The sequence below is a fragment of the Nocardia crassostreae genome, from assembly GCF_001613405.1.
Taxonomy (GTDB): Bacteria; Actinomycetota; Actinomycetes; order Mycobacteriales; family Mycobacteriaceae; genus Nocardia; species Nocardia crassostreae.
In genome coordinates this window covers 396,758-509,591 of the sequence record NZ_BDCH01000014.1, presented here as the reverse complement: position 1 = coordinate 509,591, position 112,834 = coordinate 396,758, and the positions used below count along the sequence as shown (strand labels likewise).

Genomic DNA, 112,834 nt, shown 5'->3' with positions numbered 1-112,834 from the left:
TGGTCCTGATTCTGTTCGTCGCCGTGTCCGTTCTCTTCGTGGTGTTCTCTTCGTACAACACCTTTGTCCGGCAGCGTCATACGATCGAGGAATCGTGGCGTCAGATCGGTGTCGAGTTGCAGCGGCGGCATGATCTGATTCCCAGTCTCGTCGAAACCGTCCGCATCGCAGCGGGATTCGAGCAGCAAGCGCTGCTGGCCGTGGTGGAGGCGCCGGCGGCGGCGATGCAGGGACGGCACGCGCCCCATGTCGGTCACGGTCGCCAGGGGCAGTTGGAATCCGCGCTCAGCGGTGCGTTGCACGACTTCTTCGGATTGGCGGAAAGCTACCCTCAGCTACGGTCGAACCAAAATTTCCTGCACCTGCAGCGGCAGCTCGCCGAGGCCGAGGACCGGATCGCCGCGGGGCGTCGGTTCTTCAACGGCAATGTGCGGCAATACAATACGCGATTGCAGACGGTGCCCTCCCGGCTCACCGCCGAGATGTTTTCGTTCACTCCGGCCGAATACTTCGAACTTGCCGACGGGCAGGCCCGCCAGGCACCGCAGATCGGGGGCATCTGGAACCAGGCCCAGCCGCAGGTAGCACGGAAACCCCAAACACCGTATCCGCCAAAGTCTTTCCCGCCAGTGCACTGACGGCCCGGATCGGTCATGGAATGGTTGATGTTGCCGGTGCTCTGCCCGTTGCTGATGGGCATCCTGGCGATCGTCGCCGCTGCTACCAGTACCTCGCAGCAGGAGAAGGCCCGTCGGCTGGAGATGGCTCACCGCCACCAGTGGGCACAGCACAACGGCCTGCACTGCACGCCGAACGACCACAGTATCGCCATGCTTTCGGTACGTGCGCCGTTCGGCATCGGCAGCGACCGGATCGGGCACGACGTCTTCCGGGGCAGTCACCGGGGGGCGCGCGATGGTCTTCGGGGAATACCGCTACACCACCAAGAATGACAAATCGACTGTTGTCCATCACTGGCAGTTCGTCGCGCTGGCGATGCCGGCACCCCGCCCGTGGCTGAGCGTCAGCCGGGACACCGGCAGCGGATTGTTCTCTCGCCGTGGCCGGAAGGGGCTGCTGCTGGAGAGTCAGGAGTTCAATGAGCGTTTCCGAATCGACACCGGCAGTGAACGTTTCGCCTACGACGTGCTCAACCCGCGGACCATGGAGTGGTTGCTGGCCGACATCCGGGCCAACACGGTCGGGTTCAGGTTCGAAGGCCAGTGGGCGATCACGGTGCGCGCGGGCCGGCTGCGACCGGAAGAAGTGCTGTTCTACGCCGACTTCCTGAACGATGTGATCGGGCTCGTACCGGATTTCGTGTGGCGGTACTGAACAAGAGACACCATCGGCTTGGTGCTGCCCAAGTATTCACACCCGAACAAGGGCCACCAGGATCATCATCCGATGTGCTGTGCCGTGCACGAACAGCACCCCGCTCGATTCCGTGGAATGTGGTTGCCCGGGTCCGTCGGCATGACAATGATCCCGGTGTGAGCAATGGCGCCTGTATCCGTTCGTTGGCTCCCACCGATCCTGAGCCGATCGCCGCGGCGTTCGCTGCGCTGGGGTGGGCAACCAAGCCTGTCGAGCAGTACCTCGGCTACCTCGCTGAGCAGGAGGCCGGCACTCGTGTATGCCTTGTCGCAGAGCTGGATGCGACATTCGTCGGATACTGCACGCTGCGTCGGACGTCGCCTTATGAACCGGTCCGCGCCAACGGGATACCCGAGATCGAGGATCTGAACGTACTTCCACAGCATCGCAACCAGGGGATCGGCACAGGGCTGCTCGACGCGATCGAGGAGGTAGCGCGGGAACAGTGCCACGTGGTTGGGCTTGGGGTCGGTTTGTCCGTCGACTATGGTCCAGCGCAGCGGCTCTACTTCCGGCGCGGCTACCTGCCCGACGGACGCGGAATTGTCTACAACAATCAACCTGTCGAATATGGCAGGACGATCACACTGGACGACGATGCCACCCTCATGCTCACACGCAACCTCTCGAAATGATGTCGTACCTCAACCGGCCGTCGCCAAGCTTCTCCCCACCGTGGTCGGTCATGTGCCCCACGCGCCTGGCGGCCGGATTGCGCTGCCGCACTGGACTTTCGAGGTGTCCGGAACCGATCGCGGCACCCTCACCGAAGTCCGGCTCCGGCGCCGCGCCGACGGACCCCGGTCCTGACGCCGACGGGAGCTTCGAGGCCGGTACCTCGGCAGGAGAGTGACCGTCGAGCATCCTCTCGATGTCCTCGGCGACTTGTTTGCGATGCAACAGAACCGCCTTTCAAGGAGTCAGCCAGTTTGGCCAGCACCGTTGCAGGGCTGGACGTGAATGTCGGGTGGGTAGTGCATGATTCGCTCCGGGCGGATGCGTTCGTCTGCGAGGGTTGCCGAGAATGTGAGGAGTGGGGTGCGGGTGGCCAGGATCAGGGGGCGGGACCGGCTGCGGTTCTGGTTCGACCGGACGATGGATCGCGGGACTCCGGCATTGATCGGCTGGCTGGGTATGGCGTCGGCGGTGCTGATCGCGGTGATCACGGTGCTGGCCACGCTGCTAGCCCCGGCCGATGTCGCGGGGGTCAAGGGCGGCTGGGTGGGTGTGGCGTGGATGAGTCTGCTGCGCACGCTCGATCCCGGGACGATGGGCGGCGACGACGCGACCGTGTTCAGCGTGCCGTTCCTGGTGTTGATGCTGGCGGTGACGCTCGGCGGGGTCTTCATCGTCAGTTCGTTGATCGGTGTGCTGGTGACCGGTGTGGAGCAGCGGATCGCGCAGCTGCGCAAGGGCCGTGCGCCGTTGATCGAGGCCGGGCATACAGTGGTGCTGGGTTGGTCGGATCAGGTGTTCACCGTGGTGGCCGAGCTGGTCGGCGCGAACAAGGGCTCGCGTCGTTCGAGTGTGGTGATTCTGGCCGATCGGGACAAGGTCGATATGGAGGATCAGATCCGGGCCCGGGTCGGCGACACCGGCCGCACGCGGGTGACCTGCCGGTCGGGCAGCCCGCTCAAGCGGATCGATCTGGACCTGGTCAGCCTCGACACCGCCAAGGCGATCATCGTGCTGCCGCCGCCGGGCGACGACGCCGATATCGACGTGATCAAAGCCTTGCTGCTGCTGAACAATCGGTCGTGGCCGACGCGGCGCCCGCATGTGGTCGCCGCGGTGCAGCAGTCGGAGAACCTGGCCGCGGCCCGGCTGGCCGCCGACGCGGACACCCTCGTCATCGACGCCGAGGACATCACCGTACGGATCGTGGTGCAGTCGCATCGCCAGTCCGGTCTGTCCACGGTGTGCACCGACCTGCTCGACTTCGCCGGCAACGGAATCTATCTGCGGACCGAGCCCGCCCTGGCCGGGCGCACGTTCGGTGACGCGCTCAGCGCCTATCACCTCGGCTGTCCGCTGGGACTTCGGCGCGGTGACGGGACAGTGGCGGTGAACCCGCCGATGGACACCGTGATCGCCACCGACGATCAGATCATCCTGCTCGCCGAGGGCGATCAGTTGGTGCGGATGGCGACCGAGCCGGTACCGGTAGTCACCGCGGCTCTGTCGAACCTCCCCGACGACACCCCCACGCCCGTTCCCGACCGGACCCTGCTGGTCGGCTGGAACGCGCGTGGCCCTTGGATTCTCGGCCTGCTCGACGAGTACGTCCCGCCTGGATCGGTGCTCGATATCGCCGCCCCGCATCCCCCGCCCGACGAGGTCACCGACAGCCTACGGGACAACCTGACCGTCGGCTACCAGGTTTGCGAACCGACCAGCCGGCGCTCACTGGAAGCGTTGAACCCGGGCAGCTACCAGCACGTCATCGTGCTCACCGACGACACGCTCGAGGAGGACCACGCCGACGACCGCACCCTGGTCACCCTGCTGCATCTGCGTGACATCGAAGTCCGCATCGGCGACCCGTACTCGATCGTCACCGAGATGAACGACGACACCAACCGGGAAATCGCACAGGTCACCAAGGCCGACGACTTCATCGTCAGCAGCAAACTGATCAGCCTGCTGCTGACCCAGCTCGCCGAAAACCGCCATCTGCAAGCAGTGTTCACCGACTTGTTCGATCCCAGCGGCTCGGAGATCTATCTCAAACCCGCCCCGGACTACGTCACCACCGACACGCAGATCAACTTCGCCACCCTCGTCCACGCCGCGCGGTCGCGCGGTGAGGCGGCGATCGGCTACCGCCTGCACCACCACGCGGACCAGCCACCGGCCTACGGCGTCACCCTCAACCCGCCCAAGGACACCGCGATTACCTTGACCGCACTCGACAGCGTGATCGTGGTCGCCGAAAACTGAACCCCGCCACGATCGGCCAGTCACGTCAGCGCCGATGTGGCGGCATCGGTTGTCCAGCAACAAGCCCTTCGACAACGCACATGTGCACGTGAACCTGAGCGCAGGTTGGTGCCGAAACGGGTTTGGGGCTGACTATCGTTTCGGTGGTGAAGCGTGTGCTGATTACCGGCATGTCAGGGGCGGGCAAGTCATCCTTGCTGGACGAACTCGCCGGACGTGGCTATCGGACCGTCGATACCGACTATGGCGGCTATCGCCAGATGATCGACGGCGAGAGGTTGTGGCGCGAGGACACGATCGACGCACTGTTGTCCCAGGCTGATCCGGAATCGAGCGGGGTGTTGTTCGTGCAGGGCACGACACGCAACCAGACCGTGTTCTACCCTCGTTTCGACCACATCGTCCTGCTCAGCGCTCCGGCCGAGGTCCTCGTCGAACGATTGAAGACGCGCACGAGCAATCCTTATGGGAAGGACCCGGCCGAGTTGGCCGAGACGCTCGAGTTTGTGGAAACTGTCGAGCCCTTGCTCCGAGAAGCCGCCACCCTCGAAGTCGTGACAACGGTGCCGGTCACACAGGTCGCCGACATCGTGCTGGCCCACGTGCTCTGACCGGTGTCCTCCCCTGTTTGGTGGTCGGCTGGCGTTGACGGATGCTGTAGAAGCCTCATAGCGGGATTTGGACGGTCGCCAGTGCGACCTCATGGTCCGATCGCTGTGCGGTGGTGTCCCCTGACCGGTCAATCGTGGTCGAGACCAGCGAGATAGCGCTGGACTTCTTGCTTGAGCGTGGTCGGGGCAGTCTGCCATATTCGGAGGGTCATGAACTCGCGCAACCGGAATTGTTGAATGTCGGCAGGGTCGCCCGAGCGTAGATCGAGGTGGAAGCGCAACTCGTCCAGTGTTTCGTAGGGTAGGTTCCAGGTATCTCCCGGCCAGTCCCGGGCATCGCCGTCTGGGATGTGAAGGGGCGAAAGGTCTTCGACTGTTCCGGGTGGGTCTACGCGCAGAATCTCCAGTCCGGCTGCGTGTACCGCAGCACGGACCAGACGGCGGCAGTGGGCGATCTCCGCGTCGGAAGGTTTCTCGCCCGCGTAGTGCAGCGCGATACCGACGAGGTCATCGGATCGACGAATCTTCCACGCCAGGCTGGTTTCTGGGGTGTCGGTCAACGGTGCGGCCTCCAGCAGGTGTCGTTCCTGCCGCTCGGTCAGCGCTCCGTAGGCGTCGATACGGAGTACTGGCGCGTAGCTGAACTGTTTGTCGGACATCGCATCTCCGAGGGTCCTGCTCGACTGGATGCGGGCGCCAGGACGAATCGTCGTTACCGCATCCGAAGCACACCGCATCGCCGGTCGCCTGAATCCGGACACCATCGGTGCTGCGTTCCGGTACAATCCGCTAACCGGTCAGCGGCAGTACGGGCGCACCAAATTGCTGAACATCTTGTTCACCCAGGAACTGGCGCGGCGGCTTGCTCGCACTGGTATCACCGTAAATTGCTTTTGTCCCGGTCTGCCGGATACCGGTGTGGCCGCTGACAGCCGAACGGGCCGTCTGATCACGAGCGCGGGTGCTCGAATCCGCATTGTTCGACCTGCTCGTCACGGAGCAAGACTCGGGACGAGGCTTGTGTGCGACCCCGAACTCGTCAACGTGTCCGGCGAATTCTTCACTGCCACACCCGGCATGCGGTTTCTGCCGCGACCGCGCGCATTGCGGGACACAAGCCTTCGGACGCGCGCATGGGAGCGCTCCTGCGAACTCGTTGGTGTAGGCACTGTCGCACGCTGAACGTCACGGCCCCGGAGTCGTCATTCGGAGGAAGGGCTGGGCCTCGTCATCGCGTATCCCTTCCGCGGCGGACGGCAGACAGTGAGAACGCGCGCAGGAGTTGCTGCCAGCGAATGACCAGTCGAATCGGTATGCGGAGTGCCGGACAATGTTTCGGTCCATGAATCTCGGATATGGTTCAGCCGCACAGTGATTCGTTATGGCGTGACGTCGGCTCCTTCTCACCGCGTGGGGTCAGGCTTGCTCGTGTGTCGACACAATTGATCCGCTGTGCCAAGATCCCGGAGAATTCTTCGTCGTCGAGCTGCTGATCAAACTGATCGCGCATGGGCCTCGGTTCTTCCGCTCCGGGTGGAACGTCTTCGACTTCGTCATCATCGCAATCTCGCTGGTGCCCGCCGTCGGACCGTTGTCGATGCTGCGCACACTGCGGGTCTTGCGGGTGATGCGGTTGCTGTCGACCGTGCGGCGTCTGCGCATGCTGGTGGATTCGCTGGTCATCGCGCTATCGGGCATCGGGTGGTCGGCGGCGCTGCTGGCGCTCATCTTCTACGTGTTCGCCGTCATCGGCACCGAGATGTTCGGCCAGCGCTTCCCGAACTGGTTCGGCACGCTGGGACGCAGCGTCTACAGCCTGTTCCAGATCATGACGCTGGGGGGCTGGTCGGAGGGAATGGCCCGCCCCGTCATGGCGGAATACTCGTACGCCTGGCTGTATTTCGTGCCGTTCATCCTGCTGTCCAGCTTCATCGTCCTGAATCTGTTCATCGCGGTCATCGTCAGCGCGACCCAGGAGGTGCACGATCAGGATCAGCGGGCCGACCACGAAGCCCTGGAACAGCAGATCCGTGGCGAGCGTCGCGAATTGCTGGAACTGTTGCGCGGCATCAGCAATCGCCTCGACGATGTGGAACGCAGCCTGACCCGAGAACGGCCGTCGGAGTCTCCGGGCGCTCCTCGGCCCGGGGCCACGATCGGAGCGGACGACACGGAGGACGTACTGACCGTCGGTACCCGTGAAGGCGGCGCTCTGCGGTAGCGCCGATCATCGTCGTGCGGCGTGGTCGGACGAGCCTTACGTCCGGCGACCGGCAATGGACGCGAGAGGCGGCGGACCGACGGGTCCGCCGCCTCTCCCCTCATTTCGGTTGGATCACTTCGCCGTTGCCGGCGATGGCCATGCCCTCGACCTTTTCCAGCACCCATCCATTGGTGGCCCGCAGGCCGTGGGCGCTGGGGGAGCGGCACCCCTCAGTTCGGGTTCGGAGCGGGGTCGGCGAGCATGCCGCCGAGGGTGAGCACGTCGACCTGTTCGAGGCTTGATCTGACCAGACGGCCGGGCGCCTCCGGGATCGGCAGAACGGACGGGACTGCCAGGACGTGGCAGTCGGCGGCTTCGGCGGAGGCTACGCCGGTGAGTGAATCCTCGATGGCGACACAGGATTCGGGGCGCAGGCCCAGTCGGGTCAGTGCGGTCAGGTAGGGGTCGGGGTGTGGTTTGTTCCGCGGTGAGTCTTCGGCGGCGACTGTCACGTCGAAGCGGTCGGCGCCGACGGTGCGCAGGACGTGGGTGACCACGCGGCGGGGGGAGGCAGTGACGAGTCCGATCGGGATCTCGGCGGATGCCAGGAGGTCGAGCAGGCGTAGTGCGCCGGGGCGTATCGCGACTCCGGATGAGACCGCCTCGCAGAAGGCGTCGTCGAGGCGGTGGGTCAGCGCCGCCGTGGACGCGGTGGTCCGGGCGGACAGGAAAACGGCGACGTCCGCTACGGACGCACCCGTGACATGGACGGAATCCTCCGGTATGAGGCGGTATCCACCCTCGGCCGCGACGAGCAGCACCACCTCCCACCAGAGGGATTCGGTGTCCACGAGCGTGCCGTCCATATCGAAGAGAACGGCTCGGGGGATCACGCGCACGCGGCCACCAGGACCGGGTGCTCGCGCAGGCGCACCGACGCCGCAGCGCCGGGCGTCAGTTCGGCGGCGTCGCGGGTGGCGACATCGGCTTTGACCAGCGTCCCGTCCGGCAGTACCAGGTCGACCCGCGTCAGCGCGCCCCGGAACGAGGTCGAGACGATCGTCGCATCGCCCGCGGCGGTCACCAGCACTTCTTCCGGTCGCGCCAGCACGTCGACCGTCGACTCCGCGGGTGCGTTGCCGCGCACCGGCAGCCGCTGTCCGAGCACTTCGACCTTCTCACCTGTGAGGCGCCCGGGTATCCGGCTCATCGTGCCGACGAATTCGGCCACGAAGGCCGTGGTAGGCGAGTCGTACAGTTCGGCCGGTTTAGCGCACTGTTCGACCCGCCCGTCCTTCATCACGGCCACACGGTCGGACATGGACAACGCCTCCTCTTGATCGTGGGTCACGAAGATGGCGGTGATGCCGAGGGAGAGTTGCAGTCGACGGATCTCGTCCCGCAGCGCCGTGCGCACCTTGGCGTCGAGCGCGGACAGCGGTTCGTCCAGCAGCAGCACCCGCGGTCGCAGCGCCGGGGCCCGCGCCAAGGCGATGCGCTGCTGTTGACCACCGGACATCTGATGCGGGTAGCGGTCGGTCAGGTGCGGCAGTCCGATGAGTTCGAGCAGCTCGTCGGCCCGTGCGCGCCGCTCTCGAGACTTGACCTTCCGCATACGCAGTCCGAAGGCCACGTTCTCGCGCGCGGTCAGATTGGGGAACAGGCTGTAGGACTGGAACACCATGCCTGCGTCCCGCCGGTTGGCGGGAATACCGGTGATGTCCTTGCCGTCGATGAGCACCGCGCCCGAATCCGGATGCTCGAAACCCGCGACACAGCGCAGCGCGGTGGTCTTCCCGCAGCCGGACGGGCCGAGCAGCGCCATCAGCTCACCGGGCTCGATCGCCAGATCCAGTCCGTCCAGGGCGACGGTGCCGCCGAAATCCCGCCGCAGGCCCGCGAATTCGACACGGGCGGGTGTGATCGATGTGGTCATGCCGATTCCTTCCGGCGTGCCCCGGCCGTCGACAAGGCCAGTAGCAGCATCCAGGTGAGCGCCAAACTGAAGATCGAGACGGCGACGGACAGCTGCGGGTCGACTCCGGAGCTCCACACGATCCACACCGGGTATGTCTGATAGTTGAGCAGGGCCGCGACCGTGTACTCGCCGAGCACCAGCGCGAGGGTGAGGAAGCAGGCACCGGCCAGCGCCGAGCGCAGATTCGGCAGCAGCACCCCGAAGACGACCTGCGGCCAGCTCGCGCCCAGATTGCGGGCCGCCTCGACCAGGGTGCGCAGATCGAGAGTGCGCAGTCCGGCGTCGAGGGAGCGGTACACGAACGGCAGTGCCAGCACCGCGTACGCGATCACCAGGACGAACGGGAACGCCGGATCCTGAACCACGTTGAAGGTGGTGTACAGCGGCGTCGCCGACAGCGGCTCCTGCCAAGTCAGCGTCCGCTTGATGCCCGCGACGAAGGTGATCGGCGGCACCACCAGCGGCAGCGTGCACAGCACCTCGAACACCGGCCGCAGCCGGGGCGCCGACAGCCGGATCGCGATCATGGCGGGCAGGGTCAGGCCCAGCACGATCACGATGGTCGCCGCGGCCAGGCCCAACGAGTGCGCAAGGCTCGCGCCGATTCCGTCGGCGCTGAGAATCCGCCCGTAGGCGCTGGGATTCCAGCCGCTGTCCGGTCCGTCCCCGGGCACGAGCACGGTGAACAGGAACGACGCCAGCATGGGCACGCCGAAATACAGTGCGCCGGCCAGCAGCACGAAGGGACGTGAGGTCAGGCGGTGTCGCTTGCGCTCGAGGGCGGGCGGGGTGACGCTCGGCTGCCGCTGCCGGCCCGCCGCGGTCAGGCTATCCATCGGCTGCTCCGGCGTTGCAGTGGAAGGTAGATCGCCATCACCACGGCGACCACGAGGATCATGTCGAGGTTCATGGCGAAGGCCACGTTCTCGTGCCCGACCAGCACGTCACCGCCGAGCGCCGCCGCGATCTTCAAGGTGATGAGCGGGACGGTGCTGCCGGTGCCGAGCATGGCCGCCGCAGCCGCGTGCGCGGCGAACGCGGCGCCGAACAGCAGCACACCGCAGCCGAGCAGTGCGGGCGCCAGCACCGGAATCCCGACATGCCGCCAGAACTGCCAGGTGGACGCACCGTTGTTCTGCGCCGCCTCCCGCCACTGCGGACGCAGCCCGTCCAGCGCGGGGGTGATCGTCAAGACCATCAGCGGAATCGAGAAATACAGATAGGCGGCCGTCAATCCGGTGAAGCTGTACAGGCTCCAGCCACGCTCGGTGAGGTCGAACAGGTCGGTGATCATCCTGGCATTGCCGAGCGTCGCGACCCAGGCGAAGGCGAGCGGCACGCCACCGAAATTGGCGAGCACCCCCGACGCGGTCAGCACCGACTCGCGCAGCCGGCGCGCCCCGGAGGAGACCACGGCCTGCGCGAGCAGGGTTCCGAAGATCACGCCGAGGATCGCGACCGTCGCGGAGATTTCGATACTGGATCGCAGCGCGTTGAGGTAGGCGTCCTGCAGCGACGCCGAGATATTGGCGGTGCCGAACGAGGTCTGCTTCGTCTCCGGATCTTTCACCCGGAACGCGGCGTGGACGATTGCCGCGAGCGGAAGGCCGAAGGCGAAGCCGACGAACGCGAAGAGGGGAACGGTGGCAAGCCAGCCCCGCTCGCGCCGCGGACGGGGCGGGCGCGGGACCGGCTTGCTGTCGGGAACCGCTGTCATCAGGAGACGGCTTTGTCCCAGCCCTTGGCCAGAGCGTCCTTGGCCGCGGTCACCTGATCCGGAGTCGGGAAGGCCGGATTGCCTTCCACGACGGGCAGTTTGGCGGCCAGCGCCTTGTCGACGGTGCCGTCGGTAGTCATATCCGGCAGCAGCACCGGTCGCGCATAACCCTTGAGCCACAGATTCTGGCCCTCGGGGCTGTAGAGGAACTCCTGCCACAGGCGCGCCGCCGCCGGGTGCGGGGCGTGCTTGTTGATGGCCTGGGCGTAGTAGTTGGCGAACTTGGCGTCGGCGGGGATCACGACCTTGAAATCGACGCCCTTGTCCTTGAACTGCTCGGCGTAGCCGGCGTTCAGGTAGTCCCAGTCGATGCTGATCGGGGTTTCCCCCTTCTGCACCGTGGCCGGGGTGGCTTCGACCGGATTGAAATTGCCGGACTGCTTCAGCTTGGCGAAGAAATCGATACCGGGCTGGATGTCGCCGAAAGAGCCGCCGTTGGCGAGGGATGCCGCGAAGACGCCGGAGTAGGCCGAGCCGGATTTGGTCGGATTGCCGTTGAGCGCGACCTTGCCTTTGTACTCGGGCTTCAACAGGTCGGCGAAGGAGGCCGGGCACACCGCGATGCGGGCGGCGTCGCAGCCGATCGACACGTAGCCGCCGTAGTCGTTGGACCAGTTGCCGTCCGGATCCTTCATGCCCGCCGGGATCGCATCCCAGTTCGCGACCTTGTACGGCGCGAACAGGCCTTCTTCGGTGCCCGACAGCGCGTAGGCGACACCGATGTCGAGGACGTCCGGCGCGCGGTCCTGACCCTTGCGGGTTTTGACGGCGTCGATCTCCTCGGAGGAGGAGGCGTCCGGATTCTCACTCTCGATCTTGATGCCGTACTTGGCCTCGAAGGTCGAAATGACCTCCGCGTAGTTGGCCCAGTCGGGCGGCAACGCGATGACGTGCAGTGTGCCCTCCTGCTTCGCGGCCTCGATCAGCCCGTCCATGCCGCCGAAGTCGGCGGCGGATGTAGCGGTCGCGGCATCGACGCCGCCGGTGGTGCGGGCATCGTCGTTCTTCGCGCCGCAGCCGGCGAGGGCCGCCGTCGCGACAATGAGGCCGGCGGTGAGGCCGGCAATTCGCGTTGCTTTCACGCTGTCTCCCGGGTGGGGGTGGTGGTCTGGCATAACTTGTATGAACAAGTACGGCGGAGCCTGCCAGGAAATCAGTGCTCTCGGGTGAACGTGGAATGACGGACTTTTAAACTCTGCGCGGCTTGATCTTGGGTTCTCTCCGCACCATAGGATGGCCACTGGAGTCGGCACTGTGATTGAACTGCGCACAATTCGGATCAGAGGAGATCTCATGCCCGGGCGCTACGAGGAGATTGCGGAGTCTCTCCGCGAGGGCATTGTCGGCGGCGCGTATCCCGTCGGTTCTCAACTCGCCTCGGAAGCGGAGTTGATGGCGACGTTCAATGCCGCGCGCGGCACCGTGCGCCGGGCGGTGGCACTGCTGGAAGCCGAAGGACTGATCGGGTCGCGGCAGGGGGCCCGGCGCATCGTGCTGCGCAGCGAACGCCGCCAGTCCTTCGAGGAGCTGCACAGTTTCGCGCAGTGGGCACAATTCCACGGCTACGAAATCGCCAGCCGGGTGCAGTCCCAGTGGCGCAGCCCCGCCACCGATATCGACCGCCGGCACCTGAAGCTCGCCGCGGATGCCGAGGTCCTGCACGTCGTCCGCCTGCGTTTCCTCGACGGCGCCCCGGTGCTGTTGGAGCGAACGGTCTATGCCCCCTTTCTCGCCGCCGACATCGAGCGTTTGCCCGCGGACTGCGTTTCGGTGACCGAGAGCCTGCGCCGGGACATCGGCACGATCTTCGCCTATGGCGAGCACCTGATCGACGCGATCGCCGCCGGCTCCCAGGACGCCCGCCTCCTGCACGTTCGCCGCGGCAGCCCGCTGCTGCGGCAGCGCCGTGTCACCACCACCCCGGACGGCACCCCCGCCGAATACTCCGACGACCGTTACCGTCCCGACCGGATTACCTTCAGCATCCACAACTCGGTCGGCGCCAACCCGCTGCTGCGGCTGCCCCAAGGCTGACGGGGAGCGGTAACCGGGCCACGGAGGCATTGCGAGCCCTACCTGGAGACGGTGAAAGCGGTTCAGGCGCCGAACAGTTGGGTCCAGTAGGTTCCGTTGCGGCCGCCGCCGGCGAGGCCGACTCCGACGTGGGTGAAGTCAGGTTTGAGGATGTTGGCGCGATGTCCGGGACTGTTCATCCACCCGGTCACGACCTCGGCGGGCGCGGGATAGCCGTTGGCGATGTTCTCGCCGATCATGCGGCGGGCGCAGCCCGCCGCGACGGCTCTGTCCCATGGCCGACTGCCGTCGGGGCAGGTATGTGAGTAGAAGTCACGGGCCACCATGTCCGCGCTGTGCGCCTGCGCGACCCGCGTGAGCAGGGGATCGGGGGCCAGCGGCGGCAGCCCCGCCCCGGTGCGCTCACGGTTGGTGAGTTCGATGACGTACGCCGCTGTCCGCGCCAGGCGATCTGGTGTGAGGGGCGTGGCCAGCAGTGCGGCCCAGTAGATGTCGCCCGAGCCGCTGCCGCGGTTGTGTGCCAGCCCGGCGTGTGTGAAGGCCGGGTCGTGCACGGTGCGCCGGAAGTCCTTGTCGGCCAGGCAGAATTCGAGGAACTCAGTGGGTGTGCGCGGTCCGGAGACCACCAGCTTGCCCAGGATCAGGCAGGGGTATCCGGTCGCGGCGACCCGCTGATACACCGTTGTGCCGTTTGGGCTGTCGACATCGAAACTGTCGGCCGCGGCCATCGCCGTGGCATGGCCGTGGGCTACGGCGGTCAGGCGTGCGTCGATGGTGATGGGTGGGGATCCCACACCGGCGCGGGCCGAGTTGATCAGGCCCGCGAAGCCATCCATCGTGGGTGTGGAGCGGTGCGCCGGTGTGCCCGCCGGTGGCGGGTCGTCGACGATGTCCACGCCGAAGTCCCGGGCGATCCCCGCCAGCCCGTCGGCATAGCCTTGCCCGATCGCCCGCATCTTCCACGCGGCGCCGCGCCGGTAGAACTCCGCGAGCAGCAGCACGGTCTCCGGTCCGATGCGGTGGGGTGTGAACCAGGCCAGCACGCGGCCTCGTGGATCGGTGACGTGCAGTGTGGGCGTGGGTAACCGGTTCAGCGGAGTGCCTGGTTCGGCCGCGCTGATGACCACCGTGACCCGGCCCGCTCCTGGACGCAGCGCCGCCGGGTCGATGATCAGAGTGTCGGTCCGCAACCGGACACCGGGCGCGCGCGGCTGGTTGTAGAACACGAAGTCGCCGTCGTCGCGGACCGTGATGTCATCGGTGACGAGCGCGGACACGTCGAACGGGCCGGGGACTCGCACGGTCAGAACACAGTCGGGCAGAAGGAGATTGCCTCCGGGGATCAACTCGGTCATTGCACAGCCTCGGTGTAGCACTCACGGCCCTGGTGGGCGCTGCACGGACAACGCTCGCCGGGGCGTCGGGGTTCCCGACCTCGACCTGCTGCAGAGTTCGGTTCGGAAACCGCTGGGCTGCAACGGGACCGGGGTGCCGTGAGCGCCGACGGCGTTGCGCAGTCGCGGCTTACGGGGCGCTGCGATCTGTGAGATGCTCGGTCTGCCGCTGCGCCGGGGCGTGATGGAGACCTGGTCGGATCGGCGTGTGGTCGATATCGAGGAGGAATGATGACCGCGGGTGGGTATGGGCAAATTCCGGGGCAGGCACCGATCGGTGTGACTCCGGCGGGGATCGGCGGCCGTGCCTTGGCCCGGTTCATCGACTGGATCATCGCCGGTATCGTCGGCGGAATTCTGTTCTGGGTGTTGGACAAGGCATCGGATCTGCCGAACTGGGTGTCGATCCTGCCCGGCGCCGGATTCGGGTTCGTGTATTTCGTGCTGTTCGAGGTGGCGACCGGGTCGACGCCGGGCAAGAAGGTCCTCGGCCTGCACGTCAACGGGTCCGGCGGAACGGACAAACCCAGCGTCGCGGCGTCGGCCAAGCGCAATGCGTACATGCTGCTCAACGTGATTCCGTGGATCGGCGGACTGCTCTGGTTCATCGCGGCCATCGCGATCGCCGTCACGGTGAGTTCGAGCTCGACCAAACAGGGCTGGCACGACAACTTCGCGGGCGGTACCCAGGTGGTCAAGGCTGACCGAACTCCCGCCCGGCGGCCGACATCGGTCCACGTGACAACGCTCCCGCACGCGGAGAATCGGGCGTTGCTGCGACACCCACGGTAGGAGCGCCCGTTTTCAGGGTCGGGTTTCGGGGATCTCCCGGATGCGGTGTCGATTTCGCAGCGGGCATGATGGGTGAAAGCTGTTCGAGCACTGGGAGTTCCCGTGTCCACTCCAGTTACCGGTGTGGTCGTCGGAGGTATGACCGGCTGGGCGCACCGGTGGACCGGCGCGTTGCTGGTGACCACCGGTGTCGCGTCCGCGGTGTTCACCGTCGGGACAGCGGTGCAGTGTTTCGTGATCGTGGACCTGCGCACCCTGGATCGCATGATGGAGTTGGCCGATCCCGGTGCGGCCGACGCCATGCCGTGGTTCCTTATCGTTTTCCGACTGGTCGGCTCGCTCTACATCCTGGGCAATGCCGTGGGAATTCTGGCGCTGCTGCGTCATCCGTGGCCCTGGCTGTTCTGGATCGTCGTGGTGGTGAACGCGACACAGGCGGCGGGCCTGGTGCTGGTGCCGCCGGAGATGTTCACCGCCGCGCGTGAGGAATTCGGTATCGCCGGGATACTGCCGACGGTGGTGACAGACGGCGGCGCGGCCGTGCTGACCCTGGTGTTGGTGGTCGCCTTCCTCGGCACCCGCACCCCGTGGGGCAGCCGCAGTGCGGATCGGCGGCCTGACTGGCCAACTCAGGCGTGAGCCGCCGTTGTTCGCGCGCAACAAGTTTGCTGCCGTGCACCCTGTTCTATGGCTGTCTGTCATGCGCAGGTTTCATCAGCGGCGTTGGTGATGATGAGATCGGACGGCAGCGTCGTTGCGATCGTGTCGGTGCCGAGTGGTGAGGATACCGGTGAAGTCGGTGCCGAGGATCAAGTCGATACAATCGGTGGCTTCGCTGGTCTCTTCCAACGCGGCGTCCGGCAACGGGGTGGCGATCGCTCCTGTGCTACGCCCGGGGCAGGCCGTGCCGTTGCGCAAGCAGGGCGCGGATCTGTCGTTCGTGAAGATGGCGTTGGGTTGGGATCCGATCACCGTGCGCGGCCGGTGGGGGATGCGGCCGGTCGAGATCGACCTGGACGCGGCGGCATTGGTGTTCGCCGGTCATGCTCTTGTCGATGCCGCCTATTTCGGGCAGTTGGTCACCAGCGATGGGGCGGTTCGGCATTCCGGTGACAATCTCACCGGTGAGGGCAAGGGCGATGACGAGGTGATCGCCGTTGATCTGACCCGGCTCGCGACGCAGGTGACCGCCATCGTCTTCACCATCACCTCCTACGCTGGGCACACATTCGACAGCGTCCGCAATGCGTTCTGGCGGCTGATCGACGGCACCACCGGCGCCGAGCTGACGCGCGCCGACCTGTCCGCGGGTGGTCCGCACACCGGCATGGTCGTCGCAAAGCTGCATCGCGAGGACGGAATGTGGCAGATTCAGGCGCTGGGTCACCCCATTAACGCGGGGCATCCGGTGGAGGCGGCGCAGCAGGTCACGCGATACCTGTGACGGCCTCCCACCCTGCTGGGCCGGCACGACCGATCGGGCGACGCCGGGCCGGGCAGCCGAACCCGCGGACCGGCAATCGCTTCCACCCACTGCACGGCTTGTGGTACGACGTCCCGGGCGATTACATCCACACGGTCGTGCAGGCGATCGCGCAAGCCAGGCAAGGTCACCCGCAGATTGTCAGTCTGGCCCGGCCGGACGGGTATGTGCACCTGCTGATGACCGCGCAGTCGTCGATCATTCTCGAAACCGACACGATGATCGAGTTCCCGAACGGTTTCACCGAGGACTGAGCGCCCAATTGCTGTCGCGGTAGCCGCCATCTGGAAGCGACTGCGATGCCGGCCTAGGTTGGCGCGCGGTCAGAGGATGGGGAGATCGGGCGGGATCTGCAGGGCGAGAGTGATCAGTGAGTGCACGCGAGCGGCAATGATATTGAGCAACCCGTGAACCTCGGTGGGCGCGGCCGCGGCGGCGGTCTGCAGGGTCTTGAGGTCGTCGTCGATCCGTGCCAGGAGTTCGCCGATGTTGGCGGGCTGGGATTTGAGCGCCGTGGCGATCTCTTCCAAGGGGATGCCTTGTGCCTCGAGGCGGCGGATGAGGTGGATGCGGTCGACGTCGGCGGGATCGTACAGACGGTAGTTGCCCGCGGTGCGTTGCGCGGGAGCGAGCAGACCCAAACCGGTGTAGTAGTCGATGGTGCGGGCGCTGACCTCGGCGCGGGCGGCGAGTTCGCCGATCTTGACCAGAGCCTCCGTCATCAGCACCCTCCTTCCGCAATAGGGTCTCAACCATACAGTGGCCCGTGCTACCGTGAGGAATTCCGAGCCGCGCTCAGCGCGCACTACTTTCGCACCGGAGTTGACTGCTGGGGGATCGGGGTCGGCCGGAAGTCACCGTGATGGTACGTGATTGCTGCGTCGCGAGTTGGCGGTAGCGCCTCGAGCCGCTGATCGGAACCCGTATGCGTAGCAAGTTTTTTCGTGTCGGCACGCACGTCTCGGCAGGTGACGACACCCCCTCGGACAAGGCTGAACCATACAGTGCCGCGTGCTACTGTGAGTCATGCCTGATGATGGTGGCGATAGACAGCGTTGGCCGGACCGCAGTGCGGCCGGAACGGCATCTGTCATCAACCTAGCGAGCGATTCGATGCGCGATGCCGTGAGCATCGACGCCGCGCGCCGTGATCGCGCCGTGTGTTGCTGATCGCTGGAATGGCTGAGATAACGGGGGATTCGCCACTGCCTGTAATCCGCAGGCGCACCTTCGTTTTCCTCCGGGATCGATGCCCCGGAGGATCTGGCGGACCGTGCGCGGTCGGCCGTCAACCCCGATATATAGAGGAGTGAATGGGTAATGGGCGTGAGTTTGGCCAAGGGCGGCAATGTGTCGTTGTCGAAGCAGGCTCCGAATCTGACCGCGGTGTCGGTGGGCCTGGGCTGGGATGTCCGATCGACCACCGGGACCGAGTTCGACCTCGATGCCAGCGCGATCGCGACCGGGCAGAACCACAAGGTGGTCTCGGATCAGCACTTCGTGTTCTACAACAACCTGCGCTCCCCGGAGGGCACGATCGAGCACACCGGCGACAACCTGACCGGTGAGGGGGAGGGTGACGACGAGGTGATCAACGTCGATCTGGCGAATACGCCGCCGACGATCACCAGCATCTTCTTCCCGGTGTCGATTCATGACGCGTCGGCGCGGCAGCAGTCGTTCGGGCAGGTGCGCAACGCGTTCATCCGCGTGGTGGACCGCGCCAACGGCGCGGAGCTGGCCCGCTACGACCTGACCGAGGACGCCTCGACCGAGACCGCGATGGTGTTCGGCGAGCTGTACCGCAATGGCGCGGAGTGGAAGTTCCGGGCCATCGGGCAGGGCTACGCCTCGGGCTTGGCGGGGATCGCCCGCGACTACGGCGTCAATATCTGAGCCGGCGAATCGACCGAAGGGGCCACGTGGCAATCGATTACACCAAGAAGCCCGACACCGCGGCCGGGGCGCCGGGGGTGAGCCTGAGCAAGGTCACGCTCACTAAGACTGAACGCAGCGTCGATCTCACCAAAGCCGGTGAGCGCCAGGGCGTGATGCGGGTGAATCTGAACTGGACAAGCGGGGCGCCGCGCAAGACCGGGTTCCTGGCGAAGCTCGCCGGACTCGGTGGCGGTGTCGATCTGGATCTGGGTTGTCTCTACGAACTCGCCGACGGCTCCAAGGGGGTTATTCAGGCGCTGGGCAACAGCTTCGGCGCGTTGCACGCCCGACCGTTTGTGGCGCTGGACGCCGACGATCGCACCGGCGCTGTCGCCGGTGGCGAGAACCTGAACATCAATCTCGAACGGCCGGAGGCGTTCCGGCGGATTCTGATCTTCGCGATGATTTACGAGGGCGCGCCGAACTGGGCCGCGGTCGACGGGGTGGTCACCATGTTCCCGACCGCGGGCCCGCAGGTCGAGGTCCGCTTGGATTCTGCGGTTGCGGGCGCGCGGATCTGCGCGATCGCGTTGCTGACCAATACCGGCCAAGGAGTGACCGTGCAGCGCGAGGTCAACTACATCCGCGGCAATCAGGCCGATCTCGACCGCGCTTACGGCTGGGGGTTGAAGTGGGCGGCGGGCAGCAAATGATCTCGGCCGTCGAACCCCTGGCCGCCAGCGAATAGCGCTGCGCCGCAGACGGACCTGCACAGCGAGCCCGGGTCCTCGAACGAGGGCCTGGGCGTCGCGGTCTCGAGTCCGTCGCGGCGTCGGCGCTGTAGCTTGATCTATTCTCGGTCCCACATCCGTTTTCTCGAATGAGAGAGGCCATGAAACGCGCGAAGCGCAAACCTCGAATACCCTGCTCGCCTCCTGCGGACCCTCCGCAATGTAGTGCCGAGGTGGGGTCGTGCTGACTGTGTTGAGCATCCTCCTCGGCATTCTCGTTGTCCTGCTGATCACTGCGTTGACCGGGTATTTCGTGGCCCAGGAATTCGCGTTCATGGCCGTGGACCGGTCCCGGCTCAAGGCCCGCGCCGAAGCCGGCGACAGTGCCGCCGGTCACGCTTTGGCCGTCACGCGCCGCACCTCGTTCATGCTCTCGGGCGCTCAGCTCGGTATCACCGTCACCGGATTGCTGGTGGGTTTTGTCGCCGAACCCCTGATCGGGCGAGGACTTGGCGAACTGTTGGGCGGTGTGGGCGTGCCGACCGCGGTCGGCGTCGCGGTCGGTACCGTGGTCGCGATCGCGTTCTCCACCATCGTGCAGATGGTCTTCGGTGAGTTGTTCCCGAAGAACCTCGCCATCGCCCGCCCCGAGCCGGTGGCGCACTGGCTGGCGATGTCGACCACGGTGTATCTGAAGGTGTTCGGCTGGCTGATCTGGTTGTTCGACCAGTCGTCCAATGTGTTGCTGCGCGCGTTGCGTATCGAACCGGTGCACGATGTCGAGCACTCGGCCACCCCGCGCGACCTCGAGCACATCGTCGCCGCCTCGCGGGATGCCGGGGAACTGCCGCGCGAGCTGTCCACCCTGCTCGACCGGATCCTGGACTTCCCGACCGGCACCGCCGAGCACGCCATGATTCCCCGCGCGCGGGTGGACACCGTGCACGTCGATGATCCGGTGACCGCGGTCCTTGCACGGATGGGTTCGGGTCATACCCGCTACCCCGTCGTGGGCGTCACCAACGACGATCTGCGCGGTGTCATTCATCTGCACGATCTGCTCGACGGCCCGCTCGCCGGGACCGCCGGGGACAGGCTGCGGCCCGCGGTCATGGTGCCCGAATCCTTGCCGCTGCCCGAGGTTGTCGCCCGACTGAGTGCGGCCAAGGAGGAGATGGCATTGGTCGTGGACGAATACGGCGGCTTCGCCGGTGTCGTCACCGTCGAGGACATCGCCGAGGAACTCGTCGGTGAGATCGCCGACGAACACGACACCGGCACCGAGTCCGACATCGTCGTCGAAGGTGACGGTTGGCTGGTGGCGGGTGATCTGCACCTGGACGAGATCGAGCGCCTGCTGGATCTGCACCTGCCCACCGGCGACTACGAAACCCTCGCCGGATTGGTCATCGCGAGTTTCGGCGGCCTGCCCGAGGTCGGCGACCACGTCGAGATCGCTTTGCCGCCCAACGGCTCCGACTACGCCACCGGGCACAGGCCGGTCTCGCGCACGCTGGTCGCACAGGTGCGAGCAGTGGATAAGCGCGTGCCCTCCTCGGTGTTCATGCTCGTTCGTGCCGAGCCGGAGGCGAGTTCGGATGAGTAATCCCTGGACGATCGCCGCGATTACCGTCGTATTGATCGCGGCCAGTGCGTTCTTCGTCGCGGTGGAGTTCGCGCTCATCGCCGCGCGACGGCATCGACTCGAAGACGCCGCCCCCGCCAGCCGCGCCGCCCGCGCCGCGCTGCGCAGCTCCTCGGAGCTGTCGGTGCTGCTGGCCGGCTCCCAGCTCGGAATAACCGTGTGCACCCTTGCTCTGGGCGCGATCACCAAACCCGCTGTGCACCACTGGCTGACACCGCTGTTCGAAAACATCGGCGCCCCGCTGTGGTTCGCCGACGTCGCCGGGTTCGTGCTGGCGCTGGTGATCGTGACCTTCCTGCACCTGGTGGTCGGGGAAATGGCGCCCAAGTCCTGGGCGATCGCGCACCCGGAGAAGTCGGCCACTGTGCTGGCGATCCCGATGCGCGCGTTCATGGGGTTGACCCGGCCGCTGCTGACCGCATTGAACCGCATGGCCAACTGGTGTCTGCGCAAGGTCGGCGTCACCCCGGTCGACGAGGTCGACGCCGGGCAGGACCCCGCCGCGCTGCGGCATCTCGTCGAGCACTCCGCCACCGTGGGCACTCTCGACGAGCGCTACCACGGGAACCTCACCAGCGCACTGGAACTGGAGAGCCTCACCCTCGCCGACATCGTGCGACCCAACCCCGCACCCAGCGCCGTCACCCCCGACGCCGACCTGGACGCGATCAAAGCGGCCTCCCGCACCACCGGTCACCTCCGGCTGCTGGTCCGCGACGCGAACGCGATCCACGGCGTCGTCCACGTGCGCGACAGCCTCACCGCCGCCCCGCACACCAGCGCGAGCGATTTGATGCGGCCGGTGCTGACCATGACCACCACCGTTCCGGTTTACGAAGCCCTGCACACCATGCGGGAAGCTCGCAATCACCTGGCCGTCGTCACCACCCCCGGCACCGGCCAGCTGGTCGGGCTGATCACCATCACCGATGTGCTGCAACGACTGCTACCCACCGTTGCGGCCAACACGCGGTAACGCCCAGCTCCTGATCGCTGAGGCCGACAGCTTCAGCGATCAGGAATCGCAATGCGCTGGCTCCCCGAATCGGCGAACCATGTGTGGGAGATGAGTCTGACCTCGCCGAGCCCGGCTGGTGGTAGGAATGATTGTGGAACGTTTACGGTATCTCCGTCGCTGGATGTTCGCCCGACACGCCCATCCTGTCAGTGCCTGGACCCGGCTACTGACAACGCCGCTGGCTGTCGCACCGTTCTGGACTCGACAGGCGGACGTGGGCGCTGGAGTTCTGATCTGGTTCGCGATCAATCCGATCGTGACCCCAGAGCCTGCCGATCGGAATTCCTTTGCTACCCGGGCCATCCTCGGTGAGGAGCGGTGGGTGGCTCATCCCGAGCTGGACCGAACTATGAGCGCAGTCAACGCCGTAGGCTTTCTCGCTCTCGCCGAAGCCATTCTAGCGGCCTGGCACCGCCGGAAGGTTCCGACCATCCTCGGGGTAGCTGCCAGTATGGCGTTCACACTGTACGGCTGGCGACGCTACGCCGACCTCTACGACGGAGATGAGAACCCGATCTGAGGTCTCGCTACGCACGGCAATCCATACAGTGGTACGTGCTAGTGTTTTCTCATGCCCGGCACGGACGATATGGACAGTCCCAGTGGGACTTTGGGCCGCTCCATGTCGAACGCCATTGCGGCGGTCGTACGTTCGCGAGGTGGCGACAAGCGGTCCGATGAGGCTCGAGGGGCGATACCGGGTTGGTCAGCATGCGATCGCACACAGCTTCCTCGACCCCCGTTCCGACTGGGCCCTGCTCGCGTTGTCCCTGTGTAAGCCGGGCGTTTTCGGCTGGCCGGAGCTCGGCCGCCGTGATGATCGATAGGAGAAATCGGTATGGGCGTCAGTCTGTCCAAGGGCGGCAATGTGTCGCTGACCAAGCAGGCTCCGAACCTGACGGCGGTGGCCGTCGGCTTGGGCTGGGATCTGCGCACCACGACGGGCACCGACTTCGACCTCGACGCCAGCGCCATCGAGCACGCCGGCGACAACCGCACCGGTGAGGGCGAGGGCGACGACGAGGTGATCAACGTCGACCTGGCCAACACCCCGCCCACCATCGACGCCATCGTGTTCCCGGTGTCGATCTACGAAGCCGATTCGCGTGGGCAGAGTTTCGGGCAGGTCCGTAACGCCTACATCCGCGTGGTCGACCGCGCCAACGGCACCGAGCTGGCCCGCTACGACCTGTCCGAGGACGCCTCCACCGAGACCGCCATGGTGTTCGGTGAGCTGTACCGCAATGGTGCGGAGTGGAAGTTCCGTGCCACCGGTCAGGGGTACGCGTCCGGGCTGACCGGGATCGCCCGCGACTTCGGGGTCACCATCTGACCCACACCGAATTACCAATGCTGCAACGTGATACGAACGCTAGGTAGGTTGTGAGCTGTGATTACGCTCAGGAAAGAAGACGGTGCCGCCGATCTCGTCGGCATCACCAAGTTGAGTGTCGGGGTCAGCTGGGATCCCTCCGCGGGAGCCAGCGGCGGGCTGCTCGGTATTGCGCGCCGTAAGAAGGGCGTCGACCTCGACCTGATCGCGATCCTCATGCAGGGCGCTGATCCGGCGCGGTTCGCGGGGCTGGATTCGCTCGACCCGCTCGGCAACGGCTCGGTGGCCCACACCGGTGACGAGCAGACCGGCGCGGCTGCCGGTGATGATGAAACCGTGCACGTGACCTTCGCGAACGTGCCGAGCGCGATCACCGCGATCGTGTTCGTGGCCGCCGCGTTCAAGAAGGGCAGTTCCTTCGAGAAGGCCAACAACATCTCGTTCAAGGTCTACGACGCCAGCGGTGGCAGTAGCCAGCAGGTCGCGGACATCTGGCCGTCCCTGCTGGGTGCCGATAACGCCAACGCGATCTGCCGCGCCTTCCGTAACGGCGCGGACTGGCAGCTGGAGGTGCTGGACCGCAAGGGCAAGATCAAGCAGGGTGATATGCAGGCGCTGCTGCACTTCGCCATGCAGTAGCGCCATGGTCTGCTGCCCCGATCGTCGGCACCGTCGCGGACTACGTCCAAAAGTCCTGGCGTTGCGGTGATGTCACGTCTTGTCGATGCCGATCGGGTACGCGGTCGGCATCGGCGGGGCCAGCCTCGTCCGGGTTCGTCGCCTGGTCGCCGCAGCGCCGGTTCATCCGGCCGCAGTGAGGGCTGCGGCCGCGACGAGTATCGGGAGACGGCGAAGACGATGTACGGCTGTCCTTTTCGTCATGTCCAACCCATGCCGTGTGGCAATGGCTATCGAAGTCAGGCTGCGGCGACACACAGCGTCCGAGGTGGATTGCCGGAGGGGGCCGTCAATTCGGCGCCGAACGGTTCGGCGCACGGGGTTCCACCCGGCAGGGCGAGGGTCAGACGGGCGGTGGTTGGTTGATCACAGGCGGCGGGTGTGATCCACCCATTGGATGGATAGCTGTAGCACTGGTGCGGCAGCAGATTCGGTTGTATGCAGATGCGATTCCGGGTGCCGGTGTACGCGACGGTGTGCTGACGGGTCGAGCAGGCGGCGGTATTGGGCAGTCCGGCGGTGACCACATAGGGGAAACCTGCCGATTCGCAGTCGCCGCTGGCGGCGACGGTTCCGGTTGCGGTGACCACGATGCAGGTGCCCACCGGAACCGGCGGGGCCGGAAGCGATGTCGCGGTGCGTGGAATCTGCTCGAGCATTTCGGGTGAGAGCCCGGGGGCAGCGGGTCATAGGGGCCCACGGTGATCGCGGTCGGCTTCGGGCTTCGGGTCTTCGCGTCGTCGGCGCTGTCGACTATCGCGGACACAGCGAGCAATCCGACCACGACACCCGCGACGGCGGCGAGCGTCACTCCCCGGCGGCGGCTCGGGTTGGCGGTTCCGGTGACGAGCGGCGGGCCCGGCGTGTGAGGCGTTCGCCCCGCTCGGGAATCGATCGACGCGGTGCGCTGCGGCGTGACCGGAGCAGGACGGAACTGATCGGCATGTCGGGCAAGGACTCGCAATGGTGTCCGTTGGAAGCCGGTGCGGTCCGGCGTCAGGAAGACAGCGATCAACCCCGCCCGCCATTCCTGGGCGGTCGGTCGCTGGTCGGTCTGGTACGGCTCGTCGAAGGCGCGCTCGAACAGTGCGCGCAGTCGCGGGTCGAGGTCGGCGGGTAGCCCGGAGGGGCGATGCCACTGCCCGGCGACCAGGGCCGGTGCGCCCGGGTTGAGCAGCAGACCGCGATACATGAGCACCGCCAGCCCGAAGCGGTCGCTGTACTGATCGTGCGCCGGAATCTTCCCCGCGACCCAGCGCGGGTCCTTCCATCCCTCGGTGCCGACGCCGCGCCGGGCGGTCGAGTTCCGGGGTCGGATGCCGTCGCAGTCGATGAGATAGGCGTGCGTGCGATGCTGCCGCCACACGATGTTCTTCTGCGAGATGTCCCCGTGAATCAGCCCCGCCCGTTCGAGAGCGGCGAAGATATCGCAGATCCGGATGAGGACTCCGACGCGCACCGCCGCGGGCGGCGGAGCGGCCGACGCGAGACACAGGTAGTCGAATGTCTGTGCCTTGCCGCCGATTCGCAGGAACGACGAGGGAATCAACGGCAGGACGACCCCGGCCACCGCGCCCTTGTCGAAGACGATGTCGATCGGCCAGTTGATGGAACTCTCGGCCGTTTCGTTCTCGCGGCGCTTGCGCTCGGCGGCGGCGACGATCGCCCGGCCGCGATCGGTGACCGCGCGCAGCCAGTCGATCGGATCGGGATCGGTGACGGGGGATCGATATCGCTTGTAGACCCGCACCCGATCTCTCCGGTCGCGGCAGCGGAACAGCTCCGACTGACCGCCCGAGGTATTGAACGGCTCGTCCTCGACGCGGTACGCCGCACCGGATCTCCCGTACAGAGTGGGCATGGTTACGGCTCTCGCATCCGTTCTGGCCGGGGAGGCAGCCAGGTCACCAGGGCCGTGCGGTCGTCGTGTGACCCCTGTGCGCGATAGCGCAGGGAATCCAGCATCCAGGCCGTCCCGCACGGTGCGGCCCAGCGCTCGGCCAGCCAGTCACGCACCGTCGGCGAGTCGAAGAGATCGCCCGCCAGGCCGTCGGTCGCCAGCACCAGTGCCTCGGCATTGCCTAGTTCGCATCGCGCGAATTCGAGCACGGACGACGGATCCGGACACGGCAGGACCCCGCGGACCACATTGGCCGGTCCGGTATCGCATTCGGGGAACACCGCGTCGAACTCCCCATCGCTCAGCAGGAAGGCCTCGCAGTCGCCCGCGCGGACGAAAACGGCCGCTCCGCCGTCGCGCGGCAACCGGCACACCAGTGCGGCGCAATGCAGTTCGCGATCGGTCAACTCCGGCGCCAGCAGCGCACGCCAGTCCGACAAGGTACGGCACGCGTCGGCGACGGCCGCACCGAGTGCTGCCGCAGCGTCCGCGCGTGCCTCGACGTCGGTGATCGCGGCCGCGCGGTCGCAGCAGAGCCGAACGAGCAACTCCGCGCCGATCTGAGCGGTGTGCGGGCTGCTGCCGACGCCGTCGCACACGGCGAGCACCAGTGCCGATTCGTCCTGCGCCAATGCGAAACAGTAGGCATCCTGCGCCGACGTGCCCTGGGCGAGGTGAGCCCGGCCGACGAGGCTGGCAGCGGCCAGCCGGTGGTCCGCGAGCACACCGGCGTCGACGCGGGTACCTGCGAGTGCGATCGGTGTGCCCGGCAGCCGTGGCGGCCCGGATTCGGTCACGAGCCGCCCGACCTGCGGCGCCTCCGATGGCAACTCCGTCAACTCCGCTGTGGCACCGGACGATTCACGCAGCTGATCGCCAGCGGTCATCAGACGACATTCTCGGGCAGCCGGGTCAGGCCGTCGGCGGGCGGGATGATCAGCGCACCGCCGCTGGGCATGCCGAACGAACTCGACGTCGACTTGATGCTGCCGACAATGCTGCGCAGAATGGCGCGCACCGCGGTGGCCGGATCGGATTCCGCGGCGAAATACGCATGCCCGGTGGAGATCCGGCTGATCGTAGCCTCATCGGCCGCGCCCATGCCGAAGCTCACCACTTCGGCCCCGAACTTGTCCTCCCGGTCGGTCAGCTCCCGCCACGCCGCGGACCAGTCGCCGCCGGTGTTCACCCCGTCACTGAGGAAGAACACCACCGGCCGATAGAACCGGGTACCTCGGCCCAGACTCCGGATCCCCGTTTCGACAGCCGAGCGTGCCGTCCGCAGTCCGGCCTCGATATTGGTCAGCGCCTCCGCCCGGAGGATCGGAATGGGAGTTTCGCGCAGGTTCGACAACGGCAGCACAATGCTCGCCTCGGTCGAGAACGTCACCAGCGCGATGCGGGCGATCTCGCCCGTCGAGGGATCATCCAGAATCGCGTCCCGCAGCTCCGGCAGTGCATGGTTCACCGCCTCGATCGGCGCACCTGTCATCGAGCCCGATACATCGACCACGAGGCACACCGGAAACACCGGCGGGCGCTCGACATTGGAAAACCGCGACTCACTCATTGTTGTCTCCGTTCCTTCCCGGCGCGGGCAAGGCCCGGCCGTGTTTGCCGGTGGGATCCGCCGATTCGAATGCGCGCAGCGCGGATTCGATTCCGGCGATGCGGTCGCCGAGCAGGTCGAGCGCGCCGATGGCGCGGACCAAGGGGTCGTCCTCGGCGCCGCCGAGGGCCCGCTCGCGGAGGTAGGCGGCTGTGACGTCGGTCCAGCGCCGGGCCTGTCGCTCGGTCAGACGGCCGCGCAGTTCGGCGAGTTTGAGCAGATTGGATTCGGCGTCGGCGGCGAGGGTCTGGGCCTCACCGAGGTAGTGGTCGTCGATGAGGGCTTCGAGCTCGTCGTCGTTCATGACCGGCACGATCCGTTCGGCCAGGGCGCTCATATTGCGGTAGGAGCCCTGGAGCCGGAACGGCGGTTCGGTGCGGGCGGCGTCGGCCGTCGCGGCCGAGGCGATATAGGCGCGATTGACCGACAGGACCACCTGCTGCACCCGCAGCAGCATGCGCAGGACGGCGGTGATCTCGGACAGTTCGGTCGACGAGTAGGGGTGGGCGAGCCGGTCGGCGGTGGCTCGCTCGTCCCCGCGGGCCATGCGCACCAGCAGTTCCACATCGGCGCGCTCGCGCGAGGACAGCGGTGCGAGCACGGGATTCGCGGTGAGCGCGTTCTCGATGTAGCTGAGCGCGAACAGTTCGTCACGGCCGGAGAGCACATCGCCGAGGTTCCAGACATCGGCGCGGTTGGCGAGCATATCCGGAATGCGGAATCGCTTGCCCTGCTCGGTATAGGGATTGCCCGCCATGCACACCGCGAACCGTTTGCCGCGTAGGTCGTAGGTGCGGGCGCGGCCGTCCCACACGCCCTCCATGCGGCGTTGCCCGTCGCACAGGGCGATGAACTTCTGCAGCAGCTCCGGTGAGGTGTGCTGAATGTCGTCGAGGTAGAGCAGCACGTTGTTGCCGAGTTCCAGTGCGAAATTGATCTTTTCGAGTTCCCGGCGGGCGGTGGCGCTGGGGGCCCGCGCCGGATCGACCGACGTGACGTCATGCCCGAGCGCGGGGCCGTTCACCTTGACCAACACCAGGCCGAGCCGTGCGGCAACGTATTCCATCAGCGTGGTCTTGCCGTAGCCAGGTGGCGAGATCAACAGCAGCAGTCCGGAACGGTCGGTGCGGTCCGAATCGCCCACGGTGCCGAGCTGTTTGGCCAGATTGTCGCCGATGAGCGGCAGATACACCTCGTCGAGGAGCCGGTTGCGGACGAACCCGCTCAATGCCCGGGGCCGGTACTCCGGCAACCGCAGCCGATCCCGCTCGGCGGTCACCAACGCGGTGCGCCGACGCAGGTAGGCGCGGAAGCCGGGCACCCGGTCGCAGTGGAAGCGGCGCAGGCGCGCCAGCAGCTCGTCCAGGCGGAAAGTCAACTCCCGCTGGGTGATACGGGGGTGATTGCCCAGCAGACCGGGGACCGACGCGGTCCGGACGGCGGCGGGCTCGGTGCGGGGGAGATCGGGCCCGCACAGCGCGATCGCGACCGCCTCGGGCAAATCATCCGCCAGTTCAGCGGCATCGTCGGCCTGTTCCAGATAGGCCGTCAGCCAGGCCTGTGCCAGCTGCAAACGGGCGGCGAGCGCCACGCTCGCCCCGGCCCTGTGGGGTGCCGTCGCCCGGACCGATTCGGGCGCGGTGGCGTTGACCGGCTTGGGCGCGGTGGCTCCGGCCGGTTCGGGCATGGCGATTCCGGTCGGTGCGGGGATAGTCGCCCCGGCTTGTGCGAGCGTGCCGAGGTCGGACTCGAACTCGGCGCGTGCGGTCGCCGAGGCCGTGCCCAGGGCGCGGTGGAATCGGTCCAGCAACAGCCTGGCTCCGGCCGAGGTGACGAATTTCGGTGTCGGCGCGCACAATTCCTCGAACAGGTACTCCCCGGCCAGTTCGGTATCGACGGCCGGGAAACCGATCCGGGCGGTGAATTGCGCGATGTCCGCAGCCAATTCGGCGCACATCTGAGCCACGGCGGGTGTCCGGCCGAAGATGGCGCGGACGCGGGAGAGCGATCCGGCGCGGGTCCGCCACCACGCGCGTGCGCCGTCCTGGCCATCGAAACCGAAGCGCCACCACAACTGTGCGGCGGCGCGTTCCGTGGCGGGGAACCGCAGCAGCCCGGCGCTCGCGTGCAGGCGCAGCACGGCCGCCAGGATGGCGGTCGCGTCCTGATCGTGCACGCCGCGTTCATAGCCCTCGTCGTAGCGCCCGGCCGCGGCCTTGCGCACGAGTTCGGACAGCCCGCCGTCGGCGACCGCCGCGTGCAGGCCGTCGAGGCTGCCGTCCCGTTCGGCCTGCATGAGGATCGACACCGCCAGATACTCGGATCGATACACCTCGGTCGTCTCCGAGACCAGCAGCTGCGACCAGTACCGCCGCGTGGCGTCGAAGTCGTTGTCGCGCAACGGCGCTCGATAGTCGGTGCCGGTGATGGCGTAGCACATGCGTCCGTCGTGCGGGATCATGGTCAGCTCCACCGGCCGGGTGTCGACCGCGAATCGGTGCCGCCCCAGCCGGATGGTCTCGCCGCCGTCGTCGTAGAGGTCGGCGCGATCGCGCAGCGCGCGCCCGGCCTCCTGGCGGGCGGAGCGCAGCCGTCCGTCGAACTCCTCGGCTCGGACCTGATCACCGAGGGCCCGTAGGTCCGCGACCGCCTGGTGCAGCCGGGCCACCATCGCGTCGGCGGCGAAATAGGTGTTCACCTCGTCCAGTGAGCCGAGCGCCGCCGCGCGGCGGCCGATGCTGTCGAGCATGCGCTGCGCAGAGTCGGCAAGGCGTTGCGCACGCCGGGAACGCTCGTCCAGCAGCGTTTGCTTGCGCGCGGTGAACGCCTCGTAGACGTCGTCGCGCTTGGCGGCGAGCCGGTCGGCGAAATCGTCGATCTCGCCGAAGCGGGCCTCCAGATTCTCGACGGTTGCCAGCAGTCTCGCCAGCTGGTCGTCGCACGCGGTGGGGGAGCGACATTCCGCCAGCGCTCCGGAGACCGCCTGCCCCAGGAGTGCGAATTCGGCGGCGAACCCGGCGCGGCCCTCCGCCGACACCAGTTCCACGCGCCGTGCCTCGGCGCTGGCGCGCACCCGGTTGACCCCGGCGAGCACCTCGCCGATGTGAGCCAGAATGCCGGTGCGCACCGTCGCGTCGGCGATGTCGAGGCCGTCGAGGATCTCGGTGACTGCCCGCAGGGACTCGGTCTGCTCGGCCAGGCGCTGTCGCACCGGTTCGGCCTCGGCGGCGGAAGCGAACGTCTCGGCCCGCTCCAGCAAGTCGTCGAGCTCGACGTGGTAACTCGCGAACGAGTCCGCCGCACCCAGGAATTCGACCGCGCGACGACCCGTGTCGGCGAGCGACTCCACCAGTGTGGCCGCCAGCGCGTCGAGGCGATCGGAGTCCGCGTAGCGCAGGTCCCGCAGCGTCACCAGATGTCCCTGGGCCCGGCGCAGGTCGGCCAGCAGCCGTACCCAGTCACCGGCGGTGCGGTGGGCAGCCGCACGCGCGTGGCGGACGAGCGTCGCGATGCGCTCGTCCACCGCGGCGGCGGCCCGCGCCGTCAGTACGGTGACCTTCGCGAACTCGTCGAGCACCTGTTCGGCGGTAGCGCACAGCGCGGCCAGGGCGGCGCCCGGATCGCCGAGATCCTCCGCGCCCAGCCATGGGTACTGATCGGCGACCCGGGTGCACGCCGCGATGACGGCTTCGAAAACGCGTGCGGAGGGCCGCATCTCGTCGACGGTGCGGGCCACGCCGAGGCATTCGGCGATGCCGCGCACCAACTCGGCATTACCGATCCGATGCAGCGGGCCGGTGCCCTCCGGCGGCGCGGCGTGCAGATCGGAGGCGAAGGGCGTACGCCACACCTGCATCGGGTGTACCCGGGCGGGCTCCTCCGACAGCGCGCGCAGCACCGCCATCGTGCCGTCGTCGAACAGCGAATACCCCTGGCAGGCAACAGGATTGGCGACATCGGTGCGAACGATATTGTAAGGCAGCAACAGCGTGCGTCCGGCGGCGCGGGCGTGATAGGCGTACAGCACATCCTCGCCGTTGCCCGCCCGAATGGTGCGCTCGTATTCGAGATCCGCGACGTCGATGTCGAATCGCTTGTGCGCGCCGGTGACCAGATAGTAGCCGCCCGGGAAGATGACGCCCTGATCCTCGGGCAGCCGCCGACAGGACCGCCCGAGGCCGTCCAGGCGAACCGCCTCCTTGGTTCGGGTATTGAAAACCAGTTGCCGCCAACCGGTTTCGTTGTACGGCCGGATGCGCAACAGAATGAGCGGACCGAGCCGTGCATAGTGCACGTCGGCGTCGGCCAGACTCTGCAACGGCTCCTCGACGGGCTCGCTGTAGACGCCCGCGCCGGATTCGGTGTTGTTCTCCACCTTGATAGTCAGGGTGCCGCCGAGCGTCTCGACGAAGACCTCGCCGAGGATCGACAGATGCGGGTGGCGGCCGAGTACCTGGTCGTCGCGGGTGGTCTCGATCCAGTCGAAGTCGTGCGACGGCGGGAACACGTGATCGCGCTCGCCCCGGTTGTCCAGATACCGGATCGATCCGTCGGCGTCCAGTTGCCAGCGCAGCACCCGGATGTCGTCGGTCCTCTGGCCGGTCTGGAACACCGCCAGCAGGCGGCCCTCGACGCGCCGCAACTGCAGCAACCGGGTCTGGCTGTAGTACCGATACAGCTCGGCGAAGTCGCGGTGGAATCGCGGATCGTCGAAAAGTCCAGCGGCGTATGCGGATTCGATGCCAAGTGGCGGACCTTCCGCCGCGCCGCCCGCACCCGCGTCCCCGTGCTGACGGCCGTCCCCGTACTGACCGGTGCCGCTGTGCTGACCCGCATTGCCGTGCCGACCCGCGCCACCCTGCTGACCTGCATTGCCGTGGTGACCCGAGGGGCCGCGCCGCTTCGCGGCGTCGTATTGCATCGCGCTGCCGCGTTGACCTGTGGGGCCGGACCGATCGGCGGGGGCGGGTGCGAACCGGTGGACCGCGAAGACGTCCGCGACGGTGGTCTCGGCGCGCATTCCGACGAACACGTTGTAGCCGAACACCATTCGCCCGTCGGGCAGCGCGACCACGTCGCGCGGGACACAGTTGTTCGCCGTGCGGACACGCACGGTGACGAGCAGAGTCGGTTCGGTGCCGCCGAACGCTTCGATCCGGCGGTCGTTGAGCTGCTCGGCCTGTCGCGCCAATTCGGTGGCGTGTGCGCCGAGCCGTGCGCGCAGGATCTCGTAGATGCCTCTGTCCAGTGCCGTCTCGGCCGGACCCTGATCGCCGGATTCCCCTCCGAACCGGCGATCAGGACCGGCCTGGGCCGCGGTGCTCACTTGACTGCTGCGCGTTCGCCGTCGCCGTTGCGCCCGGCCAGTTTGCCAAGCAGCGCGGACGCGGCGGTCTTGCCGACCTCGGAGTTGCCGATCAACTGATCGAGCCCCTTGCCCAGGCCGATGGCGCCGACGATTCGGTCCAGGAATACCGAATCGCCGCCGACAATGTCGATATTCGCCTGCTGCAGACCGGTGGACAGCACCGTCGCTTGCGCCGCGGCGACCTCGCGGTGGGCGTCGAGTTTGGCCAGTTCCACCTCCTTCTCCAGTTCCAGTCGCAGGCGGTACTCCTCGTGCTCGCGGGTGGCGTCGTCGAGGGCTGCCATCGCCTTCGCCTTGTCCTCCAAGCCTTCCGCTTCGCCCTTGAGCTTCTCGCGCAGCGTCTCGGCCTCGACCAGGCCTTTCTCGCGCAGCGCGACCGCTTCGGCGCGGCCCATCTTCTCGACCGCGTCGGCCTCGCGCTCCTTGACCTGCGCCTGACCGAGCCCGTAGGCCGCAGATTCGGCCTGGGAAGCCTCGGCGAGCCGAATCTTGGCCTGCGCCTGCAGATCCGCGGCCTGCTGCTCGGCCTCTGCCAGGGCCAGCGCCTCCTTGGCCTTGAATTTGGCCGCCGCCTCGGCGGCCTCCGCGGCCTTGATGTCCTTGACCAGATGCTCCTGCGCCTCGGCCTCGGCGCGGATGATGACGGCCTGCCGATCCCGCTCCGCGGCCTCGACCGCGCGCAGCCGGTTGATCTGCTCCTCCTGCTCGGCGACGGTCTTGTCCACCGCGCCGCGTTCCCGGACGACCTCGGCGACGGTGCGCTTCTCGGTTTCCAACTCCCGATCGGCGGCGATCTTGGCCAGCGCCACATCACGATCGCGGGCGGTCACTTCGAGCAGCCGGTCCTTCTCGATGCGCTCGGACTCGATGGCGATCACTCGTTCGCGGTTCTTCTCCGCGACGGCGATCTCCCGGCCCATATTCTCCTGCTGGATTCCGAGCGCTTCCTCGGTGCGCAGGTGCGCGCCGTGCGAGCGCAGCCGCTCTTCAGCCTGCACGCGGGCGATCTCGGCCTCCTCGCGGGCGCGCATGGTCTCCACCTCGCGCTTCTGCCGGATCTCGGCGTCGGCGTGCTGGCGTTCCAGCTCCAGCACCGCCTCGCGGGCCTGCACGTTCTGGCGGGTGATCTCCTTCTCCTCCTGACGCCGGAACTCGTTGGTGCGCACATGTTCCACGGCGGTCAGCTCGGTGATCTTGCGAATGCCCTGTGCGTCCAGGATGTTCTGGGCGTCGAGCTGCATCAGCGGGGTCTGCTCGAGATAGTCGATGGCCGCGTCCTCGAGGCTGTAGCCATTGAGGTCGGTGCCGATCACCGCGATGATGCGGTCGCGGAATTCATTGCGCTGGGTGTAGAGATCGACGAAGTCCAGGTGCTTGCCGACGGTCTTGAGCGCCTCGGAGAACTTGGCGGCGAACAGTTCCTGCAAGGTCGCCTGATCGCTGGCGCGGGGGGGTGCCGATGGCCTGGGCCACCTTGATGACATCGTCGACGGTCTTGTTGACCCGCACGAAGAAGGTGATGCGGATATCGGCGCGAATATTGTCCCGGCAGATCAGGCCGTCACGGCCGACACGGGCGATCTCGATGGTCTTCACCGAGATGTCCATGTACTCGGCCTTGTGCAGCACCGGCAGCACGACCGCGCCGGTGAAGGTGACATCCACCCGGCGCATCTTCGAAATGATCAGCGCGCGGCCCTGTTCCACCTTCTTGAACAGACTGCTCACGACGAACAGCGTGGCGATCGCGAGGAGCAGCGCGAGGCCGAGCAGGACACCGAGTCCAATGGCGATGGTAGACATCAAATCCCCTCCACAGCGGCCACCCAGAAGGTCTCGGTGGCCGGGTCGTAGTCGTAGACGATGGCGGAAACGTCGTGTGTGAGTGGCGTTTCCATGGCTTGTTGAACGGTCTGCCGGACTTGGACGATCGCCGACGAGCCGTCGGCCGAAACGAGTTCGGCCTGACCGAAATCCGGTCCGACGCGGCCGGTGCGGATCACGCACACACGGCCGACGAGCGAGTCCCGTGTGATCGGGTCGGCGGGTGCGAACACGCGGCGCAGCGGGATCACCACCGCACGCGTCGCGGCGACAGCCGCGACGACGGCGCCGATCAGCACGCCGACACCGCTCAGTACTCCGATGACGCCACCGAGATGCAGCATTGCGGTCAGGGCCGATCCGGCCAGGCACAGAAACCATGCCAGTGCGATGAGCACCGACAGCGTGAGCGTGGCGGGCACCCCACCGAGACCCCACCGCTCGTGAACGGCGGGGACCTCGGCATCGGGGCCGGATTCGAAGAGCTCGGCCTCGGCGCCGCCGATCAGGACGGCGAGCCAGAACGCGACGACGACGATCAGCGCGAAGCTGAAGAGAACGGTGGGAAAACTCAGTGTCGCCGCGAAGAACTCACGCATGCCCGGCAGGTGCCGGGCCGAAAAGGGTACGCAGAATGGAATGTCGTATCAACACGAGAAGCTCCATGGATCGTTTCCTCCGCGGTCCATCGATGTGGACTGCGTGCCGACCAGGCTTCCCGGCTCCCCTACGGGTGTAAGAATGCCGTAAAGGTTCATGGACGGCAAGTCGAATTCGGGTGAACGCGTTTAGCATCGGCGGCCGCCGCGGTTGTCTGCGAAACGTTTCACGGTCGTCGCGACGGCCGTATCCTGCGGATATGCGCGCCGGGCAGTTTGCGGAACAGTGGCCTACGGTCGCGCCGGATGCCGATGCGCTCGAGGTCGCCCGGCTACTGGCGGAAGGTCGGCTGCCCGGGGTCGTGGTCCTCGATTCCCCTGGCTCGCCCACCGTTGTCGCGGCCTGGCAGATGGTCCGCGCGCTCGTCCCCGCGTACGTGCGCGAGATGCCGCTGCTGGCCGGAGTTCTCGACGAGCACATGTGGGATCGAGCAGCGGACCGGCTGCGCGGCAAGAAGATTCGTGATGTCGTCGCCGCGCTGCCGGACCCGCCGGTGGTGCACGGTGACGACACCTTGGCGGTGGTCGCGGAAGTGATGGCGCGGACTCGGAGCCCGCTCGTCGCGGTGGTCGCCGACGGGTCGTTGATCGGCGTCGTCACGTGCTCGCGACTCCTCGGCGTCGCGGTGGGGATCTGATTTTCCGCAACATTTCGGCGACCGCGTTCGGGTGCCGTGCGCGGTGGCCGTCGCGCACAATGGCCGGTTGCTCTCGGGACGATCTCGGATTACGACATATCGGACCAAGGCCGTTAGGGTGTAAAGAACGCGTCAATGCGACGCGGGGTGTGCCGGGAAGTCTGGTCGGCGAGCCAGGGCCACGTGCCCACACGTCGACGCCCCGGAGGTTTGTTCATGGCTGCCGCCACCCCGCGCCAGCGCCCGATCTTTCTCGGCCTGTTGTCCTGGTCGGAGCGTTCGGCATTGGCGCGAGCGCTGCGGACGGAAACGGTCGGCGGGTTGCTGCTGCTCGGCGCGGCCGTGCTCGCGCTGGTCTGGGCCAACTCACCATGGAGCGACTGGTATCAGCGGATCAGCGACTTCCACATCGGCCTCGCCGCGCTCGGGCTGGACCTGTCGGTGCAGCATTGGACCGCCGACGGGCTGTTGACGATCTTCTTCCTCGTGGCGGGAATCGAGCTGAAGCGGGAACTGGTCGTCGGCGAGCTGCGCACTCCCGCAACCGCCGCGCTACCGGTGGTGGCGGCGCTGTCCGGCATGGCACTGCCCGCCACGGTGTATCTCCTGGTCGTCGCGATCGGAGGCGGCAGCCCGGCGGGCTGGGCCGTACCGATGGCGACCGATATCGCCTTCGCGCTGGCGGTCCTCGCCGTGCTCAACACCCACCTGCCCGCCGCTCTGCGCGCGTTCCTGCTCACCCTGGCCGTCGTCGACGACCTCGGCGCCATCGCCATCATCGCGTTCTTCTTCACCGACGATCTGAACCCCGTAGCGCTCGGGGGAGCGGTCGCCGGTCTGGTCGTGTTCTATCTCTTGCAGCGCTACCGGGGCCGGGGTTGGTGGTGGTATGTGCCCCTCGGGCTGGCTATCTGGGCGCTGACCTACTTGGGAGGTGTGCACGCCACCGTCGCGGGCGTGTGCATGGGCCTGCTCCTGCGCGTGACGCGGGATGAGGAAACAGGGGAGGTCGCCTCGCCGGGTGAGCGCACCGGCCATGTGCTGCGACTTGTCTCAGCGGGCCTCGCGGCCCCGCTGTTCGCGCTGTTCGCTGCCGGGGTGACGATGTCTGTTTCGGCGGTGGGGGAGGTGTTCACCCACCCCGAATCCCTCGGTGTGGTGCTCGGATTGGTCGTCGGCAAGACCGTCGGAATCTTCGGCGGGACCTACGCGGCGGTTCGCTTCACCCGCGCGCAGCTCAATTCGGATCTGCGATGGGAGGACGTGTTCGCGCTGGCGGCGCTGGCGGGCATCGGATTCACCGTCGCACTTCTCATCGGCGATCTGGCCTTCCCCGCCGGAGCCGAGCAGATCAAGGCCGCCGTGCTCATCGGATCGCTCGTGGCCGCCGTCCTGGCCGCGCTACTGGTCAAGCGCCGCAACGGAATCTACCGGCAGCTGTGCGAGGCCGAGGACCGTGACGACGACGGTGACGGCATACCCGATGTGTATCAACGCGATACTCCCGAAACCAACGGTCCGGGGCGCGGCTGACCCGTTCCGTGCTCGCGTCACGGCGTCTGCACGGCGGCCGTGAGTCTGCCGTGCTGCTCGTGGTCGGCGACCGCGGCGAGGAGCTGTTCGACATGCGTCGGTAGGTCCTCGATCCGGAGTTCGATCCCGGCGATGTGCGCGCGATCGATGAAGGCCAGCAACGCTTTCGCGCCGGTGACGTCCATGTAGGAGACATGCCGCAGCGATACCGCGACGGTGGGTTGCTCGGCCGGCAGAGAGGTGAAGACGCCATCGGCGGAGAGGAACGACAGCGGACCGTGAATGTGGTGCACGCCGTCATCGAGGACCACGCGCGCGGTGCGTCGGCGTGACCGCATGGCGTGCACCGCGAGCGCGACGACCACGCCCACCGCGACCGCCACCGTCAGATCGACGAGCACGGTGATCACCATGGTCGAGAACATCACGAGCGCATCGCCTTTCGGCACGATATGCGTCTTTCGCAGCGCCTCCCAGTCGAACATGCCGAAGGCCGTGATGATCAGAATGCCGGACAGCACAGCCAACGGAATGTACTGCACGAGGCCACCCAGTCCGGCGACGAGGACAAGGAGGACGACGCTGTGCGTCGCGGCTGAGAATGCCGTGCGCCCATCGCTTCTGACATTCACCACCGAGCGCACGGTCGCCCCGGCCCCGGCCAGTCAGCCGAAGAGACCGGAGGCGATATTGCCGAGCCCCTGGCCGACGAGTTCGCGATTGCTGCGATGCCGGGTGTGGGTGATGTTGTCCATGACCACCGAGGTCAGTAGCGAGTCGATCGATCCGAGCAGCGCGATACTGAGCGCGGGCAGCAGCAGCGATGTGAGCTGTGATCCGCCGATTTCCGGAATATGAAGTGTCGGAAGGGCTTCGGGAATCTCGCCGATGTAGTCGATCGCCCGGTTGAGCGGTAGTCCACCGATACTGAAGTCCTGCAGCGCGGACCTGATCAGCGGCAGTGTCGCGGTGGCGATCACCAGCACGATCAGGCTGGCCGGAATCGATCTGATCAGCCTGCCGATGACGGCCGTGAGGACGATCGTGACCGTCACGAGCAGAAAACTCCGCTGTACCTGATCCAGCTCACCCAGAATGATGATGAGCGCGATCCCGCCCATGAACCCCGACACCACCGGATGCGGAATGAATCGAATGTAGGACCCGAGCCTGCACAATCCGAACAGGATTTGAAGCGCACCCGCCAAGACGAAGGCGATGAAGGCCGATTCGAGCCCGTGCGCGGCGATCACCCCCGTGGCGACGACGGTGATCGGACCGGTCGGCCCGGTCACCTGCCCTGGCGTCCCGCCGAAAACCGCGGCGAAGAACCCGGCGAAGATCGCGCCGTACAGCCCGACCAGCGCACCTTCCGGCGACCCGGTGGCGGTAATGCCGAACGAGATGGCCAGCGGTAAGGCCACGATCGCCACCGTCAATCCGGACAACGCTTCCCTGGCAATTCGCTGCACCACAGTCGGAGCCCCTGACCTCGCGACGCACCCGAACCCGACCCGCGCCGGGCCGGATTGCCGACCAGACTTCCCGGCACTCCTGCCCGTAAAGATGCTGTAAAGAAGCACCCAAGCGCAATACCACCTGTGCTTTGCCGCGTCGATTGCTCCAGGATCGCAGTGGTGTTGCGGTGGATGTACAGTCCTGCCTGTGGGGCAACCTCTCGAGCGGCCGTACCGCGCTGTCGCGTCCGCCGAGTCCGCCATCGCCGCGATCGCGGACTATACGGCTGGGTATTTCGAGCACACGGCTGACCTCGTCGTGGTCGGCATGGACATTGGATCGGCCGATCAGATCGCGAAATCGGTTGAGGGAGTGGGATATCCGTCTACCCATGCATTCTGGGAAGACTTCGTGAACAGGCTCGTCGAGCGCGGTGTCCTGCGAACCGATATCGATGTCGTGACGACGGCGGCCACTTTGTCCGCGCGTGCATCACCCCGGCTGTTTCGGGTGCTGCGTCGTGAAAGAGGATGGCCCGCAGCGAAATACCGTGACTGGCTGACGTTGGCGCTGACGGTGTATCTGCTCGACCCATGAGTAGGAGCCTGCGCGATCCGTAGCAGCTGGCTACGTGCAGTTCGAGTGTTGCTGGCCGCGCACCAGTCCTGCGACCACACCCGCATAGATCCAAGCGAGCAGGATGTCCGTGAGGTAGTGCTCGCCGCCCCAGATCAGTGTGAACGCCATGGCGAGCGGAAAAGTCGCCAGTGCCAAGCGTATCCACCATCGCGTCCACAGCGGCCAGAGGGTGACAACCAGTAGGAGCGCGAAGGCGGCGTGCAGGGAGGGCAGCGCGGCTACGGGATTGCTCTGGCTCTCCAGCCAGCGCGTGCTCGTATCGATGGGGACGAATCCGAAACCGAAGCCGGCGATGCGATCGACTCCCGGTTCGATGAAGCCTTCACGGGATGCGTACCAGGGCGGGGCGGCCGGCAGCACGATGAAGGTGGCCAGACCGAGGTAGGACAGCAGAAGTACGCGCCGCATGAAGCCGCTCCACAGCACGCGTGAGCGGACGTAGAACACGGCGGCCAGCAGCCACGGTGCGATGAAGTGGGTGGTGTAGACGGCACCGGTGAGCGGCGTCCACCACGCGCTGTCGGCTGGCAGCCGCTGTTGGAGCCATACGGTGGGGATCGTACCGCCGCACAGCCAGCGTTCGACGGCCACGAGTTCGGATACTCGGACCGGCATGCCGAGGGTGTCGGCAATGCCGCGCGTCTGGTCGTAGATCACCAGTGCGGCCAGCAACGGCAGCCAATCGGTGGCGATGCGTGCCTGTTCCCGCAGCGGCCGATCGAACTTCCAGGCGACGATGCCGAGGAGAATCCACGCCGCCTGGTAGACACGATCGGTCGGGATACCCAGGGTAAGGGCAGTAATGATCAGTGCGGCCAGGTAGCCGAACCGGATCAGCCCGCGAAGCAGTCGCCGCGGGTCCGCCGCGGGTCCGCCGCGAGGGTGGTCAGCGCCGACCTGGACGTTTCGCCCATCGTGTCATTGTCCGCCCGTCGTCGCCGGAGCCCATGTGGCGGTGGCAGCGCCGGTTCAACTCACCCGGTGATTCGCGAACCCCACCCGGGGAGTGGCGGGGAGGGTTCCGGCGGCGGGTCGGCGGGCATCCGGCTCGGTGTCTCGAGCAGGTAAGCCGGGTTGACGTGCGAGTTGGCCTGCGTCCATGCCGTGCACTGTTCGGCCGGTTCGACGACATCGTCGGTACGCGCCGACGGGCTCCAGTCGACGTCGTCGACCGTCCAGCCCTCGAACACGTTGTAGTTCGGGGCGCGATAGGGCTCCGGGTCCATCGACAGGAGTCCGCGCTGGGCCCATTCGTCGGCACGGTCGATGGTGGAGTGCATGGTCAGCCACATCGGCACGCCCTTGGGCGGTGCGTACGGCTGGTCCTGTCTCCAGATGTATGTCGCGCCGACGTCGTAGGACTCGGCGACATTGGTGTGGTCGACGCAGTACATGGCGGTGAATCCGGCGGGATTCGGTTTGATCCGCATGATGCGGGCGAGGAAGGTGCCTGCCCAGCGCAGCTTCCAGTTTCCTTCGGCGGCTCCGGGCGGATACGCCCCGCCGTCCGGGATGCGCAGGCCCTCACCGTCGGGGATGGCATCGGCGTACCCGGGATACGCCAGCCTGGCACCGACCGACATGGCGAGCTGTGTGCTCTCCGCGAAGGCCCGCACGACGGCCGCTTCCGGTGTCTCGAGGTCGATGTTGTCCGCTGCGGTCCAGCGGAAGGTGTAATCCCCGGCCCACTCCACCGGGAATGTGTATTCCGCGGCCACGCTCGGCGTTGGATGAGCGACCGTGGTGACCTGTGCGGGCAGGCGATTGTCGGTTCCGCAGGCTGTCAGCCCGAGCAGTGCCGCCACGGCGATCACGCACCGGCGGGCGCGCGCCAGCGGCGACGTGGCGAGCGCCGAGCTACCCGCTGTCGTGTGCGCAAGAGTTGCCCGACTATTGGTACGAGATAGAGACATGCTGAGACGACAATAACGCACCTGGTCGCTGACGTGCCCGACGTACTCGGCTGGATTGCGGGCAGGCCGCTCAGGAAGCGCTACTCCCAGCGGAAGCGGCGTGCCGCGAGAAGCGTCGCGGCGCTCAGAATCCCCGCCAGGACCAGGGGAGACGCCCAGCTGTCGGGTTTGGTTGTCCCAGCCAGAGATCCTGCAACCAGGTGACGAGCTGGGTCAGCGGGGAGAATTCGGCGATCCGGCGCACCCCGTCGGGCCGCCGACATCCGCCATAGTCCGACATTCGCCGCGCGGAAGGGGGCAATGCGCCAGGACGGGACAACATGATCTGTCCTTGACTGCACGCGGCCACTGCCTGCTCCGCCGGGCTGCCGACGTGGTCGGCGGCGCGTTCCGGATCTTGGTCGCCTCCGGGCGCGCTGCTCGGCGCGTCGGTGGGTCTGTTCCTCGGATGGGCCGCGACAGGACCCGAACCGGCGCCCGCCCCACAGAACAATTGACACTCAATAGCCATCGAGTCAGGAGAATCCCGAGCATGAATGTCCAGAACGCCCAGTGATGAGCGCTCACTACGTCCGGCGAGCGATTCTCGACCGCCCCGCCGTGCCGTCCTTCGATGACTATCCGTTCTCGTTGCCGGTGGTGCGCGGGCTGTCCGAATTGGAGTTGCATCCACGGGTGACGTTCATCGTGGGCGAGAACGGTAGCGGCAAGTCGACGCTGTTGGAAGCCATCGCCACGACCTGGGGCTTCAACCCCGAAGGTGGGACCAGGAACTTCAGCTTCTCGACCCGCAGCTCGCACTCGGGACTCAACGAGTATCTGCGGCTGGTGAAGTCGACGCACCGGCCGCGTGACGGGTTCTTTCTGCGCGCGGAGAGCTTCTTCAACGTCGCCACCAATATCGAGGAACTGGACCGCGAACCCATGTCGACACCGCGCGTGATCGACTCCTACGGCGGCGTCTCGCTACACGAGCAGTCACATGGAGAGTCGTTCTTCGCACTGCTGATGCACCGATTCGGCGGGCACGGCTTCTACGTACTCGACGAGCCCGAAGCCGCGCTGTCACCGAGCCGGCAACTGGCGATGATCGCCCGCATCCACGAACTCGTGCAGGCTCGATCCCAATTCCTGATCGCCACCCATTCACCGATCCTGATGTCCTACCCAGACGCCTGGATCTACCAAATCGGCTCGGACGGTTACGAACTCGTCGAGTACGAGGACACCGAGCACTACCGCATCACCCGCACCTTCCTCGACAACCCCGCGAAATACCTCGACGAGCTACTCGACTGACCCGACTCGGATCGCGGCTGCTCACCCGGATTCGAATTGGTGGAGGCCGGGGGAGTCGGCGCCGACAGCGAGGGGACGGCTACATGAAAGGCGTCCGCAGGGTCCCCACCATGGCCGCGCGGATCGACAAACGTTCAGGAGGTGCGAACATCGCTGAGGTGATCAGATCGCTGGGTGATGCGCTCGACGCCTTCGGCAGTGTAGGTTGGCTGGGCTTCACACCCCGGCCGTTCCTTCTTCTGCCGCTGCTACGGACAGGTTGTCTGTCGGTGCTGATCAGCGGTCAGCGAGCGGATTCGGGGTGGGCCGACCGATTCGGGATCGAGTGCGTCTCGGCCGAGGACCTCACCCGGACACGCGACGAGGCCGGAGGTCGAAGCGGTCTGAGGCACCTGTTGCCCCACGCCGGTGAACTCCTTTCCCGGTGGCGCGGCCGCCGATTGGCGTTGGCTTCCTACGGGCAGTGGTGGCCGGAGTGGCGGGCCGCCCTCGCCGGATCCGGCGTGGATGTTCATCCGCCACCGACGGGGACGCTTCCGGAGTTGCTCGTCGACAAGACCCGTATGCGGCCGTGGCTGCGGTCCATCGGTGTACAGACTCCGGCCGACACCGTGACAGCCAGGCTCGATCACCGGTTGCTGCATCGTCGTTTCGGGTGTCCCTATGTGGTCCAGCAGCCGCGGGGCACCGGCGGGCACGGCACCTTCCTCGTGCGCGACGAGCAGGGCTTGGACGGCATCCCCTCGGGTGGGCCGTGGCTGGCCAGCCAATTCATCCCCGGTGTGCCGATCAACTACCACGGTCTTGCCACGGGAAGCGGCATCAGCGTAGCTCCCGGATCTGTCCAACTGACCGACCTGGCCGAGGGCGGCGCCCCCTTCGGGACCTATTCCGGCTGCGACTTCGGTGCCCTCCATGAGCTTCCGGCCGCCACGCAGCAGCAGGCCCGCCGAGCGGTGCAGCGGATCGGTGACGCCTTGGCGGCGCTGGGGTACCGGGGCATCTTCGGTGTCGATCTGGTCGTAGCCGGTGGGACGGTGGTCGTGCTGGAACTCAACTGCCGGATGCAAAGCTCCACGTGGTTGCTGGGCGAGCTCGAACTGGGCGCCGGTGTCCTGCCCACCAAGCTCCGGCACATCCTCGAACAGCACGGGTACGACACCGCGGGTGAGCTCCTGCCCAAAGCGCCAGGGGCGGTACAGGTTACGTTGCGGTACGACGGACCTGCCGCGCGACTGACGGAGGTGCCCCGCAGCGGCCGGTACGCCCTCATCGATTCCGGCCTCGTCTGGCGTGGCGAAGGATACGGTCTACTGGAATGCGGCACAGACGAAATCGTGCTGGTCCACCTGCCCCGTCCAGCAACGGTCCTCGCGCCCGGAGCCGCGCTCGCCCGCCTGATCAGCCACCAACCCCTGACCACCCCCGACGGGCGGGCCTTCACCACCCGCGGCCGGCAGACAGCATCCGCAACACGTTCACTTTTCGGACTCTCCGAACAGCAACATCGGCAGTGAACGATCAAGACCCTGGATTCATGGCATAAACGTCCGTACATGGCGGCCTTGGCATCACGCCGTGCCGATTCCGGCGCGCTGGCCCGGTGTGCCAGCTGGGTCTCGTGTGTACAGGTCGCGATCACACCACGGCGAGTAGTTTCTGCCGGTCGGATCACTCCGACCCGCCGCGCGAACTTGCCGAGTTCGTTATTGCTGCTCCGCCCGTGCTCTCGCGATGGCCGCAGCCTGACCGGGATCGTGGGCAAGTGGTTCGCCGGGAAAGTACACGACATGATCGCGGGCGCAATAGTACAGCGCTGCCCAGTAGGCCGCGGTCCGGTCGTATCGCGCCTGCGCACGTCGCCCCGAGCGCAGTGTCAGCAGGCCGAGGCTCCACGGCAGCCAGGTGATGATCAGCGGTACCGCGAGGGCAGTGGCCAGCGTGGTGGGGGACAGCCCCGCCGCGATCTGGCTCTGGAAGTAGGCGTAGTGCGTGAGCCCGGCGAGTACCAGCAGGGCGATACCGATGCCGGTCTTCGCCTTCGGCCGACCCTCGGTGAAATCCAGGGCTCTCGCCAGGTCCGTCTGCTCGACCTGGAACTGACTGGTCGCGCCGTAGCGGCCCGGCCTGCTGAGGTAGCCCCGGGTGGTCCCCTGCTCCACGACCGCCGGGACGCTTACCGCCTGATCCTGCATCCCGCAGCGAGGGCAACGCATGTCCACGCCTTGCACGCTAACAATCCACCCGCGAGCAAGGGATGCTTCTCGCTCACCCGGTGGTCGACGAGGTGTGTGATTCCGGAATCACCAGTGAACTGATGAACACCGCCATGAACGATTTCATCGACCGTGTCTTCGCCGCCGCACCGAATTGACCTATTCGAGTGGGCTGTCGGAATCACGCAAGACGGCGGCGGCTCGGCGATCTCCACCTCCGGTCAGGCCGGTTCCGCGGTCATCTCGGGGACCGCACCGTGGCGCAGGTGCGGCCTGGGATCGCGCCGTCGGGTGGGGTGATGCGGGCGATCCAGCCGAACAGGTGGGAGGTGATCCACAGGTTTCCGTCGGGGCCGGTGTTGATGTAGGCGGGGAAGGAGCCGACGGAGAACGGGAGGGCGCCGCTGGCCAGGCCTACTTCGAAGCGTCGCGCGATGGTCATGGTGGCGGGGTCGATGGCGATGAGCTGGCCGCGGCCGTACTGGCCCGCGCCGAGGGTGGCCCACATTCTGCCGTCGGGTCCGGTGGCCAGGCCGAATGGGATGCTCTGTACGGGCACGTTCATTTCGGTGACGCGGCCGTCGGTGGTGATCTTGACAATGCGTGACGGCGGTGCGGGTGCGGTCACCCAGAGCGCGCCGTCGGGGCCCGCGGCCATGATCGGGTTCTGGGACGGAAAGGTGTGGGGCAGTGCGTATTCGGTGGATTCGCCGGTGGCCGGTTCGAACCTGCCGACGCGGTTGGTGACGAATTCCGGATACCAGAGCGCGCCGTCGGCGCCGACCACCAGTTCGTGGCCGCCTGCGAGCGGGTGGGGCAGTGGATAGCGGGTGATCTCGCGGGTGGACGGATCGATGCGACCGAGGTAGCCGCCGAGCAGGGTGCTGAACCAGACGGCTCCGTCTGGGCCGGTGGTGATGCCGGTGGTCCCGGGCAGCAGGCCGCCCGCCGGAATGCGCTCCAGCTGAAGGGTTGTCGTGTCGAGGCGACCGATATCGGCGGGCGGCAGGGTGAACCAGAGACCGCCGTCGGGCCCGGCGGTGAAGCGTTCCGCGAAGGAGGCGAACCCGACCTGAATCTGAGTCACCGCGGCCGCGGGATCCGCTGCCTGAGGAGGGGCGGCCGTCGCGGTGCCGCCGAGCACGAGGGTCAGCGTGACGATCGCCGCGGATCGCCGGAGAAGTCCGAGCGCCATTGCCACTCCTGAAATCGGGACGGTCGGCCTCCGCGCGCACGGACGGCAGCCCTCTTCCGGCGATCGAACCCCGAAAACCAGTGAGCTGTCGAGGGATTCGCCCGCCAGGATGATGTCCACGAAGGTCAATCGGCGGCCCGGGGCAGCGGCTTAGATTGCAGCCCTGTCGAATCGCGTACCAGGAGGAGTTCGAGATGACGGATCTCATCGGCTGGTTCCAGTACCAGATCGCCCAGCTGTCGAGCCTGCCCGGCCTTATCCTTGCCACGGGCTCGGCGCCCAACGGATGGCGCTCTGCCTGAGCGGGCAGCGCGCACGCCGAGTTCCGGTCATGGGTCAGCCGATTCGGATCGTCTTGGTGACGAAGTAGTTCGGCGCGTTCTGGGGATCGCTGCCCCAGACGAACTGCTGTAGCCGGTGCGCGGGGCCGAGGTCGACGGTGAAGGTCAGTCGGCCCTGCGCATCGGCCACCACCTCGCGGACCGACGCGCCGTCATCGACACGCAGCGGTACGCCGGGACGGTAGTTGCCGGGTGTGGTGACGGACTGGAGTCCGGAGCCGGTGAGCGTAAGGCCGGTTCGGGAGGCCGAGCGAATGTCGAGAAACTCCGCCGCGCGATCCGGATCGGCGGTGAATGTCCAGCCCCGGACCGAGAATTCGGCGTCGGCCCGGCGATAGTCGAAGGTCTCCGGTTCCGGCGTGCCGAAGGCGGCGAGCAGTTGCGGCCAGAATTCGTGCAGTTGCCGCTGCCAGTACCGCCAGGTGTGCATGCCGCAGCCGTCGACGTCGCCGCGATAGGGGATTCCGGCCTGATCCAGTGCCCGCAGCAGTCCCAGGGTGCCCTGCGCCACCACCGGTTCGGTCAGCTGAAACGGCTGGGTGAACGGACCTTCTTGGGGTACCGACAGATTCGCGAGGTCCTCTTGGTCGCACGGCACTCCGTTGCCGGTCTTCGCGTAGAGCGCCAGTCCGCGCAGATTGCCCGCCAGATCCGGCGGATTCGAGTTGCGCCACCAGATCTCGTCGACCGGCAGCGGGCCGAACAGCCCTGGTCCGCGCAGGTCGCCGCGACAGGACAGGACGGCGGCGCGCTCGATGGCGGTGTAGATCACCCCGCCCGCGCGGTCCGCGCCCAGCAGCACATCCGGTTCGCCGCTGAAACTGGCCGCGGCGGTGAACATGCCGGGATGGCGGGCGGCCAGGAACATGGCGGACAACCCGCCAGGCGCGACGCCCGCGACGGCGCGTTTGCGGCCGTCGGCCAGGGTGCGATAGGACGCGTCGATCCGGGGAATAAGCCCGGCCATGAACTGTGATTCCCCGCGGCAGGATCCGTCGCGGGCATCGAGGTAGAACGACAGCGCCGCCTGGGTGGGCAACACCACGATCACGTCCTGATTCTCGGTGAACGCGGCCAGGTCGGTGCGCTCCAGCCATTCGGAGTGCGGGTCGGCGGCGCGGCCGGTGATCCCGTTTCCGGCCTGGATCAGATACAGCACCGGATAACGCCGGTCCGACTTCCAGTAATCGATTGGCAACAGAACTGTGTAGGGCAGTCCATCGGCGACGCCGGTGTGTGTCCGCTCGGCCGGGTCGGTAGCGGCGCGGGGCGGCAGGGCGGTGCAGGCGGACAGCGCCAGCACCCCGATGATCAACGCTACGACCGTGTTCCGCATCGATTCCCCTACCCCGGTATGCGCCTGGTGCGCTGTCTTGGCTGATCAGGAGACTGTCGCAGGAGAGAGGAGCTGTCGATGGCCGCGGCCGCCAATTGGTTGGCGGCTCGGATCAATCGTTCACGATCGCGGCGCACCGTACGCTACAGCAGTGTCAAATTCGTTGCAGGGGGATGTATCCGACGCAAAATCCACACCCCGGCGCATCGACCGGCGCACTGTTCTGGTCGCTGCTGGCGCTGTTGCGGGGGCATTGCTCGGAAGCGGTCGAGCCGCAGCCGATCCGCCCGATTCCGGGCGGACCGAGACGATTCTGGAGCACGGCGACGGGGTGATCGTCAGCGAGGTGATGTGATACGCGCCGATGCCGCCCGGATCGCTGCCGCATCCACCCGATCTGGACTACGTCGGATACCTGCGGGTCCGATCCGAGGACGGCCCGGACGATCCGGCCGCGGCCGATGCGGTCATCTCCACCCAGGCGGGTGCGTCGGAGGGGCCCGCCTCCCTGGATCCGCTCGCCCGGAACACCGTGCGCGAGTTGCGCAGACACGGGATCCGGGCGGAATTCTGGGTGATGGACCGGCGTGACAACCGGGTCAAGGACGCCACCGGCCTGGCCGCCGCGGTCGAGGCGGGTGACTACCGGATCGCGCTGGACTACTACTACCGGGGCGGGGAAGCGGGCGGTCGGCGCTTCGACGGGTTCACCGTGCGGGGCGAGCGCGCCAATCTGCTCGCCGATTACGGCCTGCGCCAGTTGATCGAGGACTGGCACTTCATCCACACCCGTGAACTGCCGGATCCGTCGCTGCGTCGGCGGAAGCTGTTCATCGGCGGGCATTCCTACGGCGGGCAGATGATCGCGCTCTACGCCTCCTGGGATTTCGGCGATCGCGGCGATGACACGGACGCGGGGAGCAATCAGATCGCGGGATATGTCAGCGTGGACGGACCGATGCACACGCGGATCGCCCCGGGCCACATTCCGGTGTTCTCCCAGGCGATCCGGATGTTCTGGGACAGCCCCCTCGGCGCCATGCCGGTGGAGGTGGTGAATCAGGGGCTGCGGTTGGGCGTCCTGCCGCGCACCGTGGCGCTGCCCAATGTGCTCGACGCGTTCACCACCGACATTCCGCCCGAGGTGCTGCCGAATCCCTTCCCCGACATCGCGACGATGCTGAACGTCATCGGCATTGCCGCTCGCTTCGAGCCCGAGGCGGAATCGCTACTGCCGCACGAACTTCCGCAGTTGTGGTTGTGGGAGACGTTGGGGCGTGTCATCTTCGGCGGCGGAATCCCCGAAATGATCTCCAATCAACCGAATTTCCGCGATTTCCGCATGACCAACGCGGCCGTGCTGGGTGCGACCTACAGCAGTCACGGCGTGGGCAGCTTCTTCGCCACCGCCTTCGGCACCTACGACGGCGGGCCGGTGGTGGAACGCAAGGTGCCCTTCGGCACCGAATTCAACGCCATCCCCCTGCTGGGCTGGGGCACCAGCTTCGCCACGTGGGTGCCGCGCATGGCCATGGCCGAACCCGGACGGCTCTATACCTGGCGCAACTACGACCGGGTCGGCGAACCGTACGACTTCCCGCAGCGGGCCGCGAACGGCGGCCCGTTCTCCACACCGGCGCACCAGCATTGCGATGCCCGCCAGATCGCCGCCGCGGTGGGCGCGGCCCGCCTCGGCTTCCTGGAGCCCTACGTCTCAACCCGCCAGTACACCGACGAGCTGTTCATGCTGAGCGGAAACCGCAGCGGGGACTTCCGGTTCCTGCGGTTCGAGGACTTCCGCGGCCGGGTCCCGGGTATTCAGCTGGTCAGTGCCCAGTTGTGGGGCAAGTTCCGCTGGATCCCCGGTTTCGTGGAGCCGGATGCCGTTCTGGTCGCCGACTACAGCCACCAGGACATGATCAATGCCGCCGCCGTGCAGAACGACGGCACACCCGATCCGGTCATGTGGCACACCGCCGATTTCGTCCAGCGCACTCTGGAGATCCTGTGATTCGCCGATTCTTCCGTACGACCCGCCACGGTCTGGCCGCCCTCGCGATCGCCTGCACCACCGTGGCGGCAGCGCCCGCGCATGCCCAGCCGTCCCCGCAGCCCCCGGACCCGGTCTATCCGTTCACCCAGATCGGCCAGCTGCTGACCGGGACCATCCGGGACCTCACCGCGCCGGGCATGGCCGAGTACCTGCTGCGCGCTGGAATCGCGGTCAACGCCGCCAATCTCGCGCGACCGTTCGCGGGGCTGACGGATCCGCTGACCTGGACCGGACCCGACGCCCAGCAGCGGCAGCTGACCGCGGCACAGCAGATCTTCGACGCGCTCGCGCACAATCTTCCCTTCGGCGCCGGGCTGCCGCCGCATCCGGACTACCTGCCCGACTGGAATCACGACGGCAACTTCTTCAACGACGTGACCGACGCGGTACTCGACGACGACTATGCCGATCCGGGCGTGCGGGAAGCGCTATTCCGCTACCCCTGTATCAACACCGACGGCAGCGTCTTCTACGAAAACACCGACGGCGCTTGCGTTCCGGGGAGCACCGCGACCGGATTCAAGCTCGGCACCGTCACCAAGTTCACCATTGTCAACAATCGCTGGATCCCGCTCATCGCGAAAATCTGGCTGCCCGAAGGGGCGCAGAGCTCCGGTGCGCGCTATCCGGTCACCGTCATGGCGCCGGGCGCGACCGAGAAGCAGATCGACGTCGCCATGTACACGCAGTCGGCGGTGCGCAAGGGCTTCATCGGCATCACCTTCGAGGAGGCCGGAAACGCCACCGGCGCAGGCAATGTGGGCGATATGTTCCTGCCTTTGCTCGGCGTGCCGCGATGCCAGACGCCGGGCGCCTGCCGGGATGTGCAGGACGTCGTGCGCTGGCTCAATGCCGCGCCCATCACCCCGATCGCCGACCCGGGCAACGAGATCGGCAATGCGCTGGCCGGTCTCATGCCGCGGCTGGTGCGGCAGAATCCGGCCTACGCCCCGGCGGGTGACAATCTCGTCAATCCGTGGATCGATCTGATGGATCTCGACCACATCAACCTCTGGGGCCAGTCCTACGGTTCGGTCGGCGTCAGCGCCTACCCCTACTGGCAGGACAAGGGCGTCGGCATCGACGGTCAACCGCTGCCCAGGGTCGCCAGTATCGTCGCGCTGTCCGGCTTCTCGGACGCGCCCGCGGCGATTCCGATCCAGTACCAGACCGCCGATTTCGACATCCCGGCGCTCGGCGCGTACGGAATCACCTCCACGCCCAATGGTTTCGTGGACGCCACCGACGGGCCCATCGGCACCAAGGAACGCTACGACATCCTGCGGCAGGACAAGACCCGCACCGCGCCACTGCAATTCATCACCTATGAGGGCGGCAGCCACGGCGATTCGATCAACTGGCCGGGCGTGCCGCGCAATGTGCTGTCGCCGCACCTGTCGACCACCTACGCGGTCAACTGGTTCCAGTGCTACGGCCGCGCCGACGCGGACGACTCGGCCTGTGCCGCGCTGGCCGAACCGCTGCCGGGCCTCTCGCGCGCCTTCGCCACCGAGTACTCGCCGCAGGGCCCGGCCGGTCTCAGCTACTGCGTGACCATTCCGGACCGGGCCACCCTGATCCAGGCCGTCCTGCGCCCGGACTGGTTCCAGCAGAACCAGACCGGCCCCGCCCGCTACGACTGCACACCCCGTTGACCGCCGCATCCGCGACACCCGGAGGTTCCATGAGATTCGCCCGCGCAGTTCGCTGGCCGCTGGCGGCGGCGACCGCCGCCCTGTTCGTCTTGCCGGTGGCCGCCTTGCCGAGCGCTCACGCGGAAACGCCGGGGCGCACCGAGGTTCCCGTCGACCGGCGCGGTGATATCGAGGTCACGCGGGTCACCTGGGATGCGCCCCTGCCCGAGGGCTCGGCACCGCACCCGGAGTCCTGCGACACCTTGTCCTTCCTGCGCTACCGATTCGCCGACGGTCCATCCGACGCGCAGGACGTCGACGCGATCGTCAGCGCGCAGGCGGGCAATATCGGCGGACCGAGTTCGCTGGGCACCCTCGCGGTTTCGACCCTGCACAAGCTGCGGGCGGCGGGCACCACCGCCGAATACTGGGTGATGGCGCGCCGGCCGGTGTGCCTGGAAGACCGCACCGGCATGAGCGCCGCCGTGCGGGCGCGGGACTATCGGCTTGCGCTCGACTACTACTTCCGCGGGCAGCCGGTGAACGGGCGGACCTGGACCGCGTGGGCGGACAATGTGCAGCAGCAATGGCTGGCCGACTACGGGCTGAAACAGACCATCGAGGACTGGTATGTCGTCAACCGCAGTGAAATACGCTCGGCCGCGGACCGCAAAGCCCGGCTGTTCCTCACCGGACATTCCCTCGGCGGCCCGTTGACCAGCGACTACGGCCAATGGGAATTCGCCGACGGACCCGGGTACGCCCAGATCGTCGGCGTCATGGGCGTGGACGGGCCGATCCGCTCGGACCCGTTCCTGGTCAAGCAGTTCGGGTTGCAGCCGGTGGCGGATGTGTACGCCATGATCGGCATGGCGGTGGCGCAGGCCGTCCTCGACGCCGGGATCGCACCGCAGTCCACGCAATTCGGCATCGCGAATACCGGCGACTTGTTCAACCTCATTAATATCGCCGGTATCGCGGCCCGCTTCGATCCGGAGGCGGAAAGCCTGATCCCGCAGGCGATCCCGCGTACGCCCTTCTGGGATATCGTGCTCGGCACGCTGTTTCCCGGCGGCCCGGACTTCCGGGAGTGGCGGTTGACCAATGCCGCCGTCCTCGGCGCGCTGATCGGCAAGGTCTCCATGCCCTCGGTCGGAGTGCAGGCCGGGTTCGGCACATTCGAGGGACTGGTCGTGGAGAAGCGGGTCGTCATTCCGCCCGAGCTGACCCAGCTCCCCGTGGTGGGTGGGATGCTGAAGGTGGTGTCGTCCAATCACCTGGTGCGACCGGCGGATCCGGTCGGCCGGCTCAACGGCTGGCCAGACTACGACGACCTCGACCGGGCGCAGGACGGCGGTGCGCCGTTCACAACGCCCGAGGAGCAGGTGGCGGCGCTCGCCGATGTGGCCGCCGATGTGGGCGCGGGCGACCTCGGCTACACCACGGCCTTCGACTCCAACCGGCAACTGCTGGACATGGCGTTCGCGGGCACCGGCTACCGCGGCGGCGACCTCGCCGGACTGCGCCACGCCGACTACCTCGACCGCGTCCCGAACGTCACCGTCATCGTCGACATCTGGCGGCCGTACCAGCAACTCGGCCCGAACCTGGGGTTGCCGTGGCTGGAATTCGGCCAGCCCGCCGCGGCGGTGTACGCGCACAACTTCAGCCACTTGGACATGGTCGCGGGCGCCGAGCGGCAGAACAGCGGCCGACCCGAACCGGTGAGCAGCACGGCGGCGGATTTCATCCTCGGCGTGCTGGGAAACCACTGACCGGGATTGCGTAGAGACACAGTGCGGCAATGGGTTTCGGTGGGTCTCGCGATTGCCCTGTGCGTCTGCCCCGGTATGCGGACGGCAAGAGCGGAACCGGCGACGGCGAGCGAGCATCGCGCCGACGGCTCGATCGGCGACTGGTCCGGCACGGCCACCATGCTGGCGGGGCGGACCACCATGGACCGCGGTGAACTGATCTACGACGACTACCTGTACGACGACTACGGGCCCAAACTGGACCGGCTGCCGAATCCGACGCCGTTCCAGTCGCTGCTGTCGACCACCAATGGCGACTACCGGTATCCGGCCGCGGACGACTACGGGTACAACGCGGCGGATCTGCGGCAGTTCCGGGTGGCCGCCGATGACGACGCCCTGCACCTGGCGGTCTTCTTCCAAACCCTGAAGACGCCCGGCACTTCGATCGCGATGGTCGGAATCGACACCGACGGCGATACAGCCACGGGTGCGGCGCAATGGCCCGACGGGGCCCATCTGCGGACGCCGGGCTGCGATGTGTTCGTCACGATCTGGGGGAGCGGAGCCCGGGTGACCACGGCGGACGGCCGCGTCACGGCCGTGCCGCACGGAATCGAGTTGGCGGAGAACGTCTTCGAGGCGGACATACCGTGGGAGACGCTGGGCCGGGTGGCCGACGGAGCCCGGCTCGGCATCGTCACCGGACTCGCCGACGGCGATCGATTCCAACAGCAGCAGCCCGGTGCGACAGCTGTTTTCGATGCCGGGTTCCAGGGCGCCGAAGAGTACGGCAAGATCGAACCGCCGACCGGCGCGGATACTTCGCTGACCGCGCTCGATCTGTGGAGTGATCGGCGGCAGTCGGCCGCGCTGGGCGTCGGCGACCTGTCCGCGTTCATGCATTCGTTGAATGCGACCGCGCTCCGGCAGCGGCGGTCGGAACCCTTCGTCCTGACCCCGGGCTTCTACAACCGCAACTTCCGGTCGCGGTACGACTACGGTGAGGGCACCGTCGGCGGCAACGGCGCCCCCACCCTGACCCGCCAGACCGAACCGATGTTCAAATCCGGGTACCAGCCCTATGCGCTGTACATCCCGGAAGGCTACGACCCGGCGCGTCCCGCGCCGGTGATTCTGGACCTGCACTCGTTCATGAACAATATGAACCAGTACGCCGCGCTGACACCGAATCGACTGCGGCAGTCCGGCGATGGTAACGGTGCGCTCGTGTTCACGCCGCTGGGACGGTCCACCAACCCGTCGGCCATTCCCGATATCGGCATCCTGGACGTCCTGGAAGCCTGGGACGATCTCACCGCACACTATGCCGTCGATCCGGACCGCACCGCCGTCACCGGCATGGCGGAAGGCGGCCTGCAAGCCTATCGCCTCGGCCTGCTCATGCCGGATCGATTCGCCAGGGCCGCAGTGCATCTGGGACCGATCAAGGACCCAATCTACCTGGGCCCCGGCCTCCCGGCGATCGCGCGCCCCGGCCTGGAGGTCCTTGGCGACACCAGCCTGCTGGCCGAGAATGAGTTCAACCTGCCCTACGAACTCAATTACTCCTCGACCGCCCCGCTGGTTCCCCTCGTCGGGGCCCGCGCCCTGGAATCCATCTATCAGCAGGCGGGCAACCCCTATCGCTTCTACGACAATCCCACCCTCATCGAACCCTTCGACGTCTTCTACCACGACGACTGAGCGCACTCGGCCGCCTGGCTCACCGAAACCCCCAGGACGACAACGCCGGTCCGCGTCCTCTATGTGCGCTATCCGGTCCATGACCCGGGTCGCGGCACCGATATCCGCTTCGACCGCGCCTACTGGGTGTCCGACCTCGAGGTCCGCGACACCTCCGCGGGCGAGCCCGCCCACGGTTCGATCGATGCCACCACCTTCGCGCTCGGCGGTCACCTGCCCGCGACGGCCCCGGAACAGCCGACCTTCGACCTCAGTGATCCGGGTGCACCGGGGTTCGTCAACGGTGCGCGGCGCATCGACGGCGCGCCGATCGAGCCCGCGAACGGCTTCGCGATGACGCTGACGAATATCGGCTCGGTGCGCCTGGACGCCGCCCGCATGGGCCTGTCGTCCGACGCGCCGATGACCGCCACCTGTCGCGGTGACGGCCCCACCACCATCCGATTCAGCGGTTTCCGGCCGGACACCCCGCACGCGGAGCTCGACGGCGTTCCGATCCCGATCACCCAGGAAGACAACGGTATTGCCGTGACCGTCGATCTGCGCGCCGGTGTCGACCACACCCTCACGTTCCGATGACGTACCGCCGTGCCCGCGCCGATTGGACAGCTCCGGTCGGCCGCGAGTCCGGCCTGTACGAATTAGAAAACATCACTGTAATATTCGATCCGCGGACAACCGCGGCGCATGCGAGGAGGCAGGGCGTGACCGATATCGGTACTTCCCGGCAGTGGCGGCAGATCGATTCGCCCAGAACGGAACCGGGACGACTCGCCACCATCGGCCCGGTGGCGTGGACAGCGTCGCGGATCGCCGGGTTGACCGTGCGTGATGTGGCGCGCGTGGCGGCGGGGCCGGACGCGGACGGCTGGGACGAGCGGCAGCGCGCCCTGCTCACCGCAGTCGACGAACTAGTGGCCCATCGATGCGTCTCCGACGACACCTGGGCCGCGCTGCGCGAGTTCTACGACGACCGGCGGATGGACGATCTCTGTCTGCTGACCGGCAATTACGCCATGCTGGCCATGCTGCTCAACAGTGTCGGCGCGGCGGTGGAGGACGGCGGCCGGCAGTCGCGGGCCGTGCGGTGGCTGCGCCGGGGGGATGCCACCGCCGCAGTGCTGGACCGGATGAGGCCGGACACGGCGTGCGACACCGCCTAGCCACACCTCACACCTCGAGAAGGAATCCCATGGCCGTCGCCCGCCTCACCGAGATCATCCCAGCCCCGATCGATGTCGTCTTCAAGGTGCTGACCGACCATCGCCGCTACGCGGACATCACACCGCTGCGCGCGGTGGAGATGGAGTGCGACGGCCGGACCGAGCCCAATGGCGTCGGCGCGATCCGGATCATCTACGTCCTGGGCCGCCGCTTCCCCGTGGTGCGCGAACAGGTGACCGAGTACGACGCGCCGGAGCGGTTCGCGTACCGCATCGTGTCGGGACTGCCCGGTGACATCCACGGCGAAGTGACGCTCACTGTCGTGCCCGAGGGCACCCGCATGGAGTACCGGCACGAAGTGGTTCCGCCCTTCCCGCTGCCGGAAGTCCTGGTGCGGGCGGGGAGCCGGTTCGTGATCGGCTTTCTGGTGCGCGGTGTCGCGCGCGAATCGTGCCGGGTCATCCGGCGGCGGCAGGGCCGGGCGCAGACGGATGCGTAGACTGACGCCACCGGGCGGGCCCCGGCCGCAGCGGGAACGGAGGTACGGGTGACGGCGCGTCGCGAGCAGATCCTCGACGCCGCACGCGATCTCATCGTGCGCGACGGCTTCTCCGCGGTGAGCATGCACGCCATCGCGCGGGCCACGGGTCTCACCCGCCCCGCCGTCTATGCCGAGTTCGGCGATCGGGAAGAGCTTTTCGCGGCGCTGATCGACCGTGAGGAGCGGGTGGTGATGGATATGGCCATGGCGTCCATGCCCGAACTGCCCGTGGACGCCGACCCGGTCCGATTCGCGGCCGAGATGGCCGACGCCTACCTGGACATGGTGCTGGACATTCCGCAGAGCTGCCGTTTCGTCCTGATGCCCGCCGAGGGCGCGCCGCCGGGCACCTCCGAGCGCGTCGAGCGCGGGAAAGCCGAAGTGCGCGAACGCAGTAGGGCGCTGATCTCGATGGCCGCGGCCCTCGGGGACCGTGCCGTGGACACCGAACTGCTGAGCCACGCGGCATTCTCGGTCAGCGAGACCGCCGCCCTGCTGGTCCTGGACTCCGATCGCGCCGACAGCCGTGCGGCGGTGTCGAACACGCTGCGCTGGCTGGCAGAGCGCGCCGTCACTTCCGTCTCCGGCAGGCAGGAATAGCGCCCATGCCGCAGGGCAGCACCGGAACGACCAAACGCCGCTATCCCAAGCGCCTCGCACCCGCCGAGCGCCGGGAGCAATTGCTCGACGCCCCGCTGCGGATCGTGGCGGACGCCGGTTTCGGCGACGTGAGCATCGCATCCGTCGCCGAGCGCGGGGGAGTGTCGCGGCCGGTCGTCTACGACTCCTTCGGCAGCAGCGCGGAACTGCTCGACGCGCTCATCCGCCGGGAGACCGCGCGGATGGCCGAGGCGGTCGAGCGTGCCACGGCCGGACTCGACGACCCATCCGCCGAACCCGCCGCCGCATTGCGAGCCGGTCTGGTGAGCTTCCTGTCCGACGTGCGCGCCATGCCGGACACCTGACGGTTGGTCTATTTCCCCATCGACGGCGTGCCCCCGGCGCTTCGGGATCGGGTCGCGGCGGCGCGCGACGAACTTCGCGCACCGCTGCGCCGGGGCCTCGGCGCCTGGCTGGACGGCCATCCCGCCGACGCGGACCGGGTGGATCTGGAGGTCCTGGTGCGTATCGTCCAGGGCCTCATCCAGACCGGCGCGCGCCTGATCCTGAACGAGCCGCAACGGTTCGACATCCCGCGCGTCGTCTCCCCGCTCGATTACCTGCTGGCCGAAAATAGCTGAGCCGCCGGGAGTTCCCGTCCCGGCGGCGCACTCGGCCACGATCATGGTGTCCGTCAGGCTGATTCGGGAGCGGCGACCGGAAGGGCGTGGGCCACGAGGAAATCCGCGATGGCGGTGCTGACCGGCTCCCCGGGCAGATCCGTTCCGGTGACCATGTCGAGGTGGCGGTATCCGGTGGCGTAGGTGCAGTCCGGCGGTGTGAGGCGGGTGGCGCGCAGCAGGAAGGGCACGAGACTCGCGCGGTCGCCGAGCACATGCAGGCTGGGCAGCCGCGCCGCGCCCGCCGCGTGCCGATGCCCGGCCAGATCGTCGGCGCGCGCACCGGCCAGCGCGGTCCACAGGTCGTAGTGCACGCGCATGGGGAAGTAGCTTTCGAAGGTGGCCAGCGGTCCGGCGGCGAGCGTGCGCGCGAGCCGGTCCAGGTCGGCGGACCCGCCCGCACGCCAGCGGTAGAGCGCCGCGTGATCGGCCGGAACCCGCGTGGGCGCACCGAAGGTGGCGCGCACGGCCGCGCGGAGCCCGGGGATGCGATGGGCGATCCGGGGTGTCGGAAACGTGGTGCGCGGCGCGGTGGGGCCGTCGAGCCTGCCCATACTCGAGGTCAGCGCATCGATCGGCAGATGCGGTGTGCCGGTGGCGAGTCCGAAGGCCGCGGCACCGGTGAGACGCAGTCCGCGCACGCTCGTCTCGGGTCGCAGCAGGTCGCGGTAGCGGCGGGCGCCGAGCACCCGCAACAGCGTCTCTCATCCCGCGGTTCGTGGCAGACGGCGCAGCACATCGGATTCCACCTCGCTCTCGCAGGCGGCGGCCACGCCGAGGATGTGGATGAGCGTCCACATCTTGGCGAGCGCGGTGCCCCCGGCCGGCGTGGCCGCGGGAATCAGTCCACGTCGCAGCCCCGCGACGGCGGCCCTGTGCACAGCATCGGCCATCCGCCGCGCCTGGGGACGATGATGCAGCCCCAGCGGATCCGTGCCGACCAGGGTGTCGATGGCGATGAGGCCCGTGCACAGCTCGTGTCCGGGCACGCCGTCGAAATCCCAGGCGGCGTACGCACCCGCCAGCAGCCCGCCCAGCGAATGACCGCCCAGGAACACCTTGGCGCGCCGGACATCGGGATCCGGCATTTCCCGCACGAGCACCTCGTGCTGATCCTCGACCACCCCGCGCAGCCTCAGTTCGGTGAGGAACCGCTGCCGACCCGGGCCGCGGAACCCTTCGAACACCTTGTCGCCGACCGGTTTTCCGTGGAAGTAGTAATCAATCGCCAGCCCCGGGTCAGCGGCGGCGTAGGCGGCGTGCACACCGGCCAGATCGGTCGACCCCTCACTGCGCCGCGCCAGCGACCACCACTCGATCAGCGACCCGCGTTCCGCTGCCGCACGAACCACGGTGCGCGCCAGCGCATCCAGCGATTGCGCACCCGCCCAGGTCCCAGGGTGCATCACGACGATGGCGTCGGCGTCGGCGGATTCGACCGGGCCGTCGACCGCCCGGTAGCGCAGATAGTGCAGCTCGTTCAGCCCGGCAGGCAGGTCCGGGAACGTGCCGGGCAACGGCGAGGACAGCCGGACGTGCCGGATGTCGATGCCGTCCTCGACGGCGATGACGGTTTCGTGGCGGCTGTTCACCGTGTTCTCCCGATCGTGGTCGTGTTCTCCGGAGCGAGCTGCGGCGGGTAGGCCCAGCACGCGTCGAGGAAATCGAGGTACGTGTACTCGAAGCGGTGGCCCAGCGTCTGCGCGGAGCCGGTGCGCCCGTTCATCGGCGCGCCGTCCGGTCGTAGCCGGGATGAACCACGGACACCGCGCGGCGGACCTTTTCGCGCAGCCGCAGGGCATCGGCGATCAGGCTCTGATCGTGTGCGCCGGAACGGATTTCACGCGCGAATACGGCCGTGTCCGGGAGGGGCGCGGACACCGCGGACAGTTCCCGTCCGGCCAGCTCAAGGACGTGGGCGACCACCAGCAGCCGTTTGCGGAGGGAGCCTTCGGCGCGCTCGGCGAGGACCCGGACCTCGCTCGCGGCGGCGGCCACGATCTCCCGGGTCGGTGCGGTGTCTCGGTCCTGGTCGTGGTTGGTCGCATCGCTCATCGTGTTTCCTCGAGCAGGTCCAGCAGGTCCCATTCGACCTCGGCGATCCGGCGGCCGATGGCGAAGCGTTCCAGATGCCGGTGCCCGCCGAGGCGGTAGGTCGATTCCTGCAGCAGGCAGTACAGGCCCCAGCGCAGCTGGCCCACGATCTCCCAGTACGCGACGGTGGCGGCGGCGAGTGCTTCGGGCGCGGTCTCGGCGTAGCCGTCGAGCAGTGCGGTGAGCCCGCCCAGGCCCCCCGCCCGCAGCGTGTCGCGTTCGAAACGCCAGGGCCGCAGGCAGAAGAAGCCGAGATCCTGGCGGGGGCAGCCGGGCGCGGCGAACTCCCAGTCGATCACGCCGGACAGTCCGGTCTCGCCGATGAGGAAGTTCCCGAGCCGGAAATCGCTGTGTACCAGCACGGTTCGCGACACGACGGGCCGGTGCAGTTCGAGCCAGCGGTACGCGGCCGCGAGCACGGGGCGATCGGGGGCGAGGAAATCCAGCCCGCCCGCGAGTTCGGCCAGCACCGCGTCGAGGGGTTCGCCCGCGCGGTTCGCGGCGTCTCCGGGCAGTGTGGCGCGCGCCAGTCGGCCCGCGGCGCGCCCGATGTCCCGGACCAGGTCGTCGCCGCCGCGTCCGGCCGGATCCAGCGCCTGGATCCGGTTGGGACTCGATATTCCGGTCACGAATTCGCTGATCATGCCCGCACTGCCGAAGCGGCCGCCCGCGGGCTCGAAGCACACCGGGCGCGGCACCGGGACACCCGCCGCAGCAGCCGCCATCGCGGCCAGGTATTCGGCGTGGCGTGAGGTCAGGGGTGTGCGCTCGTGGAGCGGATCGCGTTTGAGCACATAGCGTTGCCGGTCGGTGCCGATCAGCCAGGAGTCGCGGGAGGCCCCGCCCGGCAGGGGTTCGAGTGCAGGGCGGCCGGTGCAGCGTTCCCCCGCGTCGGCGAGCGCGGCGGCCACCAGGTCGGCGTCGGGCGCGGCATCAGCGGTCACGATCGTGCCCCCGTCGCCGCAGCTCGTGTTTGGCGATGGTCATCAGATGCACCTCGTCGGCTCCGTCGCCGATGCGCAGTGCGCGGCTCATGGCCCAGAAGCGGGTCAGCGGCACATCATCGGAGAGACCCAGTGCACCGTGGATCTGAATGGCGCGGTCCACCACCTCCTGGGTGACCCGGGCGGCATGGGCCTTGGCGGTGGAGATCTCGCGGTAGGCGCGATGCTTGCCGATGGTGTCGATGGCGTGCGCCGCGCGCAGGACCAGCAGCCGGGCGGCGTCGATGTCGATGCGATTGCGCGCCAGCATCTCTCGCACCAGCTGTGACTGTGCGAGCATCCCGTCGCGATGCGGGCGGATGGCCGCGCGGTCGACGGCGTATTCCTGGGCGCGTTCGGCCCAGCCGATGGATCGCATGCAGTGGTGAATTCGGCCGGGGCCCAAGCGTTCCTGGGCGAGCAGGAAGCCCGAGCCGGGGTGCGCGAGGACCGCGTCCGCTCCGACCCGCACGTTCTCGAGGCGCAGCTCCGCGTGGCCCGGCCCGCCCGCGTGACCGAAAATCGGTACCCGGCGCACGATGTCGAGCCCCGGGGTGTCCATGGGCAGCAGGAACATGGTGCCGCGCAGGTGCGGTTCGGCCCCGGGATCGGTGCACGCCATGAGGATGCACAGCTGAGCGCCCACGGCATTGCTGATGAACCATTTGCGGCCGTTGATGATCCACTCGTCACCGGAACGCACCGCCGTGGTGGTGATCCCGGTGGGATCGGAGCTCGCCACGTCGGGCTCGGTGAGCGCGAAACAGGAGCGGATCTCGCCGTCGAACAGCGGGCGCAGCCAGCGTTCGCGCTGTTCGGGCGTGGCGTACTGGTGCATGATCTCCATGTTCCCGGTGTCGGGGAAGTGGCAGTTGGTCACCATCGGAGCCCACATGCTGCGCCCGAGCAGCTCGCACACCTGCCCGTAGTCGACATTGCTCAGGCCGTGGCCGAGGGACTCGTCGGCCAGGAACAGATTCCACAGCCCGGCCTCGCGGGCCTGTTTGTGGAGCGCGATCATCAGCGGCCCGAAGGGTTCCGGGCCGTCGAGTGCGTCCATCTCCGCGTCCAGTTCGGCCTCGACCGGATAGAACACCTCCTCGAGGAAGGCCGCCAGACTCGCGCGGATCTCGATCCCGCGCGGGGACAGGGACAGGTCCGCGGTCACGCGGTCCTCCTTCCACCGTGCCGCGGCGCACCGGCATCCGGGCGGCCGAGGCTGTCGAAGCGATAGTGGTCCAGGGGGAAATGCCGGGCCCGCCAGAACATTTCCGGACCGGTGGCAGGACGCATCATGGGTGTGTCGCCATGATGATCGGAGTAGTAGCTGTTGGAGCCGGTGCAGTTGGCGGCCTGGAAGACGGTATTGCGCTGGCGGCGCAGGATATCGGCGAAGTATTCCCGGTGCGGCTGTTCGCGGATCTCCACATAGGTCGCGCCGCGCCGGTCGGCCTCGGCGAGCAGGCGCAGGGTGTGCGTGGTGGACGCCTCGATCATGGAGAAGTACGAGGGCCCGGTCAGCGAGTACGGCGCGAGAATCGCGAACATATTCGGGAACCGGGGCACGGTGACGCCCTCGTAGGCCTGATACCTGTTGTCGTGCCAGAACTTTCCGAGTTCCACGCCGTCGGTGCCGTGGACCGGGAACGGCGGGGTGTTGCCCAGTTCGAAGACCTTGAATCCGGTGGCCAGGATGAGCGCGTCGATCTCGTGCGTGCGTCCGTCGGCGGTCCGGATGCCGGTCGCGGTGATGCGCTCGATCGGCTCGGTGATCAGATCCACATCCGGCCGGGTGAAGGAGCGCAGATAGGCATTGGAGAACGTCGGGCGCTTGCACAGGAAGTCGTAGCGCGGGGTGAGCTTGTCCCGCAATACCGGATCGGCCACCTGGCGGCGCAGATGCGCGCGGCACAGCTGCTCGATTCCCTTGCGCAGCAGCGGGAATTGCGGTTCATAGGTGGAGCCGAGCACCATCACGGCCTCGGTCAGCGCCCCGGTGGCCAGGCGCACCGACGCCTGTGTGCCGGGAACGCGGTCGAAGACCCGGCGCACCGGCGCGGGAATGGGTGCGTCGAGTTTGGGTACCACCCAGATCGGCGTGCGCTGGAACACCGCCAGGTGCTCGACCCGGTCGGCGATGGCGGGCACCAGCTGCACCGAGGTCGCCCCCGTGCCGATGACCGCGACGCGTTTGCCGGTGAGGTCGTAGTCGTGGTCCCAGCGGGCGGTGTGCATCGTCTTGCCGGTGAAGTCGTCGAGTCCCGCGATTCGCGGTGGTTTCGGCTGGGTGAGCCCGCCCACGGCGGAGACGACGAATCTGGCCGAGCCCTCGCGTCCGTCGGCGGTGGCGAACCGCCACAGATGGTCGTCCTCGTCGAAACGGGCCTCGGTGATCTCGGTGTCGAAGACGAGATGCTCTCGCAGGCCGTACTTCTCGACGAGATGATCGGCGTAGGCCTTCAACTCCCGGCCCGGCGCGTAGACCCGCGACCAGTTCGGATTCTGCTCCCACGAGAAGGAGTAGTTGAACGACGTAATGTCCACCGCCACAACGGGATAGGTATTGTCCCGCCAGGTTCCGCCCACATCGCCGGTCTGCTCCGCGATCAGGAAGTCGTGGTATCCGGCCTCCTTCAGCTTGACCGCGACGCCCAGACCGGAGAACCCGGCCCCGACAATGCCGATGTGCGTATGCAGATCCCGCGTCATGCGCCGACCCCTTCCGTCAGTCGCCTGGTACGCGCGCGGCGCACGCCGACGCCGGATCGTTTGAACTCGTAGTCGCTCAGGGCGAACGTGCGGCTGTCCCACCATGCCTCCATGGCGGAGGAGGGTCGCAGGATCGGGGAGTCGCCGTGTTTGTCGAAGTAGTAGCTGTTGGAGGCCGCGCAGTTGTTGCTGTAGAAGACAGTGCCGGGCTTGCGGCGCTGGACGTAGTCGAAATAGCGCTGGTGCGCTTCGGCTTTCACCTCGATCCAGGTGGCTCCGGTGCGCCTCGCGTTCTCGAGACAGCGAAGGAAGTGCCGGGTCTGGTTCTCGATGAGCTGGAAGTAGGACCCGCCGGTGAACCCGTAGGGGCCGGAGATGAGGAACAGGTTGGGGAAGCCGGGCACCGTGGTGCCCTGGTAGGCCTGGTAGCGGTTCTCGTCCCACCACTGGCCGAGCTCGCGGCCGGACAGTCCATAGAGGGGATAGGCGGGGGTATTGCCCTTCTCGAAAACCTTGAATCCCGTTGCGAGGATGAGCACGTCGATCTCGCGGTGGCGGGCGTCGCGGGTGACGACGCCGGTCGCGGTGACGCGCTCGATGCCGTCGGTCACCAGTTACACGTGCGGGCGGGTGAAGGTGCGGAAGTACTCGTTGGAGAATGACGGCCGCTTGCAACCGAATCCGTACCGCGGGGTGAGTTTGGCGCGCAGTTCCGGATCGGGCACCTGCCTGCGCAGATGGGCCGTGCACAGCGCTTCGATGCCCTTCACCAGCAGCGGCAACTGCCGATTGTGGACGATGCCCAGGGTCATGAACGTCTCGGTGAGCGCGGTGGTGGCCGCGCGCAGGGACTTCTGCGCCCCGGGCACCGTACGGAACAGCACCCGCATCGGCGCCGGGATTTCGAGGTCGGGCTTGGGCGCCACCCAGATCGGGGTGCGCTGGTACACCGCGAGACTGCTCACGCGATCGGCGATGGCCGGGACCAGTTGGACCGAGGTCGCGCCGGTCCCGATGACCGCCACCCGCTTGCCGTCGAGTGCGATGCCGTGATCCCAGCGCGCGGTGTGCAGCGTGGGGCCTGCGAAGTCGGCCACGCCCGGAATGTCGGGAGGTTTGGGCTGAGTGAGCATGCCCGGCGCACCCACCACATAGCGGGAGGTGATCATCTCGCCGTCCGCGGTGGTGCCGCGCCACAGATGGTTCACCGGGTCGAACTCACCCGACACCATTCGGGTATTGAGCCGGATGTGCGGGCGCAGACCGTATTTGTCCACGCAATGGTCGGCGTACGCCTTGAGTTCGGTGCCCGGCGCGTACGCCCGGGACCACTCCGGATTCATCTCGAACGAGAAGGAGTAGGTGAACGAACTGACATCGACCGCGACCCCGGGATAGGTGTTGTCGCGCCAGGTGCCGCCGATGTCACCGGCCTGCTCCACGACGAGGAAATCGCGGATTCCGGCTTGCTTCAGCTTGATCGCGGCGCCGATGCCGCCGAATCCGGCCCCGATCACGAGCACCTCGTGATCGGGGACGGCGAGCGGCGGGACGGCGGTGCGGCGGGTGGTTGCAGCGGTCATTGATGCACTCGACCTTCGATGGCGGTGACGGAGACCCGTCACCGGGAAACGGGTACCGCGGGGGCCGCGGCCGGGCGTGTGGCGGCGGGGATGTTCCAGCAGTCGGTGATGAAGCGGGTGATGGCCGGTACCAGACGGTCCGGCGCGCGGCGTAGTTCGAGGATCGACCGGGAGGCGAGGAAGCGTCCGCGGCGGACATCGGCGGCCAGCGCCCGGTCGTCCGCGATCGGATGGACCGGATCGAACCGGTGCCCGATGACGAGCGTGCGGGCCTCGATCGTGCGACGCTCGTCGCGCGGCACCAGCGCGCCACCGGAAATGATGCCCTGCAAGGCTTCCGCCGATCGCCGCGGATCCTGGGCCACCCAGGTCAGCAGGAGATCGGGAATGCTGCCGCGCGTGCGTGGAATCCGGCTCGCCAGCGCCGCGGAGCCGCGCACAATGGGCGCACCGTAGGTGCCCAGCAGCAAGCCTGGCACAGCCAGCGCGGCGCAGGTGGGCATGGCGTGTTCGAGCACCGGCGATTCGACGACCAGTCCGCGCACCCGCGCCGGGGCGTGCACGGCGGTCGCCAGCGCGATATTCGCCCCCGCGGAAGTGCCCAGCAGTACGGTGTTCTCCAGCCCCAGCGCATCGAGCAGCGCGATCACCTGGCGGGCGTAGGACGCCATGGTGTAGTGCCAGTACCCCGCGGGCCGGTCGGCCTCGCCGAAGCCGAGCGGTTCCATCGACACGACATGTAATCCATTGGCCGCCAGCGCGATCGCGAGTCGGTCGTGCATCCGGCGCGGCATGAACAGTCCGGGCAGCAGGACGACGCTGCGATCCCCTTGTCCGCGTTCGTCATAGGTGATGCGGCCCGCGCCGACGCGCAAGGTCCGAGTGGGAGGTTCCATCGGTACTCCTCATTGAGCAATAGAAGAATATTACACTGTTGTATCTGAATGAGAAGCGGTACTTTCGCCGCTTCGGCAGGGGCTCAGGGCGCGAGCAGCATCCCGAACGCGCGGTAATGGCCTACCAGCAGGCACATTTCGAGCAGTTGCGGGATGTCGTAACCGTGTTCGCCGGTGAGCGCGGCCCAGGTGTCGTCGCCGAGGTAGAACTCGGTATCGAGTTCGTCGACCGCCCGCAGCAGGGCCGCTCGCCTCGGCTCCAGGCCCGGTGCGCCCGGGCCGTCGGCGGCGATTACGGCGGCTTCGGCGTCGCTCGCGCATCGCGCGTGCCATTCACCGATCGGGCCGCACCGCCATACCGCGCGTGCCACGATGAGCGCGATGTCGTTGTCGGACAGGCGAAAACGTAGTCCATGGCCCGCGCGTGCCGCGAGCAGCCTCGCGAACCACCGATGCGTACGCGTCAGCGCGGCGAGGACGGCGGGATCGCGGGGCAGCCATATCGGGCCCGAGGACGGTACCGCCGCTTCGATGCGCGGCACCGGCGGGGCGAGCGGTTTGTCGGGACGCGGACGGCGTGCACCATGGGCGGTGGCGAGCGCTCGTATCGCGCGCGGCTCGAAGTTGATCAATTCGCCCGGTGGTGCGAACGTGCCGAACACCAGGGCGATGAGTTCGTAGATGCCGGTGACCAGGCGTAATTCGTCGCACTGGCGCTCGGTCAGGTGCCGTCCCAATCGAGCCCGCGTGACGTCGGAAAGCGCTTCGGAGTCGTGCAATTCGTCCACCGCCGCCAGCACGGCCGCGGACCGCTCGTCCCAGTGGGCCGCGCCCGGGCCCTCGATGATGCCGGAAAGGTAGGCGTCGCCGCGGCGGAGCATTCTGGCGAACAGGACATGGTTCTGCCATTCCGACCAGCCGCCGCTGGTGAAACTGGTGCGCAGCGCGACCAATTCCCAGTCGCGCAGCGGAAGACGCGTCAGCCCGGTGGCGTGGGCGCCCGCGATGAGGCTGCCCCACGGCAGGAACAGGCCGGGGTGATGCGCCGCGGGAACGGCGATCTCGGTATTGGGCGGAAACCAGCGCCAGGACAGGTGCGGCCGGACGCGGCGGTGCGGGCGGGCCCAGCCCAGCCCGGCCGGTTCGGGCCTCATGCGTCGGCCTCCGCCGCGAGGATATCGACAAGGCGGCTCGACGGCCGGGCCGGTCGATCGTCGGTGTGCGTGGCGACGTCGGGTTCGAGCTGCATGGTGTCCTCCCTGGAACGCCGATCGCGGTTACCGGTGTCGGTGAATCGCGCTGTGCGCCCGGTAGTACCCCCTGTGGCCGGGGGCGTCGTCCGGTCCGTCATCGGTGACGCTAGGGATCGGGCGGGACGACCGGACAGGGCATCGGCCGCCACATGATTGACGTTGAGCGCCAGCGTCCGGTCGGCGTTGACAGTCCCCGCGGCGGCCCGCCAGACTCTGGATACAACAGTGTCAACTTCATATCCTGCCCGCCGACGGGCCGGATTCGCTCGACGAGGAGCAACCATGACGCCTCCGCGCACACGGTGGTTCGACACCGGCGGCCACCGCTTGGCCTACGACGTGCGGGGCGCCGGCCCCGACACGGTGGTCCTGATCCCGGGGCTGTTGATGAGCCGCCGGATGCAGGGGCCGCCGGCGGACGAACTGGCCGCCGCCGGACTGCGGGTAGCCATCCTCGACCCCCTGGGCACCGGTGAATCCGACCGTCCCACCGGCAATTCCAGCTATTCGATGCGCGGTTTCGCCGAGCAGATCGTCGCGCTGCTGGACGAGTTGGCGGTCGACCGCGTCGTCGTCCACGGCACCTCCGCGGGATCGGCGATGGCGCTGGCACTGGCACTGGCCGCGCACGCACCGGATCGGTTGCACGGCATCGTCGTCGAGGGTCCGGTGCTGGATCGCTCCATCCTGTGCGCGACCGCCTGCGCGGGAGCGGTCCTGGCGGGCCTCACCTACGGCCGACCGCTGGCCCGGCTGATCGCCCGGGGCGCGGGGCGGCTCCCGCGCGGTTTCGGGCTGGTGACCGATCTGACTCTCGACTGGCTGGCGCAGGATCCACGGGCCTCCGCGGCCGTCGTGCAGGGGATGATCTATACGGGATTCAAGCAGCCCAAGGATATTCGGGAGCGACTGCGGCCGCCCGTGCTGGTGATCGGCTACCGATACTTCGATCCCATCCACCGGCCCGCCGACGCGCGTGCACTGGCGGCGGAGGCCCCCGATGCCCGGCTCGTCCGGGCGCGCACGTGGCTCGAATTGCGTTCGGCTCCGCGCCGTCTCGCGCCGGAGAGCGCGACCTTCGTACGCTCCTGCCACGCCGCCGCAAGCGCCCCGGATGCCGCGCAGGCGGTGACGGCGTGATCGCACCCGAGCGCGACGTCGTGGTGGTGGGGGCCGGATTCAGTGGCATAGGCGCGGGAATCGAGTTGAAGCGCAACGGGATCCATGACTTCGTCATCCTCGAGCAGGCGGACGATCTGGGCGGAACATGGCGCGACAACACCTACCCGGGGGTCGCGGTCGACATCGCGTCCTCGGTGTACTCGTTTTCCTTCGAACTGAATCCGAACTGGTCCCGCACCTATGCGCCCGGCGCGGAATTGCAGGCGTATGCCGAACACTGTGCCGCGAAATACGCAGTGCTGCCGCATATCCGACCGCGCACCAGGGTGCACGAGGCCCGCTTCGACGAGGCGGGCGATCTGTGGCGGCTCACCATCGAACGCACCGATACCGGAGAGCGCGCCGAGACGACCGCCCGTTTTCTCATCGGCGCGACCGGTGGGCTCACCCAACCCAAGGCCCCCGATATCGCGGGACTCGCCGGATTCGGCGGCGTCACCATGCACACCGCCCGGTGGGATCACTCGGTGAATCTGACCGGTAAGCGGGTGGCGGTGATCGGCACCGGGGCCACGGCGGTCCAGGTCGTCCCGGCCATCGCACCGGAGGTGCGGCGGTTGAGCGTCTTCCAGCGCACGCCCATCTGGTGCGTCCCCAAACCCGACCGCGCCATCTCCGGCACGGAGCAGACGGTCTACCGGCGCCTACCGGCCGCGCAGCGAGCCATGCGCTATCTACAGGCCTAGGTCACCGAAACCGTCATGGTGGGAATCCGTCTGTACTACAAGCGGATTCCCTGGGCCAATCACGCCGTGGAACGGATCTGCCTCGCGCATCTGAAACGGCAGGTACCCGATCCCGCACTGCGCGAGCGGCTGACGCCGCGCTATGGCTTCTGGTGCAAGCGGCCCACCTACTCCAACGACTACTGGCGCACGTTCACCCGGGACAATGTGGACCTGGTGACCGATCCGATCGCGAGAGTCACCCGCACGGGCATTCGCACCGCGGATGGTCGGCTGCACAAGATCGACGTGCTGATTCTCGCGACCGGTTTCAAAGTCTTCGAGATCGGCAATACGCCACCGTTCCCCATCCACGGGCGCGACGGCGTGGATGGGCCGGTACTGGGACGAACACCGATACCAGGCATATCTCGGCGCCTCGGTGCCGGGCTTCCCCAATGTCTTCCTCATGCTCGGGCCGTACGCGCTGACCGGCGGCTCCTGGTTCCAGATGGTGGAGAACCAGGCCCGCCATGCCGTGCGCGTCCTCCGGGAGGCCCAGCGCCGCGGCAGTTCCCGCGTCGAAGTCCGGCCCGAGGCCCATCGCCGCTACTTCGACCAGGTGCAGCGGCGTCAGCGCGGGACCGTGTTCTTCAACCACGACTGCGGCAATGCCAACAGCTATTTCTTCGACCGCCACGGCGACGCGCCGTTCCTGCGGCTCGGGCTGGCGGTGGAGGCCTGGTGGGATGCCCGCAGATTCGACTTGAACGACTACTCCTACAGCAAGGCTCCGGGCAGAACGAAAGGGGTGAGCGGTGACCGGGAACTCCTGGCGCACAGGTGATGTCCTCGGCGACACCGGCCCGTTCGGGCGAGGCACCGGCGCGCTGCTGCGCCGGTTCCGCTACTCCGCTCTCACACCCGAGGATTGCCGCGCCGTGGCACACCACACCGCTCGGCTGGCGGGATGCGTTGCGCTGCGCGGGCACTGGGAGGATAGGTATCCGGAGCAGCCCACGCGGAGCGGACGCCGCCGTGTGCTGCTCGAGTCCGTCGAGGAATTGCACCGGGACCGGTATCTCGGCGATGCCCGGTGGGCGGCGCTGGACCTCGACGCGGCACAGCGCGTCGAACTCTGTGTCCTGGTCGGGCACATAGATCTGATCGCCATGCTGTGCAACAGCTTCGATCGCACACTGGACGACACCGCGACCGTCACCCCACTGCGGACCGGGCGCAGCCTCGACGCACCGGGCTGGCTGCTGCCCGACGCGCCCAGGCTGCCGCCGCCCAGCCGCTCCGATATCGGCGTTCGCACCTGGCTTTTCTCCAAGGGCGTCGGACTGCTGAACGGCGGGGGCGCCGTGGACGGCGTGGATGTGTTCTCGCGCAGTCCGGAGTTGTTCTGGAGTGTGGTTCCCTTCCTGGTCAGTCTCGGTCCGCTGCGCCTCGGGCGGGAACTCGGCGAGCTGATCACCCTGCGCGCCACCTGGAATGTCGGTTCCGAGTGCCACTGCGGTCACCACGGTCGCGCCGCGCGTTTCATCGGGCTCAGCGAGTCCGACATTGCACGCATTCCCGACGGGCCGTCCGCGGCCGGTTGGTCCGACGCCGAAGTCCTGGCGCTCACCGCCGTCGACGAACTCCACGAGCGGCGCAGCCTTTCGGATATGACCTGGAAATCTCTCACCGCCGCGTTCGGCACTCGTCGGATCGCCGAAATATGCCTGTTCACCGGCAATTACGAAATGCTCTGCATGGCCCTCAACAGTTTCGGTATCAGATTCGAACCCCATGCCTGGCAGGGCGGTGCGGCCGCGCCGCTGTGGTCGGCCCTCGCTCACCGCGGCGCCCGACGCGCCGCCGCGCGCACGGCCCGACCACACCCCGAACCGATCAGGAGACACCGATGACGCCCACCCGCACCTTCACCACCGAGACCGTGATCGACGCACCCGCGGAACAGGTCTGGGAGATCATGGCGGATATGAAGCGGTGGCATCGATGGAACATCTACCCGTTTCGCTTCCGCTCCACCCTGACCCCCGGCGCGCGGCTGTGGTTCGGCCCGCTCTTCCCGATCCCGTTCGGCCGCATCCTGGTGGTCGACCCGGGCCGGGAATTGGCGTGGGGCGGCCGCGTCCGGCTCGTCAACCGCGAACACCTCACCGGCCCGCTGATCGGGGTGATTCCCCGCGCGATCGCGCCGCTGTGGTGCGCGGTGATCGGCACCTTCGATAAGGGGCTCAGCCATCGGATGCTGCTCAACAGCACCGACTAGTCGATCCGGTGTCCGCCATCGCCCGATGCGTTTCGTACATTCGCATGGCGACAGCGAGCGCTGTTGCGGCGCTGATGGTGGCGGCGGCCCATACGGCGGCCTGCAGGTTCAGCAGGTCGGCGACGATGCCGCCGAGGATCGCGCCGACGGCGTAGCCCAGGTCTCGCCAGACGCGGTAGACACCGACCGCGCGGCCGCGCCAGATCGGGTGGGCTACATCGCCGATTACCGCGAGCAGGGTGGGATAGACCATGGCGGTGCCCGCACCGAGCAGGACCGCGCCCGCTGCCCAACCGGTGAATCCGTGCGAGGCCGCGATCACTGCGAGAGCCGCGGCTTGGGTGGCCGATGCGGAGGTTTCGTGGAATACAAGTGGCGGGGCGCGACTCCGGTTCGCGGGCGCGGGTTGCGTCAGTGCCGCGTTACGCTATTCCACGGATGATTGGAGGAAGGATGGGTGGCGATAGGCACACCGCGAAAGCGGCGTTGTACGAGGCGTTCGCGGCCAGCGGGAAAGCCCTGGCCAGCGAGAAACGGTTGGAGCTGTTGGATCTGCTGGCGCAGGGCGAGCGGACGGTGGAAGCGCTGGCGTCGGCGGCCGGACTGAACTTGACGACCGCGTCGGCACATCTGCAGACGCTCAAACAGTCCGGACTCGTCACCACGCGCCGCGACGGCGTCCGGATCTATTACCGACTGGCCGGTGACGATGTCGCCCAGCTGTTCGCGCTCCTGCGTAAGGTAGCCGAGGCCCATCAGGCCCGCGTGCACCCTGCCCGCACGAGCTATCTCGGCCCCCACGAAGGCCCGGAAATGGCCCGGGAGGAGCTGCTGACCCGCGCCGCGGCCGGAGATGTGCTGGTGTTGGATGTGGGGCCGGTCGCGGAGTATCGGGCCGGGCACATTCCCGGCGCGGTGAGCATCCCGGTCGAGCAGTTGGCCGAGCGGATCGCCGAGCTGCCGCGCGACACCGAGATCGTGGTGTACTGCCGGGGCGAATACTGCGTGCTGGCCTACGACGCGGTGCGGCTGCTACGCGACCACGACCGCCGCGCGATCCGCCTGCACGACGGCATGCTCGAATGGCGACTGGCCGACCTGCCCGTCGACGCCGCGACCCCGGCCTAGCAGCGACCTCCGCACCCGCGCCGGGCCCGATCCCGCCGTCCCCGCCGTTTTTCGCGTGTGTGTCGAATGTTGTCGTTCGTCTCGCAGGTGAAGCTCGGGTTATGCGGCTCGGGCACGAACCACGACTCGACATTCCCCGAGCACGCGGGGGCCGACCTGCCCGGCGGACCGCACCTCATGCTCGACACCGAACCGTTCCGGTCCGCCATCACTCCCGGCTGGACCAAGCCGTGTACCGCTGGTTCGCCGGGAACGCCGCGAAGGTCACCCACCATCAAAAGCGTCCAATTCGGCGCAACAGGACCTGCTCACCGAGCGCCTCTCCTGGTCCGGCTGAGATCGGTGCGCCGTGCTTGGGATCGTGCTTACTGCCGGGCGCGAACGGTTTGACGGTCCGGGCCGGTCGCGATGGTCGCCGAAGGTGCGGTGCGGGGCCAGGTCCAGGCGTACCGCAGGATGAGGGCGAGAAGGATCAATTCCAGCACGATGCCCAGGCCGTAGAAGTACAGCCAGGACGCACCCACGATGTTGAATGCCGTGACGGGGACATAGAGCGACGCCACGATGAGGTTCGCGATGCGGGTCATCCTGGCGGGCAGCGTCATCGACAGTATGAGCATGAAGATCGGGACGGCCATGAGGGTCAGCGCCGTGGTTGAAAAGGTCTGGGAGAGAGCGAATTCGAAGACTCGGCCGTCCAGGATGTCCTTGACGACGCCGGGCGTGAAGAAGTTGAGAATGTCCACGTAGGCGTACAGGAACATGAAGCTCGTCCACGCTGCGGCGAGCTTGGCTCGCACCGGGATCGGCTGGTCTTCCAGTGTGGTGGCGGGTTGACGTGTTCTCATCATGGGCTCCGTTGTGGTGCGGATCGGTGGGTCCAACGATCGCTTAGCCCGGCGGCGGGCACATTGGCCCGCAGGCCGGAGTTCGCCCGGCCGATGGCATGATCCCGCTCTCGTACTTTCGGCTGGTACGCCGAGGCGCGCCGGTCCCTAGGATGAAGCCGTGGTCACTGTCCGGCGCTCCCTCTGGCATGAGCCGCGGCCTGCCGACACCCCACCCATCGGTCGTCTCGATTGGCTGCTGGCAGGCGTGTTCGCGGCCGCCGTCCTGGTCGAGGGCATCGTTCGGCCAGGTTTGGCCTGGCGACCCCTGGTGGTGGTGCTCGCCCTGGCGCTGATACCCGCCCTGCTCTGGCGGCGCGGCCGCCCGCTGATGGCCGCCCTGGTCGGGTGGAGCGTCGCCGGGCTGCTCTCGGTCCTCCAGCTGACCACACACGCCGAGGATCTCGGCCTCTACTCCATGTTGGCCGACCTGATCCTGCTCTACTCGCTGGTGTGGTGGGGCTCGGGACGGGAGATGGTCTGGGGGACGGCGTTCGTGACAGTCGTTGTCGCGCTGGGGATGTACGCCTCTTCCGCGGGCTGGGCCGACGTGTTCGGCGGAAGCGTCCTCTTGTTGTTGCTCGTCGCTCTCGCAGCGGTGTTCCGCTACCGCGCCGACCTCTGGCATCGCCAGCAGCGTGAGATCCGCAATCAGGAGCGGGTGGCGCTGGCGCGCGAGCTGCACGACACTGTGGCCCACCACGTTTCGGCCATCGCGGTGTAGGCGCAGGCCGGTGGCGTGGTCGCCGGTATCCAGCCGGAGAAGGCTGCCGAGGTCCTGGCGGCGATAGAGTCCGAAGCGTCGCGAACCCTGGCGGAGATGAGATCCATGGTGCGGGTGCTGCGTGCGGAGGAAGCCGTCGCCTACTCACCGCAGCAGGGTGTCGCGGACCTGCGTGCTCTGGCGTGCGCCGACGCGACGCCCACCGTCGAGGTCTCGCTGAACGGTTCGTTGACCCGGCTGGCACGACCGGTGGACGCCGCGCTCTACCGGCTCGCGCAGGAGTCGCTGACCAATGCCGTACGGCACGCCCGGAGCGCGACCCGCGTCCGGATCGACGTACGCCGGGAGGGCGACGCCGTCCGGCTGCGTGTCAGCGACGATGGACGGACCGAGCCCGGGCCGGTCCCGGAGCCTGGGTTCGGCCTGCTGGGCATGGCCGAACGCGCCCAGCTCCTCGGCGGATCGCTCTCTGCGGGGCCGGGTCCCGAGGGTGGCTGGGTGGTGGAGGCGGTGCTGCCGGTGGAGGTGCTGGCATGAGCATCCGTGTCGTCGTAGCCGACGACCAGGACTTGATCCGGACCGGGCTGGTGATGATCCTCGGCGCGCAACCCGGCCTCGAGGTCGTGGGGGAGGCAGCGGACGGGCTCGCGACGCTCGACCTGGCGACCCGGCTGCGTCCCGATGTCCTCCTCGTCGATATCCGGATGCCCGGGCTCGACGGCGTCGAGGTGACGCGGCGCCTGGCCGGGCCAGGAGTAGCGGACCCGATGGCGGTCGTCGTGATCACCACCTTCGACCTCGATGAGTACGTCCTCGGCGCGCTGCGCGCGGGCGCCCGCGGCTTCCTGCTCAAAGACGCCGGGCCGGAGCTCCTCGTGCAGGCCATCCACGCGGCGGCCAACGGGGACGCGCTGATCGCCCCCAACGTCACCCGCCGACTGCTGGCGACCTTCGCCGACCAGGCGCCGGTGGTACCGGTCCAGCCCATCGACCCGCTCACCGACCGCGAGGAGGAGGTGCTCGCGCTGGTGGCACGGGGCCGGACCAACACCGAGATCGCCACCGAACTCTTCGTCGGCCTGAGCACGGTCAAGACCCACGTCGCATCGTTGATGGCCAAGCTCGGCGCCCGCAACCGCGTCGAGATCGCGATGTGGGCATACGACACCAGACGCGTGCGAGCCGAATCCGCGCGCCCGCCCTCCGGGTCCGGCGGCTGACGAACGTCAGGTATGGGCCTCCTGGGCCAGGTTCGAGGCGAAGCGCAGAATCACACCTGTTCGCCTTTCTCGCGGCGGAGATCCAGCTCGCGCTGCCTGCCGCTTCCTGTCGCCGCGCCTCGGCGCGCTGAGCTTCGGCGCGCTCACGCAAACCACGCAGGAATTCTTCATCGGCCGCCGGATCCTGGGCGACGTGTCGGCCGGGCCTGTCGTACTCGGCATACCGGGTCGTCGACCGCAGCGCGCGCGACTCGTCCAGCGGGCGACCGAGAATCAGCCACAGCAATGCGCCGACGGTCGGAATGAAGATGACGACCAGTAGCCACCCCGCCTTGGGCAGGTGACGGATACCGCCCTCGGGCGCGGTGATGATGTCGATCAGGCAGAACACCCACAGTGCCAGCGCGATCAGTCCGACGACCGCGTACGGCATCGCATTCTCCTCGTACTCGGGCCGAACACTCGACCGAAAACCCCACCGGGGCCGGAAACGGCCTGTTCACAGACCTTACCGAAGAGACCCGAGCTAACGAATATTCAGCTGACGCGATGATGATCACGATCGGCCAGCCACGACCTCCGAACCGCCGCGTGCTGTCGTCGATCCGTGCCTGATCGCACGTCAGCGGATGTCGGCAGGGGAGGGTTCGCGCTGCCCGTTGTGCTGTGGGGATGTCTTGGGCCCCAGCAGGTATCGGACGTCTTCGTAGTCGCCGAGGGCGACAATTCTGCCCTCGTCCAGGACGGCTACTCGGTCGGCGTGGCGTACCGTCGCCGGGCGGTGTGCGATCACCAGCAGGATGCAGTGGGTCGAGATTCGGCGCAGGGTGCGGACGAGGAGTTCTTCGTTGGCGGCGTCCAGGTGAGACGTCGGTTCGTCGAGGATCAGGATCTCGGGGCGCTTGAGCAATGCCCGGGCGATGGCGACTCGTTGTTGTTCGCCGCCGGAGAGGGCGGAGCCGTGTTCGCCGAGCGGGGTGTCGAGTCCGTTGGGCAGCCGGTCGAGGACGGCGGTCAGGCCGGTGATGCCGATGACCTGGTGCAGCAGCGTGTCGTCGACTGCGTCGACGCCGTAGGAGATGTTCTCTCGGAGTGTGCCGTACATGAGGCTGTTGCCTTGGTCGACCAGCCCGACCTTGGCCCGCCATTGCGCCAGGGTGTAGTTGCGGGTCGCGCTGCGGCCGTCGAGCAGGATCTCGCCGGACTCCGGCTCGTAGAAGCGCGTCAGCAGATTGACGATGGTCGACTTCCCGGCGCCGGAGGGGTCGACCATGGCGGTGTAGCTGTTGTGGGGCAGCTGGATCGAAACATCCTCGAGGATCGTGCGTTCGCCATAGCGGAACCGGATATCGCGCACTACCAGGCCATTTCGGCCGGTGTCGGGCGAATCCTCGGGCTCGCGATCCTGTTCGACCGGGAGTACGAGAATTCCGTCGACGCGCCGCAGCGCCGCCAGACCGGTCTGCACCGCGCGGGCGATATCGAGCAGCCCGGACGCGGGGCCGGAAACATAGCCCACGTACAGCAGGAAGGCGACCAGATCGCCGATGGTCATCGCGCCGGATGACACGCGAGCCAGGCCGACGATGATCACCAGGATGAACGACCCCCGGGCCCCGAGATCGATGGCCGGTGACACCACGGCTCCCACCCTGGCGGCCCGCAGATTGTGGTCGTAGATGCGCTGTGCGGTGCCCTGCAACGATTTCGATTCCCGTGGTTCGCGGTTGTGGATCCGCACCGTGCGAATGCCGCTCAGTACGCGCTCCAATTCCGAGGCGAGGTGGCCGGTCGCGTCCTGTGCGGCCACGACGGAGTGCCGTATGCGCGGAAGCACGGATCCGACGACGGTCATCGAGGTGATGACCACGACGAGGACGACGGCGGCCAGCAGGGGATCGAGGACGACCATCATGGTCACGCCGCCCACGACGACGACGCAGTTGACGACCGCTCCGACGACTTGGTAAGCGATCGCGTCGCGCAGCAGCGTGGTGTCCGTCGTGGCGCGCGAGATCAAGTCGCCGAGTCGTTGTTCGCCGAAAACCGAAATGCGCAGGCGCAGCAGGTGATCGACGAGCAGGACGCGAAGACGCAGGACGATACTCTCGCGCGCCTGATCCAATGTGTAGGTCGAATAGGCCTTGAGCGCGGCCTGGAGCAGGAACAGCACGGTGAGCAGCGCGAGCGGCAGCACGATCGCGGTATGGGCCGATGCTCGTTCGACAGTGCTGGTGACGATGACCGGCTGGACGAGTCCGCAGGCGGCGGCGAGCAGAGCGCAGGCCGCCGCCGACAGAAAGCGCCAGCGATCTCCTCGTGCCCAGGAGAGCATCCGGCGCAGGCCGACGACGCTGCCATCCGATATCGGGGACATTGTTCTCCTCGTACAGGCGGTGATTCAGTCGGTGAGGCGGTAACCGCGCTCCAGGGCTTCGGTCAGCCACTGTTCGACTTCCATGACGCGCAACGTGATCAGGGGGTTCGATTCGCGCTTCGAGTAATCCGGTTCGAGGATGCCGCTGTCGATCAGGTTCTCGGGAACGAACGGTCTCGCGAGGCGGCTCAGGATGGCCGCGCTGAATATCTGTTTGGTCGTCGGCAGCGACGGCCGGAGCCGCGGCGGAATGAGCGCGAGTACCTGGGACTTTCGGCGCCAGTAGCGGTGCGGATAGGCGGGGTCGTACCGGCGCGGCAGCGGGAGCCGCATGGCTTGTTCGACGAACTCCGGGTCGAGAAACGGGTCGCGTTTGGGAATGAGTCCCGGTGTCCGCAAACGCTGGTGTGGATGCAGGTCGCTCCAGGCCTCCATCGGTCCGAACGAAGCATGATTCGTCGCGTGCAGGTGGACCAGGGACCGGACCCAGGCGGCCGTCCACCTGTCGACCGCACCGCGGTAGTCGGCGGTCAGGAATTCGTGCGTTCTTTGCTTGCACAGGTCGGGCCAGGAGCAGGCGAGATAGAGCATGGCGCGGTGGCGCGGGGGCATCTGGTCCGCCGCGAGTGCGAGCAATTCGAGCGTTGCGACCGGATGGTATTGCCCCCGGTGGTCGCCCCAGTAGCGCGGCAGGTGCCGCGCTTCTCCGCTGCCGAAGAGGTCCGGCGTCAGGAACTGCGGGTTGCCGAGCAGTTCGTCCGCGCCGTCACCGCTGAGCAGGACCTCGGCACCGGCGTGGTGGGCCAGTTCGACGGCCACCCGGTTGGCCTCGGGCAGGGCGTCGAGCCGGGGCCCCGCAGCATCCCATTCCGGCCGCCCGGCGGGCTTGCGTGCCAGGTCGGCGACATAGAGATCGCATCGCGATCCGAGCGCCTCGAGCAGGCCGGTGACGATCGGCACGTTCGATCGCCCCCGGTCATCGGTCATCTCGATCGTGATCGCGGAAATACGGCGTTCCGCACCGTATTCCGCGATCACGGTGGCGAGAACGGCAAGGGAATCGAGCCCGCCGGATAATTGCACGGCGATTCCAGCGCTGTCCCCGACCGCGCGCCGAACGGACTGGGTGAATTCTCCGCGGAGGTCGTGAAACGAATTGTCCGGCTCGGGTCATGGCGGTTCGATCGCCATATCTCTACCGTTTTCGAATGGTTCGGTCGGGCCGAATTCGCCAGTTATCGCCGGCCAGGCGAACCACAGTGCCAACCTGCTTCGAGAAATTCTGTCCTTCGACACGCTTTCACTCTCGTTTCGGGGGGGCGACGGGCCCTGCGGCCCGCCTACCCGATCTTGTTACACGCCAGCGAGGGCCAGTGTCCGGTCGAGTTCCTCGAGCAGGATCTGGATGGTGTCCGGCTGCCAGAATTCTGGGGTGAATTCGCCGCCGTCATCCTCGCTCTTGACACCCTTGCCGTAGCAGCCGTCGCCGGGGCAGCTCTTCTTGGACATTTCCGTCTCCAATTCGTTGTACTTATTTGCCGGACTTTCGCAGGAAGTGAACGGATTTCGCTTCCCTCATCGATTCAACGTGGTTCGTCAGGTCGCTGCAATATTCGAAAACGGACAGGGATGTCTGTCCAAAAGTGCGCTGTTGTACACGATTCGGACCTTTCCGAATGGCTGTTAATACTCCGACTCGAGGCACAGGGCGGCATCGAGCCGGGCGATGAGCAGAGCCCGGATCCCCGGCCAGGTTTCGGTGCCGCGCAAGTCCATCCAGATCATGACCAGCCTGGACAGTAACTCGGTGAACGGTTCGACTTCCGTGTGGTCCTCCACGAGATGCTGCTCCACGACCGACTTCGGCGCGGCGACCTGCCGACCGGTGCGCTCGACCCGCGCCTCGTGCCATAACCGCACCAGTTCCCCGCCGGTCCCGAGCACCGCATCGCTGTGCTCGGCGAAGTCCCGGCTCGGCCAGCGCTGTGCGGTCTCGACCTTGGCGACCGTCGAGGCACTGTGCAAGACCCTCCGCCCCAGCTCGGCCTGCGACATTCCCTGCCGGATCCGTTGTCGGCGCACCTCGGCGCCGAACCTGTGCCGTGCGGAGACATGCGGCGTCAAATCGCTCATACGCCTGCTCAAGACGGTTCCCCCGACCGCCGGTCGAGCGCGAGCCATCCGACGGGCCGCTCAATGGCGGGCATCATTGCACCCCTAGCGGATCGGGCCGGTATCGGTCCCTCCCATGCTGATCTCGCTGTGGCACGCCGACATCGGCCGATCAACCTATTCGGCTGCCCGCGATCCGAATTCGCGGCGGCGCCCGGCGCCGAACGTGGTCATCGATGCGGTGGGCGAGATGGCCGAGCGAGATGGGCGACATTTCGGCGATCCGTGCGCTGTTCCGCCGATCCGTGACGTTAACTTCGGTAGGCAGTCTGTCGAACGGGGGTGCGGTGTGTTGATCGGTCGTGAGGTCGAGCGTGAGCTGCTGACGGTCTTCGTGCTCGGGCAGGCGGCCGGGGAGCCGGTGCTGATCGTGCGCGGCGAGCCGGGGGTGGGCAAGACGGTCCTGCTCGATTTCGCGGCAGATTTCGCCGCCGGTCACGGCATTCGGGTGTTGCGGGTGGCGGCGCTCGAGTACGAGGCCGAGCTGAGGTTCGGCGCGCTGAATCAGTTGTTGCACCCGCTGATGGATGGAATAGGCGCGCTCGGGCCCGCGCATCGCCAGGCCCTGAACGTGATCATGGGACTGGAGCCGGGTCCGATGCCCTCGCAGCTGATCGCCGGGGCCGCGACCCTGGCGCTATTGAACGCCTCTGCGCAGCAGGGTGTTTCGTTGCTGCTGATCATCGATGATGTGCAGTGGCTCGATCTGCCGAGTGCGATGGCGTTGAGCTACGCGGCGCACCGGTCGGCGGGCGCCGGAGTTCGTCTGCTGGCGGCGGTGCGCTGGGATGCCGATGATGCCCTGACCCGCAGTGGTTTCCGCGTGCACGACCTGCCGCCGTTGGACGACACCGAGTCCGACTGGCTACTGCGGACCGCCTACCCGGCGTTGTCGGCGGGTGTGCGCCGTCGCCTGCGCGCGGAGGCGCACGGCAATCCGCTCGCGTTGCTCGAATTGCCCGCCGCGTTCGCGGATGGCGCCTCTCCGGCGGATCTGCCCGGGGTGTTGCCCTTGACGGACCGGCTGCACAAGCTGTTCGGCGATCGCCTTGCCGGGCTGCCGGACGGAACCCGGCGCCTGTTGCTGTTCGTCATCCTGGCCGGTGCGGAGAACTCCATGACGTTGGAGGATTGTCTGCCCACTCCGCAGGGACGCGTTGATCTCGCGCCCGCCGAACGAGCGGGCATCGTCCGCGTGAACCCGCGCACGGGCCGTATGGAATTCCGCCACCCCCTGATCCGGTCGGCGGTCATCGCCCGGTCGACGAGTGCGGAGCGCCAGCAGGTTCACCGGATCCTGGCCGACGCCTTCGCCGACCAACCACATCGGCGGGCTTGGCACCTCGGACAGGCCGCGGTCGGCCCGGACGAGGAGATCGCCGCCGCGCTGGAAGCACTGTCGCAGAGCATGATTCACCACGGCGACGCCAGGCGGGCCACGGCGGCGATGCTTCGGGCCGCCGAGCTGAGCACCTCCGCCGCCAATCGTGCCCGGCGCACCGCGCGGGCGGCCTATCTGGGCGCCCTGGTCACGGGGGAACTGGCGCACAGTTCGCGTTTGCTGTCGCAAGCGGCGCGCATCGAGGTGCGGGACGCGCCTTCGCTGGAGGCGGCCGTCGCGGCGTCCTCGCATCTACTCAACGACGAAGGCGACGCGACCACGGCGGCCAGACTGCTGCTGGAAACCATCCGGGTACACGAACGCGATCTCGATTCCGGCGACGACACCATGGTCGAAGCGTTGCACACCCTGCTGTATGTCGGATTCTTCAGCGGGCTGCCCGCCCTGTGGCAGGACATCGCGCAGGTGCTCGAGCGTGCGAAACCGCAACCCACGGAGACGCTTTCACTACTCCACCACGTCTTCGCCGACCCGATCGTGGCCACCGACGACGACCTCGGCCACCTCGATCGCGCCCTCGACGGGCTGCGCTTCACCCACGACCCGGTGCGGATCGTGCGGGTGGTGACCGCCGGGGCGTATGTGGACCGGATCGGCGGTGCGCGTGCGGCGCTGTGGCGGGTGATCGAGGACGGCCGCGACGGGGGAGCCATGGCCAAGGCCATCGAGGCGCTGTTCCTCATCGCCCAGCACGATTACTTCACCGGCGACTGGGACGAACTGATCGAGGTCACCACCGAGGGCCTGCAACTGTGCGCCGACTACGGGTACACGCTGCTGGCCGGACCGGGACATCTGCTGCGCGCACTCGTCGACGCGGCGCGAGGGAATGCCGAAGCCGCCGATCTGGCCGCGGAGGAACTGTTGCTGTGGGCCTCGCCGCGTCATCTCGCGACGTTCGCGGCCTACTCCTCGCATGTGCGATGCCTTGGCGCGCTGGCGCATTCGGCGTTCGACGAGGCGTACCGGCACGCCGCAGCGGTCGGTGCGGCGGGCAGCTTTCCGCACTACGCCCCGCACGCGCTGTGGCTGGTGCTCGACCTGGTCGAGGCGGGCGCTCGCAGCGGCAGGCAGGCCGAAGCGCGCAAGCACGCCGAGGCAGCGGTCGCGGCCGGTGTGCCTGACCTGTCGCCGAGGCTGCGGCTGACCACCACCGCCGCACTCGCGGTGACCGCCACCGTCGACTGGCGCGAACTGTTCGACAGTGCGCTGGCCACGCCCGGGGGCGAGCGCTGGAGGTTCGAGTATGCCCGAGTCCAACTGCTCTTCGGTGAACGACTGCGCCGCGAGCGCGAATCAACCACGGCACGAACCTATTTGACCAGCGCGGCATCGACCTTCGAGCAGTTGCAGGCGATTCCGTGGATGGAACGAGCGCGCGCCGAGCTGCGCGCGGCGGGCGAGCCGGTGGACAAACGGGGAGCGACGCTGACCCCGCAGGAGCGCGCGGTCGCCGAACTGGCGGCTTCCGGGCTGACCAACAAGGAGATCGCCGAACGGCTGTTCCTGTCCGCGCGAACGGTGTCGACCCATCTGCACCGGGTCTTCCCCAAACTCGGCATCACCACCCGTGGTGCGCTGCGCGACGCGATGGACCGCTTACCCGGCTGATGTACGTCATTTGACGGATTCCGTGCCTTCGCCGTCGCCATAGATTCGGTTCTGCCGAACGGCAATTCGACGCACAAGGGAGGCTCGAGATGAGCGAGCAGAGCAAGACGGTGGTTCTGGTTCACGGCGGATTCGTGGACGGAGCCGGGTGGCGCGGAGTCTATGACGAACTCACCCGCGACGGCATCCCCGTACGGATCGTGCAGAACCCGACCAAATCCCTCGCCGACGACGCCGCCGCCACCCGGCAGGTGCTCGACGATATCGACGGCGAGGTCGTCCTGGTAGGCCACTCCTACGGCGGCGCGGTCATCACCGAGGCCGGAACCCACGACAAGGTCACCGCTCTCGTCTACATCACCGCCTTCGCCCCCGACAAGGGCGAATCGGTCAGCACCCTCATCCAGGGCTTCCCGCAGGACGGCCCCCAGCCCCCCATCCTGCCCCCGGTCGACGGCTACCTGTTCCTCGACCGCTCGAAGTTTCATGACTCCTTAGCCGGTGACCTCTCCGCCGCCGACGCCGCCTTCCTGGCCGACTCCCAGGTGCCGTGGGGCCTGGAGGCCCTCGGCGGCCCCATCAGCGAAGCCGCCTGGCGCGTCAAGCCCAGCTGGTACCTGCACGTCGCCGAAGACAAGATGATCCCCCCGACCGCACAAGCCTCCATGGCCGAACGCATCGGTGCGAAGATCACCGAAACCCCGGGCAGCCACGCCGTTTACGTCTCCCGCCCCGCAGTCGTGGCCGACCTCATCCGCGCAGTCCTCGACCCCTGAGCCGAAATCCGCCGATGGCCAGCGGTGTTCCACTCCGGACACCCGCGAAGCGTGAAGGCGCAGCGGGTTATCCGGTGAGGGCCTGTGTGCCGATGGTGGCGAGGAGTGCGAGGCGTTCGGCGTCGGGGATGTGGGGGTCGGCCGTGTAGATCATGATGCGGAGGTCGGCGGCAGTGACGCTGAGTACATCGCAGTCGAGGGTGAGGGCGCCGACGTGGGGGTGGTCGATTGTTTTGCGGGCGGAGCGGTGGTGGGCGACGGCGCCGGATTCCCACAGCTGCTCGAATTCGGCGCTGTTGGTGCGTAGTTCGGAGACGAGGCGGAGGATTCGGGGGTCGTGTGGGTAGCGGGTTGCTGTGTTGCGCAGGTCGGCGACCTGCGCGGCGCGCAGGGCGGCCCGGGATTCGGGGGTGTGGCGAATGCGGGTGCCGGAGCCGAGGAAGTTGCGCCACACGGCGTTTCGGTCGGTGCCGTGCCATTCGCCCATCAGGGCCGTGTAGAGGGGGTTGGCGAGGAGTTGGGTCCAGATGGCGTCGAAGACCGCGACGGGGGTGCCGGTGAGTCGGTCCATCATCCGCTGCACGCCGGGGGTGATGTGCGTCGAGATCGTTTGCGGCCCTGGGGGTACAAGTCCGGCGAGCTGGAACAGGTGGGTGCGCCCGTCGCCGGATAGCCGCAAGGCCCGGGCGAGGGCTTCTATGACCTGTGCGGAGGGATTGGTGGCCCGTCCTTGTTCGAGGCGGGTGATGTAGTCGACGGAGATTCCGGCCAGTTGGGACAGCTCTTCTCGGCGCAGGCCCGCGGCGCGCCGATGGCCGCCCGCGGCGAGGCCCACCGTCTCGGGCGCGACCTGGTCGCGCCAACGGCGCAGGGCCGCACCGAGTTCCGTCGTTGCCATACGGACAGTGTGGCGCAGGGGCAGCCGACATACCTGGTATCGACGGTCCTATGACAGGGGGTCTTCTGGCTGGTCGTCCCCTTTCTTCGCATTGTGGGGGCATGACAGCGACAAGAGCATCCACGGTCGGCGAACCGAGCGGCCGCGCACTCGTCACCGGCGCCACTTCGGGAATCGGCAGGGCCTTTGCCGAGCGTCTCGCCGCCGACGGCTACGACCTGGTGATCGTCGGACGACGGCGGGAGCGCCTCGAGGAGTTCGCCGCCGCCCACCCCGAGGTCGAGGTCCGGCCCGTCGCCGCCGATCTGTCCACCTGCGAGGGCATCGACACCGTCGCGCGGATCTGCGCGACCGAGCCACTGACCCTGCTGGTGAACAACGCGGGCGTGGCCCACTACATGCCGCTGGCGGACCTGCCCGCCGACAAGGCGCGCGAAGTGGTCAACGTCAAGGTTCTCGCGCCCACCCTGATCAGCCGCGCCGCCATCGCCGGAATGCGGCACCGCGGCCGAGGCGCCATCATCAACATCGCCAGAATGCTCGCGTTCAGCGGCCCCGCCCCCGGTTCGGTGTTTCCTCGCCGCGCCGTCTACGCCGGAGCCCTCGCCCACCTGGTCGCCATGTCCCAGACCCTCAGCGCCGAACTCGAAGGCACCGGCGTCCAAATCCAAGTGGTCTGCCCCGGCCTGGTGGCCACCGAATTCCACGAACGCCAAGGCCTCGACCTGAGCGCCGTACCGCGCATGAGCGCCGCCGCTGTCGTCACCGCCGCTCTGCGCGGCCTGGAACTCGGTGAAGTCGTCTGTGCCCCAGGCGTCGAGGACGCCACCTTGCTCGACACCGTCTTCGCGGCCAACCTGGCGGCCTTCGCGGGCCAAAGCCCCGAACTCGCTACCCGGTACCGGACCACCTGATTGCTGCGAGCCGATCGGCCCGAGCCCGCAACCGGCAGCGGGCACTCAGGTGTAAGTCGCCAGGAGTTCGAGGGAGCTGGTGAGCAGGCTGGCGTCGAGGCCCGCATGACGGGACTCCAGGGTTACGCGCTGGCGTAAGTCGAGTACCGCGTCGGCGGGCAGTTCGTCGGTCGGCCACGGCGCGATGGGCCAGGTCGGTCGTATCGGCGGTGCTCGTAGGCGGGACAGCCACTCGTGGCGGGTGCGGGCCCGCAGGTGGGCACAGGTGAGCGTTCGGTAGCGCAATTCGCTCACGTCGGTGGTGAACGTCGCCATGGGCTGTGCCAGCGATCCGCTCAGCGTCGGCACGCCGAACTCCCGCAGCAGTTCGGCCAGCGGACTGCGAACAGGTGCGTCGACTGGCGCCAACTCCAGGCTCAGGAGTTCGGCGATGCCGCGCAGATCACACTGGAGCGCGGCTGCGGCGCGACGGAAATCGGTGAGCAGAGACTGTATTTTGTCGTGATCGTCGATGGCTGTGCGGAAAATCCGGTGCGTCTCGTCGGCCCAGCGCCGACAGGCGGCCTCGTCGAAATGATCGCAGTCGTCGAAGGTGTGCTCGGTGGAGTCCCGGAGGTTCTCGGTGAACCGGCGGCGTCGCGCGCGCCACTCGGCCTGCTCGGCCGCGGCGATGCGCCGATTGCTCGCCTCGATATCGGCGCGACCGCGGATCAAGGCGATATCGATCTCGGCCCGGCGCTCGGCGTACGCGCGGTCCTGTTCACCGTAGTACCGTGCGAGATCCGGATCGTCTTTCCACCAGCCCATAGCCGCTCCTGACCGATGGTGTCAGGGTACGCCGCAGGGCGTTCGGCTATCCGCCCAACTGGACAGCGGTGACGTTGGAACTGTCGTCGGGGTGGAAGACGGTTACCTGGCGCCCGTTGATCAATGCTTCGCGCAGGAGGGTCACCCACATGCTGTGGGTGACGCGTTCGGATGCCGTGGGCAGCGACGTCGACCACAAGGTGAATACTTCGCGCTCACCGGCGGCGTTCATGATTTGGGTGAACCCCGACGCCGTGGTCGTATGGACGCAGATCACGGTCCCCACCATCTCCGCCATGTCACCGGCCTTCCACTCGCTGCTCGCCGGAACGCTTGCCGCGCCGGATAATTCGCGCCAAATGGCGTGCCACGATCAGGTCGCCGCGCACGCGCATGCCGCTGCCGGTGAACGCGTCCAGCGGTGCGATGTCGCCGTTGGCCATTGCCTCCCAGACGGATTCGAACGCCAGGACTTCCAGATCGGGCAGGTGCACCTGCTCTTCGCTGACCGTGCACTCCTTGGTTTCCGCGGTAATGGACCAGGAGTGGACGGGGCGCTCCTCGTCGTCGGGCCGGATCACGCCGAAATGGATTCGCGCGCGCAGGCTCGATTCGGCGAGGAGATCGGCCAGGCGTTCGGTTGTGCGGCCGAAGGCTTCGCCACGGGATTCCGCCAGCGGCGGCAGTGGTGCGACGAAATCGGCGAGGGCCGGATTCTGGGTGAGCTCCTCGGCCGGTGAATTGGTGTGGGCATGATCTTTTATAGTTCCCCCTCGGATACTGCCTGCACAGAGTAGACACCTCACTCCTGCGCATTGTCCATGCCCGGTTGGTTGGTATTTAGTTGAATTATCGTGCACCTCAACGTAATTGAAGATCGCCGTGCGCCGATCCGGGATTGCGGATTTATCGGAGCGCGGAAATAATTCCCTGAAGGACGTGCGATTCCGGCATCGAACCCGGCCGGTTTCATACGATTCGAGGGGGTGGATCATGATCCGGGAGTATTTCGCACGCGGCGAACGCCGGACGGTCGATATGGTCGACGATGTGGTGGCGCTGAAGGTCGCCGTCGACGCGCGTGGGAACACGCCGGATGCGACCCGGTTCGGTCGTGTCGCCCGGATGGTATCCGGCGAACCCGCCCGCGAAACCTACGCCGCGTTCCGGAATGCGCACTGGCTGTTCGTATTTCCCTCCGCGGCCACCACGCGCGCGGTGGAGCGGGAGGAGAATCCGCCGGAGGTGGAGGATATCGGCGCGGTGGTCCGGCGTCCGGATTCGACCCTGGCGATCGTCACCAAGCGGCTCGACGTCCGGCTCGCCGGTGAATTCACCGAGGCCGAAGCCGAGGCGATCCTGCGCGAGTCCGGGCTCACGGTGCGGCACCGGCTCCGGTTCGTGTCCAATCTCTTCGAGGTCGTCGCGGGCCCGGGCGAGGATGCCCTGGCGGCATCGGTGCGCCTGCACGACGACGCCCGGTTCGCCTTCGCCGAGCCCGCCTTCATCGAGCACATTCCGCCGCGCTTCACCCCCGTCGATCCGCGTTTCGGCGATCAATGGCAGTGGGCGAACACCGGCCAGGGCGGCGGGCTCGCCGGAGCCGATGTGAGCGCGGAGGCGGCCTGGGACAATACCCGCGGCGCGGGCGTCCGGCTCGCGGTGATCGACAATGGTTTCGACGCCGATCATCAGGACCTGGCCGCCGGTGTCGTGGCGGCCTCGGGCTTCTACCGCCAAACCGGAAGTAACCCAGCGGTATTCGTGCAAGGCATCACCGGAATGCCGGACAACAGCCACGGCACCTTCTGCGCGGCGATGGCCGGTGCGCGGCAGGGCAATGGCGTCGGCGGCTGCGGCGCGGCGCCGGAATGCGAACTACTGCTCATCGCCTGCCTCAACGATCAGGTCGGCACCCAGACCACCCTGGCCCGCGCCGTGTCCTACGCGGCGGATCCGTCCGCCGAGGTGCCCGGCGCCGATCCGGCTGGCGGCGCGGAGATCATGGTGTCGAGTCTCGGGCCGAACGGCGCGGTCTGGGAACTGACGACCACCCTGGAATTGGCACTGGATTTCGCGGGCGGCAATGGCGGCGCCGGTCGCGGCATGCCGATATTCTGGGCCGCCAGCAATGGGGGGAATGTGGATATTCTGCTGGACGAAGTCGTCTCGCATCCGAATGTCATGACGGTGGTCCGCTCCACCAGAAACGATCTCGAGGACGATGCGGCGCGCGGTGCGACCGTCGATCTGATCGCGCCGGGGGTCGATGTCTTCAATGCCTTCTCGGGCAATACCTACAACTTCTGGACCGGAAACAGTTTCGCGGCGCCGGCCACCGCCGGATGCGCCGCGCTCGCTCTCGCCATGGATCCCGGCCTGACGGGACCGGAATTGGAACAGGTCATGCGGGATTGCGCCGATAAGATCGGTGGCGTCGTCTACGACGCGAACGGTCATCACGACGATTACGGCTTCGGCCGGGTGAATGCGAACGCGGCCGTGCATATCGCCGGAACCCTCACCGCCGTCCAGCATCTGGCCATGAGTTAGCGGGTGCCGCCGATGAACGAGCATGCGATACATCGCGTCGAGATCGCCGCGGACTCGGTGGGCGCATTGCGCGCCTTCGTCGACGCGGTAGGGCCCGATCTGGGTTGTCATCCGGTGGTGCGGCAGCGCGCGGGCCGATTCGTGATCGAGGCCTACCTGTCGACGACGCAACTCGATGCCGCGGCTGCGGTACCCGACGCCGCCGTCTCGCTCGACATCCTGGAGAACGTCACCGAAACCGGCAGGCAGCGGCAGGAATCGGTCGGCGCGGGCAACCGCTATGCGAACCGCGCCGCGATCCCCGAGGGACTCGGGCGGAAGGAGTGAACCGCGGTGTCCTATCTGAACGTCGACGAAATCGTCTCGGCACTACAGAATCTGGCCGCCGCCTATCCCGCGACCGCCGAACCGGTCACGGTCCCGCACCCGACCCACGGCGGTCGCCTCGGGCAGGTGTTGCGGCTGGGCGCCGTACGCACCGGCGAGCAGGACGCCGTGCTGCTCCTGGGCGGGGTGCACGCGCGCGAATGGGTTCCGCCCGACGCTCTGGTATCGCTGGCCGCCGATCTGCTCGCGGCCCACAGCGGCGGTACCGGACTGACATACGGCGGAAAACGATTCTCCGCCAACGAGATTCGATTCATCGTCGAACAGGTGAACCTCTTCGTCTACCCGTGCGTCAACCCGGACGGCCGCCACTTCAGCCAGACCGTCGATCCGATGTGGCGCAAGAACCGACGGCCTGCCGCCGCGCCCGGCGGATGCGTCGGCGTCGACATCAATCGGAACTTCGATTTCCTCTGGGACCATGTGAACAAGTTCGCCGCCGATTCCGGAGTCAATACCTCGGCCGACCCCTGCCAGAACACCTACCGCGGACCCGCCCGGGAATCCGAGCCGGAGACGCGGAATGTCGTATCCCTACTGGACCGTTTCCCGTCGATTCGCTGGCATGTCGACGTCCACAGCGCCGTCCCGGTCATCCTGCACAACTGGGGCAGCGACGACAATCAGACCGTTGATCCCGTGCAGACCTTCCGCAACAGCGCCTTCGACCAGGTGCGCGGCCGCTCCGGAGACACGGCCTACCGCTAATACATCCCCGCTGGTGATCTGGACGTCGTCAGGGCCCTCGCCACCCGGGCCGATACGGCGATCACCGCTGTCCGAGGCGACAGCTACGGTGTGGAACCCGCCTTCGGCCTCTACCCGACCTCGGGCGCCAGCGACGACTATGCCTACAGCCGCAACTTCGCCGACACCACCCTGACACGGGTCCCCGGGTTCACCATCGAATGCGGTCACAGCTTTCAGCCGGTGTGGGCCGAAGCCGAGCAGGTGATCCGCGAAGTATGCGCGGGCCTGCTCGCCTTCTGCCTGGAAGCCGCCGAGCAATCACCCGAAACCTGGTTGACCGCCGTACTGCACCAGCACATGAGTTGAATCACTCCACAGTTCTATTCCATTTCATACCAAGGGATTACATCGGTTGAGAATCTCGTCGATAGCTTCGGGATCTATGACGACACCTGCCTTGGTTCCAGAGTCATTTCCACCGCGGCGCGGCGCCGACGGTGATTACGCTCGGTTGCTGCGCCGGATTTCCGATGCGGGGCTGATGAATCGGCGTCCCCTCTACTACGCGGTCCGGCTGAGTCTGGTCGGGCTGGCGTTCGTGGGTGGGTGGGCGGCGTTTGTGCTTGTCGGTGACTCGTGGTGGACGTTGCTGGTCGCGGCGTTCCTGGCGGTTGCGTTCGCTCAGGTGGCGCTGGTCATGCACGATGTCGCGCATCGGCAGGTGTTCCGGCTGCGGCGTCCGACGGAGATTGTCGGGCGGGTGGTGGGCAATGCGGGGATCGGGCTGGCGTACGGGTGGTGGCAGGACAAGCACACTCGCCATCACGCCAACCCGAATCACGAGGAGCTCGATCCCGATGTCGCGCCGGACATTCTGGTGTGGTCGCAGCGGCAGGCGCGGGGGAGTCGGGGCCTGGCTCGGTCATCGGGAGGGCGCAGGCGTATCTGTTCTTCCCGCTGTTACTGCTCGAGGGGCTGAACCTGCATCTGTCCGGTGTGCGGGCGCTCGGGAATCGATCCGTCAAGCACCGCGTAGTGGAGGGCGCGCTGCTCTTCGTTCACTTCGCCGCGTATCTGGCCGTGGTGTTCGCGGTGCTGCCCGCCGACAAAGCCTTCGCCTTCCTCGCTGTGCACCAAGCGCTGTTCGGTTTGTACATGGGCTGCATCTTCGCGCCGAACCACAAGGGCATGCCGACCCTGACCGGCAACGACCGCCCGGACTTCCTGCGCCGTCAGGTGTTGACCTCCCGCAATGTGCGCGGCGGGGTTTTGACCGACGTGGCTCTCGGCGGGCTCAACTATCAGATCGAGCACCACTTGTTCCCGAGCATGCCGAGCCCGAACCTGCGCCGCGCCCAGGTGATCGTCCGTGACTACTGTTCGGAAATCGGTGTCCCGTACCACGAAACGGGACTGATCTCCTCCTACCGGGAGGCGCTGCGGCACCTGCACCGGGTCGGCGCGCCGCTGCGGGCCGCCGACCACTGATCGCAGGGCCCGGAGGCTCGGATATCAGGCGGCGAGGAGTTCGTCGATTTGTCCGAGGGCGGCGCTGGCGCCCTCGACGACGCCCATATCGAGGACCTGCTGCAGACCCTCCGCGGTTTCGTAGGTGGCGACGAAGGTCGCGTGGGTGCGGCCGTCGCGTTCGGTGAAGCTGTAGACGTTGGTCGCGACCGGCAGGTCGGGGTTCGGGTTGAAGTCGAGGTCGGCGAAGCCGTCTTCGAAGGTGAAGGAGCGGGGCTCGTCTACGGCGGTGACATTCCAGTACCCGGCGAATTTCTCGCCTTCGGGGTTGGTCATGAAATAGGTGACGCGCCCGCCGGGGGTGAGGGCGTGGTCGACGACGGTGGCCGGGTAGGTCGGTGGGCCCCAGATCTTTTCGAGCTGGCGCGGATCGGCGTAGAGCTGCCAGATCCGTGCCACCGGAGCATCGAATTCGGCGGTGATGGTGAGCGTGCGGTTGTCGAGGTCGTGGGTGACGTCGGTGACAGGCATGGTTCAGTCCTCCCGATCGGAGTGGATTGTGGTGTCGACTGCGAGCAGGTCGTCGATGCGCGCGATGCGGCCTCGCCAGATATGTTCCAGCTCGGTGAGCATCGATGCCACCGATCGCACCGCCGCCACGTCACCGTTGGCCAGTTGCTCGCGACCGTGCCGCCGCTTGGTGAGCAAACCGGCCTTCTCCAGGACGGCAACGTGTTTCTGCACCGCCGCGAAGCTCATGTCGTACTTCGCGGCGAGCCCCGAGACTGAATGTTCCCCGCGCAGCACCCGGCGCATGATGTCGCGCCGCGTGCGGTCGGAGAGTGCGTGGAACAGGGCATCGGCCCGATCCTCGTCGATTTCGGTCACTCCCCGAATATACAACCGATCGGTTGTAGGTAGTCAAGGGTTCGCGCGCGGACCGGTTCGCGCACGCCGGATTCACACCGGCAGGGCCAGCTTCTTCTTCGACATCACATGGAAGCCGAACTTCCAGATCGGCTGCATCTCGGTGAAGAATTCGTCGAAGGTGATGTGGCCGTGTCGTCCGTGCCGGTCCACGAAGGCTTGCACGGCCTGCCACGGCAGCTTGCCTTCGATGAGGGCGTAGAGCTCGCGAGGCGAGAGCATCCCATTGGCGTCGGCGTCGATCGCGCCGAACAGGACCCGCGCTCGCGCTCGATCGGCGTTCGAGCTCTCGGCGGCATCCACGTCGGCGAATTCCATGGCCTCCCATGCTTCCCGGACATGGTCGTCGATGAGCGATTCGCGGCCGTGCTCGCTGGAATGCGCGGCGAGCGCCTTGGCGGAGGGTTTCATGATCAACTGATAGAGCTGGGCGTAGCTGAAGACGAAACCGAGCCGCAGCAGGTTGCCAGTGAATCCGATCGTCGAGGACACGCTGATCATGGCGGCCATGGTGATCGCGACCGAGTAGGTCGATTCGGGGAACAATCGATAGCGCAGGAAAAGCCAGATGAGAACCCGGCACCACACATAGGCATTGAGCGCCAGGAATGTGCTGACGACCCAGAATTGCGAACTCGGATTCAGCAGCAGGTGCACCGCGCAGAACGCGTGTACGAAGATGACGAAGGCGTAGACGGGGGTCATGACCGCCTTGGCGCCGAAAACGATCGAGGCTTGATAGACGGATGTCGGCACGTGGAACAACAAGGCGATGAGCGCCATGGCCACACCCGCGACCGGTGTGAACTGCACCGTGAAGTACGCGACGACGCCGGTGACGATCTCGAGGCCGCCGCTGATCGCATGCACCCGAATGGCGATCCTGCGCCTGCGCAGCAAGAGGAATTTCGGATGCGGCGGTGTGGTGGCGTGGTAGCCGAGCACGAAGATATTGCAGAAGATCGCCGCCGCGCACAGCGTGAGCCGCTGCCATTCGCGATGGCTGCCCTCGTGCACGGCCACGAGCCACAACAGCACGGAGGTCACCAGGACGAGAGGCGTCAGAATTAGCCAGAAGTATTTCGCGCGCATGGCAATCTCCGCTTCATTCACACCGAATGGGCACCCGCGGGAAAACCGGACAACTTGCCGTACTCTAGCGCGCCCGATCAGCGCGAGCGTGGCAGTTCGCTCGGTGCGGCGGTGGAGCTGCGGAAGACGATGCGGTCGGCCTCCAAACGGTCGGCTCGGGGGAGATCCGATCCGGTGCGGAGGTGGTCGACAATGGCGCGGGCGGCCCGGGCGCCCTGCTCGCGGGCCGGTTGTTCGACGGTTGTCAGGCCGATCATTTCGGCGATCGGGTGATTGTCGACGGCGATCACCGACATGGACTCCGGAACTCGCAGCCCCGCGCCGTGGCGGAGGGTGCGCAGGGCCCCGGCGGCGATTTCGTCGGAGTGGCAGAACACGGCCGTGGGCGGCTCGGGGAGGCTGAGGAGCTGTTGCATGGCGCGGGCGCCTTCGGCAATGCCCCAGGGGACGGAGACCTGGTAGGCGCGGTGCACGGGGATCGCGGCCGCCGCGAGCTGGGACTCGTACCCGGCGTGGCGGTCGATATCGGAATCCCAGGGGCGGCCGTCGATGGCCTCGGCGCGGATCATGGCAATTCGGTTGTGCCCCTGATGGATCAGGTGCCCGACGGCCTTGGCGGCGGCTTCGAAGTCGTTGAAGCCGACACTGGGCACGCCCTCGGCGTGCGCGCCGACGCTGATCAGCGGGCAACCGGTTTCGTTCAGGCGCTCGCGATCGGCCGGGGTGATCGGCGCGGCGATGACGATCAGCGCATCGGCCTGCCTGCGGCTGAATCGGTGGAAGAAGTCGCGCTGCATATCGGTGCTCGCCAGGCAGTGGAGCAGCAGGTCGAGCCCGGCCGCGCGTAGTTCGGATTCGATTCCGGCGACGACGCTGGAGTGGAACCACGTGTCCACGACCGGCGTGACGACCGCGACGCGGCCGGTGCTGTCGGGGAGTACGGCATACGAGAGTTCTTCGGCCGCTTGCCGAATGCGTTCGCGGAGCGCGGGTGATACGCCCGGCTCGTCGCGCAGGGCGCGCGACACCGTGGCGATCGAGACATTGCCGACCCGGGCTGCGATATCGGACATTCGGACGCGCTTGGGGCTCACGGGTCCGAGTCTAGCGCGAGTGAGCAAAAAATTACGTCGAGGTGGGAGGTGAATTGCCTTTACTCCCAACGTATATACCCCTGGATTACGTTGACGCTTCAAGGTGATCGGCTCAGACTGGAGAAAACTTCTCAGCCGAAATCTGAGATTACGCAAATATTTATGTTTGGAATGGCATGACGCAGACACCTTCCGCGCCCTGGTGGCGAACAGCAGTGGTCTATCAGATCTACCCGCGCAGCTTCAGCGGCGGAAACGGTGACGGGATCGGCGATCTCGCGGGATTGCGATCGCGGATACCGTATCTGGCCGCGCTCGGAGTCGATGCGATCTGGATCTCGCCGTGGTATCCGTCGCCCATGGCCGACGGCGGTTACGACGTGGCCGACTATCGGGATATCGACCCCACCTACGGCACTCTCGCCGAGGCCGAGGACGTGCTCGAGACGGCGCATCGGTTCGGCCTGTACGTGCTGATCGATCTGGTGCCGAATCACACCTCCAGCGCGCACCCGTGGTTCGTGGACGCACTGGACGAGTCGCCGGGCGCGCGGGACCGCTACTGGTTCCGGCCCGGGCGCGGGCCGAAGGGCGAACTGCCGCCCAATGATTGGGCCAGCGTCTTCGGCGGCTCCGCGTGGACCCGCGTGCCGGACGGGCAGTGGTATCTGCACTTCTTCGCACCCGGGCAGCCGGACCTGAACTGGCAGAACCTCCAGGTGCGCAGGGAGTTCGAGGACACCCTGCGGTTCTGGTTCGACCTCGGCATCGACGGATTCCGCATCGATGTCGCGCACGGGATGGCGAAGGATCCCGCACTCCCGGACGCCGGTCCGCGGCCGCCCGCGGGGCTGTCGAGCATCACCGACCATCCGGGGTGGGATCAGGACGGGGTGCACGAGGTGTTCCGGGACTGGCGCAATATCGCCGAAGGGTACACCCCGCCAAGGATTTTCGTCGCCGAGGCGTGGGTCGCCGACAATGAGCGGCTGGCCCGGTATCTGCGGCCCGACGGGCTGCACACCGCCTTCCAGTTCGACCTGACACGAGCGCCGTGGCGGGCCGGGCAGCTGCGTGACATTATCGACGACGCTGTCGCACAGGCGGTCTCGGTCGGCGCGCCGCCCACCTGGGTGCTGTCCAATCACGATCTCACCCGGGTCGTCACCCGCTATGCCCGTTCGCAACCCGATCATCCGGTGGAATCACATTGGGAACGCACTCGCTGGGCCATCGAACCGGCCGATCTCGCGCTGGGCCGCCGCCGCGCGCGAGCGGCGGCCCTACTACAGTTCGCGCTGCCCGGGACCGCCTACCTCTACCAAGGCGAGGAACTCGGCCTCGAGGAGATCGAGGACCTGCCCGGCGAGGTTCGCCAGGACCCCGCCTGGGCGCAGTCCGGGCACACCGATATCGGGCGCGACGGCTGCCGCATCCCGCTGCCGTGGTTCGGTGACAGTGCGCCCTACGGGTTCTCGCCCCCGGACGCCCCCGCGCCTCCCTGGCTGCCACAGCCCCCGCACTGGGGATCCCGCACCGTCGCGGCCCAGCGCCCGGACCCGGACTCGTTCCTCTGCTTCTACCGCACCGCCCTGGCGCAACGCCGAATCCACTGGGCTGCGGACGAATCCACGCTCGAGTGGCTCGCAACCGCACCCGGTGTGCTCGCCTTCGCCCGCGGCAGCGCCCAGTGCTGGCTCAACCTCACCCCCGACCCCATCGACCTGCCCACGAGCGCGCGCCTCATCACCGCCTCCCAACCCGGCGTGCACCGCACGCTGCCCTCCGACACCGCCGCCTGGCTGACCACCGACACCGCCGGACAGCCACACCAGGAACCAATCCGGCCCGCCGAGAAAGGGACACCGCCATGACGTCCTACGGTAATGCCGACGCATCGTCCATCGGCATCGCGCCCGGTGCGGGCCCGGAAGCAGATACGGCGCAATCGATGCTGGTGGCGGCGTGGCTGGCCGCATGTCTCGAGGCGCTGCTCAGCTCCGGCCCAGTGCGCCGTGGACCCGCTGGAGGGAACGGTTCGTCATGACTCGCGGGCGAGGGGCCGGGGTGGGCACGGTCAGGCCCAGCAGCGGCCGTCCGTCGGCCGTGCCGCCGAGCGGGTCGACGCGCTCGAACAGCGCGTGGCCCGTGGGGTCGTCCGCGGGCGGGGAGGCCAGGCGCGCCGACGCCCCGACGGCGAGCACGCCGAGCAGGCACACCAGATGCGCGCACCCGACCGGAAGCGGCACGGGCCGGGGATCGCGGGCGCAGAGCAGGTCCAGGCACGCCAGCACCGGCCATACGGTGCTGCGCTGGGTGGCGAGCAGCTGGGTTGCGCCGACGCGCAGCAGCCATGCCGGTTCATCGATGCCGACATCATCGCGGGCCGGGGTGCGCGGTGGGGTGGTGGCGAGGTCCTCCAGGGCCGCCACGCGGCCCGAGAAGTGCCGCAGCTCCGGCGATTCACCGATCATGATCGTCAAACGCGCGGTGGCCGAACCGGATTGGACTGGTCGGCGCGCGACCGGCAGCGGCAGACCGAGACCACCGGCGCGCGCCACCGCCAGCATCGCCTCGATGGTCTCCACCCGGTTCCCGGTCAGGATGGGCACCGGTTCACCGCGCGCCAGCCCGGCATCGCCGAGATGGCCCGCCAGCCGGGCCGTGCGTTCGGCCAGGGCGCGAAATCCGACCGATCGCCACCGATCCCGGAAGGCCACCGCATCGCCGAGCCGCGCCGCACGCCGGGCCAGCAGCACCGGGAGGGGTACCAACAGCTGGGTCCGCACCATTTCGGCACTCCGAAGCAGCGCACGAACCACTCCCGGATCACCAGCGCCGGTTTACCCGCGATGAAGATCCGGTAGCAGCGGGCGCACACCGCGTCGTCGGTCCGGCCGTAGTACAGCAACTGCCGGAACGATTCGGCCGCGGCCGCCTGCAGGGCCGCGCCGATCCCTTCCGGCTCGGCCGCCAGCGCGCTGGTGAAACCCGAGGGCATCCGATGCGGCGCGATGATCGATTCCGCTCGCGCATACCGTGTTTCACTGCGGGCGCCGACCAGATCCACATGCCGGACCAGCACCGAATCACTGGGCCGCAGATCGAGCCAGTCGTCGCCGACCGCGGCGGCGGTCATCTGGTACTGCACCACGCGGCGGGCCTGCACCTGCTCCAGGACCAGCGCCTCGAGGGTGCGCGTCACCGTGCCGTCGGTCAGCATGGCACTGCGACCGGTGAGCGACCGGGTCGGCGGCATCGGTATCTCATGCGCAGAGTGTGGCCCGGCGTCAGGGGTGCGCAAACCCCTACGCGCAGCGACCCCTACGCAATCGCGAGGCCGCCGAGTCGACCTTGACAAGCGTTCTCGCCGTAAGGTTTCCTGGTTTCTGCACCGCCGCAGAACGGCGAGGCATTTCTCCCCGTATACCTCTTCATGGATCGGTTTCTCGGCAACGCCGCCGCAGTATTGCGCAGGGACTTCCGTGCATTTCTGACCGACCCCTTTACGGGACAGCGAAATTCTGGGGCAGTCATATGGCGCACCGAAGACGTGTCAATCAGCGGAGAGCAATCGGGGGAGCGGCGAACTCGGCGCCGACGATTGTCGCCGAGGCCGTGGCTTCCGGCCCGATCCCCGTGCCGAAACCGGGCCGTCGATATACCAGCGGGGCGGTACCGCGCTGCGAGGCCGTGATATCGACCGTACCGCACCGAATTCCGGCTCCGGACCCGCCCGATGGCGGTCGGGCGATCGTACACAGGCTGCGCCGCGGCTGCGAGGAGTTGCTGCGGGTGGCCGAGGCGATCACCATTCTGGGCGAAGCGAGTTCGGCCGCCACCATTACGCTGCTGCTGCAAGCCGATCCCGTTGCCGTACACCGGAATCTGTCGCAATTGTCCGATATGGGAGTGCTCGACGGCTGCCATTTCCGCAATCGCGACACCGCCATCCGGCTATTGCGCGGTATGCGGGTCGACAATCGCCGCCGCCTGCACCGGCGCGCGGCGGAGGTCCTGCACGAGCGCGGCGCCGCCGTCACCGCCGTGGCCGACCACCTGCTGCGCTCCGGCGGCCTGCGCCACCCCTGGATGGGCGCGGTGCTGCGCGCCGCGGCCGAGGACGCGCTCGCGCTCGACCAGATCGGCCGGGCCATGGACTATCTGGAGCTCTCGTATCGGACCACCGCCGACGGTCGCGACCGCGCCGAGATCGCCAGTGTGCTGGCCGCGATCGAGTGGCGGGTCAATCCGTCCACCGCCACCCGCAACTTCGCGCGGTTGCAGACCGCGGTGCGCAGCGGCGCGGCGTCGAACGGCGCGCTGCGCGAGGCCATGCGGTATCTGCTGTGGTACGGGCGGGTCGATGACGTCCGCGCGGCGCTGACGGCGCTGGACCGGGATCGCGCCACGGCCTCCGATGATTTCGCCTTCCTGCGCTCCTGGGTCGGGTACACCTATCCGGAACTGGGCGGCCGTGACGAGACGACGCCGAGCGCGGGGGCCGATCCGGACAAGGTGGGCGCCGATCCGGGCAATGTGCATCGTATGGGGACGAATCTGCTGACGGTGGTGGGCCGCAATGGCTGCGAGTCGACCGTGGCCATGGCGCACCGCATTCTGTCCCGGCACCGGCTCGATGCCGCGACCGTCGAAATGCTCACCGCGGCATTGGAGGCCCTCGTCTACGCCGACCGGTTGGATGTCGCGGCGGCATGGTGCGATGCGCTGCTGGCCGAGGCCTCGGCGCGGTTGTCGCCGACGTGGATGGCCATCTTCGCGGGCCTGCACGCCGAGATCGCCTTGCGGCAGGGCCGACTGGCGGATGCGTCCGAGCGGTCGGTTCAGGCATTGAATCAGGTGCCCGCCGAGAATCTCGGCATTGTCATCGCCCGCCCGCTGGCCTGCCGCGTGCGCGCGCTCACGGCCGCCGGGCGGTTCGAGGAGGCGAGCGCGCAAATGGCGCGCGATGTGCCGCTGGGACTGTTCGATTCGCGCCTGGTGCTGTTGTATCTGCATGCCCGCGGCCAGCTCGCGCTGGCCACCGGGCGCGCACCCGACGCGCTGGTGGATTTCCAGCTCTGCGGTGCGCTCATGCAGCGCTGGCGGCTGGATCAGCCCGGTGTGATGGCGTGGCGCAATGATGTCGCGCAGGTGTATCTCGAGGTTGGCGATCATGAACGCGCCCGCGCCTTCGCGCAACGGCATCTGGATCTGCTCGGCGATGCGGAGCGGCACGGCAGCGGCGGAGTCTCGCTGCGGTTGATCGCGGGCACCGCCGAACCACCCGAACGGGTGGTGCTGCTGCATCGCGCCGAGACGATTATCCGCCGCGGCCCGGACCGGCTCGAATTGGCGAGGGTGCTGGGCGATCTCGGCCGCACCTACGATCAGCTCGGGGACGCGCACCGCTCCCGGACACTGCGCCGCTCGGCCATGCGGCTGGCCCGCTTCTGCGGGGCGGAGCAGCTGTATCGGCAGCTCGGGGAGCCGCGCGCGGCCGAGCCGCCGGAACCGCCCGCGGAGGCGGTGCCGACCGGAGTGCTGACCTCGGCCGAGTACCGGGTGGCGGAGCTGGCGGCGCGCGGGCTGCGCAATCGCGATATCGCCGCCGAGCTGGGCATCACCACCAGCACGGTGGAACAGCACCTCACCCGCGTCTACCGGAAATTGAAGGTGCGCAGGCGAGGTGAGTTGCGGTTCATGCTGAGCATCCGGTGCTGACGAGCGCCCCGGCTAGGCCGGGGCGGCCTCGATAATGGACAGCGGCGCGGCCGTCGCGATGATGCGGGCCGCGCCGAAACCGGCCGCGCCGAGCAGCGCGCGATACTCCGTCGCGGTGCGCTCGCGGCCGCCGATGGTGAGCAGCACGTGCAGGTCCAGCGTCAGGCTCAGGTGAGAGGTGTTGCGCTGCTCGGGAATCAGGCACTCGATGAGCTGTAGTCGGCCGTCGGGCCTGAGGGCGGCGCGCACCGCGCGCAGGATGGTCAGCGCCGATTCGTCGGGCCAGTCGTGAATGATGTTTTTCAGGACGTAGACATCGGCGCCCGGGGGCACGCTGTCGAAGAAGGAACCGTTCTCGATGGCGCAGCGCTCGGTCACACCGGCCGCGCGCAGCACCTCGGGGGCGCCCGCGGTGGCGGGAGCGAGGTCGTAGAGCACGCCGCGGCTGTGCGGCGCGGCGGCGAGAATGGCCGCGAGCAGATAGCCGGAGCCGCCGCCGATATCGGCGATCGTGCCGTAGCGGGCAAAGTCACAGGCGGCCAGCAGCGGCGCGGCGGCGAGCTGCTAGGTCACGCGCATGGCGTCGTGGAAGGCCGCGGCCAGTTCCGGATCCCTGGCCAGATGCTCGAATCCGGTGGTGCCGTGCGCGATCTCGTGACCGCTGCGGCCGGTCTGGACACTGCGCAGCAGTTCCCCGCCGGTGGCCCACATGACCGGATGCGCGGTCGCCGCCAGCAGCGGGCGGACCGACAGCGGGGAATCGCTGCGCAAGGGTTCGGCCACCGCATTGAGTTCGAAGCGCCGATCGCGCAATTCGCGGAAGACCCCGTGCCCGGCCAGCATGCGCAGCAGCCGGTAGGTGGCGTCGGGATCGGCGCCGACCTGCGCGGCGATCTCGTCGGCCGGGCGCGGGCCGTCGGCGAGGGTGTCGGCAATGCCGAGCCGGGCCGCCGTTCACACCGCCTGGGACAGCAGCCAGCCGTCGGCCAGGTTCAGCACGCCCAGTGGCGGCGGCAGTGCGTGCAGCAATGAGCGGCGCAATCGGGCATGGGCGGATTCGGCCGCCCGCGCCACGCGCGGGGGCGGGATGAATCGAGATGTGGTCACCGTGAATCGCCTTCCGGTTGACGGGTGTCCTGGGCGGCTTCGTCGATCGCCCGGATGAGTTCCTGATGCGGATCGCCGCCACGCAGGACGGCCGCCACGATGCCATCGGCGCGCACCAGGACCGCGGCGCCGTTGTGGAGTCCGTAACCGGCCAGTGCGGCGCCTGCCGGATAGTGCAGGCGGTCGGCGGTCGTGCTCGGGGTGCGTGAAACGGCCAGTGCGGCAATGGGGGTCGCGTCCATGATGCGCGCGTACCCGACGGCGTCCCGCCACACCGGCTCGGATTCGGCGTCGCACAGCAGCAGCAATCCGGTCTCGCACAGTTCGGTGACGGTGGTTTCCGCGCCGGTGTCGCGGCGCAGCGGGTAGGCGGGGAGCGGATCACCCGGAGACAGTGCGGCAGTGGATGTATCGACGGTCTCGGTGGCGTCCGGTGGGCGCAGGGTGGTGATATCGGCGGGGGCAGGTGGGTGCAGGGTGGGGATATCGCCGAGCGCGCGATCGATCGCGCGATCGAGGCGGCGATGCAGCGGCAGGGCCAGGAGCACGCCCAGCGGGAGTATCGTCAGCGACAACCCCAGCCAGCCCACGAAGGCGCCGACGGCCAGTGCACCCAGGACGGGACTGCGTCGCGCACCGGCGCGGATCATCCGGCCCCAGCGCCGGAAAAGCCTGCCCGCCATGAGGTCCGCGCCCGCGACCGGATACACCACCGGCGCGCCGACGACAGTGGCATCGGGTATCGCCCAGGCGCGGCCGCATTCGCGCAGCCGCGCGAGTTCGCGGTCGTCGACGCCCGCGCGGCCCAGCGGACCGCGCCCGCCCCGGCGTCCGCCGAACGTCCAGCGCAGGGTGGTGACGAGGGTGATGAACTGCGGGCGCGTATCGGTCGCGACGACCGCGCCCAGATGCTGCGAGCCGAGCGCGGTGGGCCGGTGGTCGACCTCGAGCACGGCCGAATGCCACATCTTGCGGCAGGCCACCACCGAGATCACCTCGCGGTCCTCGAACAGCTCCGGATGCCTGTTGAGCACCGTCCGCATGGGCACAGAGGGCGCCAGATACCAGACCTGATAGGCGAACACGATCAATTCGCCGGGCTCGGCGCGGAATTCCGAATCCGGTGTCGCCAGCGCGATTTCGGCCTGTTCGTCGACACAGGCCGGAAATACGCCGAAGAACGACGGGACGGTCCACGGGAACGGATACGGTGTCGCCGGTCGCACCGCGACGTGGCGAATGCGCCATCCGGCCGCGGCCAGGGGTGCGGTGAATGCGTCGACGGCATCGGTCAGCTGACCGGTTTGGGAATAGTGGAAGACAACGGCGCGCTGAGTGGAAACGGCGTTATCGCGGGAATTCTCGATACTCATGAACCGTACCCACTTCCGGGACGTGTGATGAACGGAACTCTATCGATGCCCGGCCCGGCCGGGCAAGGAAGCCCCGCACCGGCCAGGGGTGCGCCGCATAGCGGTTGACACGCCCGGATTCCGCTGCCCGCATGATATTTCGTTGACGCTGCCGGACCGTGCTCGGGAGACTGGCGGGAAGTGAGACAGAATTCGCGATATCCTAGTGAAAGTACGAGGCGGAAATGTCGATCGTAGTCGAAATCCAGAGAGACATTTTCGACTATCTCGAATCCCATTACGGGATCGAGCCGGAGGAAATCAAAAGTCATTCCAGATTGAACGAGCTCGGTGTGGACTCGCTCGGCCTGCTCGCCATCGCGGATCTGGTGAAGAAGAAGTACGGCATCGCCCTGGACGACGAGCGGATCGCCTCGGTGAAAACCTTCCAGGACTTCATCGCCCTGCTGGAGCGCAAATGCGCCGCGGCCGGACAAGCCGGGGGGATGTGACGCGCATGCCCGCCTACATCACCGCCACCGGCCGGTTCCTGCCCGGCGATCCGGTGCCCAACGACGAGATCGAGGACTATATCGGCCGCGCCGGGCTGGCCTCGGCCGAGCTGCGCGAGATGATCCTCGCCAATAGCGGTATCACCAGCCGCCACTACGCCATCGACAAGAAACAGCAGACCGTGTACTCGAATACGCAGATGGCCGCCGCGGCCGTCCGCGAGGCGGTGGCGCGGGCGGAGCTGGGGTCCGACGAGGTCGAGTTCCTCGCGGCGGCGACCACCATGCCGGATCTGCTCGGACCGGGTCACGCCAGCATGATTCACGGCGAACTGGGGTTCGCGCCGCTGGAAGTGATGTCCGCACACGGCATCTGCAGTTCCGGCATGATGGCGCTCAAGGACGCCTATCTGCAGATCGTCGCCGGTGAGAAGCGCAATGCGGTGGTGGTGGCCAGTGAATTCGCCTCGCGCGGTTTCAAGAGTTCGCGCTATGCGCAGATGCGCTCGGTGGTGGAGGACGGCACGCTGCCGATGGAGACCGCCTTCCTGCGCTACATGCTCTCCGACGGGGCGGGCGCCGCGGTGCTGCGCGACGAGCCCGCGGCCGAGGGGATCAGCCTGCGCATCGATTGGATCAGCCTGACCTCCTACGCCAATACCGAACAGGCGTGCATGTTCTTCGGCAGCGACTGCACCAAGACCTGGGGTGACTATCCCGACGCCACGGCCGCCGCGGTGGACGGGGCCATGGCGCCGCGGCAGAAGCTGTCATTGCTGCCGCATCTGGTGGAAGTTGGCATTCAGGAGTGCGAGAAGCTCATTGCCGCCGGACGTTTCGATCCCGAGCGGGTGACCTGGTTCCCGGTGCACTACTCGAGCGAGCGGATGAAACAGCTGCTGCTCGGTGAGTTCACCCGGCGCGGTATCGGCGCGGCGCGCCGGGAGAGCTGGTTCAGCAATCTGACGCGTGTCGGTAACGTCGGTTCGGCGAGCATCTATCTCATTCTCGACGAGATGCTGACCGAGAAAATGATCAGCGAGGGCGACACACTGGTGTGCATGGTGCCCGAATCCGGCCGGTTCATTATCTCGTTCATGCACCTGACCGCGGTGGCCGCGCCCCGGTCGTGACGAACCGCGGTGACGCCGGAGGGCAGCGGTATGGCGGAGGAGCAGCTGCGCAGCTATCTGCGCACCGCGGTGCGGGAACTGCAACAGGCGCGGGAGCGCCTGCGGCAGTTCGAATTCCGGGCGAGCGAGCCCATTGCCGTGGTCGCCATGGGGTGCCGGTTCCCGGGTGGTGTGACCGGGCCGGAACAGCTGTGGGAGACGGTCGCGGCGGGGCGGGATGTGATCTCGGATTTCCCGGCGGATCGCGGGTGGTCGCTGAGCGGCCTGACCGATCCGGACCCGACCCGGCAGGCGCTGGTGCGCAAGGGTGGATTCCTGGCGGGGGCCGGTGATTTCGACGCCCGGTTCTTCGCCATCAGTCCGCGCGAGGCGCTGGCGATGGATCCGCAGCAGCGGCAACTGCTGGAGGTGACCTGGGAGACCCTGGAGCGGGCCGGGATGGATCCCACCTCGTTGCGCGGGAGCCGCACCGGGGTGTTCGTGGGCATGATCGGCAACTCCTACGGGGTGATCGACGGGTCCTACCGGGCGTTGAGCGGTGCCCAGCTCACCGAGGTGAGCGGATTCCTCATGACCGGGGTGGCCGCCGCGGCGGCTTCGGGCCGCATCGCCTATATGCTCGGATTACACGGTCCGGCCGTGACCGTGTATACCGCGTGCTCGTCCTCGCTGGTGGCATTGCATCAGGCGGTGTGCTCGCTGCGGCGCGGGGAATCGGAGCTGGCGCTGGCGGGCGGGGTCACCGTCATGACGACGCCGGATGTGTTCGTCAGCAGCAGTGATCGCGGGGTGGCGCCGGACGGGCGGTGCAAGTCCTATGCGGCGGCCGCCGATGGGACCGCCTGGGCGGAGGGCGTGGGAATGCTACTGCTGGAACGGCTTTCGCAGGCGCAAAGCAATGGGCATCCGATTCTGGCGGTCATTCGCGGGTCGGCGGTCAACTCCGATGGGGAATCCAATGGGCTGACCGCACCGAACGGGTCGGCGCAGCGGCGCGTCATTGCCGAGGCGCTGGCCGATGCGCGGCTGTCCGCGCCGGAGGTGGATGTCGTCGAGGGGCATGGCACCGGGACGATTCTGGGTGATCCCATCGAATTGCAGGCGTTGCTGGACACCTATGGCAGGGAGCGACGGCGGCCGCTGTTGCTCGGGTCGATCAAGTCGAATATGGGGCACAGCCTCGCGGCCGCGGGGGTGGCCGGTGTGATCAAGATGGTGCTGGCGTTGCGGCACGGCGTCGTCCCGCCGACGCTGCACGTGGATGCGCCTACCCCGCATGTGAATTGGGAGCGCAGGCGGGTGGAACTGGCCACCACCGCGCAGGAGTGGCCCGAGACCGGAGTGCCGCGGCGGGCGGCGGTGTCCTCGTTCGGTATCAGTGGAACCAATGCCCATGTGATTCTGGAAGAGGCTCCGGAGCAGCAGAATTCGGATCAAGAGGGGCCGGGTACCGGTCTGCCTCCGGGGCACGTCTGGGTGGTGTCGGCGCGCTCGGCGCGTGGGCTGGCGGCACAAGCGGCGCGGTTGACGGAGTTCCTGGCTGCCCGCGCTGACGTGGATCCCGCCGATATCGGGTATTCGCTGGTGGTGTCGCGGGCGCGGCTGCCACATCGCGCGCTGCTCGTCGGCCGGGAGCTCGGCGAGCTGATCGGGGCCGCGGGCGACCTCGCGGCGGGGCGTGGGTCGGTTGCGGTGGTGTGCGGGCAGGCCTCGCCGGTGGCGAAAACTGTTCTGCTGTTTCTGGATACGCTTCCCGAACCGGGTGCGGTGCGCGAGCTGTATCGCGACTTCCCGCTATTCAGAACGGCATTCGACGAGATCTCGCGCGAGAGCGCCGTCTCCGCGCAGCTGCTCGGCATTGTGCAAGATGACAGTGCGGACGTCCAAAGACTGTGGGGTATCGAGAATTTAACCGATTCTTATCGCTTCGCCACGCAGGTCGGGTTGTATCGGGTGATGGAGTCGCTCGGACTGGGGGCGGACTACCTGATCGGCCGGGGCGGGGGAGCGCAGGCCGCGGCCCACGTGGCCGACTGCACGCGAATACCGCTGGCGCCCAGCGATACTGGCTTCGACAGCGCCCTGGCGTGGGTCGCGAAGCGCGACGGCGTGGTCCTGGTGGAGCTCGGTGGGCCCGAGGCCGTCGACCACATTGGTGCGACCGTGCGCGGGGCGGTCGCATCGGATACCGATGTGGTGGAAGTCGCGGCACTGAACGCCACTCGCGGTCCCGGCTGGGCGGCGATATCGGTCCTCACCGCGCTGGCCGCCGCCCACGCGGCCGGTGCGCCCGTGGACTGGGCGGCCCTCTACGCCGGTTCGGGCGCGTGCCGAACGGATCTGCCCACCTACGCATTCCAGCATCGCGGATATTGGCTGGGCCGCTAGATGGCGAGCGGGGGGCGAGTCGCGGTGGTAGGGGCGGGCATCTCCGGCCTGGGTGCCGCGCACCGGCTCCGGCGCGCGGGACATCAGGTCGACCTCATCGATCGGGCCGCCGTGCCGGGTGGCCGCTGCGGCCCCGGCATCCTGTGCGGCCGCCCCATCATGGTCGGCGGACGGCTCATCGGCGCCAAATACACCGCGCTGCGCGAATTCCTCACCGACCTCGGCCCCTTTCCCCTGGAACCGGCGTGGATGCGCCTCACCCACCTCGTCGACGGCGAACTCGTCGCTCTGGACCACCGCGATCCCGCCAGCACGCTCCGCTATCTGGTCGGCGCCGGGGCGGCCGCCCCCGACGTCGTGAAGTTCTCCTATCTGAGCCGCCGCGCCCAGGACGAGCCCGGGCTGCTGGCACCGGGCTATTTCAGCAAACTCGCGGGCCTCGGCGACCGTAAACCGTTGACCGACCACTTCGACCCGGTCATCGCGCAAAAGCTGCTGGCTCCCATGACGATATGGATGCACGGCGCGGAACCCGACGAAGTGCATCTGGGGTCCTTCGGCATGGTCCTGTCCACCATCATCGACGAGTTCGAACAGCTCACCGACGGGATCCAGCCGGTGGTGGCCCAACTGGCCCGCCAGGGCGTCACTCTGCGGACCCGGACCACGGCACTGCGCATGCTGGTGCGCAACAGTCGAGTCCGGGGCCTGACGTTGTCCGAAGGCGGCGGCCCCGCCGTGGACCGCCACTACGACGCGGTGGTTCTCGCCCTCCCCGCCGCGGCGGCGGCCGAATTGGCCACGGACTAATTCCCGGCACTGGCCAAGCTCCTGACCCAAGTCCGCTATCTGCCCGCCGCGGCAGCGGTCGTCGAGTACGACCGCGACGTCTTCCCGCCGGGCGTCGGCGGCATCAGTTTCGACGGGGGCCCCTGCCGCATGGCGGGCGCCTACGGCGTGGACCGCCGAAACACGGTGCGCTACACCTTTTCCGGGCGCGCCGCGCGCCCCCTCCCCACCGCCGCGGCCCTCGACACCTGGCTGGGCCGCACCGAACGCCTGCTCTCCGACACCTTCTCCCTGACCCCGCTGCGCCGCCGTGGCGTGGTCCGCCGGGGCTGGCCCACCGGCTACTGCGCCTACCTCCCCTTCCAACTGGAATTCAGCGCCAAACTGCGCCACGAACTATCGGCCTGCTTCCGTTCCGGCCTGGCCGCCGCGGAAGCGACCACGGCCGACCTCGGTTGATCTGTGGCTCCTCTACGATTCATGGGAGCGCCGATCGAGGAGGGATATGCGGCTGGAGGGGCAGCGTTGGCGCACGCTGGTCAGTACCGTGCGGTTGGGGCGGGACGAGTATCGGGTGATCCGGCTCGCACGCCCGATCGAGCATGCACCGCTGCACGACGGGTATCTCGGTGTGCAGATGACCGTCGATAAGGCGGCCGCGATGACGGTGAGTATGGCGTGGGCGCTGGCGCTTCGGTCACCGCATACGATCGTCTATCTTCCTTTGCGGCGCAACGAGTTCGAATGCGATCTCTACTACGCCACCGGCAATGAGCCCCGACTGGACCTCGTACTGCTCCACCACAGCCTGCGATTCCGGACATCTCGATGGAAAGATGTCCGCGCCAAGCTCGGCAGCGGCCATCCCCACACCGTGGTCTGCCGCGGGTTACCGGGGGCCGACGACTTGGAAGCCGAGTTCGCCGCGCGCCATCACCGCGAGTTCAAAGACGTTCTGCGCTATGACATCACCGCCGACACCCTGTTCCTCGTCGGTAGCAGGACCGCGTTCGAACTCGAGGCGCACCATCTGCGGAGCCTGGTCGAGGAATGCCCTCGGCATATGCACGAACAACCGGAAACCCACTGCTGCGCCGAAATATCGGTCGCCGGTATGCGGCAATGGCTGCACGTCGAATACTGCCGAGAACACCGAACCGCCAACCCCGAGAACCACTGAAGGCCGACGGCTTCAGCCCCGCAGGGTGGCGATGGCCTTCTCTATGCGCCGCTGGCGCGTATCGGGCCGCTTCGCGCTCTCGATGGCGTGCACATGCTCGCGCTTACGACTGTAGGAAAGGCCGTCGTAGGCGGCCCGGGCGACGGGGTCCTCGTCCAGAGCGCGGACGAAGTCCGGCGGCTCCACGATGACGCGCGGCTGCGTGTCGAGCTCCAACTCGACCTCGACCTCCTCGCCGATCTCGACCCCCGCGGCCTGCCGATTGGCATTGCTGAGCCCGAGCAGATAACGGCCGCGCATGAGGGCAACCCGACTCTTCCAGGAATGTCCATTGAGCGTGATCGTCACCGGCGGCCGCGCACCCTCACCGAGCGCCGCCACCACCTCGGGCGGAACCTCCAATCCCCGCATGGGCTCGGGCGGCTCGACCTGAGTCCGAAACTTCATGATCTGTCTCCTATCGTTCTGTCGCCCGACTCAGGCCGTTTCCTCCCACACGAACCCGTCCGGGTCGGTGAACGAACCGATGCCGCTGTCCATGATGATGCGATGCGATCCGCTCCCGTCCACGGACACGCCCGCCTCCTTCGCAGCAGCCTTCCGCGGATACAACGCCAGCGTGACCGCCGCCCCCGCGAACTCCGCGTACTTACCACCGAAACTCTTCGCCACCGTCAACCCCCGCTCGGCATAAAACTGCTTGCTGGCCTTCACATCCGCCACCCCCATCAGCAACACGACATCGTCAACCTCCCGAGTGAACGGCCCCACATCCTTCTTCTTCGACGTAGCGATCTTCCAAATCGTCCCCTCCGGCGCCTGCACCACCGCGCTGTAACCCCACAAACTCTTCTTCGCAGCCTTGAGCACAACGAACCCGGCATCGACAGCGGTGCCCACGAGACTGTCGACCGTAGACGGCTGCGACACCACCAACGACAGCAGGAACCCCCGGAACCCGTCCGTCGGCGCCTCCGACGCCCGGAACCCGACCCGATCACCCAGCCCGAACGCGGCGTCATAGATCGCCGCAGCCGCCTGAGGATCAGCCACCTCGAGCTGAATATTGATGTCAGTGCTGATGTTCACGTTGATTTCCATGCCCATAACGCTAAACACGCGCCACCACACCCACATCCGTGCCGACCACGGAACCCACCACTGAGCCGACACCGCAGAAGCACGGGCAACCCCTAGGCGCGACCGTCGACTTACGATCGGGCCATGGACCGTGACGCACCACAGACCAGAAGCTCCTTCCGCAAACTACATCCGATCGTCACGCCCAAGCCGCTCTCGCAGCTACCCGACCGTGTCTGGACCATGAGCGAGTGGAACCGCATCCAGAGGGGCTGTCGGTCGCGGAGCATGGACGAGAAGTGGAACATCTTTGCCGAAGGCGAGATCGTCTTCATGCACCGCAGTTGGACCGGCCACGGGATGTACGAGCTGTCGTTCGCTCCGTCGGCCGCCGGTGGCCGAAAGATCACCTCCGCGGTCGTGGAGACGGATCCCCAACGGCACCGCCGGATAAGCGACGACTACGACCGCGTGATGATCGAGTTGATCATCACCGACGTCATTCTCGGCGAGCCCGCCCGGGAGCTGCGCGCCGCACTTGCCGCCGCCATCGCAGAATCGCGCTCGGGCACCACTGAACTCAGTCAGCAGGCGATGCAGCACAGCGTGCTGGGGTCACACCCCAACCCGCACGCACCATGAGCAAATCGGTGCCCTCTCCAACTGGCTGGATCGTCACCGTGAGCGCCTGGAACGCTGTGTAATCGCCAGTTGAAGACGACGAGTTCGCCTACCGTGCAATATATTCCGCATGATGGTGCGTCGCTACTGCGGCGATCGGTCTCCGAGTATGGGTTACGGAGCACGACCTACGCCCCTCTTGCCAGGACGTTCTCGAGCATGTATTTCCCGCAGTTGACCACACCGCCGGATCCGAAACGTTTCGGCCGCGATGTCGCGGACTTCGACATCGGCGAACCACTGGGAACCGCAGCGAACAACCTCGATGTAGACGACCGCGGCATTCACTGGTGGGGAAGCCCGTCCACACCGCCCACACAGTGAAGTGCCGAGCGCCATCCATTGAGACGACAGGGGTGCGGGCCGTCTCACCATCCGGTCAAGCTGCGTGTGGGGCCCACAGCCGATCCCGAACGCCCGGGTCGGGGCAATGCAGGACGGTTCCCGACCTGGCCTGGCCGAGCCCAAGAACCCGGCCAGCCTTGTAGAGCTCTCGCGTAGGTGCCGATTTCGGCTGTGCGCGTCGCTAGGCTGTATCCGTTGCGTCGATCCGTAACGTGACTGGGACACACACCATTTCGGTTGGTGCATAGGATAACTGGAGTTCTTGGCCATGCGTATTCGTACCGCTGTCATCGCACTCGGTGTCGCACTCGGCCTCGCGGTCGGCACGATAGTGCTGTACTACTACGACGGCGGGTCCAAGGATCATACGTACCTCCAGGTCGGCGACTGCTGGGACTACAGCACCCGATTCGACGAATCGGTACACGTAAAGCCGTGTTCCGATCCGCATTACGGCGAAGTGATCCTCGAGGCAGAGGATTCCGCCATCGATCGGGATCCGGCCGGGGGCCTCGACGCCTGGGGCTTCTGCAAAAAGCAGCTGGGCCAAATCCTGTCGAGGAACAGCCATCTGGACTACTGGATGATCCCAAGCGGCCGCATCCGTTGCGCGGTAATCTCCGCTGATCATGCCAGTACCCGGATCGGCGGCCTCACCGGCAGAGTCGATCGCTGAACACGTGAGTGACCAGTAATCGCGACAAGAAATCGAGCAATCCGACCCGTGCGCTGCCATCGGCTAGTAAGAGACTGGTGCCAGGATCGGATCCCGGCCAGGATTTGATCCAGGTGCCCGGTGGGGAGCTCCCTCTATTCGGCTGCCCACCGTCTGGATTGGTGTGGCTCTCTTTTGGCTTGCCTCCCACCGGTCACCGTGCAGGGAGTGGCTGAAGAGGGGTTTGCCCCAGCTCGTACTAGCGGTGCCCTCCCGCACGGACACCGTCGAAGCAGCTAGTACGGGAGGGATGATGAGGGTCATCATCGGGATGGATCCGCACAAACGCTCGGCCACCATCGAAGCCGTCGACCCGACCGGGCGCGTTCTGGTCACCGGCAGATACAGCACCGACAATGCGGGATTCGCGGAAATATTCACCGCTGGAAGATGATTCGACGACCGTGTGTGGGCGATCGAGGGATGCAATGGCATCGGGCGCCACTTGGCGCACCGGCTGGTCCACGACGGCGAGACGGTGATCGATGTGCCGACGAAGCTTTCGGCGCAGGTCCGGGTGTTTGCCACCGGCAACGGCCGCAAGACCGACCCGGTCGATGCGCACTCGGTCGCGCTGGCTGCCCTGCACACGCCGGGGCTGCGGTGAGTCGAAGCCGACCCGGACCTGGTGGCCCTGAGCATGCTCGCCGACCGCCGCGACGAACTCGGCCGCGCCCACACCGCAATCCTGTGCCGGATTCACCGGCTGCTGCTCGAGCTGATTCCCGGTGGCGCCAAGGTATTCCTCACCGCTCGTCAGGCCCGCGCGTTGATCGCCGAGGTCACCCCGCACGATGCCGCGTCGCGGGTTAGGCGGCGGCTGGTCGTGGAAATGATCGAGGAATTGGAGACCGTCGACCGCAAGACCCGCGCCGCGGACAAGGAACTGCGGCAGCTGGTCCTCGACCGCGGCTCCACGCTGATGGACCTGCACGGCATCGGACCGTCCTCGGCAGCAAGGCTTTTGGCCGATGCCGGCGACATCCACCGATTCCGCGACCGGGACCGGTTCGCCTCCTGGAACGGCACCGCGCCCCTGGACGTATCCTCCGGCGAACAACAGCGCCACCGACTTTCGCGCGCCGGCAACCGCAAGATCAACCGCGTCCTGCACATCATG

111 protein-coding genes and 9 pseudogenes (2 of these 120 cut by a window edge) are annotated in these 112,834 nt (G+C 67.4%); 65 read left to right on the top strand and 55 right to left on the bottom strand.

Features of this window, described 5'->3' with window-relative positions:
* The 6 genes from NC4_RS14940 to NC4_RS14915 form a co-directional block, all read left to right on the top strand.
* Positions 1-638 carry the 3' portion of a LemA family protein gene (locus NC4_RS14940; protein WP_067537854.1) on the top strand. It extends 13 nt beyond the left edge of the window, so the window shows 638 of its 651 coding nt (coding positions 14-651); the start codon falls outside the window, past its left edge; the stop codon is at positions 636-638.
* Positions 639-653: 15 nt separating this feature from the next.
* The gene (locus NC4_RS14935) at positions 654-953 is read left to right on the top strand and encodes a hypothetical protein (protein WP_067537852.1); all 300 of its coding nucleotides are present in this window, start codon (positions 654-656) and stop codon (positions 951-953) included.
* Entirely contained in the window at positions 916-1,335 is a 420-nt protein-coding gene (locus tag NC4_RS14930; protein ID WP_067537849.1) for a hypothetical protein, read from the top strand. Before NC4_RS14935 ends, NC4_RS14930 begins: the two co-directional genes overlap by 38 nt.
* 158 nt (positions 1,336-1,493) lie before the next feature.
* On the top strand, positions 1,494-2,012 hold the full coding sequence (locus tag NC4_RS14925; protein ID WP_218021124.1) for a GNAT family N-acetyltransferase: 519 nt from the start codon (positions 1,494-1,496) through the stop codon (positions 2,010-2,012).
* A 409-nt stretch (positions 2,013-2,421) separates the two neighbouring features.
* Complete coding sequence (locus NC4_RS14920) at positions 2,422-4,317, top strand: CASTOR/POLLUX-related putative ion channel (protein ID WP_067538108.1); 1,896 nt, start codon at positions 2,422-2,424, stop codon at positions 4,315-4,317.
* 146 nt (positions 4,318-4,463) lie between these two features.
* Entirely contained in the window at positions 4,464-4,928 is a 465-nt protein-coding gene (locus NC4_RS14915; protein WP_067537845.1) for an AAA family ATPase, read from the top strand.
* Between the two features lie 128 nt (positions 4,929-5,056).
* On the opposite strand, the gene NC4_RS14910 is transcribed toward NC4_RS14915, so the two are convergent.
* On the bottom strand, positions 5,057-5,587 hold the full coding sequence (locus NC4_RS14910; protein WP_067537842.1) for a hypothetical protein: 531 nt from the start codon (positions 5,585-5,587) through the stop codon (positions 5,057-5,059).
* 28 nt (positions 5,588-5,615) lie between these two features.
* Between NC4_RS14910 and NC4_RS44630 the strand changes: the two genes are divergently transcribed.
* Entirely contained in the window at positions 5,616-6,110 is a 495-nt protein-coding gene (locus NC4_RS44630) for an SDR family NAD(P)-dependent oxidoreductase (RefSeq protein ID WP_369690752.1), read from the top strand.
* Positions 6,111-6,369: 259 nt separating this feature from the next.
* The gene (locus tag NC4_RS14905; protein ID WP_084529103.1) at positions 6,370-7,149 is read left to right on the top strand and encodes an ion transporter; all 780 of its coding nucleotides are present in this window, start codon (positions 6,370-6,372) and stop codon (positions 7,147-7,149) included.
* Positions 7,150-7,361: 212 nt separating this feature from the next.
* Here NC4_RS14905 and NC4_RS14900 read toward each other — a convergent pair whose 3' ends face one another.
* Genes NC4_RS14900 through NC4_RS14880 form a run of 5 tightly spaced genes read right to left on the bottom strand, consistent with a single transcriptional unit; the run spans position 7,362 to position 11,968 of the window.
* On the bottom strand, positions 7,362-8,030 hold the full coding sequence (locus NC4_RS14900; protein WP_218021122.1) for an HAD family hydrolase: 669 nt from the start codon (positions 8,028-8,030) through the stop codon (positions 7,362-7,364).
* Complete coding sequence (locus NC4_RS14895; RefSeq protein WP_067537836.1) at positions 8,021-9,067, bottom strand: ABC transporter ATP-binding protein; 1,047 nt, start codon at positions 9,065-9,067, stop codon at positions 8,021-8,023. The genes NC4_RS14900 and NC4_RS14895 overlap by 10 nt, the downstream gene beginning before the upstream one ends.
* A complete protein-coding gene (locus NC4_RS14890) occupies positions 9,064-9,945 on the bottom strand; it encodes an ABC transporter permease (RefSeq protein WP_084529101.1) in 882 nt (293 codons plus the stop codon). Before NC4_RS14890 ends, NC4_RS14895 begins: the two co-directional genes overlap by 4 nt.
* Complete coding sequence (locus NC4_RS14885) at positions 9,933-10,826, bottom strand: ABC transporter permease (protein WP_067537834.1); 894 nt, start codon at positions 10,824-10,826, stop codon at positions 9,933-9,935. The genes NC4_RS14890 and NC4_RS14885 overlap by 13 nt, the downstream gene beginning before the upstream one ends.
* A complete protein-coding gene (locus NC4_RS14880) occupies positions 10,826-11,968 on the bottom strand; it encodes an ABC transporter substrate-binding protein (RefSeq protein WP_067537831.1) in 1,143 nt (380 codons plus the stop codon). The genes NC4_RS14885 and NC4_RS14880 overlap by 1 nt, the downstream gene beginning before the upstream one ends.
* A gap of 211 nt (positions 11,969-12,179) precedes the next feature.
* Here NC4_RS14880 and NC4_RS14875 point away from each other — a divergent pair, with 211 nt between their 5' ends.
* Positions 12,180-12,920, top strand: coding sequence for a GntR family transcriptional regulator (locus NC4_RS14875; protein WP_067537828.1), 741 nt, complete (start codon positions 12,180-12,182; stop codon positions 12,918-12,920).
* Between the two features lie 62 nt (positions 12,921-12,982).
* Here the strand turns inward: NC4_RS14875 and NC4_RS43960 are convergent, their stop codons facing one another.
* Positions 12,983-14,275, bottom strand: a complete 1,293-nt coding sequence (locus tag NC4_RS43960) for a CAP domain-containing protein (protein ID WP_067537825.1) — start codon at positions 14,273-14,275, stop codon at positions 12,983-12,985.
* Between the two features lie 318 nt (positions 14,276-14,593).
* On the opposite strand from NC4_RS43960, the gene NC4_RS14865 reads away from it, so the two are divergent.
* From NC4_RS14865 to NC4_RS14850, 4 genes are all read left to right on the top strand, one after another.
* Positions 14,594-15,106 carry an RDD family protein gene (locus NC4_RS14865; RefSeq protein WP_245721683.1) on the top strand — a complete coding sequence of 171 codons (513 nt, stop codon included), beginning with the start codon at positions 14,594-14,596 and terminating at the stop codon, positions 15,104-15,106.
* Positions 15,107-15,208: 102 nt separating this feature from the next.
* A complete protein-coding gene (locus tag NC4_RS14860; RefSeq protein ID WP_157554722.1) occupies positions 15,209-15,745 on the top strand; it encodes a hypothetical protein in 537 nt (178 codons plus the stop codon).
* 229 nt (positions 15,746-15,974) lie between these two features.
* Complete coding sequence (locus NC4_RS14855; RefSeq protein WP_169814803.1) at positions 15,975-16,550, top strand: TerD family protein; 576 nt, start codon at positions 15,975-15,977, stop codon at positions 16,548-16,550.
* On the top strand, positions 16,547-16,843 hold the full coding sequence (locus tag NC4_RS14850; protein WP_157554720.1) for a hypothetical protein: 297 nt from the start codon (positions 16,547-16,549) through the stop codon (positions 16,841-16,843). The genes NC4_RS14855 and NC4_RS14850 overlap by 4 nt, the downstream gene beginning before the upstream one ends.
* A gap of 69 nt (positions 16,844-16,912) precedes the next feature.
* Here NC4_RS14850 and NC4_RS14845 read toward each other — a convergent pair whose 3' ends face one another.
* A complete protein-coding gene (locus NC4_RS14845) occupies positions 16,913-17,311 on the bottom strand; it encodes a helix-turn-helix domain-containing protein (protein ID WP_067537815.1) in 399 nt (132 codons plus the stop codon).
* A gap of 598 nt (positions 17,312-17,909) precedes the next feature.
* Here NC4_RS14845 and NC4_RS14840 point away from each other — a divergent pair.
* From NC4_RS14840 to NC4_RS14810, 7 genes are all read left to right on the top strand, one after another.
* A complete protein-coding gene (locus tag NC4_RS14840; RefSeq protein ID WP_067537813.1) occupies positions 17,910-18,485 on the top strand; it encodes a TerD family protein in 576 nt (191 codons plus the stop codon).
* A 26-nt stretch (positions 18,486-18,511) separates the two neighbouring features.
* Complete coding sequence (locus NC4_RS14835; protein WP_067537810.1) at positions 18,512-19,180, top strand: TerD family protein; 669 nt, start codon at positions 18,512-18,514, stop codon at positions 19,178-19,180.
* Positions 19,181-19,439: 259 nt separating this feature from the next.
* Entirely contained in the window at positions 19,440-20,804 is a 1,365-nt protein-coding gene (locus tag NC4_RS14830) for a hemolysin family protein (protein ID WP_067537807.1), read from the top strand.
* A complete protein-coding gene (locus NC4_RS14825; RefSeq protein WP_067537804.1) occupies positions 20,797-21,819 on the top strand; it encodes a hemolysin family protein in 1,023 nt (340 codons plus the stop codon). The genes NC4_RS14830 and NC4_RS14825 overlap by 8 nt, the downstream gene beginning before the upstream one ends.
* A 127-nt stretch (positions 21,820-21,946) precedes the next feature.
* Positions 21,947-22,381, top strand: a complete 435-nt coding sequence (locus tag NC4_RS14820; protein WP_067537800.1) for a DUF6653 family protein — start codon at positions 21,947-21,949, stop codon at positions 22,379-22,381.
* Between the two features lie 318 nt (positions 22,382-22,699).
* Positions 22,700-23,194, top strand: coding sequence for a TerD family protein (locus tag NC4_RS14815; RefSeq protein ID WP_067537797.1), 495 nt, complete (start codon positions 22,700-22,702; stop codon positions 23,192-23,194).
* A 57-nt stretch (positions 23,195-23,251) separates the two neighbouring features.
* On the top strand, positions 23,252-23,833 hold the full coding sequence (locus tag NC4_RS14810; protein ID WP_067537794.1) for a TerD family protein: 582 nt from the start codon (positions 23,252-23,254) through the stop codon (positions 23,831-23,833).
* A 382-nt stretch (positions 23,834-24,215) separates the two neighbouring features.
* On the opposite strand, the gene NC4_RS14805 is transcribed toward NC4_RS14810, so the two are convergent.
* The 7 genes from NC4_RS14805 to NC4_RS14780 are packed head-to-tail and all read right to left on the bottom strand — an operon-like array spanning position 24,216 to position 35,172.
* Complete coding sequence (locus NC4_RS14805) at positions 24,216-25,733, bottom strand: protein kinase family protein (protein ID WP_067537791.1); 1,518 nt, start codon at positions 25,731-25,733, stop codon at positions 24,216-24,218.
* A gap of 2 nt (positions 25,734-25,735) precedes the next feature.
* Positions 25,736-26,659 (bottom strand): protein phosphatase 2C domain-containing protein, encoded by a 924-nt coding sequence (locus tag NC4_RS14800; RefSeq protein WP_067537787.1) that lies wholly within the window; start codon positions 26,657-26,659, stop codon positions 25,736-25,738.
* Positions 26,659-27,342: a vWA domain-containing protein gene (locus NC4_RS14795; RefSeq protein WP_067537784.1), complete on the bottom strand. Its 684-nt coding sequence runs from the start codon at positions 27,340-27,342 to the stop codon at positions 26,659-26,661. Before NC4_RS14795 ends, NC4_RS14800 begins: the two co-directional genes overlap by 1 nt.
* Positions 27,335-32,707 (bottom strand): DNA repair ATPase, encoded by a 5,373-nt coding sequence (locus NC4_RS14790; protein ID WP_067537781.1) that lies wholly within the window; start codon positions 32,705-32,707, stop codon positions 27,335-27,337. The genes NC4_RS14795 and NC4_RS14790 overlap by 8 nt, the downstream gene beginning before the upstream one ends.
* Positions 32,704-34,176, bottom strand: a complete 1,473-nt coding sequence (locus NC4_RS14785; RefSeq protein WP_218021120.1) for a flotillin family protein — start codon at positions 34,174-34,176, stop codon at positions 32,704-32,706. Before NC4_RS14785 ends, NC4_RS14790 begins: the two co-directional genes overlap by 4 nt.
* Positions 34,085-34,552, bottom strand: coding sequence for a flotillin family protein (locus tag NC4_RS41615; RefSeq protein ID WP_218021117.1), 468 nt, complete (start codon positions 34,550-34,552; stop codon positions 34,085-34,087). Before NC4_RS41615 ends, NC4_RS14785 begins: the two co-directional genes overlap by 92 nt.
* Positions 34,552-35,172, bottom strand: coding sequence for a hypothetical protein (locus tag NC4_RS14780; protein WP_067537778.1), 621 nt, complete (start codon positions 35,170-35,172; stop codon positions 34,552-34,554). Before NC4_RS14780 ends, NC4_RS41615 begins: the two co-directional genes overlap by 1 nt.
* A 260-nt stretch (positions 35,173-35,432) precedes the next feature.
* Between NC4_RS14780 and NC4_RS14775 the strand changes: the two genes are divergently transcribed.
* Both NC4_RS14775 and nhaA read left to right on the top strand, forming a co-directional pair.
* Positions 35,433-35,870, top strand: coding sequence for a CBS domain-containing protein (locus NC4_RS14775; RefSeq protein WP_067537775.1), 438 nt, complete (start codon positions 35,433-35,435; stop codon positions 35,868-35,870).
* A gap of 216 nt (positions 35,871-36,086) precedes the next feature.
* A complete protein-coding gene (nhaA, locus tag NC4_RS14770) occupies positions 36,087-37,403 on the top strand; it encodes a Na+/H+ antiporter NhaA (RefSeq protein ID WP_067538100.1) in 1,317 nt (438 codons plus the stop codon).
* Between the two features lie 17 nt (positions 37,404-37,420).
* Here the strand turns inward: nhaA and NC4_RS44625 are convergent, their stop codons facing one another.
* Positions 37,421-37,741 carry an STAS domain-containing protein gene (locus NC4_RS44625; protein ID WP_369690751.1) on the bottom strand — a complete coding sequence of 107 codons (321 nt, stop codon included), beginning with the start codon at positions 37,739-37,741 and terminating at the stop codon, positions 37,421-37,423.
* Between the two features lie 87 nt (positions 37,742-37,828).
* A pseudogene (locus NC4_RS44620) lies at positions 37,829-38,875 on the bottom strand (SulP family inorganic anion transporter); the annotation flags it as partial.
* Positions 38,876-39,068: 193 nt separating this feature from the next.
* Between NC4_RS44620 and NC4_RS14760 the strand changes: the two are divergent.
* Positions 39,069-39,458 carry a hypothetical protein gene (locus NC4_RS14760; RefSeq protein WP_067537772.1) on the top strand — a complete coding sequence of 130 codons (390 nt, stop codon included), beginning with the start codon at positions 39,069-39,071 and terminating at the stop codon, positions 39,456-39,458.
* 30 nt (positions 39,459-39,488) lie between these two features.
* On the opposite strand, the gene NC4_RS14755 is transcribed toward NC4_RS14760, so the two are convergent.
* Together NC4_RS14755 and NC4_RS14750 are read right to left on the bottom strand one after the other, a co-directional pair.
* On the bottom strand, positions 39,489-40,349 hold the full coding sequence (locus NC4_RS14755; protein WP_084529093.1) for a phosphatase PAP2 family protein: 861 nt from the start codon (positions 40,347-40,349) through the stop codon (positions 39,489-39,491).
* A 125-nt stretch (positions 40,350-40,474) separates the two neighbouring features.
* On the bottom strand, positions 40,475-41,413 hold the full coding sequence (locus NC4_RS14750; protein ID WP_157554718.1) for a hypothetical protein: 939 nt from the start codon (positions 41,411-41,413) through the stop codon (positions 40,475-40,477).
* Between the two features lie 555 nt (positions 41,414-41,968).
* Here NC4_RS14750 and NC4_RS14745 point away from each other — a divergent pair.
* A complete protein-coding gene (locus tag NC4_RS14745) occupies positions 41,969-42,712 on the top strand; it encodes an AAA family ATPase (protein WP_157554716.1) in 744 nt (247 codons plus the stop codon).
* 158 nt (positions 42,713-42,870) lie between these two features.
* A complete protein-coding gene (locus tag NC4_RS14740) occupies positions 42,871-44,229 on the top strand; it encodes an ATP-grasp domain-containing protein (protein WP_067537763.1) in 1,359 nt (452 codons plus the stop codon).
* A gap of 189 nt (positions 44,230-44,418) precedes the next feature.
* On the opposite strand, the gene NC4_RS14735 is transcribed toward NC4_RS14740, so the two are convergent.
* From NC4_RS14735 to NC4_RS14725, 3 genes are all read right to left on the bottom strand, one after another.
* The gene (locus NC4_RS14735) at positions 44,419-44,928 is read right to left on the bottom strand and encodes a hypothetical protein (RefSeq protein ID WP_218021116.1); all 510 of its coding nucleotides are present in this window, start codon (positions 44,926-44,928) and stop codon (positions 44,419-44,421) included.
* A 238-nt stretch (positions 44,929-45,166) separates the two neighbouring features.
* A complete protein-coding gene (locus tag NC4_RS14730; protein ID WP_067537756.1) occupies positions 45,167-46,123 on the bottom strand; it encodes a Vgb family protein in 957 nt (318 codons plus the stop codon).
* A 336-nt stretch (positions 46,124-46,459) separates the two neighbouring features.
* Positions 46,460-47,800, bottom strand: coding sequence for an alpha/beta hydrolase (locus NC4_RS14725; RefSeq protein WP_084529090.1), 1,341 nt, complete (start codon positions 47,798-47,800; stop codon positions 46,460-46,462).
* A 364-nt stretch (positions 47,801-48,164) separates the two neighbouring features.
* Between NC4_RS14725 and NC4_RS14720 the strand changes: the two genes are divergently transcribed.
* The 10 genes from NC4_RS14720 (at position 48,165) to NC4_RS14675 (ending at position 57,894) form a co-directional block, all read left to right on the top strand.
* Entirely contained in the window at positions 48,165-49,811 is a 1,647-nt protein-coding gene (locus NC4_RS14720) for a hypothetical protein (protein ID WP_067537750.1), read from the top strand.
* Entirely contained in the window at positions 49,808-51,508 is a 1,701-nt protein-coding gene (locus tag NC4_RS14715) for a hypothetical protein (protein WP_067537747.1), read from the top strand. Before NC4_RS14720 ends, NC4_RS14715 begins: the two co-directional genes overlap by 4 nt.
* Positions 51,509-51,537: 29 nt before the next feature.
* The gene (locus tag NC4_RS14710) at positions 51,538-53,262 is read left to right on the top strand and encodes a hypothetical protein (protein ID WP_067537745.1); all 1,725 of its coding nucleotides are present in this window, start codon (positions 51,538-51,540) and stop codon (positions 53,260-53,262) included.
* A gap of 39 nt (positions 53,263-53,301) precedes the next feature.
* Positions 53,302-54,948, top strand: coding sequence for a hypothetical protein (locus NC4_RS14705; RefSeq protein ID WP_157554712.1), 1,647 nt, complete (start codon positions 53,302-53,304; stop codon positions 54,946-54,948).
* A gap of 63 nt (positions 54,949-55,011) precedes the next feature.
* Positions 55,012-55,527 (top strand): hypothetical protein, encoded by a 516-nt coding sequence (locus NC4_RS14700; protein ID WP_067537740.1) that lies wholly within the window; start codon positions 55,012-55,014, stop codon positions 55,525-55,527.
* A 125-nt stretch (positions 55,528-55,652) separates the two neighbouring features.
* Complete coding sequence (locus NC4_RS41055; RefSeq protein ID WP_169814802.1) at positions 55,653-56,111, top strand: carboxymuconolactone decarboxylase family protein; 459 nt, start codon at positions 55,653-55,655, stop codon at positions 56,109-56,111.
* 29 nt (positions 56,112-56,140) lie between these two features.
* Positions 56,141-56,611, top strand: a complete 471-nt coding sequence (locus tag NC4_RS41050; RefSeq protein ID WP_067537733.1) for an SRPBCC family protein — start codon at positions 56,141-56,143, stop codon at positions 56,609-56,611.
* A gap of 48 nt (positions 56,612-56,659) precedes the next feature.
* Complete coding sequence (locus NC4_RS14685) at positions 56,660-57,253, top strand: TetR/AcrR family transcriptional regulator (RefSeq protein WP_067537730.1); 594 nt, start codon at positions 56,660-56,662, stop codon at positions 57,251-57,253.
* A 5-nt stretch (positions 57,254-57,258) separates the two neighbouring features.
* Positions 57,259-57,618, top strand: coding sequence for a TetR/AcrR family transcriptional regulator (locus tag NC4_RS14680; RefSeq protein WP_067537727.1), 360 nt, complete (start codon positions 57,259-57,261; stop codon positions 57,616-57,618).
* Between the two features lie 3 nt (positions 57,619-57,621).
* Positions 57,622-57,894, top strand: a complete 273-nt coding sequence (locus NC4_RS14675; protein WP_067537724.1) for a hypothetical protein — start codon at positions 57,622-57,624, stop codon at positions 57,892-57,894.
* A gap of 53 nt (positions 57,895-57,947) precedes the next feature.
* Here NC4_RS14675 and NC4_RS14670 read toward each other — a convergent pair whose 3' ends face one another.
* From NC4_RS14670 to NC4_RS14630, 10 genes and pseudogenes are all read right to left on the bottom strand, one after another.
* Entirely contained in the window at positions 57,948-58,628 is a 681-nt protein-coding gene (locus NC4_RS14670) for a hypothetical protein (RefSeq protein WP_157554710.1), read from the bottom strand.
* 9 nt (positions 58,629-58,637) lie between these two features.
* The gene (locus tag NC4_RS14665) at positions 58,638-59,525 is read right to left on the bottom strand and encodes a hypothetical protein (protein ID WP_067537719.1); all 888 of its coding nucleotides are present in this window, start codon (positions 59,523-59,525) and stop codon (positions 58,638-58,640) included.
* Complete coding sequence (locus NC4_RS40225) at positions 59,522-59,659, bottom strand: hypothetical protein (RefSeq protein WP_157554708.1); 138 nt, start codon at positions 59,657-59,659, stop codon at positions 59,522-59,524. Before NC4_RS40225 ends, NC4_RS14665 begins: the two co-directional genes overlap by 4 nt.
* Positions 59,656-59,988, bottom strand: coding sequence for a hypothetical protein (locus NC4_RS14660; protein WP_067537717.1), 333 nt, complete (start codon positions 59,986-59,988; stop codon positions 59,656-59,658). The genes NC4_RS40225 and NC4_RS14660 overlap by 4 nt, the downstream gene beginning before the upstream one ends.
* Positions 59,985-60,971: a phosphotransferase family protein gene (locus NC4_RS14655; protein WP_067537715.1), complete on the bottom strand. Its 987-nt coding sequence runs from the start codon at positions 60,969-60,971 to the stop codon at positions 59,985-59,987. The genes NC4_RS14660 and NC4_RS14655 overlap by 4 nt, the downstream gene beginning before the upstream one ends.
* The gene (locus tag NC4_RS14650; RefSeq protein ID WP_067537709.1) at positions 60,961-62,178 is read right to left on the bottom strand and encodes an acyl-CoA dehydrogenase family protein; all 1,218 of its coding nucleotides are present in this window, start codon (positions 62,176-62,178) and stop codon (positions 60,961-60,963) included. The genes NC4_RS14655 and NC4_RS14650 overlap by 11 nt, the downstream gene beginning before the upstream one ends.
* Positions 62,175-63,719 carry a flavin-containing monooxygenase gene (locus tag NC4_RS14645; RefSeq protein ID WP_067537706.1) on the bottom strand — a complete coding sequence of 515 codons (1,545 nt, stop codon included), beginning with the start codon at positions 63,717-63,719 and terminating at the stop codon, positions 62,175-62,177. The genes NC4_RS14650 and NC4_RS14645 overlap by 4 nt, the downstream gene beginning before the upstream one ends.
* Positions 63,716-65,302 (bottom strand): annotated as a pseudogene (locus NC4_RS14640) (flavin-containing monooxygenase). Before NC4_RS14640 ends, NC4_RS14645 begins: the two are co-directional and overlap by 4 nt.
* 38 nt (positions 65,303-65,340) lie before the next feature.
* Positions 65,341-66,198 carry an alpha/beta fold hydrolase gene (locus tag NC4_RS14635; protein WP_084529084.1) on the bottom strand — a complete coding sequence of 286 codons (858 nt, stop codon included), beginning with the start codon at positions 66,196-66,198 and terminating at the stop codon, positions 65,341-65,343.
* An 83-nt stretch (positions 66,199-66,281) separates the two neighbouring features.
* On the bottom strand, positions 66,282-67,352 hold the full coding sequence (locus tag NC4_RS14630) for a carboxymuconolactone decarboxylase family protein (protein WP_067537703.1): 1,071 nt from the start codon (positions 67,350-67,352) through the stop codon (positions 66,282-66,284).
* A gap of 381 nt (positions 67,353-67,733) precedes the next feature.
* Between NC4_RS14630 and NC4_RS14625 the strand changes: the two genes are divergently transcribed.
* The 4 genes and pseudogenes from NC4_RS14625 to NC4_RS14610 all read left to right on the top strand — a co-directional run bounded on the left by NC4_RS14625 (position 67,734) and on the right by NC4_RS14610 (position 71,582).
* Positions 67,734-68,591: an alpha/beta fold hydrolase gene (locus NC4_RS14625; RefSeq protein WP_067537702.1), complete on the top strand. Its 858-nt coding sequence runs from the start codon at positions 67,734-67,736 to the stop codon at positions 68,589-68,591.
* A pseudogene (locus NC4_RS14620) lies at positions 68,591-70,145 on the top strand (flavin-containing monooxygenase). The gene NC4_RS14625 and the pseudogene NC4_RS14620 overlap by 1 nt, the downstream one beginning before the upstream one ends.
* On the top strand, positions 70,117-71,214 hold the full coding sequence (locus NC4_RS41045; RefSeq protein WP_067537700.1) for a carboxymuconolactone decarboxylase family protein: 1,098 nt from the start codon (positions 70,117-70,119) through the stop codon (positions 71,212-71,214). Before NC4_RS14620 ends, NC4_RS41045 begins: the two are co-directional and overlap by 29 nt.
* On the top strand, positions 71,211-71,582 hold the full coding sequence (locus NC4_RS14610; protein WP_067537698.1) for an SRPBCC family protein: 372 nt from the start codon (positions 71,211-71,213) through the stop codon (positions 71,580-71,582). Before NC4_RS41045 ends, NC4_RS14610 begins: the two co-directional genes overlap by 4 nt.
* Here the strand turns inward: NC4_RS14610 and NC4_RS14605 are convergent.
* Positions 71,566-71,940, bottom strand: a pseudogene (locus NC4_RS14605) (MFS transporter); the annotation flags it as partial. The gene NC4_RS14610 and the pseudogene NC4_RS14605 sit on opposite strands and share 17 nt — an antisense overlap.
* A 95-nt stretch (positions 71,941-72,035) precedes the next feature.
* On the opposite strand from NC4_RS14605, the gene NC4_RS14600 reads away from it, so the two are divergent.
* On the top strand, positions 72,036-72,710 hold the full coding sequence (locus NC4_RS14600) for an ArsR/SmtB family transcription factor (RefSeq protein ID WP_067537695.1): 675 nt from the start codon (positions 72,036-72,038) through the stop codon (positions 72,708-72,710).
* Between the two features lie 365 nt (positions 72,711-73,075).
* Here NC4_RS14600 and NC4_RS14595 read toward each other — a convergent pair whose 3' ends face one another.
* Positions 73,076-73,561, bottom strand: a complete 486-nt coding sequence (locus tag NC4_RS14595; RefSeq protein ID WP_245721682.1) for a DUF6326 family protein — start codon at positions 73,559-73,561, stop codon at positions 73,076-73,078.
* Between the two features lie 157 nt (positions 73,562-73,718).
* Between NC4_RS14595 and NC4_RS41610 the strand changes: the two genes are divergently transcribed.
* From NC4_RS41610 to NC4_RS14585, 3 genes are read left to right on the top strand one after another with little or no spacing between them, the layout of a single operon-like run.
* The gene (locus NC4_RS41610; RefSeq protein ID WP_218021111.1) at positions 73,719-74,321 is read left to right on the top strand and encodes a histidine kinase; all 603 of its coding nucleotides are present in this window, start codon (positions 73,719-73,721) and stop codon (positions 74,319-74,321) included.
* Between the two features lie 15 nt (positions 74,322-74,336).
* Complete coding sequence (locus NC4_RS41605; protein ID WP_218021110.1) at positions 74,337-74,858, top strand: sensor histidine kinase; 522 nt, start codon at positions 74,337-74,339, stop codon at positions 74,856-74,858.
* The gene (locus NC4_RS14585) at positions 74,855-75,541 is read left to right on the top strand and encodes a response regulator (RefSeq protein ID WP_067537693.1); all 687 of its coding nucleotides are present in this window, start codon (positions 74,855-74,857) and stop codon (positions 75,539-75,541) included. The genes NC4_RS41605 and NC4_RS14585 overlap by 4 nt, the downstream gene beginning before the upstream one ends.
* A 319-nt stretch (positions 75,542-75,860) precedes the next feature.
* Here NC4_RS14585 and NC4_RS44615 read toward each other — a convergent pair.
* The 5 genes and pseudogenes from NC4_RS44615 to NC4_RS14570 all read right to left on the bottom strand — a co-directional run.
* Positions 75,861-75,974 (bottom strand): annotated as a pseudogene (locus NC4_RS44615) (hypothetical protein); the annotation flags it as partial.
* 189 nt (positions 75,975-76,163) lie between these two features.
* Positions 76,164-77,918, bottom strand: coding sequence for an ABC transporter ATP-binding protein (locus NC4_RS14580; protein ID WP_084529080.1), 1,755 nt, complete (start codon positions 77,916-77,918; stop codon positions 76,164-76,166).
* Between the two features lie 24 nt (positions 77,919-77,942).
* Positions 77,943-79,049 (bottom strand): annotated as a pseudogene (locus NC4_RS14575) (asparagine synthase-related protein); the annotation flags it as partial.
* Between the two features lie 222 nt (positions 79,050-79,271).
* A complete protein-coding gene (locus NC4_RS40220; protein WP_157554704.1) occupies positions 79,272-79,427 on the bottom strand; it encodes a lariocidin/triculamin family lasso peptide core domain in 156 nt (51 codons plus the stop codon).
* 174 nt (positions 79,428-79,601) lie between these two features.
* Positions 79,602-80,051, bottom strand: a complete 450-nt coding sequence (locus NC4_RS14570; protein ID WP_067537677.1) for a helix-turn-helix domain-containing protein — start codon at positions 80,049-80,051, stop codon at positions 79,602-79,604.
* 328 nt (positions 80,052-80,379) lie between these two features.
* On the opposite strand from NC4_RS14570, the gene NC4_RS14565 reads away from it, so the two are divergent.
* Positions 80,380-83,103 carry a LuxR C-terminal-related transcriptional regulator gene (locus NC4_RS14565; protein ID WP_169814801.1) on the top strand — a complete coding sequence of 908 codons (2,724 nt, stop codon included), beginning with the start codon at positions 80,380-80,382 and terminating at the stop codon, positions 83,101-83,103.
* Positions 83,104-83,192: 89 nt separating this feature from the next.
* A complete protein-coding gene (locus NC4_RS14560) occupies positions 83,193-83,879 on the top strand; it encodes an alpha/beta fold hydrolase (RefSeq protein WP_067537674.1) in 687 nt (228 codons plus the stop codon).
* 67 nt (positions 83,880-83,946) lie between these two features.
* Here the strand turns inward: NC4_RS14560 and NC4_RS14555 are convergent, their stop codons facing one another.
* On the bottom strand, positions 83,947-84,777 hold the full coding sequence (locus tag NC4_RS14555) for a helix-turn-helix transcriptional regulator (RefSeq protein WP_067537672.1): 831 nt from the start codon (positions 84,775-84,777) through the stop codon (positions 83,947-83,949).
* A gap of 101 nt (positions 84,778-84,878) precedes the next feature.
* Between NC4_RS14555 and NC4_RS14550 the strand changes: the two genes are divergently transcribed.
* Positions 84,879-85,691, top strand: coding sequence for an SDR family NAD(P)-dependent oxidoreductase (locus tag NC4_RS14550; protein ID WP_067537669.1), 813 nt, complete (start codon positions 84,879-84,881; stop codon positions 85,689-85,691).
* Positions 85,692-85,736: 45 nt separating this feature from the next.
* Here NC4_RS14550 and NC4_RS14545 read toward each other — a convergent pair whose 3' ends face one another.
* The 3 genes from NC4_RS14545 to NC4_RS40215 are packed head-to-tail and all read right to left on the bottom strand — an operon-like array spanning position 85,737 to position 87,493.
* Positions 85,737-86,498 (bottom strand): hypothetical protein, encoded by a 762-nt coding sequence (locus NC4_RS14545; RefSeq protein WP_067537666.1) that lies wholly within the window; start codon positions 86,496-86,498, stop codon positions 85,737-85,739.
* 46 nt (positions 86,499-86,544) lie between these two features.
* Positions 86,545-86,796 (bottom strand): hypothetical protein, encoded by a 252-nt coding sequence (locus NC4_RS14540; protein WP_067537664.1) that lies wholly within the window; start codon positions 86,794-86,796, stop codon positions 86,545-86,547.
* 1 nt (position 86,797) lies between these two features.
* The gene (locus NC4_RS40215; RefSeq protein WP_157554702.1) at positions 86,798-87,493 is read right to left on the bottom strand and encodes an SCP2 sterol-binding domain-containing protein; all 696 of its coding nucleotides are present in this window, start codon (positions 87,491-87,493) and stop codon (positions 86,798-86,800) included.
* Here NC4_RS40215 and NC4_RS14530 point away from each other — a divergent pair.
* The 6 genes from NC4_RS14530 (at position 87,492) to NC4_RS43950 (ending at position 91,616) form a co-directional block, all read left to right on the top strand.
* Positions 87,492-89,051 carry a S8 family peptidase gene (locus NC4_RS14530; RefSeq protein WP_067537657.1) on the top strand — a complete coding sequence of 520 codons (1,560 nt, stop codon included), beginning with the start codon at positions 87,492-87,494 and terminating at the stop codon, positions 89,049-89,051. The two genes, NC4_RS40215 and NC4_RS14530, sit on opposite strands and share 2 nt — an antisense overlap.
* 12 nt (positions 89,052-89,063) lie before the next feature.
* Positions 89,064-89,378, top strand: coding sequence for a hypothetical protein (locus NC4_RS14525; RefSeq protein ID WP_067537655.1), 315 nt, complete (start codon positions 89,064-89,066; stop codon positions 89,376-89,378).
* Between the two features lie 6 nt (positions 89,379-89,384).
* On the top strand, positions 89,385-90,146 hold the full coding sequence (locus tag NC4_RS14520; RefSeq protein ID WP_067537653.1) for a M14 family zinc carboxypeptidase: 762 nt from the start codon (positions 89,385-89,387) through the stop codon (positions 90,144-90,146).
* A gap of 90 nt (positions 90,147-90,236) precedes the next feature.
* Positions 90,237-90,494 carry a M14 family metallopeptidase gene (locus NC4_RS14515; protein ID WP_067537651.1) on the top strand — a complete coding sequence of 86 codons (258 nt, stop codon included), beginning with the start codon at positions 90,237-90,239 and terminating at the stop codon, positions 90,492-90,494.
* Between the two features lie 175 nt (positions 90,495-90,669).
* Positions 90,670-91,107, top strand: a complete 438-nt coding sequence (locus tag NC4_RS43955; protein WP_281186286.1) for a fatty acid desaturase family protein — start codon at positions 90,670-90,672, stop codon at positions 91,105-91,107.
* Positions 91,008-91,616 carry a fatty acid desaturase family protein gene (locus tag NC4_RS43950; RefSeq protein ID WP_281186285.1) on the top strand — a complete coding sequence of 203 codons (609 nt, stop codon included), beginning with the start codon at positions 91,008-91,010 and terminating at the stop codon, positions 91,614-91,616. Before NC4_RS43955 ends, NC4_RS43950 begins: the two co-directional genes overlap by 100 nt.
* Positions 91,617-91,640: 24 nt before the next feature.
* On the opposite strand, the gene NC4_RS14505 is transcribed toward NC4_RS43950, so the two are convergent.
* The 4 genes from NC4_RS14505 to NC4_RS14490 all read right to left on the bottom strand — a co-directional run bounded on the left by NC4_RS14505 (position 91,641) and on the right by NC4_RS14490 (position 94,708).
* Positions 91,641-92,126, bottom strand: a complete 486-nt coding sequence (locus tag NC4_RS14505; RefSeq protein ID WP_067537649.1) for an SRPBCC family protein — start codon at positions 92,124-92,126, stop codon at positions 91,641-91,643.
* A 3-nt stretch (positions 92,127-92,129) separates the two neighbouring features.
* Positions 92,130-92,483 (bottom strand): ArsR/SmtB family transcription factor, encoded by a 354-nt coding sequence (locus NC4_RS14500; protein ID WP_218021109.1) that lies wholly within the window; start codon positions 92,481-92,483, stop codon positions 92,130-92,132.
* Positions 92,484-92,555: 72 nt separating this feature from the next.
* The gene (locus NC4_RS14495) at positions 92,556-93,614 is read right to left on the bottom strand and encodes an EF-hand domain-containing protein (protein WP_157554700.1); all 1,059 of its coding nucleotides are present in this window, start codon (positions 93,612-93,614) and stop codon (positions 92,556-92,558) included.
* Between the two features lie 77 nt (positions 93,615-93,691).
* Positions 93,692-94,708: a LacI family DNA-binding transcriptional regulator gene (locus NC4_RS14490; RefSeq protein WP_067537644.1), complete on the bottom strand. Its 1,017-nt coding sequence runs from the start codon at positions 94,706-94,708 to the stop codon at positions 93,692-93,694.
* Positions 94,709-94,884: 176 nt separating this feature from the next.
* Between NC4_RS14490 and NC4_RS14485 the strand changes: the two genes are divergently transcribed.
* On the top strand, positions 94,885-96,582 hold the full coding sequence (locus NC4_RS14485; RefSeq protein WP_067537641.1) for a glycoside hydrolase family 13 protein: 1,698 nt from the start codon (positions 94,885-94,887) through the stop codon (positions 96,580-96,582).
* A gap of 120 nt (positions 96,583-96,702) precedes the next feature.
* Here the strand turns inward: NC4_RS14485 and NC4_RS14480 are convergent, their stop codons facing one another.
* Positions 96,703-97,500: an AMP-binding protein gene (locus tag NC4_RS14480; RefSeq protein WP_084529077.1), complete on the bottom strand. Its 798-nt coding sequence runs from the start codon at positions 97,498-97,500 to the stop codon at positions 96,703-96,705.
* 35 nt (positions 97,501-97,535) lie between these two features.
* A pseudogene (locus NC4_RS42635) lies at positions 97,536-97,931 on the bottom strand (chorismate--pyruvate lyase family protein); the annotation flags it as partial.
* Between the two features lie 572 nt (positions 97,932-98,503).
* Here NC4_RS42635 and NC4_RS14470 point away from each other — a divergent pair.
* A complete protein-coding gene (locus tag NC4_RS14470; RefSeq protein WP_169814800.1) occupies positions 98,504-100,432 on the top strand; it encodes a helix-turn-helix transcriptional regulator in 1,929 nt (642 codons plus the stop codon).
* A gap of 12 nt (positions 100,433-100,444) precedes the next feature.
* Here NC4_RS14470 and NC4_RS42630 read toward each other — a convergent pair.
* The 4 genes and pseudogenes from NC4_RS42630 to NC4_RS14460 all read right to left on the bottom strand — a co-directional run.
* Positions 100,445-100,981, bottom strand: a pseudogene (locus NC4_RS42630) (methyltransferase); the annotation flags it as partial.
* Positions 100,982-100,996: 15 nt separating this feature from the next.
* Positions 100,997-101,374 (bottom strand): annotated as a pseudogene (locus tag NC4_RS42625) (methyltransferase family protein); the annotation flags it as partial.
* A 12-nt stretch (positions 101,375-101,386) separates the two neighbouring features.
* Complete coding sequence (locus tag NC4_RS42620; RefSeq protein ID WP_245721680.1) at positions 101,387-101,539, bottom strand: hypothetical protein; 153 nt, start codon at positions 101,537-101,539, stop codon at positions 101,387-101,389.
* Entirely contained in the window at positions 101,536-102,912 is a 1,377-nt protein-coding gene (locus NC4_RS14460; RefSeq protein WP_067537631.1) for an FAD-dependent oxidoreductase, read from the bottom strand. The genes NC4_RS42620 and NC4_RS14460 overlap by 4 nt, the downstream gene beginning before the upstream one ends.
* A gap of 224 nt (positions 102,913-103,136) precedes the next feature.
* Between NC4_RS14460 and NC4_RS14455 the strand changes: the two genes are divergently transcribed.
* From NC4_RS14455 to NC4_RS14430, 6 genes are all read left to right on the top strand, one after another.
* Positions 103,137-103,403, top strand: coding sequence for an acyl carrier protein (locus NC4_RS14455; protein WP_067537628.1), 267 nt, complete (start codon positions 103,137-103,139; stop codon positions 103,401-103,403).
* Positions 103,404-103,408: 5 nt separating this feature from the next.
* Positions 103,409-104,536 carry a 3-oxoacyl-[acyl-carrier-protein] synthase III C-terminal domain-containing protein gene (locus tag NC4_RS14450; RefSeq protein WP_067538089.1) on the top strand — a complete coding sequence of 376 codons (1,128 nt, stop codon included), beginning with the start codon at positions 103,409-103,411 and terminating at the stop codon, positions 104,534-104,536.
* Between the two features lie 9 nt (positions 104,537-104,545).
* Positions 104,546-106,924 (top strand): type I polyketide synthase, encoded by a 2,379-nt coding sequence (locus NC4_RS14445; RefSeq protein WP_218021108.1) that lies wholly within the window; start codon positions 104,546-104,548, stop codon positions 106,922-106,924.
* Positions 106,925-107,734, top strand: a complete 810-nt coding sequence (locus tag NC4_RS14440) for an FAD-dependent oxidoreductase (protein ID WP_067537622.1) — start codon at positions 106,925-106,927, stop codon at positions 107,732-107,734. It abuts the gene before it with no gap.
* A 129-nt stretch (positions 107,735-107,863) separates the two neighbouring features.
* Entirely contained in the window at positions 107,864-108,172 is a 309-nt protein-coding gene (locus NC4_RS14435; protein ID WP_067537621.1) for a hypothetical protein, read from the top strand.
* Between the two features lie 46 nt (positions 108,173-108,218).
* On the top strand, positions 108,219-108,893 hold the full coding sequence (locus NC4_RS14430) for a hypothetical protein (RefSeq protein ID WP_067537618.1): 675 nt from the start codon (positions 108,219-108,221) through the stop codon (positions 108,891-108,893).
* 12 nt (positions 108,894-108,905) lie between these two features.
* On the opposite strand, the gene NC4_RS14425 is transcribed toward NC4_RS14430, so the two are convergent.
* The gene (locus NC4_RS14425) at positions 108,906-109,340 is read right to left on the bottom strand and encodes a YdeI/OmpD-associated family protein (protein WP_067537615.1); all 435 of its coding nucleotides are present in this window, start codon (positions 109,338-109,340) and stop codon (positions 108,906-108,908) included.
* Between the two features lie 30 nt (positions 109,341-109,370).
* Entirely contained in the window at positions 109,371-109,994 is a 624-nt protein-coding gene (locus NC4_RS14420) for a VOC family protein (protein WP_218021106.1), read from the bottom strand.
* 123 nt (positions 109,995-110,117) lie between these two features.
* Here NC4_RS14420 and NC4_RS14415 point away from each other — a divergent pair, with 123 nt between their 5' ends.
* The 5 genes from NC4_RS14415 to NC4_RS14405 all read left to right on the top strand — a co-directional run.
* Positions 110,118-110,615: a hypothetical protein gene (locus tag NC4_RS14415; RefSeq protein ID WP_067537612.1), complete on the top strand. Its 498-nt coding sequence runs from the start codon at positions 110,118-110,120 to the stop codon at positions 110,613-110,615.
* Positions 110,616-111,267: 652 nt separating this feature from the next.
* Entirely contained in the window at positions 111,268-111,675 is a 408-nt protein-coding gene (locus NC4_RS14410; protein WP_067537609.1) for a hypothetical protein, read from the top strand.
* 289 nt (positions 111,676-111,964) lie between these two features.
* Positions 111,965-112,108, top strand: coding sequence for an IS110 family transposase (locus NC4_RS41600; protein WP_218021104.1), 144 nt, complete (start codon positions 111,965-111,967; stop codon positions 112,106-112,108).
* Positions 112,109-112,120: 12 nt separating this feature from the next.
* Positions 112,121-112,321, top strand: a complete 201-nt coding sequence (locus NC4_RS41595; RefSeq protein WP_218021102.1) for a hypothetical protein — start codon at positions 112,121-112,123, stop codon at positions 112,319-112,321.
* A gap of 21 nt (positions 112,322-112,342) precedes the next feature.
* On the top strand, positions 112,343-112,834 hold the 5' portion of the coding sequence (locus NC4_RS14405; protein ID WP_218021100.1) for a transposase. 294 nt of this gene lie beyond the right edge of the window; 492 of the gene's 786 nt are visible here — the first part of the coding sequence; it begins with the start codon at positions 112,343-112,345; its stop codon lies beyond the right edge, outside the window.

What these genes read in the sequence shown, in the direction of transcription:
- NC4_RS14935 (WP_067537852.1), top strand. Translation starts at nt 654, where the DNA reads ATGGAATGGTTGATGTTGCCGGTGCTCTGCCCGTTGCTGATGGGCATC.
- NC4_RS14930 (WP_067537849.1), top strand. Translation starts at nt 916, where the DNA reads ATGGTCTTCGGGGAATACCGCTACACCACCAAGAATGACAAATCGACT.
- NC4_RS14910 (WP_067537842.1), bottom strand. Translation starts at nt 5,587, where the DNA reads ATGTCCGACAAACAGTTCAGCTACGCGCCAGTACTCCGTATCGACGCC.
- NC4_RS44630 (WP_369690752.1), top strand. Translation starts at nt 5,616, where the DNA reads ATGCGGGCGCCAGGACGAATCGTCGTTACCGCATCCGAAGCACACCGC.
- NC4_RS14895 (WP_067537836.1), bottom strand. Translation starts at nt 9,067, where the DNA reads ATGACCACATCGATCACACCCGCCCGTGTCGAATTCGCGGGCCTGCGG.
- NC4_RS14890 (WP_084529101.1), bottom strand. Translation starts at nt 9,945, where the DNA reads ATGGATAGCCTGACCGCGGCGGGCCGGCAGCGGCAGCCGAGCGTCACC.
- NC4_RS14885 (WP_067537834.1), bottom strand. Translation starts at nt 10,826, where the DNA reads ATGACAGCGGTTCCCGACAGCAAGCCGGTCCCGCGCCCGCCCCGTCCG.
- NC4_RS14875 (WP_067537828.1), top strand. Translation starts at nt 12,180, where the DNA reads ATGCCCGGGCGCTACGAGGAGATTGCGGAGTCTCTCCGCGAGGGCATT.
- NC4_RS43960 (WP_067537825.1), bottom strand. Translation starts at nt 14,275, where the DNA reads ATGACCGAGTTGATCCCCGGAGGCAATCTCCTTCTGCCCGACTGTGTT.
- NC4_RS14845 (WP_067537815.1), bottom strand. Translation starts at nt 17,311, where the DNA reads ATGACGGAGGCTCTGGTCAAGATCGGCGAACTCGCCGCCCGCGCCGAG.
- NC4_RS14840 (WP_067537813.1), top strand. Translation starts at nt 17,910, where the DNA reads ATGGGCGTGAGTTTGGCCAAGGGCGGCAATGTGTCGTTGTCGAAGCAG.
- NC4_RS14825 (WP_067537804.1), top strand. Translation starts at nt 20,797, where the DNA reads ATGAGTAATCCCTGGACGATCGCCGCGATTACCGTCGTATTGATCGCG.
- NC4_RS14820 (WP_067537800.1), top strand. Translation starts at nt 21,947, where the DNA reads ATGATTGTGGAACGTTTACGGTATCTCCGTCGCTGGATGTTCGCCCGA.
- NC4_RS14815 (WP_067537797.1), top strand. Translation starts at nt 22,700, where the DNA reads ATGGGCGTCAGTCTGTCCAAGGGCGGCAATGTGTCGCTGACCAAGCAG.
- NC4_RS14805 (WP_067537791.1), bottom strand. Translation starts at nt 25,733, where the DNA reads ATGCCCACTCTGTACGGGAGATCCGGTGCGGCGTACCGCGTCGAGGAC.
- NC4_RS14800 (WP_067537787.1), bottom strand. Translation starts at nt 26,659, where the DNA reads ATGACCGCTGGCGATCAGCTGCGTGAATCGTCCGGTGCCACAGCGGAG.
- NC4_RS14795 (WP_067537784.1), bottom strand. Translation starts at nt 27,342, where the DNA reads ATGAGTGAGTCGCGGTTTTCCAATGTCGAGCGCCCGCCGGTGTTTCCG.
- NC4_RS41615 (WP_218021117.1), bottom strand. Translation starts at nt 34,552, where the DNA reads ATGTCTACCATCGCCATTGGACTCGGTGTCCTGCTCGGCCTCGCGCTG.
- NC4_RS14780 (WP_067537778.1), bottom strand. Translation starts at nt 35,172, where the DNA reads ATGCGTGAGTTCTTCGCGGCGACACTGAGTTTTCCCACCGTTCTCTTC.
- NC4_RS14775 (WP_067537775.1), top strand. Translation starts at nt 35,433, where the DNA reads ATGCGCGCCGGGCAGTTTGCGGAACAGTGGCCTACGGTCGCGCCGGAT.
- nhaA (WP_067538100.1), top strand. Translation starts at nt 36,087, where the DNA reads ATGGCTGCCGCCACCCCGCGCCAGCGCCCGATCTTTCTCGGCCTGTTG.
- NC4_RS44625 (WP_369690751.1), bottom strand. Translation starts at nt 37,741, where the DNA reads ATGCGGTCACGCCGACGCACCGCGCGCGTGGTCCTCGATGACGGCGTG.
- NC4_RS14750 (WP_157554718.1), bottom strand. Translation starts at nt 41,413, where the DNA reads ATGTCTCTATCTCGTACCAATAGTCGGGCAACTCTTGCGCACACGACA.
- NC4_RS14745 (WP_157554716.1), top strand. Translation starts at nt 41,969, where the DNA reads ATGAGCGCTCACTACGTCCGGCGAGCGATTCTCGACCGCCCCGCCGTG.
- NC4_RS14735 (WP_218021116.1), bottom strand. Translation starts at nt 44,928, where the DNA reads ATGCGTTGCCCTCGCTGCGGGATGCAGGATCAGGCGGTAAGCGTCCCG.
- NC4_RS14730 (WP_067537756.1), bottom strand. Translation starts at nt 46,123, where the DNA reads ATGGCGCTCGGACTTCTCCGGCGATCCGCGGCGATCGTCACGCTGACC.
- NC4_RS14725 (WP_084529090.1), bottom strand. Translation starts at nt 47,800, where the DNA reads ATGCGGAACACGGTCGTAGCGTTGATCATCGGGGTGCTGGCGCTGTCC.
- NC4_RS14720 (WP_067537750.1), top strand. Translation starts at nt 48,165, where the DNA reads ATGCCGCCCGGATCGCTGCCGCATCCACCCGATCTGGACTACGTCGGA.
- NC4_RS14710 (WP_067537745.1), top strand. Translation starts at nt 51,538, where the DNA reads ATGAGATTCGCCCGCGCAGTTCGCTGGCCGCTGGCGGCGGCGACCGCC.
- NC4_RS41050 (WP_067537733.1), top strand. Translation starts at nt 56,141, where the DNA reads ATGGCCGTCGCCCGCCTCACCGAGATCATCCCAGCCCCGATCGATGTC.
- NC4_RS14680 (WP_067537727.1), top strand. Translation starts at nt 57,259, where the DNA reads ATGCCGCAGGGCAGCACCGGAACGACCAAACGCCGCTATCCCAAGCGC.
- NC4_RS40225 (WP_157554708.1), bottom strand. Translation starts at nt 59,659, where the DNA reads ATGAACGGGCGCACCGGCTCCGCGCAGACGCTGGGCCACCGCTTCGAG.
- NC4_RS14660 (WP_067537717.1), bottom strand. Translation starts at nt 59,988, where the DNA reads ATGAGCGATGCGACCAACCACGACCAGGACCGAGACACCGCACCGACC.
- NC4_RS14645 (WP_067537706.1), bottom strand. Translation starts at nt 63,719, where the DNA reads ATGACGCGGGATCTGCATACGCACATCGGCATTGTCGGGGCCGGGTTC.
- NC4_RS14635 (WP_084529084.1), bottom strand. Translation starts at nt 66,198, where the DNA reads ATGGAACCTCCCACTCGGACCTTGCGCGTCGGCGCGGGCCGCATCACC.
- NC4_RS14630 (WP_067537703.1), bottom strand. Translation starts at nt 67,352, where the DNA reads ATGAGGCCCGAACCGGCCGGGCTGGGCTGGGCCCGCCCGCACCGCCGC.
- NC4_RS14625 (WP_067537702.1), top strand. Translation starts at nt 67,734, where the DNA reads ATGACGCCTCCGCGCACACGGTGGTTCGACACCGGCGGCCACCGCTTG.
- NC4_RS14610 (WP_067537698.1), top strand. Translation starts at nt 71,211, where the DNA reads ATGACGCCCACCCGCACCTTCACCACCGAGACCGTGATCGACGCACCC.
- NC4_RS14600 (WP_067537695.1), top strand. Translation starts at nt 72,036, where the DNA reads ATGGGTGGCGATAGGCACACCGCGAAAGCGGCGTTGTACGAGGCGTTC.
- NC4_RS14595 (WP_245721682.1), bottom strand. Translation starts at nt 73,561, where the DNA reads ATGATGAGAACACGTCAACCCGCCACCACACTGGAAGACCAGCCGATC.
- NC4_RS14585 (WP_067537693.1), top strand. Translation starts at nt 74,855, where the DNA reads ATGAGCATCCGTGTCGTCGTAGCCGACGACCAGGACTTGATCCGGACC.
- NC4_RS14580 (WP_084529080.1), bottom strand. Translation starts at nt 77,918, where the DNA reads ATGTCCCCGATATCGGATGGCAGCGTCGTCGGCCTGCGCCGGATGCTC.
- NC4_RS40220 (WP_157554704.1), bottom strand. Translation starts at nt 79,427, where the DNA reads ATGTCCAAGAAGAGCTGCCCCGGCGACGGCTGCTACGGCAAGGGTGTC.
- NC4_RS14570 (WP_067537677.1), bottom strand. Translation starts at nt 80,051, where the DNA reads ATGAGCGATTTGACGCCGCATGTCTCCGCACGGCACAGGTTCGGCGCC.
- NC4_RS14560 (WP_067537674.1), top strand. Translation starts at nt 83,193, where the DNA reads ATGAGCGAGCAGAGCAAGACGGTGGTTCTGGTTCACGGCGGATTCGTG.
- NC4_RS14555 (WP_067537672.1), bottom strand. Translation starts at nt 84,777, where the DNA reads ATGGCAACGACGGAACTCGGTGCGGCCCTGCGCCGTTGGCGCGACCAG.
- NC4_RS14550 (WP_067537669.1), top strand. Translation starts at nt 84,879, where the DNA reads ATGACAGCGACAAGAGCATCCACGGTCGGCGAACCGAGCGGCCGCGCA.
- NC4_RS14545 (WP_067537666.1), bottom strand. Translation starts at nt 86,498, where the DNA reads ATGGGCTGGTGGAAAGACGATCCGGATCTCGCACGGTACTACGGTGAA.
- NC4_RS14540 (WP_067537664.1), bottom strand. Translation starts at nt 86,796, where the DNA reads ATGGCGGAGATGGTGGGGACCGTGATCTGCGTCCATACGACCACGGCG.
- NC4_RS14530 (WP_067537657.1), top strand. Translation starts at nt 87,492, where the DNA reads ATGATCCGGGAGTATTTCGCACGCGGCGAACGCCGGACGGTCGATATG.
- NC4_RS40215 (WP_157554702.1), bottom strand. Translation starts at nt 87,493, where the DNA reads ATGATCCACCCCCTCGAATCGTATGAAACCGGCCGGGTTCGATGCCGG.
- NC4_RS14525 (WP_067537655.1), top strand. Translation starts at nt 89,064, where the DNA reads ATGAACGAGCATGCGATACATCGCGTCGAGATCGCCGCGGACTCGGTG.
- NC4_RS43955 (WP_281186286.1), top strand. Translation starts at nt 90,670, where the DNA reads ATGAATCGGCGTCCCCTCTACTACGCGGTCCGGCTGAGTCTGGTCGGG.
- NC4_RS14505 (WP_067537649.1), bottom strand. Translation starts at nt 92,126, where the DNA reads ATGCCTGTCACCGACGTCACCCACGACCTCGACAACCGCACGCTCACC.
- NC4_RS14495 (WP_157554700.1), bottom strand. Translation starts at nt 93,614, where the DNA reads ATGCGCGCGAAATACTTCTGGCTAATTCTGACGCCTCTCGTCCTGGTG.
- NC4_RS14485 (WP_067537641.1), top strand. Translation starts at nt 94,885, where the DNA reads ATGACGCAGACACCTTCCGCGCCCTGGTGGCGAACAGCAGTGGTCTAT.
- NC4_RS14480 (WP_084529077.1), bottom strand. Translation starts at nt 97,500, where the DNA reads ATGGTGCGGACCCAGCTGTTGGTACCCCTCCCGGTGCTGCTGGCCCGG.
- NC4_RS14460 (WP_067537631.1), bottom strand. Translation starts at nt 102,912, where the DNA reads ATGAGTATCGAGAATTCCCGCGATAACGCCGTTTCCACTCAGCGCGCC.
- NC4_RS14455 (WP_067537628.1), top strand. Translation starts at nt 103,137, where the DNA reads ATGTCGATCGTAGTCGAAATCCAGAGAGACATTTTCGACTATCTCGAA.
- NC4_RS14450 (WP_067538089.1), top strand. Translation starts at nt 103,409, where the DNA reads ATGCCCGCCTACATCACCGCCACCGGCCGGTTCCTGCCCGGCGATCCG.
- NC4_RS14440 (WP_067537622.1), top strand. Translation starts at nt 106,925, where the DNA reads ATGGCGAGCGGGGGGCGAGTCGCGGTGGTAGGGGCGGGCATCTCCGGC.
- NC4_RS14435 (WP_067537621.1), top strand. Translation starts at nt 107,864, where the DNA reads ATGGCGGGCGCCTACGGCGTGGACCGCCGAAACACGGTGCGCTACACC.
- NC4_RS14430 (WP_067537618.1), top strand. Translation starts at nt 108,219, where the DNA reads ATGCGGCTGGAGGGGCAGCGTTGGCGCACGCTGGTCAGTACCGTGCGG.
- NC4_RS14425 (WP_067537615.1), bottom strand. Translation starts at nt 109,340, where the DNA reads ATGAAGTTTCGGACTCAGGTCGAGCCGCCCGAGCCCATGCGGGGATTG.
- NC4_RS14420 (WP_218021106.1), bottom strand. Translation starts at nt 109,994, where the DNA reads ATGGAAATCAACGTGAACATCAGCACTGACATCAATATTCAGCTCGAG.
- NC4_RS14415 (WP_067537612.1), top strand. Translation starts at nt 110,118, where the DNA reads ATGGACCGTGACGCACCACAGACCAGAAGCTCCTTCCGCAAACTACAT.
- NC4_RS14410 (WP_067537609.1), top strand. Translation starts at nt 111,268, where the DNA reads ATGCGTATTCGTACCGCTGTCATCGCACTCGGTGTCGCACTCGGCCTC.
- NC4_RS41600 (WP_218021104.1), top strand. Translation starts at nt 111,965, where the DNA reads ATGATGAGGGTCATCATCGGGATGGATCCGCACAAACGCTCGGCCACC.